At 74.3% G+C, this 110,874-nt stretch carries 100 protein-coding genes, 3 pseudogenes and 1 riboswitch (2 of these 104 cut by a window edge); of the genes and pseudogenes, 60 read left to right on the top strand and 43 right to left on the bottom strand.

The genetic code is table 11. The features are described 5' to 3' along the window. The 3 genes from ACOTKD_RS11250 to ACOTKD_RS11240 form a co-directional block, all read left to right on the top strand. Positions 1-3,273, top strand: partial view of a type I polyketide synthase gene (locus ACOTKD_RS11250; RefSeq protein WP_424888742.1) — the 3' portion only. 45 nt of this gene lie to the left of the window's left edge; only the last 3,273 of its 3,318 coding nucleotides appear in the window; its start codon lies beyond the left edge, outside the window; the stop codon is at positions 3,271-3,273. Continuing rightward, positions 3,270-10,808 carry a MupA/Atu3671 family FMN-dependent luciferase-like monooxygenase gene (locus tag ACOTKD_RS11245; RefSeq protein ID WP_424888741.1) on the top strand — a complete coding sequence of 2,513 codons (7,539 nt, stop codon included), beginning with the start codon at positions 3,270-3,272 and terminating at the stop codon, positions 10,806-10,808. The genes ACOTKD_RS11250 and ACOTKD_RS11245 overlap by 4 nt, the downstream gene beginning before the upstream one ends. Positions 10,809-10,887: 79 nt before the next feature. Continuing rightward, on the top strand, positions 10,888-11,649 hold the full coding sequence (locus tag ACOTKD_RS11240) for an acyltransferase (RefSeq protein WP_424888740.1): 762 nt from the start codon (positions 10,888-10,890) through the stop codon (positions 11,647-11,649). 204 nt (positions 11,650-11,853) lie between these two features. On the opposite strand, the gene ACOTKD_RS11235 is transcribed toward ACOTKD_RS11240, so the two are convergent. Further along, positions 11,854-12,720, bottom strand: a complete 867-nt coding sequence (locus ACOTKD_RS11235; RefSeq protein ID WP_424888739.1) for an EamA family transporter — start codon at positions 12,718-12,720, stop codon at positions 11,854-11,856. A 102-nt stretch (positions 12,721-12,822) separates the two neighbouring features. On the opposite strand from ACOTKD_RS11235, the gene ACOTKD_RS11230 reads away from it, so the two are divergent. Further along, a complete protein-coding gene (locus tag ACOTKD_RS11230) occupies positions 12,823-13,398 on the top strand; it encodes a helix-turn-helix domain-containing protein (protein ID WP_424888738.1) in 576 nt (191 codons plus the stop codon). A 15-nt stretch (positions 13,399-13,413) separates the two neighbouring features. Here the strand turns inward: ACOTKD_RS11230 and ACOTKD_RS11225 are convergent, their stop codons facing one another. Together ACOTKD_RS11225 and ACOTKD_RS11220 are read right to left on the bottom strand one after the other, a co-directional pair. After that, complete coding sequence (locus tag ACOTKD_RS11225) at positions 13,414-13,911, bottom strand: GNAT family N-acetyltransferase (RefSeq protein WP_424888737.1); 498 nt, start codon at positions 13,909-13,911, stop codon at positions 13,414-13,416. Between the two features lie 61 nt (positions 13,912-13,972). Further along, entirely contained in the window at positions 13,973-14,425 is a 453-nt protein-coding gene (locus tag ACOTKD_RS11220) for a CoA-binding protein (RefSeq protein WP_424888736.1), read from the bottom strand. Between the two features lie 58 nt (positions 14,426-14,483). Between ACOTKD_RS11220 and ACOTKD_RS11215 the strand changes: the two genes are divergently transcribed. Continuing rightward, the gene (locus ACOTKD_RS11215; RefSeq protein ID WP_424888735.1) at positions 14,484-15,110 is read left to right on the top strand and encodes a YigZ family protein; all 627 of its coding nucleotides are present in this window, start codon (positions 14,484-14,486) and stop codon (positions 15,108-15,110) included. A gap of 57 nt (positions 15,111-15,167) precedes the next feature. Here the strand turns inward: ACOTKD_RS11215 and ACOTKD_RS11210 are convergent, their stop codons facing one another. After that, positions 15,168-16,082 carry a polysaccharide deacetylase family protein gene (locus tag ACOTKD_RS11210; protein WP_424888734.1) on the bottom strand — a complete coding sequence of 305 codons (915 nt, stop codon included), beginning with the start codon at positions 16,080-16,082 and terminating at the stop codon, positions 15,168-15,170. 201 nt (positions 16,083-16,283) lie between these two features. Between ACOTKD_RS11210 and ACOTKD_RS11205 the strand changes: the two genes are divergently transcribed. Then, on the top strand, positions 16,284-17,486 hold the full coding sequence (locus ACOTKD_RS11205) for an exonuclease SbcCD subunit D (RefSeq protein ID WP_424888733.1): 1,203 nt from the start codon (positions 16,284-16,286) through the stop codon (positions 17,484-17,486). After that, entirely contained in the window at positions 17,483-20,701 is a 3,219-nt protein-coding gene (locus tag ACOTKD_RS11200) for an AAA family ATPase (protein WP_424888732.1), read from the top strand. The genes ACOTKD_RS11205 and ACOTKD_RS11200 overlap by 4 nt, the downstream gene beginning before the upstream one ends. A gap of 140 nt (positions 20,702-20,841) precedes the next feature. On the opposite strand, the gene ACOTKD_RS11195 is transcribed toward ACOTKD_RS11200, so the two are convergent. After that, positions 20,842-21,288 (bottom strand): Lrp/AsnC family transcriptional regulator, encoded by a 447-nt coding sequence (locus ACOTKD_RS11195; protein WP_424888731.1) that lies wholly within the window; start codon positions 21,286-21,288, stop codon positions 20,842-20,844. Positions 21,289-21,382: 94 nt separating this feature from the next. Between ACOTKD_RS11195 and ACOTKD_RS11190 the strand changes: the two genes are divergently transcribed. The 3 genes from ACOTKD_RS11190 (at position 21,383) to ACOTKD_RS11180 (ending at position 22,555) form a co-directional block, all read left to right on the top strand. Then, positions 21,383-21,877: a rhodanese-like domain-containing protein gene (locus ACOTKD_RS11190; RefSeq protein WP_424888730.1), complete on the top strand. Its 495-nt coding sequence runs from the start codon at positions 21,383-21,385 to the stop codon at positions 21,875-21,877. A 76-nt stretch (positions 21,878-21,953) separates the two neighbouring features. Further along, positions 21,954-22,184: a hypothetical protein gene (locus ACOTKD_RS11185; protein ID WP_424888729.1), complete on the top strand. Its 231-nt coding sequence runs from the start codon at positions 21,954-21,956 to the stop codon at positions 22,182-22,184. Then, complete coding sequence (locus tag ACOTKD_RS11180) at positions 22,184-22,555, top strand: hypothetical protein (RefSeq protein WP_030364379.1); 372 nt, start codon at positions 22,184-22,186, stop codon at positions 22,553-22,555. Before ACOTKD_RS11185 ends, ACOTKD_RS11180 begins: the two co-directional genes overlap by 1 nt. Before the next feature lie 48 nt (positions 22,556-22,603). Here ACOTKD_RS11180 and ACOTKD_RS11175 read toward each other — a convergent pair whose 3' ends face one another. The 4 genes from ACOTKD_RS11175 to ACOTKD_RS11160 form a co-directional block, all read right to left on the bottom strand. After that, on the bottom strand, positions 22,604-24,289 hold the full coding sequence (locus tag ACOTKD_RS11175; RefSeq protein WP_424888728.1) for a DUF885 domain-containing protein: 1,686 nt from the start codon (positions 24,287-24,289) through the stop codon (positions 22,604-22,606). 76 nt (positions 24,290-24,365) lie between these two features. Further along, complete coding sequence (locus ACOTKD_RS11170; protein WP_424888727.1) at positions 24,366-25,772, bottom strand: N-acetyltransferase family protein; 1,407 nt, start codon at positions 25,770-25,772, stop codon at positions 24,366-24,368. Between the two features lie 173 nt (positions 25,773-25,945). Then, positions 25,946-27,346 carry a dihydrolipoyl dehydrogenase family protein gene (locus ACOTKD_RS11165; RefSeq protein WP_424888726.1) on the bottom strand — a complete coding sequence of 467 codons (1,401 nt, stop codon included), beginning with the start codon at positions 27,344-27,346 and terminating at the stop codon, positions 25,946-25,948. Between the two features lie 63 nt (positions 27,347-27,409). After that, positions 27,410-28,981, bottom strand: a complete 1,572-nt coding sequence (locus tag ACOTKD_RS11160; RefSeq protein WP_424888725.1) for an alkaline phosphatase D family protein — start codon at positions 28,979-28,981, stop codon at positions 27,410-27,412. Between the two features lie 185 nt (positions 28,982-29,166). Here ACOTKD_RS11160 and ACOTKD_RS11155 point away from each other — a divergent pair, with 185 nt between their 5' ends. The 5 genes from ACOTKD_RS11155 (at position 29,167) to mug (ending at position 32,704) form a co-directional block, all read left to right on the top strand. Then, complete coding sequence (locus ACOTKD_RS11155; protein WP_424888809.1) at positions 29,167-29,832, top strand: HNH endonuclease family protein; 666 nt, start codon at positions 29,167-29,169, stop codon at positions 29,830-29,832. 82 nt (positions 29,833-29,914) lie between these two features. Then, the gene (locus ACOTKD_RS11150; protein WP_367136867.1) at positions 29,915-30,133 is read left to right on the top strand and encodes a hypothetical protein; all 219 of its coding nucleotides are present in this window, start codon (positions 29,915-29,917) and stop codon (positions 30,131-30,133) included. A gap of 80 nt (positions 30,134-30,213) precedes the next feature. Continuing rightward, positions 30,214-30,666 (top strand): hypothetical protein, encoded by a 453-nt coding sequence (locus ACOTKD_RS11145; protein WP_424888724.1) that lies wholly within the window; start codon positions 30,214-30,216, stop codon positions 30,664-30,666. Between the two features lie 65 nt (positions 30,667-30,731). Next, a complete protein-coding gene (gene purB, locus ACOTKD_RS11140; protein WP_106678857.1) occupies positions 30,732-32,165 on the top strand; it encodes an adenylosuccinate lyase in 1,434 nt (477 codons plus the stop codon). Beyond that, entirely contained in the window at positions 32,162-32,704 is a 543-nt protein-coding gene (mug, locus tag ACOTKD_RS11135) for a G/U mismatch-specific DNA glycosylase (RefSeq protein ID WP_424888808.1), read from the top strand. Before purB ends, mug begins: the two co-directional genes overlap by 4 nt. A 154-nt stretch (positions 32,705-32,858) precedes the next feature. Here the strand turns inward: mug and ACOTKD_RS11130 are convergent, their stop codons facing one another. Beyond that, entirely contained in the window at positions 32,859-33,617 is a 759-nt protein-coding gene (locus ACOTKD_RS11130) for an ABC transporter permease (RefSeq protein WP_424888723.1), read from the bottom strand. Next, on the bottom strand, positions 33,614-34,351 hold the full coding sequence (locus ACOTKD_RS11125; protein WP_424888722.1) for an ABC transporter ATP-binding protein: 738 nt from the start codon (positions 34,349-34,351) through the stop codon (positions 33,614-33,616). Before ACOTKD_RS11125 ends, ACOTKD_RS11130 begins: the two co-directional genes overlap by 4 nt. A gap of 108 nt (positions 34,352-34,459) precedes the next feature. On the opposite strand from ACOTKD_RS11125, the gene ACOTKD_RS11120 reads away from it, so the two are divergent. The 3 genes from ACOTKD_RS11120 (at position 34,460) to ACOTKD_RS11110 (ending at position 37,691) form a co-directional block, all read left to right on the top strand. After that, positions 34,460-35,680 carry a sensor histidine kinase gene (locus ACOTKD_RS11120; protein WP_424888721.1) on the top strand — a complete coding sequence of 407 codons (1,221 nt, stop codon included), beginning with the start codon at positions 34,460-34,462 and terminating at the stop codon, positions 35,678-35,680. Between the two features lie 94 nt (positions 35,681-35,774). After that, positions 35,775-36,425 (top strand): response regulator, encoded by a 651-nt coding sequence (locus tag ACOTKD_RS11115; RefSeq protein ID WP_424888720.1) that lies wholly within the window; start codon positions 35,775-35,777, stop codon positions 36,423-36,425. A gap of 84 nt (positions 36,426-36,509) precedes the next feature. After that, a complete protein-coding gene (locus ACOTKD_RS11110) occupies positions 36,510-37,691 on the top strand; it encodes an ROK family protein (protein WP_424888719.1) in 1,182 nt (393 codons plus the stop codon). A 297-nt stretch (positions 37,692-37,988) separates the two neighbouring features. Here the strand turns inward: ACOTKD_RS11110 and ACOTKD_RS11105 are convergent, their stop codons facing one another. Continuing rightward, positions 37,989-38,732: a GntR family transcriptional regulator gene (locus ACOTKD_RS11105; protein ID WP_424888718.1), complete on the bottom strand. Its 744-nt coding sequence runs from the start codon at positions 38,730-38,732 to the stop codon at positions 37,989-37,991. Between the two features lie 163 nt (positions 38,733-38,895). Between ACOTKD_RS11105 and ACOTKD_RS11100 the strand changes: the two genes are divergently transcribed. Then, positions 38,896-39,642 (top strand): SDR family oxidoreductase, encoded by a 747-nt coding sequence (locus ACOTKD_RS11100; RefSeq protein ID WP_424888717.1) that lies wholly within the window; start codon positions 38,896-38,898, stop codon positions 39,640-39,642. A gap of 7 nt (positions 39,643-39,649) precedes the next feature. On the opposite strand, the gene ACOTKD_RS11095 is transcribed toward ACOTKD_RS11100, so the two are convergent. Next, a complete protein-coding gene (locus ACOTKD_RS11095) occupies positions 39,650-40,534 on the bottom strand; it encodes an RNA polymerase sigma-70 factor (RefSeq protein WP_424888716.1) in 885 nt (294 codons plus the stop codon). Between the two features lie 105 nt (positions 40,535-40,639). Between ACOTKD_RS11095 and ACOTKD_RS11090 the strand changes: the two genes are divergently transcribed. Then, a complete protein-coding gene (locus ACOTKD_RS11090; protein WP_424888715.1) occupies positions 40,640-41,470 on the top strand; it encodes an alpha/beta fold hydrolase in 831 nt (276 codons plus the stop codon). Positions 41,471-41,634: 164 nt separating this feature from the next. On the opposite strand, the gene ACOTKD_RS11085 is transcribed toward ACOTKD_RS11090, so the two are convergent. Continuing rightward, positions 41,635-42,054, bottom strand: a complete 420-nt coding sequence (locus ACOTKD_RS11085) for a VOC family protein (protein ID WP_424888714.1) — start codon at positions 42,052-42,054, stop codon at positions 41,635-41,637. 122 nt (positions 42,055-42,176) lie between these two features. Between ACOTKD_RS11085 and ACOTKD_RS11080 the strand changes: the two genes are divergently transcribed. Next, positions 42,177-43,004 (top strand): hypothetical protein, encoded by an 828-nt coding sequence (locus tag ACOTKD_RS11080; protein ID WP_424888713.1) that lies wholly within the window; start codon positions 42,177-42,179, stop codon positions 43,002-43,004. Between the two features lie 45 nt (positions 43,005-43,049). Here the strand turns inward: ACOTKD_RS11080 and ACOTKD_RS11075 are convergent, their stop codons facing one another. From ACOTKD_RS11075 to bioB, 7 genes are all read right to left on the bottom strand, one after another. Further along, positions 43,050-43,895: an SGNH/GDSL hydrolase family protein gene (locus ACOTKD_RS11075; RefSeq protein ID WP_424888712.1), complete on the bottom strand. Its 846-nt coding sequence runs from the start codon at positions 43,893-43,895 to the stop codon at positions 43,050-43,052. Between the two features lie 60 nt (positions 43,896-43,955). Beyond that, on the bottom strand, positions 43,956-44,972 hold the full coding sequence (locus ACOTKD_RS11070) for a hemolysin family protein (RefSeq protein WP_424888711.1): 1,017 nt from the start codon (positions 44,970-44,972) through the stop codon (positions 43,956-43,958). Continuing rightward, a complete protein-coding gene (locus tag ACOTKD_RS11065; protein WP_424888710.1) occupies positions 44,969-46,318 on the bottom strand; it encodes a hemolysin family protein in 1,350 nt (449 codons plus the stop codon). The genes ACOTKD_RS11070 and ACOTKD_RS11065 overlap by 4 nt, the downstream gene beginning before the upstream one ends. A 202-nt stretch (positions 46,319-46,520) precedes the next feature. Next, positions 46,521-47,228: a class I SAM-dependent methyltransferase gene (locus ACOTKD_RS11060; RefSeq protein ID WP_424888709.1), complete on the bottom strand. Its 708-nt coding sequence runs from the start codon at positions 47,226-47,228 to the stop codon at positions 46,521-46,523. Positions 47,229-47,371: 143 nt separating this feature from the next. Continuing rightward, a complete protein-coding gene (gene bioD / locus ACOTKD_RS11055; protein WP_424888708.1) occupies positions 47,372-48,088 on the bottom strand; it encodes a dethiobiotin synthase in 717 nt (238 codons plus the stop codon). A 352-nt stretch (positions 48,089-48,440) separates the two neighbouring features. Beyond that, positions 48,441-49,748, bottom strand: a complete 1,308-nt coding sequence (locus ACOTKD_RS11050; RefSeq protein WP_424888707.1) for an adenosylmethionine--8-amino-7-oxononanoate transaminase — start codon at positions 49,746-49,748, stop codon at positions 48,441-48,443. Then, positions 49,741-50,916, bottom strand: a complete 1,176-nt coding sequence (bioB, locus tag ACOTKD_RS11045) for a biotin synthase BioB (protein WP_424888706.1) — start codon at positions 50,914-50,916, stop codon at positions 49,741-49,743. Before bioB ends, ACOTKD_RS11050 begins: the two co-directional genes overlap by 8 nt. A 204-nt stretch (positions 50,917-51,120) precedes the next feature. Between bioB and ACOTKD_RS11040 the strand changes: the two genes are divergently transcribed. Beyond that, positions 51,121-52,281 (top strand): 8-amino-7-oxononanoate synthase, encoded by a 1,161-nt coding sequence (locus tag ACOTKD_RS11040; RefSeq protein ID WP_424888705.1) that lies wholly within the window; start codon positions 51,121-51,123, stop codon positions 52,279-52,281. A 13-nt stretch (positions 52,282-52,294) separates the two neighbouring features. Here ACOTKD_RS11040 and ACOTKD_RS11035 read toward each other — a convergent pair whose 3' ends face one another. Together ACOTKD_RS11035 and ACOTKD_RS11030 are read right to left on the bottom strand one after the other, a co-directional pair. After that, complete coding sequence (locus ACOTKD_RS11035) at positions 52,295-52,525, bottom strand: DUF397 domain-containing protein (RefSeq protein ID WP_424888704.1); 231 nt, start codon at positions 52,523-52,525, stop codon at positions 52,295-52,297. Between the two features lie 9 nt (positions 52,526-52,534). Next, the gene (locus ACOTKD_RS11030; protein ID WP_424888703.1) at positions 52,535-53,413 is read right to left on the bottom strand and encodes a helix-turn-helix domain-containing protein; all 879 of its coding nucleotides are present in this window, start codon (positions 53,411-53,413) and stop codon (positions 52,535-52,537) included. Between the two features lie 202 nt (positions 53,414-53,615). Between ACOTKD_RS11030 and ACOTKD_RS11025 the strand changes: the two genes are divergently transcribed. Next, a complete protein-coding gene (locus ACOTKD_RS11025; RefSeq protein ID WP_367136724.1) occupies positions 53,616-54,053 on the top strand; it encodes an ATP-binding protein in 438 nt (145 codons plus the stop codon). Positions 54,054-54,149: 96 nt separating this feature from the next. On the opposite strand, the gene ACOTKD_RS11020 is transcribed toward ACOTKD_RS11025, so the two are convergent. Further along, positions 54,150-54,620: a C40 family peptidase gene (locus tag ACOTKD_RS11020; protein WP_424888702.1), complete on the bottom strand. Its 471-nt coding sequence runs from the start codon at positions 54,618-54,620 to the stop codon at positions 54,150-54,152. Between the two features lie 4 nt (positions 54,621-54,624). After that, a riboswitch (cyclic di-AMP (ydaO/yuaA leader) is annotated at positions 54,625-54,800 on the bottom strand. Between the two features lie 738 nt (positions 54,801-55,538). Between ACOTKD_RS11020 and ACOTKD_RS11015 the strand changes: the two genes are divergently transcribed. The 9 genes from ACOTKD_RS11015 to ACOTKD_RS10975 all read left to right on the top strand — a co-directional run bounded on the left by ACOTKD_RS11015 (position 55,539) and on the right by ACOTKD_RS10975 (position 63,456). Beyond that, a complete protein-coding gene (locus ACOTKD_RS11015; RefSeq protein WP_106678867.1) occupies positions 55,539-55,841 on the top strand; it encodes an urease subunit gamma in 303 nt (100 codons plus the stop codon). A 12-nt stretch (positions 55,842-55,853) separates the two neighbouring features. Further along, positions 55,854-56,165, top strand: coding sequence for an urease subunit beta (locus ACOTKD_RS11010; RefSeq protein WP_106678807.1), 312 nt, complete (start codon positions 55,854-55,856; stop codon positions 56,163-56,165). Continuing rightward, positions 56,158-57,879, top strand: coding sequence for an urease subunit alpha (locus ACOTKD_RS11005; protein WP_424888701.1), 1,722 nt, complete (start codon positions 56,158-56,160; stop codon positions 57,877-57,879). Before ACOTKD_RS11010 ends, ACOTKD_RS11005 begins: the two co-directional genes overlap by 8 nt. Further along, complete coding sequence (locus ACOTKD_RS11000; protein ID WP_424888700.1) at positions 57,879-58,622, top strand: urease accessory protein UreF; 744 nt, start codon at positions 57,879-57,881, stop codon at positions 58,620-58,622. The genes ACOTKD_RS11005 and ACOTKD_RS11000 overlap by 1 nt, the downstream gene beginning before the upstream one ends. A gap of 622 nt (positions 58,623-59,244) precedes the next feature. Further along, positions 59,245-59,952: an urease accessory protein UreG gene (gene ureG, locus ACOTKD_RS10995; RefSeq protein WP_424888699.1), complete on the top strand. Its 708-nt coding sequence runs from the start codon at positions 59,245-59,247 to the stop codon at positions 59,950-59,952. Next, entirely contained in the window at positions 59,949-60,761 is an 813-nt protein-coding gene (locus ACOTKD_RS10990) for an urease accessory protein UreD (RefSeq protein ID WP_424888698.1), read from the top strand. The genes ureG and ACOTKD_RS10990 overlap by 4 nt, the downstream gene beginning before the upstream one ends. Before the next feature lie 161 nt (positions 60,762-60,922). Beyond that, positions 60,923-62,521 carry an alpha/beta hydrolase gene (locus ACOTKD_RS10985; RefSeq protein ID WP_424888697.1) on the top strand — a complete coding sequence of 533 codons (1,599 nt, stop codon included), beginning with the start codon at positions 60,923-60,925 and terminating at the stop codon, positions 62,519-62,521. A 176-nt stretch (positions 62,522-62,697) separates the two neighbouring features. Beyond that, on the top strand, positions 62,698-62,898 hold the full coding sequence (locus ACOTKD_RS10980) for a hypothetical protein (protein ID WP_106681640.1): 201 nt from the start codon (positions 62,698-62,700) through the stop codon (positions 62,896-62,898). Positions 62,899-63,027: 129 nt separating this feature from the next. Beyond that, the gene (locus tag ACOTKD_RS10975; RefSeq protein WP_424888696.1) at positions 63,028-63,456 is read left to right on the top strand and encodes an SSI family serine proteinase inhibitor; all 429 of its coding nucleotides are present in this window, start codon (positions 63,028-63,030) and stop codon (positions 63,454-63,456) included. A 37-nt stretch (positions 63,457-63,493) separates the two neighbouring features. Here the strand turns inward: ACOTKD_RS10975 and ACOTKD_RS10970 are convergent, their stop codons facing one another. The 5 genes from ACOTKD_RS10970 to ACOTKD_RS10950 form a co-directional block, all read right to left on the bottom strand. Further along, positions 63,494-63,652, bottom strand: a complete 159-nt coding sequence (locus ACOTKD_RS10970; RefSeq protein WP_424888695.1) for a hypothetical protein — start codon at positions 63,650-63,652, stop codon at positions 63,494-63,496. A gap of 129 nt (positions 63,653-63,781) precedes the next feature. After that, positions 63,782-64,735, bottom strand: coding sequence for a cytochrome c oxidase assembly protein (locus ACOTKD_RS10965; protein WP_424888694.1), 954 nt, complete (start codon positions 64,733-64,735; stop codon positions 63,782-63,784). A gap of 91 nt (positions 64,736-64,826) precedes the next feature. Then, on the bottom strand, positions 64,827-65,852 hold the full coding sequence (locus ACOTKD_RS10960; RefSeq protein WP_424888693.1) for a 6-phosphofructokinase: 1,026 nt from the start codon (positions 65,850-65,852) through the stop codon (positions 64,827-64,829). A gap of 120 nt (positions 65,853-65,972) precedes the next feature. After that, on the bottom strand, positions 65,973-66,701 hold the full coding sequence (locus ACOTKD_RS10955; protein WP_058041480.1) for a type 1 glutamine amidotransferase: 729 nt from the start codon (positions 66,699-66,701) through the stop codon (positions 65,973-65,975). A gap of 29 nt (positions 66,702-66,730) precedes the next feature. Beyond that, positions 66,731-67,969 carry a MurT ligase domain-containing protein gene (locus ACOTKD_RS10950; protein ID WP_030364333.1) on the bottom strand — a complete coding sequence of 413 codons (1,239 nt, stop codon included), beginning with the start codon at positions 67,967-67,969 and terminating at the stop codon, positions 66,731-66,733. Between the two features lie 177 nt (positions 67,970-68,146). Here ACOTKD_RS10950 and def point away from each other — a divergent pair, with 177 nt between their 5' ends. Beyond that, complete coding sequence (gene def / locus ACOTKD_RS10945) at positions 68,147-68,722, top strand: peptide deformylase (protein ID WP_424888692.1); 576 nt, start codon at positions 68,147-68,149, stop codon at positions 68,720-68,722. Between the two features lie 66 nt (positions 68,723-68,788). On the opposite strand, the gene ACOTKD_RS10940 is transcribed toward def, so the two are convergent. Next, positions 68,789-69,433, bottom strand: a complete 645-nt coding sequence (locus tag ACOTKD_RS10940) for a TetR family transcriptional regulator (RefSeq protein ID WP_424888691.1) — start codon at positions 69,431-69,433, stop codon at positions 68,789-68,791. A 157-nt stretch (positions 69,434-69,590) separates the two neighbouring features. On the opposite strand from ACOTKD_RS10940, the gene ACOTKD_RS10935 reads away from it, so the two are divergent. From ACOTKD_RS10935 to ACOTKD_RS10900, 8 genes are all read left to right on the top strand, one after another. After that, a complete protein-coding gene (locus tag ACOTKD_RS10935) occupies positions 69,591-70,817 on the top strand; it encodes an acyl-CoA dehydrogenase family protein (RefSeq protein ID WP_424888690.1) in 1,227 nt (408 codons plus the stop codon). Positions 70,818-70,834: 17 nt separating this feature from the next. Beyond that, positions 70,835-71,233, top strand: a complete 399-nt coding sequence (locus tag ACOTKD_RS10930; protein WP_424888689.1) for a VOC family protein — start codon at positions 70,835-70,837, stop codon at positions 71,231-71,233. A 126-nt stretch (positions 71,234-71,359) separates the two neighbouring features. Then, positions 71,360-71,896: a hypothetical protein gene (locus ACOTKD_RS10925; RefSeq protein ID WP_424888688.1), complete on the top strand. Its 537-nt coding sequence runs from the start codon at positions 71,360-71,362 to the stop codon at positions 71,894-71,896. Positions 71,897-72,028: 132 nt separating this feature from the next. After that, positions 72,029-73,672: a sigma-70 family RNA polymerase sigma factor gene (locus ACOTKD_RS10920; protein ID WP_424888686.1), complete on the top strand. Its 1,644-nt coding sequence runs from the start codon at positions 72,029-72,031 to the stop codon at positions 73,670-73,672. Between the two features lie 90 nt (positions 73,673-73,762). Continuing rightward, positions 73,763-75,796, top strand: a complete 2,034-nt coding sequence (locus ACOTKD_RS10915; protein ID WP_424888685.1) for an RICIN domain-containing protein — start codon at positions 73,763-73,765, stop codon at positions 75,794-75,796. A gap of 147 nt (positions 75,797-75,943) precedes the next feature. After that, positions 75,944-76,528 carry a hypothetical protein gene (locus ACOTKD_RS10910; protein ID WP_424888684.1) on the top strand — a complete coding sequence of 195 codons (585 nt, stop codon included), beginning with the start codon at positions 75,944-75,946 and terminating at the stop codon, positions 76,526-76,528. A gap of 413 nt (positions 76,529-76,941) precedes the next feature. Beyond that, complete coding sequence (locus tag ACOTKD_RS10905) at positions 76,942-77,430, top strand: protein-tyrosine phosphatase family protein (protein ID WP_424888683.1); 489 nt, start codon at positions 76,942-76,944, stop codon at positions 77,428-77,430. A gap of 117 nt (positions 77,431-77,547) precedes the next feature. Next, complete coding sequence (locus ACOTKD_RS10900; protein WP_424888682.1) at positions 77,548-77,979, top strand: DUF5958 family protein; 432 nt, start codon at positions 77,548-77,550, stop codon at positions 77,977-77,979. A gap of 156 nt (positions 77,980-78,135) precedes the next feature. Here the strand turns inward: ACOTKD_RS10900 and ACOTKD_RS10895 are convergent, their stop codons facing one another. After that, positions 78,136-79,119, bottom strand: a complete 984-nt coding sequence (locus tag ACOTKD_RS10895) for an alpha/beta fold hydrolase (RefSeq protein WP_424888807.1) — start codon at positions 79,117-79,119, stop codon at positions 78,136-78,138. Positions 79,120-79,309: 190 nt separating this feature from the next. Here ACOTKD_RS10895 and ACOTKD_RS10890 point away from each other — a divergent pair, with 190 nt between their 5' ends. After that, positions 79,310-79,723 carry an SRPBCC family protein gene (locus tag ACOTKD_RS10890; protein ID WP_424888681.1) on the top strand — a complete coding sequence of 138 codons (414 nt, stop codon included), beginning with the start codon at positions 79,310-79,312 and terminating at the stop codon, positions 79,721-79,723. Positions 79,724-79,820: 97 nt separating this feature from the next. Here the strand turns inward: ACOTKD_RS10890 and ACOTKD_RS10885 are convergent, their stop codons facing one another. After that, positions 79,821-80,123: a hypothetical protein gene (locus tag ACOTKD_RS10885; protein ID WP_030364320.1), complete on the bottom strand. Its 303-nt coding sequence runs from the start codon at positions 80,121-80,123 to the stop codon at positions 79,821-79,823. Between the two features lie 228 nt (positions 80,124-80,351). Here ACOTKD_RS10885 and ACOTKD_RS10880 point away from each other — a divergent pair, with 228 nt between their 5' ends. Then, positions 80,352-80,744 (top strand): YunG family protein, encoded by a 393-nt coding sequence (locus tag ACOTKD_RS10880; RefSeq protein WP_424888680.1) that lies wholly within the window; start codon positions 80,352-80,354, stop codon positions 80,742-80,744. A gap of 69 nt (positions 80,745-80,813) precedes the next feature. Here the strand turns inward: ACOTKD_RS10880 and ACOTKD_RS10875 are convergent, their stop codons facing one another. Then, a complete protein-coding gene (locus tag ACOTKD_RS10875; protein WP_424888678.1) occupies positions 80,814-81,395 on the bottom strand; it encodes a TetR/AcrR family transcriptional regulator in 582 nt (193 codons plus the stop codon). A 91-nt stretch (positions 81,396-81,486) separates the two neighbouring features. On the opposite strand from ACOTKD_RS10875, the gene ACOTKD_RS10870 reads away from it, so the two are divergent. The 3 genes from ACOTKD_RS10870 to ACOTKD_RS10860 all read left to right on the top strand — a co-directional run bounded on the left by ACOTKD_RS10870 (position 81,487) and on the right by ACOTKD_RS10860 (position 83,976). Continuing rightward, entirely contained in the window at positions 81,487-81,984 is a 498-nt protein-coding gene (locus ACOTKD_RS10870) for an SRPBCC family protein (protein WP_424888677.1), read from the top strand. Positions 81,985-82,173: 189 nt separating this feature from the next. After that, the gene (locus ACOTKD_RS10865; RefSeq protein ID WP_424888676.1) at positions 82,174-83,040 is read left to right on the top strand and encodes an SAM-dependent methyltransferase; all 867 of its coding nucleotides are present in this window, start codon (positions 82,174-82,176) and stop codon (positions 83,038-83,040) included. 111 nt (positions 83,041-83,151) lie between these two features. Next, a complete protein-coding gene (locus ACOTKD_RS10860; RefSeq protein WP_424888675.1) occupies positions 83,152-83,976 on the top strand; it encodes a lysophospholipid acyltransferase family protein in 825 nt (274 codons plus the stop codon). Positions 83,977-84,058: 82 nt separating this feature from the next. Here ACOTKD_RS10860 and ACOTKD_RS10855 read toward each other — a convergent pair whose 3' ends face one another. Then, entirely contained in the window at positions 84,059-84,691 is a 633-nt protein-coding gene (locus ACOTKD_RS10855) for an AAA family ATPase (RefSeq protein ID WP_424888674.1), read from the bottom strand. A gap of 43 nt (positions 84,692-84,734) precedes the next feature. On the opposite strand from ACOTKD_RS10855, the pseudogene ACOTKD_RS10850 reads away from it, so the two are divergent. Then, positions 84,735-85,479: pseudogene (locus tag ACOTKD_RS10850) on the top strand (hypothetical protein); the annotation flags it as partial. Between the two features lie 103 nt (positions 85,480-85,582). After that, positions 85,583-86,998 (top strand): cytochrome P450, encoded by a 1,416-nt coding sequence (locus ACOTKD_RS10845; protein WP_424888673.1) that lies wholly within the window; start codon positions 85,583-85,585, stop codon positions 86,996-86,998. A 32-nt stretch (positions 86,999-87,030) separates the two neighbouring features. On the opposite strand, the gene ACOTKD_RS10840 is transcribed toward ACOTKD_RS10845, so the two are convergent. The 5 genes from ACOTKD_RS10840 to ACOTKD_RS10820 form a co-directional block, all read right to left on the bottom strand. Then, positions 87,031-88,137, bottom strand: coding sequence for an isoaspartyl peptidase/L-asparaginase family protein (locus ACOTKD_RS10840; protein WP_424888672.1), 1,107 nt, complete (start codon positions 88,135-88,137; stop codon positions 87,031-87,033). Positions 88,138-88,278: 141 nt separating this feature from the next. Further along, a complete protein-coding gene (locus tag ACOTKD_RS10835) occupies positions 88,279-89,040 on the bottom strand; it encodes a class I SAM-dependent methyltransferase (RefSeq protein WP_424888806.1) in 762 nt (253 codons plus the stop codon). A 200-nt stretch (positions 89,041-89,240) separates the two neighbouring features. Beyond that, positions 89,241-91,382, bottom strand: a complete 2,142-nt coding sequence (locus tag ACOTKD_RS10830) for a PIG-L family deacetylase (protein WP_424888671.1) — start codon at positions 91,380-91,382, stop codon at positions 89,241-89,243. Between the two features lie 286 nt (positions 91,383-91,668). Then, entirely contained in the window at positions 91,669-92,427 is a 759-nt protein-coding gene (locus tag ACOTKD_RS10825) for a response regulator (RefSeq protein WP_424888670.1), read from the bottom strand. Continuing rightward, entirely contained in the window at positions 92,424-93,716 is a 1,293-nt protein-coding gene (locus tag ACOTKD_RS10820; RefSeq protein ID WP_424888669.1) for a sensor histidine kinase, read from the bottom strand. Before ACOTKD_RS10820 ends, ACOTKD_RS10825 begins: the two co-directional genes overlap by 4 nt. A 181-nt stretch (positions 93,717-93,897) precedes the next feature. On the opposite strand from ACOTKD_RS10820, the gene ACOTKD_RS10815 reads away from it, so the two are divergent. The 3 genes from ACOTKD_RS10815 (at position 93,898) to ACOTKD_RS10805 (ending at position 96,155) form a co-directional block, all read left to right on the top strand. Beyond that, positions 93,898-94,149: a hypothetical protein gene (locus ACOTKD_RS10815; protein WP_424888668.1), complete on the top strand. Its 252-nt coding sequence runs from the start codon at positions 93,898-93,900 to the stop codon at positions 94,147-94,149. A 117-nt stretch (positions 94,150-94,266) separates the two neighbouring features. Continuing rightward, positions 94,267-94,815 (top strand): hypothetical protein, encoded by a 549-nt coding sequence (locus ACOTKD_RS10810; protein ID WP_424888667.1) that lies wholly within the window; start codon positions 94,267-94,269, stop codon positions 94,813-94,815. A gap of 179 nt (positions 94,816-94,994) precedes the next feature. After that, positions 94,995-96,155, top strand: coding sequence for an alpha/beta hydrolase (locus tag ACOTKD_RS10805; protein ID WP_424888666.1), 1,161 nt, complete (start codon positions 94,995-94,997; stop codon positions 96,153-96,155). A gap of 12 nt (positions 96,156-96,167) precedes the next feature. Here the strand turns inward: ACOTKD_RS10805 and ACOTKD_RS10800 are convergent, their stop codons facing one another. Then, a complete protein-coding gene (locus tag ACOTKD_RS10800) occupies positions 96,168-96,485 on the bottom strand; it encodes an ArsR/SmtB family transcription factor (RefSeq protein ID WP_424888665.1) in 318 nt (105 codons plus the stop codon). Positions 96,486-96,587: 102 nt separating this feature from the next. Between ACOTKD_RS10800 and ACOTKD_RS10795 the strand changes: the two genes are divergently transcribed. The 4 genes and pseudogenes from ACOTKD_RS10795 (at position 96,588) to ACOTKD_RS10780 (ending at position 101,230) form a co-directional block, all read left to right on the top strand. Then, the gene (locus ACOTKD_RS10795; RefSeq protein ID WP_424888664.1) at positions 96,588-97,304 is read left to right on the top strand and encodes an SDR family oxidoreductase; all 717 of its coding nucleotides are present in this window, start codon (positions 96,588-96,590) and stop codon (positions 97,302-97,304) included. 18 nt (positions 97,305-97,322) lie between these two features. Further along, positions 97,323-98,267 (top strand): annotated as a pseudogene (locus ACOTKD_RS10790) (MFS transporter); the annotation flags it as partial. A gap of 96 nt (positions 98,268-98,363) precedes the next feature. Beyond that, positions 98,364-99,512, top strand: a complete 1,149-nt coding sequence (locus tag ACOTKD_RS10785) for an alpha/beta hydrolase family protein (protein WP_424888663.1) — start codon at positions 98,364-98,366, stop codon at positions 99,510-99,512. 113 nt (positions 99,513-99,625) lie between these two features. Beyond that, positions 99,626-101,230, top strand: a complete 1,605-nt coding sequence (locus tag ACOTKD_RS10780) for an alpha/beta hydrolase (RefSeq protein WP_424888662.1) — start codon at positions 99,626-99,628, stop codon at positions 101,228-101,230. A 16-nt stretch (positions 101,231-101,246) separates the two neighbouring features. Here the strand turns inward: ACOTKD_RS10780 and ACOTKD_RS10775 are convergent, their stop codons facing one another. Both ACOTKD_RS10775 and ACOTKD_RS10770 read right to left on the bottom strand, forming a co-directional pair. Then, entirely contained in the window at positions 101,247-102,299 is a 1,053-nt protein-coding gene (locus ACOTKD_RS10775; RefSeq protein WP_424888661.1) for a polyprenyl synthetase family protein, read from the bottom strand. A 79-nt stretch (positions 102,300-102,378) separates the two neighbouring features. After that, on the bottom strand, positions 102,379-103,425 hold the full coding sequence (locus ACOTKD_RS10770) for a tetratricopeptide repeat protein (protein ID WP_424888805.1): 1,047 nt from the start codon (positions 103,423-103,425) through the stop codon (positions 102,379-102,381). A 289-nt stretch (positions 103,426-103,714) separates the two neighbouring features. Between ACOTKD_RS10770 and ACOTKD_RS10765 the strand changes: the two are divergent. The 3 genes and pseudogenes from ACOTKD_RS10765 to ACOTKD_RS10755 all read left to right on the top strand — a co-directional run bounded on the left by ACOTKD_RS10765 (position 103,715) and on the right by ACOTKD_RS10755 (position 107,905). Then, positions 103,715-105,155: pseudogene (locus ACOTKD_RS10765) on the top strand (DUF692 domain-containing protein). After that, on the top strand, positions 105,152-106,132 hold the full coding sequence (locus tag ACOTKD_RS10760) for a TIGR04222 domain-containing membrane protein (RefSeq protein ID WP_424888660.1): 981 nt from the start codon (positions 105,152-105,154) through the stop codon (positions 106,130-106,132). The pseudogene ACOTKD_RS10765 and the gene ACOTKD_RS10760 overlap by 4 nt, the downstream one beginning before the upstream one ends. A 228-nt stretch (positions 106,133-106,360) precedes the next feature. Next, entirely contained in the window at positions 106,361-107,905 is a 1,545-nt protein-coding gene (locus tag ACOTKD_RS10755; RefSeq protein ID WP_424888659.1) for a phospholipase D-like domain-containing protein, read from the top strand. Positions 107,906-107,994: 89 nt separating this feature from the next. Here ACOTKD_RS10755 and ACOTKD_RS10750 read toward each other — a convergent pair whose 3' ends face one another. Further along, a complete protein-coding gene (locus ACOTKD_RS10750; RefSeq protein ID WP_424888658.1) occupies positions 107,995-109,233 on the bottom strand; it encodes a serine hydrolase domain-containing protein in 1,239 nt (412 codons plus the stop codon). A gap of 555 nt (positions 109,234-109,788) precedes the next feature. Between ACOTKD_RS10750 and ACOTKD_RS10745 the strand changes: the two genes are divergently transcribed. Next, on the top strand, positions 109,789-110,586 hold the full coding sequence (locus ACOTKD_RS10745) for a phosphatase PAP2 family protein (protein WP_424888657.1): 798 nt from the start codon (positions 109,789-109,791) through the stop codon (positions 110,584-110,586). Between the two features lie 141 nt (positions 110,587-110,727). Then, positions 110,728-110,874, top strand: the beginning of a protein-coding gene (locus ACOTKD_RS10740; protein WP_424888656.1) for an acyl-CoA dehydrogenase family protein. Its footprint extends 1,041 nt past the window's final position; only the first 147 of its 1,188 coding nucleotides appear in the window; its start codon is at positions 110,728-110,730; the stop codon falls past the right edge of the window.

Genomic DNA, 110,874 nt, shown 5'->3' with positions numbered 1-110,874 from the left:
GCCGTCATCGGACTGGCCTTCCGGCTGCCGGGCGCGGACACCCCCGAGGACTTCTGGCGCATCATCCGCGACGGAACCGACTGCATCACCCGCTTCACCCACGAGGAGCTCGCCGCGGCCGGCGTGCCCGCCGAGCGCTACGAGGCCCCCGACTTCGTCGGAGCCTCCGGGATCCTGGACGACATCACCGGCTTCGACGCCCCGCACTTCGGGATGAGCGCCCGCGAGGCGCAGCTCACCGACCCGCAGCAGCGGCTGTTCCTGGAGTGCGCCCAGCACGCCCTGGAGAACGCGGGGTACCCGGGCGAGCGCGACGGCAGCCGCGTCGGCGTCTACGCCACCGCGGGCTACCACCTGTACACGCTGGAGACCTACCTCCTCAACAACGTCCTGCCGAGTGCGCCCGTCAGCAACTGGATGGCGGGCATGCAGATCGTGACCGGCAACGCCCCCGACTTCACCGCCACCCGCGCCGCCTACCGGCTCGGCCTCACCGGACCCGCCGTCAACGTCCAGACCGCCTGCTCCAGCTCGCTCGTGGCGGTCCAGATGGCCGCGCAGGCGCTGCTCGCGGACGACTGCGACCTCGCCCTCGCCGGCGCCACGGCCGTCCACGTCCCCCAGGTCCTCGGCTACCAGTACGTCAAGGGCTCCATCCTCTCGAAGTCCGGCCGGCTGCGCGCCTTCGACGCGGGCGCCGACGGCACCGTCGGCGGCACGGGCGTCGCCGCCGTCGTCCTCAAGCGGCTGGACCGGGCCCTCGCCGACGGCGACACCGTGCGCGGCGTCATCCGCGGCTGGGGCGTCACCAACGACGGCGCGGACAAGAAGGCGTACAGCGCGCCCAGTGCCGGCGGGCAGCGCGCCGCCGTCCGCCGCGCCCTGGACCGGGCCGGCGTCGGCGCGGACACCATCGGCTATCTGGAGACCCACGGCACCGGCACCCTCAAGGGCGACCCCATCGAGTTCGACGGCGCCACGGCCGCGTACCGCGAGGACACCGACCGCACCCACTACTGCGCGCTCGGCTCGACCAAGGCCAACATCGGCCACCTCGACGTGGCCTCCGGCCTGGCCGGCCTGATCAAGACGCTGCTCGTCCTGGAGCACGGCGTCGTCCCGCCGATGGCGAACTTCACCACCCCCAACCCGCTGCTCGCCCTGGACGGCAGCCCCTTCTACATCCCGGCCGCCGCCCGGCCCTGGCCCGAGGCCGACCACCCGCGCCGCGCGGGCCTGACCTCCCTGGGCATCGGCGGCACCAACGTCCACCTCGTCCTCGAACAGGCCCCCGAGCCCGCGCCCCGCCCGGCCGCCGCCGCGGCCCCGCCGGACGTCCTGCTGGTCTCCGGCAGCAGCGAGGAGGCGCTGGCCGCCAACGCCCGCGCCTTCCGCGACCGGCTGCGGGAGCGGCCCGGCACCCCGCTCGCCGACCTCGTCACCACCGCCGCGCTCGGCCGCGCCCACGGGCGCCACCGGCTGGCCGTCCGCGGCACCACGCCCGCCGCGCTCGCCGCCGCCCTCGACGCCCGGCTCAGCGGCACGGACTCCGCGGCCGTCACGGCCGGCACGGCCCCGCGCGACGGCGCGCCCGGCGTCGTCTTCCAGTTCACCGGCCAGGCCAGCCCGTACCCCGGCATGGCCGGGGAGCTCTACGAGCGCTTCCCCGCCGTACGGGACGTGCTCGACGCCTGCGAGCACCACCACCGCGACCTCGGCGGCGGCTCCCTGCTCGACGGACTCCTCGGCACCGCCGGGAACGGCTCCCCGTGGGCCACCGACACCGCCCAGCCCGCCCTCTTCGCGCTGCAGTGCGCGCTCACGCGGCTGTGGCGGGACACCGGCGTCGCCCCCGGCACCGTCACCGGGCACAGCGTCGGCGAGTACGCGGCCCTCCACGCCGCCGGAGCCCTCACTCTGGAGGACGGCCTGCGCCTCACCGCCGCACGCGGCCGGCTGATGCAGAAGCTCTGCGCCCCCGGCGCGATGGCCGCCGTACCGCTCACCCGCGGCGCGGCCCTCGCCCTCGCCGCCGAAGTCCCCGGCGCGGAGCTGTCCGTGGCCAACGGCGAGCGCTCCCACGTCCTCGCCGGGCCCGTCGCCGCCGTGGACCGGGTGCTCGCCCTGCTGGAGGAGCGCGGCACGCCCGGCGAACGCCTCCCGGTGGAACGCGCCTTCCACACCGCCCTCATGGAGCCGGTGCTGGAGGACTTCCGGGCGGTGCTCGACGAGACCGCCTTCCGGCCCACCCGGATCCCCTTCGTCAGCGCACTGGACGGGACGCTGCGGGCACCCGGCTGGACGCCGGACACCGCGTACTTCCTGCGGCACACCCGGGAACCCGTCCGCTTCGACGAAGCGCTGCGCACCGTGGGCGCGCAGGAGCCGGCGGCCGTGGTCGAGATCGGCCCCCACACCACGCTGAGCGGCCTGGCGCGCCGGGCCCTGCCGGACGCGCGCGCCCTGCCGTCGCTGCGCCGCGGCACCGGCCTCGGCGCCCTGTGGGCCGCGGCGGCGGGCCTGCACTGCGCGGGCGCGGACCTGGACTGGCGGCCGCTGCTGGCGGGGGCCGGGGGCCGCCGGATCCCGCTGCCGGGCTACCGCTTCCAGCACAAGGACTACTGGACAGGGCCGGAGTTGACGGCCGTACGTACCGGAACACCAGCGACAGATGGAGCCACTGTGGTACAGCACCAGGCAGCGGTCGAGCGGGTCGTCCGAAGCATCGTCGAGTCGGCCGCCCGGCACCTCGGGCACGACCCGGACGCCATCACCGGCGAGACCTCCTTCTTCGACCTCGGCGCCGACTCGCTCCAGATGATCAGCGCGCTGCGCGAGCTGGAGCAGGAGTACCGGGTCAAGGTGTCGATGCGGGAGCTGTTCGAGGAGACCGGGACGCCGCTCCTGCTCGCGGAGCTGATCGTGAGCCGGATGGCGGGGGAGGAGCCCGGGGCGGCCGCGCCCGCGGGGCCCGCTGCGGTGCCGGCCGCGCCTCCGGCACCGCCTGTGGCGGAGCAGCCGGTCATGCCGCGGCCCGCCGCGCCGTCCCCGGCCGTCCCCGCGGCCCCCGCGCCCGTTGCCCCGGAGCCCGTCGCCCCGGCGGCCGGCGCCCCCGAGTACGCCACGCGCAGGGAGCTGGAGGACCTCGCCCACAGGCTGCAGCAGATATCGCAGATACAGCTGCAGATGATGTCCCAGCTCTCCCAGCTGTTGTCCCTGCAGACGGCCGCGGCGACGTCCCGTCTGAACGGCGCCGCGGGGGTGGCCCGGTGAGCGGTCTCGACGCCGCCTCCGCGGCCCTCGACCAGGACCTCGCGGCCATGGCCGAGCTCTCGCGGCGCATCGCCGGGCAGATCGGCGGCGGGCCTGAGGGGAGTTCTCCGGACGGAAAGTCGCCGGGCACGGAGAAACCGGCGGTCACGGGCGAGCCGGTCCAGGGCGAGCCGGCGGTCCCGGCCGAGGCGGCGGCCGCCGCGCCGCGCAGCGTGCACGGCCCCCGCGTGACCGTCTCCCGCGCCTCCGGCATGGTCCGGGGCGGTGCTCCGCGCGCCCAGCAGGAGCACCTGGCCGACCTCGTGCGCCGCTACACCGCGAAGACCCCCACCTCCAAGCAGCTCGCCCAGCGCTACCGCCGCGTCCTCGCCGACAGCCGCGCCGTCGTCGGCTTCCGCAGCGCCACCAAGGAGATGCTCTACCCCATCGCCGGCCGCCGGGCGAGCGGCGCCCGCCTGCAGGACGTCGACGGCAACGAGTACGTCGACATCACCATGGGCTTCGGCGTGCTCCTCTTCGGCCACGAGCCGGCGTTCGTCACCGAGGCCGTCCGCGAGCACCTCTCCCGCGGCATCCGGCTCGGCCCCCGCAACGCCGAGACCGGCGAGGCGGCCGAGCTGCTGGCCGGGCTGACCGGCATGGAGCGCGTGGCCTTCGCCAACTCCGGCACGGAGGCCAACTCCGCGGCGATCCGCCTCGCCCGCTCCGCCACCGGCCGCAACAAGATCGTCACCTTCCTCGGCGCGTACCACGGCCACGCCGATACCGTCCTCGGTCGCTCCTCGGGCGGCCCGGACGCCCGGGTCACCGTGCCCGTCTCCCGCGGCATCCCGGACAGCGCCGTCGCGGACCTGATCGTCCTGGAGTACGGCAGCGACGCCTCCCTGGAGGCCATCGCCCAGCAGGCCGGGGACATCGCCGCGGTCATCATCGAGCCCGTGCAGAGCCGGCACCCCGAACTGCAGCCCGTCGAGTTCGTGCGCAGGCTGCGCGAACTCACCGCCCGCCACGGCATCGTCCTCATGTTCGACGAGATGCTGACGGGCTTCCGCCCCGCCCTCCGCGGCGCCCAGGAGCTCTACGGCGTCACGCCCGACCTCGCCACCTACGGCAAGCTGCTCGGCGGCGGCTTCCCCATCGGGGCCATCGCCGGCCGCGCCGACATCATGGACGGCGTCGACGGCGGCCACTGGTCCTACGGCGACGACAGCTACCCGCCCGCGGACACGACGTTCTTCGGCGGCACGTACATCCAGCACCCCGTGTCGATGGTCGCCGCGCGGGCCGTCCTCACGCACCTCAAGGAGCACAGCCCGCTGCTGCAGGAGCGGCTCAACGCGCGGACGGCCGAGCTGGCCGGGGCGCTCAACGCCTTCTTCGAGGCGGAGGAGTTCCCACTGAGGATGAGCCACTTCGGCTCGCAGTTCCGGTTCGACCACCGGGCGGACATGGAACTGCTCTACCACCACCTGATGCTGCGCGGCGTCCACGTGTGGGAGTGGCGGAACTTCTTCCTGTCCACCGCGCACTCCGACGGCGACCTGGAGTTCATCGCGGACGCGGTCAAGGGCTCCTTGCGGGAGTTGCGGGGGGCGGGGTTCTTCCCGGGCACGCGTCCGTTGGCGCCGAAGGCGCCGGCGTCCGATGACGCGGCAGCGTCCGTGGCGGACTTCGTGACCGTGGCGGCGAAGGCTCCTGCGTCTGCCGAAGACGCTCCTGCCGAAGAGCAGAACAAGACGGTACGTGTCGCCGCCATGGCCTGGAACGCGGCCGCGGCCGCCACACCGGCCGCGCCGCAGAAATCCCCCCGCACTCCCGACTTCAGCGTCTACTTCTTCGGCGACTACCCCGAGGACGGCGACCAGCAGGGCAAGTACGAACTGCTCATGGAGACCGCCCGGTTCGCCGACCGGAACGGCTTCCACGCCCTCTGGATGCCCGAGCGGCACTTCCACTCCTTCGGCGGGCTCTTCCCCAACCCCGCCGTGCTCGCCGCCGCCCTCTCCCGGGAGACCCGGCGCATCCGGCTCAACGCCGGGTCCGTCGTCCTGCCGCTGCACGACCCGATCCGGGTCGCGGAGGAGTGGTCGATGGCCGACAACCTCTCCGGGGGCCGCGTCGGCGTCGGCATCGCCAGCGGCTGGCACGCCAACGACTTCGTCTTCTTCCCCGACCGCTTCGGCCGGCACAAGGAGACGATGTACGAGCAGCTGGAGCAGGTGCGGCGGTTCTGGCGCGGAGAGCCGCTGCGCCGGACCACCGGTGACGGCGAGGCCGACGTACGGCTCTTCCCGCGGCCCGTCCAGGACGCCCCGCCGATGTACACGGCCGTGGTCGGCAACCCGGCCTCGTTCGCGCTCGCGGCCCGCCACGACCTCGGCATCGTCACCAACCTGATGACGCAGAGCGTCGAACAGCTCGCGGAGAACATCGCGCTGTACCGCCGCACCCGCGAGGAGCACGGCCTGGACCCGGCCGCCGGCCGCGTGGCCGTCCTGCTGCACACCTACCTCGCCGCTCGTCACGACACGGCCCGCGCCGAGGCGTACGCACCCCTGTCGCGCTACATGCGGGCGTCGCTGTCGCTGTTCGGCGGCGTCACCAACAGCCTCGGGCACAACGTGGACCTCTCCACGCTCAGCGAGGACGACCTCGACGTCGTGTTCCGCCGCGCCTACGACCGCTACTGCGACCAGCGGGCGCTGATCGGCACCGTCGAAACCGTCTCGCCCGTGGTGGACACCGTCACCGCGGCCGGCGCCGACGAGCTCGTCTCGCTCGTCGACTTCGGCGTCGCGCCCGGCGAGCTGCGCGCGAGCCTCACCCACATCGACGCCCTGCGCCGCCGCTACCGGGAGACCACGGCGGAGGCCGCGCCGGAGCCCGCCGCCGTCCTCGCCCCCGCCCCCGTGGAGGCCCCGCTCTCCCCGGGCCAGCAGCGCATCTGGTTCCTGGAGCGCATGCTGCCGGGCCGCACCGCCTACAACGAGACCAAGGCGATCCGCCTCGACGGCCCGCTGGACGTGTCCGCCCTGCGCGCGGCGCTGCGGGGCCTCGTCGCCCGCCACGAGGGCCTGCGGACCGTCTTCCGGGAGACCCGGGGCGAGCCGCGCCAGGTCGTACGGCCGCCCTCCGAACCCGACTTCGCGGTCGTGGACGGAACGGGGCGCGGGGAGGAGGCGCTGCGGGAGACCCTGGCCGCCGAGAGCGCCCGCCGCTTCGACCTCGCCGAAGGCCCCCTGTTCGTCACCCGGCTCGTGAAGCTCGCCGACGAGGCGCACGTGCTCGTGCTGTCGCTGCACCACATCGTGGTCGACGCGGCCTCCGGGGCGGTCCTCACCCGTGACCTGTCGGCCCTCTACCGGTCCTGGCGCGACGGCACCGACCCCGGGCTGCCCGCCCTCACCTGGAGCTACGCCGAGCACGCCCGCGAGCAGGCCGCGGCGCTGCAAGGCCCTGAGGCCGCCGCGGACCTCGCCTACTGGCGCGAGACGCTCGGCGGCGACCTGCCCGTCTTGAACCTGCCCACCGACCGGCCGCGCCCCGCGGTCATGACGTCCAGCGGCCGGGCCGTCTTCCGCACCCTGGACCCGGAGCTCTCCGCGCGCCTGCGCGAGCTGAGCCGGGCCCGCCGCGGCACCCTGTTCATGACCCTGCTCGCCGGCTACGCGGCGATGCTGCAGCGCGTCACCGGACAGGACGACATCGTCATCGGCACGCCCATCTCCGACCGGCCGGAGCGGGCCGCGGACCTGCTCGGGTTCTTCGTCAACACCCTGGCCCTGCGCTTCGACCTCTCCGGCGACCCGTCCTTCGCGACGCTGCTGGACCGCGTACGGGGCCGCGCCCTCGACGCGTACGACCACGCGGGCGTGCCCTTCGAGGCGGTGGTGCGCGAGCTCGCGCCGCCGCGCGTCACGGACCGCACGCCCGTCTTCCAGGTGCTCGCCGAGTACGAGAGCAGCGACCCGTTCCGCTTCGAGCTGCCGGACGTCACGGCCACGCCCGTGGAAGCGGGACCGGACAAGGCCCTGACCGACTTCACCGTCTACTTCACCGACCAGCCGCAGGGCATCCGCTGCCACCTGGAGTACAACACCGACCTGTTCGACCCGGAGACCGCCGACCGGTTCTTCGGCACCTTCCGGGACGTGCTGACGGCGGCCGTCGCCGCTCCGGACACGCCTCTGTCCCGGCTCGCGCAGCCGGCGTCCGGCGCTACCGCACGGTCCGTGCCGGGCGGCCCCGTACGCGCTGCGGCCGGCGGGCCCGCACCGTCCGCAGCAGCCGACGATCTCGCACCGGGCGCGACCGGGGAACCCGGGGTGCCCGGCGTGCCCGGCGGACCCGTGCCCGCCGAGTGGGAGCAGGGCCCGCAGCGCCTCCTGGAGGCGGTCTCCGTCCACGAGCAGGTGGCCCGCCGGGCCGCGGCCGCGCCCGGCGCCGCCGCCGTCGTCGACGGCGACCAGGTGCTGACCTACGGTCAGCTGGAGGAGCAGGCCGGCCGGCTGGCCGCCGTGCTCCGCGAGCGGGGCGCTGACGGCGCCCCCGCCGCCCTGTGGCTGCCGCGCTCCGCCCAGCTCGTCGTCGCCATGCTCGCCGCCCTCAAGGCCGGCAGCCCGTACGTCCCGCTGGACCCCGCCCTCGGCCGGGCCCGCGCCGAGAAGGTGATCGCCGAGTCCGGCGCCCGCGTCCTCGTCGCCCCGCGGGACGGCGCGGAGCGGCTCCGGCTGCCGGACGGCGTCGCCGTCGTGCGCCCCGGCGACACCCCGGCCGGCACCCCCGCCCCCGCGGCGCCCGCCGCCGGCGGCGAGTCCCTGTGCTACGTCATCTACACGTCGGGCAGCACCGGCACGCCCAAGGGCGTCGCCGTCCCGCACCGCGCCGTCACCGACCTCTGCGCGTGGCACCACCGGCGCTTCGGGTTCACCTCCGCCGACCGCAGCGCCCTCGTCTGCAGCCAGAGCTTCGACGCCTCGGTCCTGGAGGTCTGGCCGGCGCTGACCGCGGGCGCCTCGCTGACCGTCGCCGGCGACGCCGTCCGCAAGGACCCGCTCGCCCTCGCCCGCTGGTACGCGGCCCAGGGCGTCACGTTCTCCATCCTGCCCACGGCCCTCGGCGAGACGCTGCTGCAGCTCGCGCCGGACGCCCAGCCGCCGCTGCGCCACCTGCTCATGGGCGGCGACGTGCTGCGCACCCGGCCGCGGCCCGGCACTCCGTACGAGGTCGCCAACGTCTACGGGCCCACCGAGGTCACCGTGCTGTGCACGGTCGAGACGGTGGAGCCCGCCGGCGATTGCGGCGGCGAGCCGGAGGAGATCGCGATCGGCCGCCCCGTCGACAACGTGCGCGTGCGCGTCCTCGACGAGTCGGGCGCACCGGTGCCCGTCGGCACCGTCGGCGAACTCCACGTCGGCGGGCCGGGCGTGGCCCGCGGCTACCTGCACCGGCCCGAGGCGGACGCCGGTCGCTTCCTGCCCGACCCCGACGGCGGCCCGGACGCCCGCCTCTACCGCACGGGCGACCTCGTGCGCTGGACCGCGGACGGCAAGCTGCAGTTCCGCGGCCGCACCGACGACCAGGTGAAGATCCGCGGCTTCCGCGTCGAGCCGGAGGAGGTCTCCCGCGCGCTCAACTCCCTGGAGGGGGTGCGCGAGGCCGTCGTCCTGGCGCGCCGCAACGGCCGGGGCGAGGCCTACCTCGCCGCCTTCGCCGTCCCCGCCGACCCGGTGGGGGAGGGCGAGGGCGACCGGCAGGCCTTCGCCGACCTCATGGCCGACGCCCTGGCCGAGCGGCTGCCCGAGTACCTCGTGCCGCGCGCCTGGACGGTCCTGGCCGCGCTGCCCGTGACCGCCGGCGGCAAGCTGGACCGCGCGGGCCTGCCCGCCCCCGACCTGGTCACGGCCGCACCGGCCGCCTCTCCGGCGCCCCGGGCGGAGAGCCCCGCGCCCGTGCCGCCGGGCGACGTGGAGCGGCGACTCCGGGCGCTGTGGGCCGCCGAGTTCGGCACCGACGGCGGCTCGATCGCGCCCGACGCCTCCTTCTTCGACCTGGGCGGCCACTCGATCACGGCGATCCGGCTGGTCAACCGGGCCCGGGAGGAGTTCGGCGCCGAGTACCCGATGGTGCGCTTCTACGAGCGGCCCACGCTGCGGGCCATGGCGGCGTTCTTCGCGGACGGGCCGTCTGCTGGCGAGGGGATTTCCGGCGGCGAGGACGCTTCAGGCGGCGACGCCGTCGAGCACCGGGCGCCCGCCACCGACCAGCAGGTCCACTTCGCCCGGGTCCAGCAGGGCCACGCGCTGCCGCAGGTGTTCAACGTCGCCATGCGCCTGACGCTCACCGGCGACCTGGACGTGCCCGCCCTGCACACCGCCCTGACCCGGCTCGTCGCCCGGCACGAGGGCCTGCGCACCCGTATCGTCCCGGCCGGCGACGACTGGCAGCAGGAGATCCTGCGGGCCAGGCCCGTGGCCCTGCCCGTCGAGGACCTGACCGGGCTGCCCGCCGCCGAGCGCGAGGCCGCGGTGGCACGGATCTCCGCCGAGGCCGCCGAGACGCCGTTCGATCTGGCCACCGGTGCGGGACCGGCGCTGCGCCTGCTGCGCTCCGGCGAGCGCACCTGGGTCCTGCTGTTCGTCCTGCACCACGCCGTGTGCGACGGCTGGGCCGTCAGCCTGATCCTCCAGGAGCTGGCCGCGCTCTACGGCGCGGCCGCGAAGGGCCTGCCCGACGGGCTGGCAACCGACCCGTGTCAGCCGGGTGCGTACGCGCGCTGGCAGCGCGAGCAGACCGACCCGGCCGCCGAGGAGCGCAAGCTGGCGTTCTGGAAGCGCGAGCTGGACGGCGCGCCGTTCGGCGTCGCCATGCCGCTCGACCGGCCGCGTCCCGAGGAGCTGAGCGGGCGGGGCGACGTCGTGATGTTCACGGTGCCCGCCGACGTGCGCGCGGACGTGGACCGGCTGGCGCGGCGCCGCGGGGCGACGCCCTACGCGGTCACCGCGGCGGCGCTGGGCCGGCTGATGGCCCGCGGGTCCGGGCAGTCCGACGTGGTGTTCAACGTCTCCTACGCCAACCGGTGGCGCCGCGCGTTCGAGTCGCTCGTGACCTGCGCGACCTCCGGGTTCGCCCTGCGGGTGCGCGACGGGGAGGCCGACTCCTTCACCGGCCTGGTCGACCAGGTGGCCCGGACGTCGGTCGCGTGCATCGACGCGTTCATGCCGCCGCGGGACCTGGCGCCCCTGCTGCGGGAGCGGTACGGCATGGAGATGCCGGACCGGCTCGCGGTCGGCTTCGCCTACCAGAACTCGCTGGAGACCGACATCGACATGCCGGGGGTGACCGTGGCGATCGAGGACCTCGCGATCGCGGCCGCCCGGGCGGAGTTCACCTTCGGCCTCGTCCCGGCGGGCGACGTGCTCGTGGGGATGGCCGAGTACTCGTCGGACCTGTGGGACCGGGCGACCGTCGAGGGCTGGATGCGCGACTACGTCGACCTGCTGCGCGACGAGGTCCGGGCGGCCCTCGCGGACTGAGCGGCCCGGCCGGCCGGTGGGGTGAAGATCACAGGTCACCCCGGCGGCCGGCCGGCACCCGGCCGACTACCGTGTCCGGGTGCCGAAGAACAGGAACGCGTTCTCTTCCGACGCCTCCGCGGCCCTGCGCGCCTGGGGGCGTCGCGCCGCGTCGCGCGCGGTGCACCGCGGCTGGCGGTGGGTCCAGCGGGCCGGCGCGGTGACCGCCGAGCACCCCGGCCCGTACCGCTTCCGCAGGATCGGCCCCGCCACGAAGCTGGCCTTCCCGCTCGGCACGGTCTTCGGCGAGCGCTGGATCGAGCTGGGCGACCACTGCATCATCGGCGAACAGGTCACGCTCACCGCCGGCATGATGCCCGGCCTCGACCTCGGGCCCGACCCGGTGCTCCGCCTGGGCAACGGCGTGGTCCTCGGCCGCGGCAGCCACGTGGTGGCCTCGCAGCCGGTGACCTTCGGCGACGACGTGTTCTGCGGCCCGTACGTCTACGTCACCAGCGACAACCACTCCTACGACGACCCGCACGAGCCCATCGGCCGGCAGTGGCCGCGCAGCGCGCCCGTCTCCATCGGCTCCGGCAGCTGGCTGGGCACCGGCGCGGTGATACTGCCGGGCGCCCGGCTCGGCCGGAACGTGGTGGTCGCCGCCGGCGCGGTCGTCCGCGGAGAAGTCCCGGACCACACGGTCGTCGCGGGCGCCCCGGCGAAGGTCGTACGCCGCTGGGAAGCGGCAACGGGCTGGGTGCCGCCCCTGCGGACGGCACCCCCGGTGCCGATCCCTTCGGAAATGACGGCGGAACAGCTCCGGGCACTCGCGGAACGGACGCCGCCTGACGGCTCTTAGCCGGGCCGGGACCCGGTTCGGCGTCCGGGGGACGCACGGGCACGTGGCCGGTGTCGCCACGGCACCGCCGGTCCGCTACCTGGTGGTGAACCGCCATCGCGGCGGTGAGAACCGGGCCCGCCACGGTGGCGGCTCAGCGGAAGGGGCGGGCGTCTGTCCGCCGCCGTCCGGGCACCGCCACCCGCGGCGGAAGGAGACTCGGCCTCAGCCCGCCGCCAGCAGCACCGTTCCCACGAGCGCCAGCCCCGCGCCCGCCGCCTGCACCGAGCGGAGCCGCTCGCTCAGGAACCCGCGCGCGGCCAGCGCCGTCACCACGGGGTACAGCGAGGCGAGGACCGCCGCGACGGTCACGGGGCCGGTGTTCGCGGCGATGCTGTACGTGCCGTTGGCGGCGACGTCGGCGAGGCCGACGAAGGCGAGGGCGGGCAGCGCCGAGCGGATCGTGGTCCAGCCTCCCTCGGGCAGCGCCGGGTTGCCGCGGCGCACGGAGGCGAAGAGCGTGCCCGCGCCCACCGCCACGTTGCACACGCGCTGCACGAACAGGGCAAGGAACAGGCCGGTCAGGTTGTGCGACGCCTCGGCGATCAGGGCCATCACCGAGCCGAAGCCGAAGGCGGCGACGAGGGTGAGCAGCAGGGTCTGCCGCTGGACGGGCGCGCCGCCCATGCTCGGCCCGCTGGCCAGGACCACGCCCGCCACGGCCACCGCGATGCCCGCGAACTGCAGGATGCCGGGGCGCTCGCCCAGGACCAGCCCCACGCCCAGCGGCACCGCGACGCCGCCGAGCGCGCCCAGCGGAGAGACGACCCCCATCGGGCCCAGGGCCAGTGCCTTGTAGAAGGCGAGCATGGCCGCGGGGCCCACGACGCCGGCGGCGGCCGCGTACCAGAGCTGCGGTCCGGCCTCGGTCCAGCCGCCCGTGGCGACGACGATGGTTCCCAGGGCGGCCACGGCCAGCAGCTGCGAGACCAGGACGACGGTCAGGGCGGGGATGCGGCGGGTGAGCAGCCCGCCGCCGAAGTCGGCCAGCCCCCACAGGAAGCTCGTGGTCAGGGCGAAGACCGCCGTCATGGGAAACCTCGCAGTACAGTGTGGTGAACAGTGCGGTGCAGCACACCGTAGTTCACTATCTTTGACTTCGGCATCAAATATATTCGACGGAAGACGGCGGAGATGGCGACGGACCTCGACCGGCTCACCCAGTCACTCGCCCGCAACCTCAAGCGCTGGCGCGCCGAGCGCCACCTCACCCTCGACGCCCTCGCGGCCCGCTCGGGGGTCAGCCGCGGCATGATCATCCAGATCGAGCAGGCCCGGACGAACCCCAGCGTGGGCACGACCGTCAAGCTCGCCGACGCCCTCGGCGTCAGCATCACCACGCTCCTCGACCAGGAGCAGGTCACCCGCGTCCGCCTCGTGCCCAGGGAGGAGGCGGTGCGCATGTGGTCGACGGAGGCGGGCAGCCACACCACCCTGCTCGTCGGCGCCCAGGGCCGCGGCCCGGTCGAGCTGTGGGACTGGCGCATCGCCCCCGGCGACGTCAGCGCGTCCGACCCGCACCCGCCCGGCACGCTCGAACTGATCACCGTCACCGCCGGCGAGCTCACCCTCGTCGTGGACGACGAGGAGCACACCGTGCCCGCCGGCACCTCGGCGGCGTTCGAGTCGAGCGTGCCCCACACCTACCGCAACGCCGGTGACGTGCCGGTGGAGATGACGATGGCCGTCGCCATCGCGCCCGCGCACTGACCGCGGGCGCCTCCGTCAGGCCCGCGCCGCCCGCGCCGACACGTCCAGCGACAGCGCGAGCGAGTGCTCGGCGAACCCCAGGCTCCGGTAGAGGGGTTCGGCGTCCGGCGTCGCGTGCAGGTCGACGCGCGTGACGCCCTGCCCGGCGAACCAGTCCAGCAGCGCCTCCGTCGTCGCCCGCGCGAGGCCGCGCCCCCGGTAGCGCTCGTCGGTGGACACGGTGAAGACGAAGCCGAACCGCCCCTCCGGGTGCCCGGGTGCCGCCATCCGCTCCTCCACCCGGCCCACGGCGCACGCCGCCAGGTGCGGCGGCGCGCCCGGCGCCGGATCGCCGTCCACGACGAAGGCCCCGAGCAGGCACGGATGTGCCGAGAGCTGCCGGCGCACCTGCTCCTCGGCCGTGCGCTCCCAGTCGCCCCGGGCGTCGTCGCCGTTCATCGCGGCGAACATCAGCCGGCGCAGCCGGACTATTTCCGCGGCGTCCTCATGGGTCGCCGACCTAGCCTTGATCATGAAGCGACGCTAGCGCACGGCCCCTGCGGGGTAGCGCGGCCGGCACGGGCGGCCCCGGCCGTCAGGCGAGCGGTTCCCCGACCGGGCGCGCGCCGCGGGCGTCCCGTACCCGCATCGCATCCAGCTCGATCGCCGGGCACCGGTCCATCACCATGTCCAGGCCGGCCGCGCGGGTCCGCTCGTACGCCGCCTCGTCGACCACCCCCAGCTGGAACCAGACCGCCTTCGCTCCGATCGCGACGGCCTCGTCCGCGACGGGGCCCGCGAGGCCGCTGTTGACGAAGACGTCCACCACGTCGACCGGGAAGGGGATGTCCGCGAGGGAGGCATAGCCCTGCTCGCCGTGGACCGCCTCGGCCTTCGGGTGCACCGGCACCACGCGCTTGCCGTGGCGCCGCAGCACCTCGGCGACGCCGTAGGCCGCCCGCTGCCGGTTGGACGACAGACCGACCAGCGCCCACGTGTCGCCGGTCTCCTCGATGATCTTCCGGATGATCCCCGGTTCCGCGTACATGCCCGCTCAACGATCATCCCGCCGTCACCATTCCCGGAGCGGCGCATAGGCTGTCGGGATGACGGAGCAGTACCGGACGGTCGCGCGCGAGGGCGAGCACGAGATCGAGATCAGCAAGTCGCGCTTCATCTGCGCGCTCGCGCCCGCCGCCACGGAGGAGGAGGCGCAGGCGTTCGTCGCGCGCATCCGCAAGGAGCACCCCACCGCCCGCCACCACTGCTTCGCCTACGTCCTGGGCGCCGACGGCGGCGTGCAGAAGGCGAGCGACGACGGCGAGCCGGGCGGCACGGCCGGCGTGCCGATGCTGCAGATGCTGGTCCGCCGCGAGGTGCGCTACGTCGTCGCGGTCGTCACCCGCTACTTCGGCGGTGTCAAGCTCGGCGCGGGCGGGCTGATCCGCGCGTACGGGGGCGTGGTCGGCGAGGCGCTGGACGTGCTCGGGACCGTCACCCGCCAGCGCTTCCGGCTCGCGTCCGTCACGGTCGACCACCAGCGCGCCGGGAAGCTGGAGAACGACCTGCGGGCGACGGGCCGCGCCGTGCGCGAGGTGCGCTACGGCGCGGACGTGCGGATCGAGGTGGGGCTGCCCGAGGCGGACGTCGAGGGCTTCCGCGCCTGGCTCGCGGACACCACGGCCGGCACCGCCCGCCTCGAACTCGGCGGCGAGGCGTACGGGGACGCCTGAGCCCTCGCCTGAGCCCTCGCCCCAGCCGTCACCCGAGCCCTGGCCCTCGCCTCCGCCTTACGCGTAGTCCTCCAGCCGGGCCAGCGCGTAGCCCTGCTCCGTGACCTTGCGCAGCACGGTGCGCAGCATGTCGCACATGGTGCCGCCCCACGCCTTGGGCCCGTTGAAGTGGGTGAGGATGATGTCGCCGGGGTGGAAGCGCTGGTCGTCGTGGCGGAAGTCCATCCGGTCCGCGAAGGCCTCCTCGTTCCACAGGGGCGCGGCCCGCGCGCCGCACTCCTCGGCGACGGCGAGGGTGTCGGCGTCGAAGTCGCCGAAGGGCGGCCGGAAGAGCGTCGGCCGGACGCCGATCTCGCGCTCCAGGATGTCCTGCTGACCGCAGATCTCCGTGTACTGCTCGTCCTCGGAGATGTGGTTCATCTGCGGGTGGTGCAGCGTGTGGTTCTGGATCGAGACGCCCAGCGCGTGCAGGTCGCGGAAGTAGCCGTAGTCCTCGGCCGCGGACTCGTCGGTGAGGAAGGCGCTCAGCGGGATCTGCAGCTCCCGCACCATGTCCAGGAACTCCCGGTCCTTCGCCGCTCCGTCGTCGATCGTCAGGAACGCGATCTTCTGGTCGGTCGGCACGTGGGCGGGCGCGGGGATCAGGTCCGGCCCCTGGTCGGCCCACTCCGGCGTCGTCAGCCGGGGCTTGTCCCGCGGCGGGGGCGGCGCGACGAGCGGGGCCTGGTCCAGGCCCCAGCGCTGCGCGGCGGCCAGCCGCTGCTCGGGGGTCTGCTTGAGCTTCGGCGGCGCCGGCGCCTGCTGCTCGTCCTCCCGCTGCTCCCGTTCCTCCTGTTTCTGCACCGGCTGGCGGGCCTGCCCCCTCGGCTGCCCACGGCCGGCCATGTCCTGGGCCTCGCGGACCCCGGGCAGGGCGGCGTCCCCGGTCGTCGCGCACGCGGCGGCGCAGGCGAACAGCAGGAGCGCGGCCACGATGAGGGCGAGGGGACCCCGGGTGCGGCGGGGCCCGGCGGGGCGGCATATGGGATGGCGGGCGGCCCGGCGCCGCGCAAGAGAATTCCGTACAAGTCGCATATTTCCGGATCTTTTCAGCGGGGTGGCGGCCCCGCCCGTCCGGTACACCCATCGGGGCCATGCCCGGCCACCCGCCCGAGGATGGAACACTTGGGGCCCGTGAGGATCCTGCATACGTCCGACTGGCACCTGGGCCGCTCGTTCCACCGCGTGAACCTGCTCGACGCCCAGCGCGCCTTCCTCGGCCACCTCGTGCGCACCGTCCGGGAGCAGCAGGTGGACGTGGTGCTCGTCGCGGGCGACGTCCACGACCGGGCCGTCCCCCCGCTCGGCGCCGTCGCCCTCTTCGACGAGGCGCTGCACCGGCTCGCGGACCTCGGCGTGCCCACGGTCATGATCTCCGGCAACCACGACTCGGCCCGCCGCCTGGGCGTCGGCGCCGGACTCATCGACCGCGCCGGCATCCACCTGCGCACCGACCCTGCAGGCGTGGGCACCCCCGTCGTCCTCGCCGACGCCCACGGCGACGTCGCCTTCTACGGCCTGCCCTACCTGGAGCCCGCCCTCGTCCGCGAGGAGCTCGGCGCCGACCGCCCCACCCACACGGACGTGCTCACGGCCGCCATGGACCGGGTCCGCGCCGACCTCGCCGCGCGGCCCGCCGGCACCCGCTCCGTCGTCCTCGCCCATGCCTTCGTCACCGGCGGCACCGCCAGCGACAGCGAGCGCGACATCACCGTCGGCGGCGTCGCCCAGGTCCCCGCCGCCGTCTTCGACGGCGTCGACTACGCCGCCCTCGGCCACCTCCACGGCTGCCAGACGATCACCGAGCGCGTGCGCTACTCCGGCTCGCCGCTGGCCTACTCCTTCTCCGAGGCCGACCACCGCAAGACCATGTGGCTCGTCGACCTCGGCCCCGGCGGCGACCTCACCGCCGAGCGGATCGACTGCCCCGTGCCGCGCCCCCTCGCCCGCATCCGCGGCCGCCTCGACGACCTGCTCCGCGACCCCGCGCTCGCCCGGCACGAGGACGCGTGGGTCGAGGCCACCCTCACCGACCCGCACCGCCCCGACGAGCCCATGGCCCGCCTCGCCGAGCGCTTCCCGCACGTGCTCAGCCTCGTCCTGGACCCCGAGCGCTCACCGCAGGACCCCCTCGCCTCCTACGCCCGCAGACTGCGCGACCGCAGCGACCAGGAGATCGCCGAGGACTTCGTGGCCCACGTCCGCGGCGGGCTCGCCGCCGACGACCGCGAACGCGGCATCCTCACCGCCGCCCTCGACCACGTACGGCTCGGCGAGAGCGAGACCGGCCAGACCACCGAGACCGCCGGGACCACCGAGGAGGCGGGCGCCCGATGAGGCTGCACCGGCTGACGATCACCGCGTTCGGCCCCTTCGGCGGCACCCAGCACATCGACTTCGACGCGCTGTCCGCCGACGGGCTCTTCCTCTTCCACGGCCCCACCGGCGCCGGCAAGACCTCCGTCCTCGACGCCGTCTGCTACGCCCTCTACAACGAGGTGCCCGGCGCCCGCCAGGGCACCGCCGGCAGCCCCGTGCTGCGCAGCGACCACGCCGGCCACGACACCCGCACCCAGGTCGTCCTCGACCTCACCGTCGGCGGCCGCCGCCTGGAGATCACACGGCGCCCCGAGCAGCTGCGCCCCAAGAAGAAGGGCACCGGCTACACCAAGGAGCGGGCCGCCAGCGAGCTGCGCGAACACCGCGACGGCAGGTGGGAGGCGCTCAGCCGCTCCCACCAGGAGATCGGCGAGGAGGTCAAGCAGCTCCTCGGCATGAGCCGGGAGCAGTTCTGCCAGGTCGTCCTCCTGCCCCAGGGCGAGTTCGCCCGCTTCCTCGGCGCCAGGGACACCGCCCGCGGCGAACTGCTCGGCAAGCTCTTCGACACCGGCCGCTTCGCCGCCGTCGAGAAGCGGCTCGCGGAGCTGCGCCGTGCCGCGGAGGCCGGCGTACGGGCCGGCGACGACGGGCTGCTCGCCCTCGCCCACCGGATGCGGCAGGCCGCCGCCGATCCGACGCTCCCGGAGGTCGCCACCCCTGACCCGGCCACGGCGGCGGCGCACGGGGCCGCGCCCGGCACGAGGAGAACGGCCGCGGGGTCCGGCGCGAAGGCCGGAGCCCGCACGGCAGGCACGGCCACCGGGGCCGCGGCGGCAGCCGCCGGGGCCCGGACCCGTAGTTCGGCATCCGGCCGTACGCCCGCCGCCTCTCTTCCCGCCCAGCGCGGCGCCGTCACCGCCCCGCTCGCCCCCGGCGACCCCGGGCTCGCCGAGGCCGTCCTGGAGTGGGCCGCCCTCGCCCGCAGCAACGCCCGGGAACGGCGGGACGTCGCCGCCGTCGCCGCCCGCACCGCCGAGGACGCCCACCGGGCCGCCCAGGAACACGCCGACGCCGTACGCGAACTCGCCCGGCTCCAGCACCGGCACGCCGAGGCGCGCCGACGCGCCGACGCCCTCGCCGCACAGCACGACGCGCACGAGGCCGCCCGCGAGCGGATGCGGCGGGCCCGCGCCGCCGACACCGTCGTCCCCGTCCTGGAGATGCGCGCCGAAGCCGAGCGCGCCCACCGCGCGGCCGCCGCCGCCGAACAGCGGGTCCGCGCCGCGCTCCCCGAGGAGCTGCGGGACGCGGGCGGCGAGCAGCTCGCCGCACTGGAGCGGCAGCTCCGCGAGGAGCTCGGCTCCCTGTCCGCCGCCCGCCGCGCGGAGGAGCGCGCCGCCGCGATCGGGGTGCAGCAGCGCGAGCTGGAGCGCGAGGCCCGCGCCGGCGAGGACGAGCTCGCCGAGCTGACCGGCTGGCTCGACGGCTGGGAGTCGCTGCGCGCCGCCTGCGAACGGCGCGTCGAGACCGCGCGCGCCGAAGCCGCCCGGGCCGTCCGGCTGGAGGCCGACACCGGCCCCGTCCGCACCCGCCTGGCCGCCGCCCGCGACCGCGACCGCCTCACCGGCGCCGCCGCCGCGGCAGAGCAGCGGCTGACCGGCGCCCGGGAGCGGGCCGTCACGGCCCGCACCACCTGGCTCGACGTCAAGGAACGCCGCCTGGACGGCATCGCCGCCGAGCTCGCGGGCGCGCTCGCACCCGGCGTGGCCTGCAAGGTCTGCGGAGCCACCGAGCACCCCGACCCGGCGCGCGCCGCGGCCGGCCGGGTCGACCGCGCCGACGAGGAGGCCGCACTGGCCGCCTTCCAGCGCGCCGACGGCGTACGGGAGGAGGCCGCCCGCGAACTCCAGGGGCTCCGCGACGCCCTCGCCCGCGCCGAGGCCGACGCGGGCGGGGCCACGGCCGCCGAGCTCGAAGCGCTCGCCGGCGACCTCGGCCGCTCCCTGGCCGAGGCGCGCGCCGCGGGCGCGGACCTGCACGCGGCCCAGGAGGCCCTCCGGCAGGCCGAGCGCGAGCACGACCTGCGCCGCGAGGCCCGGCAGGCCGCCCTGACGCGGGCCGCCGCGCGCACCACCCGCCGCGAACAGCTCGACCGCGACCTGGCCGCCCTGGAGGAGGAGCTGGCCCGGGCCCGCGGCGGGGAGGAGTCCGTCGCCCGCAGGGCCGCCCACCTGGAACGGCAGCTGGAGCTCCTCGCCGGCGCGGTCGAGATGGTCCGCGCCGCTGCGGACGCGGCCGCCCGGCTGAAGGAGGCCGACGCCCGGCTCGCCGACGCCGCCTTCCGCGCCGGCTTCGGCAACCCCGCGCTCGCGGAGGAGGCCGTGCTCGGCGCGGCGGCCCGCCGGGAGTTGCAGGAGCGGCTCGACGCCCGGGCCCGCGAGGAGGCCGCCGTGGCCGAGGCCCTCGCCGACCCCGCTGCCGAGGACGCCGCCGCACGGCCCGCCGCCGACCCCGGGGCGGCCGCCGAAGCCCTCGCCACGGCCGCCGCCCGGCTCCGTGACGCCTCCGTCGCCGAGGTCGCCGCCCGCACCCGCTGCCAGGATCTGGACCGCCTCTCCGCCGAAGCCCTCCGGGACGCCCGCCGCCTCGCCCCGCTCCGCGAGGAGCACCACCGCGTCGCCGAGCTCGCCGGGCTCGCCGCGGGCACGTCCACGCGCAACGAACGCCGGATGCGCCTGGAGTCGTACGTCCTGGCCGCCCGCCTCGAACAGGTCGCGGCCGCCGCGACCGCCCGGCTCCGGCGCATGTCCGCCGGCCGCTACACGCTCGTCCACTCCGACGCCCGGGCCGGCGGCAACGCCCGCTCGGGACTGGGCCTGCACGTGATCGACCACTGGACGGGCAAGGAGCGCGACACCGCCACCCTCTCCGGCGGCGAGACCTTCTTCGTCTCCCTCGCCCTCGCGCTCGGCCTCGCCGACGTCGTCACCGAGGAGGCGGGCGGCGTACGGCTGGACACCCTCTTCATCGACGAGGGCTTCGGCAGCCTGGACGAGCAGACCCTGGACGAGGTGCTGGACGTCCTGGACGCGCTGCGCGAGCGGGACCGCGCCGTCGGCATCGTCAGCCACGTCGCCGACCTGCGCCGGCGCGTGCCCGCCCAGCTGCGGGTGGTCAAGGGCCGGTCGGGCTCGACGGTGCGGCACGAACTCGCCGGCGGCGGGCACGGCTGAACGCACCGCGGCGTCGTGGCCTCCGGCCCGTGGGCGACGACGAGCCGGAGCGACGCCTGACCGGCGCTTCGAGGGGCCCCGGCGGGGGCCCGGGACCGGAACGGGCCGTCGAAGGCCGGGCCCTCACGGAGGCCCGGCCTTCAGTGACCGATCGCGCGCCGGGGGAGCGGGGAGGAGTAGACGACGCTGGTGGTCACCGACCCCAGGGCGCCGATCCGGCCCGAGACCTCCTCCAGGTGCCGCATCGACCGGGCCGCGACCTTGATCATGAAGCAGTCGTCGCCGGTGACGTGGTGGGCCTCCAGGATCTCCGGCGTGCAGTCCAGCAGGTCGTGGAAGGGCTTGTAGTTCCCGTTGGGGTAGCGCAGCCGGACGAAGGCGAGGACGGGCATGCCCAGCTTCTCGGGGTCGACCACGGCCGTGTAGCCGCCGATGACGCCGGCCTCCTCCAGTCTGCGCACCCGCTCGGTGACCGCGCTGGAGGACATGTTCACGATCCGCGCCAGCTCGGCGTAGCCGACGCGTCCGTTGTGCTGCAGGGCGTCGAGGATGCGCCAGTCGGTGGCGTCAGGGGAATAGCCGGTCATGGGCGATGTCTAACAGTGAAATCACCGGTAACTCAAGAGTTTTGCCGAGGATTGACGGTTCTGCTCGGTGATCTCGGACCGTAGATTCACTGCCATGACCACCACTGCTCCTGCCCCCGCCGCAGTCCCCGCGAGCCGTGTCACGGCCGTGCCGCCCGCCCCCTCCGCCGAGGCCGCCGCCTACTTCGCCGCGCGCCTCGCCTTCCACACCGACGCCGCCGACGTGCACGCGGCCCTCGCCGCCGGCGCCCGCGACTTCGTCGTCGTGGACTCGCGCTCCACCGAGGCCTGGGACCAGGGCCGCGTCCCCGGCGCCGTCCACCTGCCCACGGCGCAGATCCCGCAGCTGGCCGGGCAGTTCCTCGACCCCGCCGTCCCCGTCGTCGTCTACTGCTGGGGCCCCGGCTGCGACGGCGCCACCCGCGCGGCCCTGGCCCTCGCCCGGCTCGGCTACCGCGTCAAGGAGATGCTGGGCGGCATCGAGTACTGGATTCGCGAGGGCTACGCCGTGGAGACCGCCGACGGCACCCGGCAGCTCCCGCCGGACCCGCTGACCGCCCCGCTCGGCGCGGACGACTGCGGCTGCTGACCGGCCGGGCGGCGCACCGCCGCGAAGTCCGCCCGGGGCGCTGCCGCCCGCGGTGCTCGGCCGGTACCGTGGTGCCATGCCGGCACTCAACATCGAATTCACGGAAGAGGAGCTCGCGGCCATCCGCGAGGCCGCTGCCGCGGACGGCAAGAGCATCAAGGCGTACGTGCACGACCTGTCCGTGCGCGAGCAGCAGCGCCGCCGCTTCGTGGAGCGCGCCGCCGAGTTCTGGAACGAGCACATGGCGGAGTTCGACGCCGCCTTCCCCGAGGAGGCTCCCCCGTCCACGGGCGGTGCCGCCGCCTGATGCCGCTGCTCATCGACCTGCCCTGGCTCCTGGGAGTCCAGGAGCAGAAGCTGTACGAAGAGCCCGCCGTCCACGACTACACCGCCCTCGCCGCCGCCGTCTCCCGGCACGCCTTCGACGTGGCCAAGTTCGACCACGAGCCCGACGCGGCCTGGCGCGCGGCCGCCCTCATGCACACCCTCGTCCGGCTGCAGCCGCTGCCCGTGCGCAGCAGCCTGTACGCCTGCATGGTCGTCGTCGCCTACATGGCCGCGGCGGGCGAGGGCATCGACCCGCCGTACGGGTCGATAGTCGACCTCGCGCGCGACATCAAGGAGTACCGCGTCGACGTCTACGAGTGCGCCGACCGCATCCGCACCTGGCGCATCTGACGGATCCGCGGGCAGGGGGGCGGGCCGGCAGGCCCGCCCCCCGCACCGTCACAGCGCGGACAGCTCCGCCACCAGGTCGTCCAGGCCCAGCGAGCCCTGCGACAGCGCCGCCATGTGCCAGGCCTTCGCGTCGAACGCGTCGCCGTGCGCGGCGCGGGCCGCCTCGCGGCCGGCCAGCCAGGCCCGCTCGCCCAGCTTGTAGCCGGTCGCCTGGCCCGCCATGCCGAGGTAGCGGACGACCTCGCTCTCGACGAAGTCCGCCGGACGCCCGCTGTGCATGCCGAAGAACTCCTGCGCCAGCTCCGGCGTCCAGCGCTCGCCCGGGTGGAAGGGGGAGTCCTGGGGGATCTCCAGCTCCAGGTGCATGCCGATGTCCACGATCACGCGGGTGGAGCGCATCATCTGGGCGTCGAGGTAGCCCAGCCGGCGCTCGGCGTCCGTGAGGAAGCCCAGCTCGTCCATGAGCCGCTCCGCGTACAGCGCCCAGCCCTCGCAGTTGGCGCTGACCCCGCCCAGGGTGACCTGGTAGCGCGAGAGCCGCTCCGCCACGTGCATCCACTGCGCGAGCTGGAGGTGGTGGCCGGGCACGCCCTCGTGGTACCAGGTGGACACCAGGTCGTAGACGGGGAAGCGGGTCTGGCCCATCGTCGGCAGCCAGGTGCGGCCCGGCCGGGAGAAGTCCTCGGACGGCTCGGTGTAGTACGGGGCCGCCGCGCCGCCGGGCGGCGCGATGCGGGACTCGACCTTCTTGACCCGCTCCGCCAGATCGAAGTGGGTGCCGTCCAGCGCCTCGATCGCCTCGTCCATCAGCTTCTGCAGCCAGACCCGCACCTCCTCGACGCCCTCGATGTGCGTGCCGTGCTCGTCGAGGTGGGCCAGCGCCTCCCACGGCGTCTTCGCGCCGGGCAGCACCTTCTCCGCCTCGGTGCGCATCTCGCCGAGGAGGCGGTGGAACTCCGACCAGCCGTACGCGTACGCCTCGTCGAGGTCGAGGTCCGTGCCGTTCCAGTAGCGCGACCAGCGGGCGTAGCGCTCGCGGCCGACGACCTCCGGCGCCCCCTCGACGCCCGGCGCGTAGACGTCGCGCAGCCAGTCGCGCAGCACGACGAGGGCGCCCGTCGCGGCGGCCGCCGCCGCGTCCAGCTCGGCGCGCAGCTCCTGCGGGCCGTCCGCCGTGAAGTCGCCGAACCAGCCGTTGCCGGTGCCGATCCACTCCTCCAGCTGCGTGAGGTTGGTGGCGACCTGGCGCGGGCCGGCGGGCAGCTTGCGCTCCAGGCCTTCGGCGAGCGAGGCCCGGTAGCCCTCCAGGGCCGCGGGCACGGCCCGCAGCCGCTCGGCGATCGCCGACCAGTCCTCCGCGGTCTCCGCCGGCATGACGGTGAACACCTCGCGCACCGAGTGCAGCGGCGAGTGGATGTTGCTGACGGCGCGCAGGTGCTCGTCCGCCTCGTGCACCGCGAGCTGCGCGGTCAGGCGCTCGCGCAGCAGCCGCGCGCAGCGCCGCTCGATGCCGGCGTCGGCGCCGGGCTGCCGCTCGGCCTCGGCGAGGCGGTCGAGCGTGGTGCGCGCGAGGTCGGCGACGGCCTGCTGGCCCGCGGGGGAGAAGTCCGGCAGCCGGGTCGCGGAGGCTGGCACTCCCAGGAAGGTGCCCGTGATGGGGTCGAGTTCGGTATAGGCGTCGACGTAGGCGTCGGCGACCTGGCGGGGAAGCAACGTGCTCGTGTCGTTCGGCATGCGGACATCCTCATACGGCGGGGTGCGGCGCGTCACCGGCAATTTCCGGGTACGTGCCCGGCGCGCGGGCGGAATGTCAGGGTGCGGGCGGGAGTGCCGGAATGCGGGCCGGGGCGAGCCGGACGGTGATGACGAGCGTGCCCTCCTCGACCTGGTAGTCCAGCGGCAGGTCCAGGGCGCGCATGGCCGTGACCATGCCCGTGTTGGAGGACCGCGTGACGGCGTAGACGCTGCGGCAGCCGTCCGCCACGGCCAGGTCCACCAGGCGGCCCAGGAGTTCGCCGCCGACGCCGCGCCGCTGCCAGTCGTCCTCGACGAGCAGGGCGACCTCCGTCTCGTCGCCGTCCCACAGCAGGTGGCCCAGCGCGACGAGGCGGCCCGTCGCGGTGTAGGCGGCCAGGGTGCGGCCGAAGCGCGGGCTCAGCAGGTGGCGCAGGTAGCGGTCGGCGTCGCCCACGGGCCCGTGGTAGCGCTGGGCGAGCGTCGCGGCGGAGCAGCGCTCGTGCATGGCGCGCGCCGCGGCGAGGTCGCCGGTGTCCGCGCGCCGGACGGTGATCTCGCCCCCCTCGGGCAGGGTCAGGACCTCGGCGCGCGCCGGGACGCGCGGGCCGAGCCGGGCGTCGAGCTCGACGAGGGCGCGGGCCCGGGCGAACTCGGTGGGCGTGAACGGCAGGTACGGGCGCTCGATCGTGATGGAGCCGCCGGAGGGGTCGCGCAGCCGCATGACGGTCTCCTCCCACACCCCTTCCGCCGGCACCTGACCGGCGGGTGCGCCGCCGCCGCGCGGTGAGCGGGCGGGCACGGAGCGGATCGTGCAGCGGCCGAGCAGGCGGCGCAGCGCGAGCGGGAGTTCGGCGGCGTCGAGCGCCGTACGGGTGGCGAGGTTGAGGACCCGCGTCGGGACGTCCACGAGGTCGTGGGCGTCGGCCCGCTCCAGCCAGGTCTCGCGGCCGCCGCCCGCGGCGGCGGCGCCGGCCAGGTCCGTGGCGGCCAGGGCGGCCGGGGCCCGCAGCAGGAGTTCGTCGACGACGGCGTCGGCCAGGGGGTGCGTCTGCAGGGAGAGGATGTCGACCCCCTCGCAGGCCAGGGCGGTGCACAGCGCGGCCAGGCTGCCGGGCTCGTCGCGCACGGTCGTGCGCATCCGCCACAGGGCGGTGCCGGTGACGTCTTCCGCGGCGGCGCCCGGCCGCGGCCGCTCCGCGGAGCCGGCGGTGCGCGGCGCCGCGGGCGCGGCGGTGGCCGGCGCCGGCGCGGGAGTACGGCCGCGGCCGCCGCCGCGCCGCGCCCACCAGGTGTGGAAGGCGGTGGTGGCCAGCAGGGCGGCGGCCGAGGAGGCCAGCAGAACGGGCCCGTCGGGGCCGTGGATGACGATGTCGGCCATGGTGTCGGCGGCGGTGACCGCGGTGAACAGGGCGGCCAGCTCGACCAGGTCCCGCCGCCAGTGATGGGGGCGATGGGGCTTCGCGGTGGTCTCGTCCGTCATGAGCACCACCCTGACGGAGGGGTGTTGCGTGATCACAAACAGCTTGTGACCGATGGGTTAAGCGGGTTCTTTTTACCAACTTTCACGAATCGGGAAGAAGCGCCCGCCGCAAGGGCGACGCACGACAACGGCGAGGGTCCGGCGCAACGGGGGTCACCGCACCGGTGACGCCTCTAAGCGTCCGGCAAGGACTCCCGCGCGCGGAGGGCCGCGAGCGCGTCCTCGACGCCCCGGTGGAACGTCGGGTACGCGTAGATCATGTGCCGCAGCGACTCCACGGGGACCTCCGCCTGGACGGCCACGGCCAGCCCGTACAGCACTTCGCCGCCCATGGGCCCGGCCGTCGTCGCCCCCACGAGCACCCCGCGGTCCGCGTCCTCGACCAGCTTGACCAGGCCGTCGTTGCCGGCCTTGTGGATCCAGCCGCGCGCCGAGGACGGCACGCGCGAGAGGCCCGTGCGCACCCGCAGCCCCTTGTCGCGGGCCTGTTGCTCGGTCAGGCCCACCGCACCGACCTCCGGGTCGGTGAACGTCACCCGCGGCAGGGCCCGGTAGTCGGCGTGGGGGCCGGGCTCGCCGAGGACCGAGCGGACGGCGATCTCCGCCTCGTACATCGCCACGTGCGTGAACGCGCCGTGGCCCGTCACGTCGCCCACGCCCCACAGCCCCGGCGCGGCCTGCATCCGGCCGTCGACGGCGAGGAACCGCCCGCCGGGGTCGAGGCCGACGGTCTCCAGGCCCAGGCCGCTCACATCCACCCGGCGGCCGGTGGACACCAGCAGTTGATCGCCCGTCAGCTCCGTGCCGTCCTCCAGCGTCAGCACGAACGCGTCGCCCTCGTGCCGCGCGCCGGCCGCCCGCGCGCCGGTGCGCAGGACGAGTCCTTCCCCGCCGAGCACCCCGGCCAGCAGGGCGCTCGCCTCCGGCTCCTCGCCCGGGGCCAGCCGGTCCGCGGCCTCCACGACCGTCACGTGCGTGCCGAAGCGGGCGTAGACCTGGGCGACCTCCAGGCCGATCGCGCCGCCGCCGAGGACGAGCAGCGAGCGCGGCGCCTCCTTCGCCGAGACCGCGTCCCGGTTCGTCCAGTACGGCACGTCCGCCAGGCCCGGCACCGGCGGGACCTGCGGTCGCGAGCCGGTCGCGAGGACCACGCCCAGCCGGGCCTCGAACCGCAGGCCGTCGCCGTCGCCGCCCTCGACCGCCACCCGGCGCGGGCCGTCCAGCCTGCCGCGGCCGCGGACCAGGCGGCCGCCCTTGCCGGTGAAGCGGTCGGCCGCCACCTGGTCGTTCCAGTCGTCGGTGGCCTCGTCGCGGATCCGGGCCGCCACCGGCGCCCAGTCGGGCACGACCTGCCCCACGGCCCCCGCCATGCCGGGCACGCGCCGCGCCTCCGCCAGCAGGTTCCCCGCGCGGATCATCATCTTGCTCGGCACGCACCCCCAGTACGGGCACTCGCCGCCGACCAGCTCCGCCTCGACGCCCACCACGCTCAGCCCGGCGTCGGCGAGCCGGCCCGCGACGTGCTCACCGCCCGGGCCCAGCCCGATGACGACGACGTCCACCTGCTCGGCCATGGCAAGCCACCTTCCGCTCGGGTCGGCCGGACAGCCCCACCTTCCCACCACCCGCCGACAGCGTCATTGTCCGACGCGCCCCGGCTGCAGCACCTTGGTGAACAGCACCGCGCCCTCCTCGTCCCGCAGCCGCACGGTCAGCTCCCCGCTGTCGCCCGCGATGGCCACCTCGCCGAAGAACTGACTGCCCTGCCCGGGCGGGACGTTGGCCGTGGCGGGCGCCTTGAGGAAGACCTGGCGCGGGCCGAACGTGCCGTCCAGCTTGTTCGCGGGGAAGCCGCCCGCGTTGAGCGGGCCCGAGACGAATTCCCAGAACGGCGCGAAGTCCTTGAACGCCGCCCGCTCCGGCTCGTAGTGCTGTGCCGAGGTGTAGTGCACGTCGGCCGTCAGCCAGACCGTGCCGGTGATCCGCCGGTGCTTGACGTGCCGCAGCAGCTCGGCCATCTGCAGCTCGCGGCCGAGCGGTGCCCCCGGGTCGCCCTGGGCCACCGCCTCGAAGTCCGTGGGGCCGTCGGTGACCACGAGGCCCAGCGGCATGTCGGAGGCGATCACCTTCCACACGGCGCGCGAGCGCGACAGCTCCCGCTTGAGCCACTCCAGCTGGCGGGCGCCCAGGATGCCCTGGGCGTCGTCGGGCTGCCGGCCCGGTGAGTTCGCGTTCCGGTACGTGCGCATGTCCAGGACGAACACGTCCAGCAGGGGACCGTGGCGCAGGACGCGGTAGACGCGGCCGTCACCGTCCTCGCGCTGGGTGGACAGCGGGAAGTACTCCGAGAAGGCCCGCCGCGACCGCGCGGCGAGCACGTCGATCCGCTTCTCCGCGTACCGCGCGTCGTCCAGGATCTGCCCCGGGTACCAGTTGTTGTGCACCTCGTGGTCGTCCCACTGGACGACGGTGGGCACCTCGGCGTTGAAGCGGCGCAGGTTGGCGTCCAGGAGGTTGTAGCGGAACGCGCCGCGGAACTCGGCCAGGGTCTCGGCGACCTTCGCCTTCTCCTCCGTGGTGACGTTCCGCCAGGTGCTGCCGTCCGGCAGCGTCACGGACGGTGCGATGGGACTGTCGGCGTAGATGTTGTCGCCGCTGCAGAGGAAGAAGTCCGGCGCGAGGCGGCGCATGTGCTCGTAGATGCGGTAGCCGCCGCGGTCGGGGTTGATGCCCCAGCCCTGCCCGGCCAGGTCGCCGGACCACAGGAAGCGCACGTCCGAGCGGCGGGCGGGCGCCGTGCGGAAGGTGCCCGGGACCGGGCGGCCGGTGCGGCGCGGGTCGTCCGGGTCGGCGAGCAGCACGCGGTAGTGGATCTCCTCCCCGGGCGGCAGGCCGTGCAGCGCGGTGCGCCCGGTGAAGTCCGTGTCCGGTCCGACAAGCGGGCCCGTGATGCGGCGCACCCTGCGGAACGACTCCGTGGCCGAGGTCTCCACGATCATCCGGGCGGGCCGGTCGGCGCGCACCCACACCAGGCCCGACGACGCCGTCACGTCACCGGTCTGCACGCCCCAGCGCGCCTCCGGCCGCCCGGACAGCGCCAGGGCCGGTGCCGCGCCGGCCGCCGCGGGCAGCGCGGTGACCGCGGCGGCGCCCGCCGCCCCTCGCAGGACGGCTCGTCTGCCCACGCCGAATCCGGGCCCGTGCGCCATGAATCCTCCTCGCTCGCCTGTTCCTGACGGTGCGTTCCTACCGGCGTGAGGTGCCCGGCGGCCGAACGCGCCGTGAACATGAGGTGCCTTGCGCGGCCGCGGCGTCAACGGGGCACCCCGGCACGTCGCCGTCCGGGGTATATGTTCCATATCGGAGTGTGAGTGCCGGTATCTGTTGGTCTGTGATCCCACGAATCCGGTGGCGCCGCGCCGCCACTGCCGCAGCCCTGTGTCTGTCCGCCGCCCTCGCCCCCGCCGGCGTCCCGGCCTCGGCCGCGCCGCCGCCCGTGCCGCACGACCTGCCGGAGCCGCCCGCGGCGTCCGTCGTCAAGGAGGAGCTGGCCGGGCTCACCGTCGAGCTGCCGCACTCGATGGCCGGCTACAGCCGTGCCAAGTTCCCCCACTGGGTCAAGCAGGTGGGCACCTGCGACACCCGCGAGGTCGTCCTCGCCCGCGACGGCCAGGACGTGAAGACCGACGACCAGTGCCGCTCGGTCTCGGGCCGCTGGCACAGCGCCTACGACGGCAAGGACTTCACGGTGGCCGGCCAGCTCGACATCGACCACATGGTGCCCCTCGCCAACGCCTGGCGGTCCGGGGCCGACTCCTGGACCACCGACCAGCGCAAGCGGTTCGCCAACGACCTGACCAACCCTCAGCTGATCGCCGTGTCCGCCGCCTCCAACCGCGCCAAGGGCGACCAGAGCCCGGACCAGTGGCGCCCGCCGCTGGGCACGTACTGGTGCACGTACTCCCGCGCCTGGACCCACGTCAAGTACGTGTACAAGCTGAGCGTGACCCAGGGCGAGCAGGACACCCTTGCTGCCATGCTGGACTCATGCGACCGATGAGCAGCACGAGCAGCAGCCGGTGACCGGCGGACAGCCCGGCGGGCCCCTCGTGGACGAGGTGACCGCGGGACCGGGCGGGGCGATGACCGATGACGTCGGCGTCATCACCGGCGACCTCACCGTCGCCACCAGCGCCCTGCCCGGCGGGAAGGCCCGCGTCGACGTCCAGTACACCGGAGCCGAGGAGTGGTACACGCTCACCGGCAGCCCGGTGCCCGTCCCCGAGGGCGGCCTGGCGGCCCTGCACGGCCGGGTGCTCGCCCGCATCCGCGAGGGAGGCGCCGCGGAAGTCCCCCGCTGAGCACCCCCGCACCCCCACTATGATCACCGTCGGCCGGAAGTGATCTTGCCTCCGCGCCGGACCGGGCTAGTGGGGGAAACATGCGCAAGGCGGTCACCTGGACGGCGCTCATCGTGACGGCGACCACGCTGGTGGCGGGCTGCGGGACCGGGCTGGGACGGGGAGGCGCCGCGGCCGCGGCGCCGCGCCAGGCCGCCGCCAGGCACGCCGGGCCGTCCGTCCGCAAGGTGACCTTCGAGCTGCACGGCACGGGATCCTCCCAGGTCACCTACGTGGCCTGGGACCGCAACGCCACCGAGCAGGTCACCCTGCCGTGGGCGAAGACCGTCGACGTCACGTTCCGCGGCACGGAGCCCAAGGACGGCGTCCTGCTGGCCCTGGTCCCCGGCTCCGTCTACGGCACCGGCCCCGAGCACGACGACAAGTTCGCCACCCCGCCGTGCGTGATCAAGGTCGACGGCAAGCGGGTCGCGGCGGGCGGCGGAGGCGGCTCCGTCAGGGGCTGTGAGTACACCCTGAAGGTGACGCCGTAGCTCGTAGCAAGCTACGAACGAGCCCCGTGCCGGAGTCTGCAGCAACCGACAGTAGACTCGGCAGCGTGTCTGTGAAGCCCCGCATCCCCAATGTCCTGGCCGGCCGCTACGCCTCCGCCGAGCTGGCCGTCCTGTGGTCCCCCGAGTACAAGGTGACGCTGGAGCGGCGGCTGTGGCTCGCCGTCCTGCGCGCCCAGAAGGACCTGGGGATCGAGGTGCCGGACGCCGCCCTCGCCGACTACGAGCGCGTGCTCGACCAGGTCGACCTCGCCTCGATCGCCGAGCGCGAGAAGGTCACCCGGCACGACGTCAAGGCCCGCATCGAGGAGTTCAACGCCCTCGCCGGCCACGAGCACATCCACAAGGGCATGACGTCCCGCGACCTCACGGAGAACGTCGAGCAGCTGCAGATCCGGCTCTCCCTGGAGCTCGTCCGGGACCGATCCGTCGCCGTCCTCGCCCGCCTCGGCAAGCTCGCCGCGGAGAACGCCGAGCTGGTCATGGCCGGCCGCTCGCACAACGTCGCCGCCCAGGCCACCACCCTCGGCAAGCGCTTCGCCACCGGCGCCGACGAGCTCCTCGTCGCCTTCGCCCGCCTGGAGGAGCTCCTCGGGCGCTACCCGCTGCGCGGCATCAAGGGCCCCGTCGGCACCGCCCAGGACATGCTCGACCTCCTCGGCGGCGACGCCGCCAAGCTGGACGAGCTGGAGCGGCGCATCGCCCACCACCTCGGCTTCGCCCAGGCCTTCACCTCCGTCGGCCAGGTCTACCCGCGCTCCCTCGACTACGAGGTCGTGACCTCGCTGGTGCAGCTGGCCGCGGCACCGTCCTCGCTCGCCAAGACCATCCGGCTGATGGCCGGGCACGAGCTGGTCACCGAGGGCTTCAAGCCCGGCCAGGTCGGCTCCTCCGCCATGCCGCACAAGATGAACACCCGCTCCTGCGAGCGCGTCAACGGCCTCATGGTCATCCTGCGCGGCTACGCCTCCATGGCCGGCGAGCTCGCGGGCGACCAGTGGAACGAGGGCGACGTCTCCTGCTCCGTGGTGCGCCGCGTGGCCCTGCCGGACGCGTTCTTCGCGCTCGACGGCCTGATGGAGACCTTCCTGACGGTGCTCGACGAGTTCGGCGCCTTCCCGGCCGTCGTCGCCCGCGAGCTCGACCGCTACCTGCCCTTCCTCGCCACCACCAAGGTGCTGATGGCGGCCGTGCGCGCCGGCGTCGGCCGCGAGGTCGCCCACGAGGCGATCAAGGAGCACGCGGTGGCCTCCGCGCTCGCCATGCGCGAGCAGGGCGCCGAGCGCAACGAGCTCCTCGACAAGCTCGCCGCCGACGAGCGGATCCCGCTGGACCGGGCCGGCCTCGACGCCCTGATGGCCGACAAGCTGTCCTTCACCGGCGCCGCCGCCGACCAGGCCGCCCTCGTGGTCTCCCGCATCGAGGAGATCGCCAAGCGCCACCCGGAGGCCGCCGCGTACGCCCCGGGGGCGATCCTCTGACACCGGAGCAGCTGGAGGCCGCCCGCGACCGCCTCGTACCCGACGTGGTCGCGGACGGCCTCCGCGTCCTCTTCTGCGGCATCAACCCCGGCCTGATGTCGGCGGCCACCGGCCACCACTTCGCCCGCCCGGGCAACCGCTTCTGGCCCGTCCTGCACGCCTCCGGCTTCACACCGCGGCAGCTGCGCCCCGCCGAGCAGGAGGAACTGCTCGGCTACGGGCTCGGCATCACCAACGTCGTCGCCCGGGCCTCGGCGCGCGCGGACGAGCTGAGCACCGCGGAGTACGTCGAGGGCGGCCGCATCCTGACCGAGAAGGTCGAGCTGCTGAAGCCGCGCTGGCTGGCGGTCGTCGGGGTGACCGCCTACCGCGTCGCCTTCGGCGACAAGCACGCGAAGATCGGCCCGCAGGAGCGGACGATGGGCGCCACCCGCGTCTGGGCGCTGCCCAACCCCAGCGGGCTCAACGCGCACTGGCCGCTGCCGAAGATGGCGGAGGAGTTCGCGCGGCTGCGGGAGGCGGCGGACGGCGACGCCTGAGCGTGGCCTGATCATGTCCGGCGCCGCCGGACCGCGCCGTCGTGGCCGGGGTCCGCCGCGGCGGGGAAGACCAAGCGGCCGTTGCCGGCGCCCCGGCCCTGCGGTGCCGCGCAGCCGCCTTTGGTGCGTACCGGCCGCCCCTCTCCGGAGGAGGTCACGCGTCACGGCGACGCAGCGACCACCAGCCCGCCGCGGCGGCCAGCACCGCCCACGCGGCCATCACTCCCATCCCCGGCCAGGCCCCGAGCGGGCCCTCGGGGACCGGGTGCAGGATCTGCTGGCCGGCCCGGTCCGGGAGGAAGGCCACCACCTTCCCGATGCCCGGGACCCCCGCGAAGACCGGCGAGATCAGGAAGACCACGGGCGTGAGCACCGACAGCGCGCCGACCTGACTGCGCAGCACCGCGGCCACGCCCGCCGAGAACACGGTGAGCAGCGTGAGGTACAGACCGCAGCCGATCGCCGACCGCAGCGCGCCGGGCGCCCCCAGCCCCACCCCGTACTCGCCGAGCAGGACCTGCGCGCCGAGGAAGCAGCCGAAGCCGGTCGCCAGGCCCACCGGCAGGGCCGCGGCGCCCACGACGAGCAGCTTGCCGCCGAAGAACAGGCCGCGGCGGGGCACGGCGGCCAGCGAGAGCCTGATCCCGCCTCCCGCGTACTCCCCGGCGACCGCCATCACGCCGAAGCAGACGGCGGCGATGTGCCCGAAGTTGAGGCCGAAGTAGGAGCCGTAGACGGGCTCGAAGTCCGCGTTGCCGGCCTCGGCCCTGCCGACCATGGCGTGCACCAGCACGGTGACGCCGACGCTGCAGACGAAGGCGGCGAAGAGGGCCACGAGCAGGGACCGCACGGAACGGATCTTCACCCACTCGGAGCGGACGACGGGTGCGAGGGCGGTCGCGAGGGCGGTCATGAGGGCGTGCCTTCCTGGTGCGTGAACTCGGCGGAGCCGGCGGTCAGGGCGAAGTAGGCCTCCTCCAGCGAGGCGCTCCCGCCGACGAACTCGTCCAGGGGCGCGTCGGCCAGCAGCCGGCCCCGGCCCAGGACCACGAGGTGGTCGGCGGTCTGCGCCATCTCGCTCATGAGGTGGCTGGAGAGGAGGACGGTCCGCCCCTCCCCGGCCAGGCGGCGGGCCAGCCGGCGCAGCCGGAGGATGCCCTCCGGGTCGAGGCCGTTGGTGGGCTCGTCGAGCAGCACCACGGGCGGGTCACCGAGCAGCGCGGCGGCGAGCCCCAGGCGCTGCCGCATCCCCAGCGAGAAGGTGCGCACGCGCCGCCGGGCCGCGCTCGCGATCCCCGTCTCCTCCAGCACCTCGTCGACGCGCCGGGCGGGGATGCGGTTGCTGAGGGCGAGGGCGAGCAGGTGGTCGCGGGCGGTCCGGGCGGGATGGGCGGCCGAGGCGTCCAGCAGCGCGCCGACGTGCCGCAGCGGTTCGGCGAACGAGGCGTACGGGCTGCCGCCGACGAGAGCCGTCCCGGAGGTGGGCCGGTCGAGGCCGAGGAGGATGCGCATCGTGGTGGACTTGCCGGCGCCGTTGGGGCCCAGGAAGCCGGTCACCCGGCCGGGCCGGACGGTCACGGTGAGCCCGTCCAGGGCGCACACCGGGCCGTACCGCTTGGTGAGTCCGCGGATCTCGATCAAGGTCATGGCCCAAGGCTCGCGCCCGGACCGGAGGCGGCGCTTCCCCCTCGCGTGGGGACCGTCTCCCCCACGCGGGGGAGGCCGCGGCCCGCGGGGCGCTGGAAGGATCAAGTCATGATCGTTCCCCTGCGCCCGGTGGTCCGCGCGGTCACGTACACCCGCTGGCTGCACCTCGTGATGGCGGCCGTCGTCGCCACCGTGTTCGCGTTCGTGACGCCCGGGCTCGGCAACGTCAACAGCCCGGCCGGCGCCTGGCTGCTCGTGCTGCCGCTGCCCTTCCTGGCGGTGGCGGCCATGCTCCCGGGGGTGCGGCTCTCGGAGGGCATGCAGGCGCAGTTGCTGCTGTTCCCGGCCGGGAAGAAGGGCCCGGAGCCGCACTTCACCCCCGCGCGCTCGGCCTCCTGGACGGACCGCCGACGCACGGCAGCGTGGCTGGTCGTGCGGTACGAAGCGGGCGTGGCGACCGCGTTCCTCTCGGTCCACGCACCGACGCTTGCGGTGCGGCTCATCAGCAGCGCCGCGGGGGACGGCACGGTGCGCATGCCGCTGTGGACCCCCGCGCCGGGCCACTGGTCGTGCGCCGTGCTGGGCCTGCTCGTGCCAGTGCTCCTCCTCGCCTTCGTCGTCCTCGCGGGGGAGCTGCAGGCGCGCGCCGCGAGGGCGCTCCTCGGCCCGTCCGCGGCCGAGCGGCTGGCCGCGCTGGAGGAGCGGACGGAGCGGCTGCTGGAGCACAACCGGCTCGCCCGCGAGCTCCACGACTCCGTCGGGCACGCCCTGACGGTCGCCGTGGTGCAGGCGGGCGCGGCGCGCGCGGCCGGCTCGCCCGCCTTCACCGAGCAGGCCCTGGCCGCCATCGAGGAGACGGGCCGGCCCGCGCTGGAGGACCTGGAGCGCGTCCTCGCCGTCCTGCGCGAGGACGCGCCCGGAGCGGCGGCCGGGCGCCCGGCCCTCACGGACGTCGAACGGCTGCTCACCGCCGCCCGGGGCTCCGGCGCCGAGGTCACCGCCGACGTCACCGGCGGCCTGGAGGCCGTGCCGGGCCCGGTGTCGCGCGAGGGCTACCGCATCGCCCAGGAAGCGCTCACCAACGTGGTGCGGCACGCGGGCCCCGTACCGGTCTCGCTGCGGATAGCGGTCCGCGCGGGCGTCCTGGAGCTGGACATCCGCAACCCCCTTCCCGGGGCCGGGGCCGGGTCTGCGGGCAGCGCCGTCAGCGGCGGCGGCAGCGGGCTGCGGGGCATCCGCGAACGCGCCGCGCTCCTCGGCGGCCACGCCGAGACCGGTGTGCACGAGGGCGTTTGGCGGGTGCGGGCGGTGCTCCCGCTGGGGGTGTGAGAGCTCCTCGGCGGGTGCGCATTCCGCCGGACCCTCGCCGCAGCGGCGAGTGACGACAACGAGGCGGCCCCGCGGCACGATCTATGGTGGCCCGATGCCGATATCCGTTCTGCTCGTCGACGACGAACCCCTGGTGCGCGCGGGCCTGCGCGCCATCCTCGAAGCACAGCACGACATCGAGGTCGCGGGCGAGGCCGCGGACGGCGCGGCCGTGGTCCCGATGGTCCGTCAGCTGCGGCCGGACGTCGTCGCGATGGACGTCCGGATGCCGCTCCTGGACGGCATCGAGGCGACCCGCGCCGTCCTCCGCTCGGCCGACCGGCCGCCGAAGATCGTGGTCGTGACGACGTTCGAGAACGACGAGTACGTCTACGACGCGCTGCGCGCCGGCGCCGACGGCTTCCTCCTCAAGCGTTCCGCCCCCGCCGAGATCGTGCAGGCGGTCCGCACGGTGGCCGCCGGCGACTCGCTGCTGTTCCCGGCCGCGCTGCGGCGGCTCGCGGCCGGGCGGGGCAACGAGCGGGCCCGGGCGGCCATGGAGCGGGCGGCCCTGACCGCGCGCGAGGCCGAGGTGTTGCGCCACATGGCCCGCGGCCTGTCCAACGCGGAGATCGCCCGGACCCTGACGCTCGGTGCCGAGACGGTGAAGACGCACGTCAGCGCGGTGCTGGCGAAGCTCGGGGCGCGGGACCGCACCCAGGCGGTGATCGCCGCCTACGAGTCGGGGTTCGTGACCCCCGGCTGAGTCCCGAGGCTCGCCGCGGGCCACCGCACCCGATACGATCCGGCCAGTAGGCAAAGGACGCGTAAACGCGAGGAGGCGGCGACGTTGGGGCGGCTCACCGGCGGGGACCCGTCGCTGCTGCGGCGGATCAACTCGGCCGTCGTGCTGCACGCGCTCCGCACGGCCGCGTCCCCGGCGTCCCCGCTGGCCGCCGCGCCCACCCTCACGGACCTGGTCAAGGTCACCGGCCTGTCCCGGCCGACCGTGGAGGGCGTGGTCGAGGGCCTGATGGAGTCCGGCCTGGTGGTGGAGGCCCCCGCGGAGGAGGGCGAGGCGCGCCGCCAGGGCCGGCCCGCGCGCCGCTTCCGCTTCCGCGTCGAGGCGGGCCACCTGCTCGGCATCGAGATCGGGCCGCACCGGATCGCCGCCCTGATGGCGGACCTGAGCGGGCGCGTCATGGGCTCGGCGTCCGTGGACGTCGCGGAGACGGCCCCGGCGGACGAGCGGCTGGACCGCGTGCGGGAAGCCGTCGCCGACCTGCTGGCGCGCTCGGGCGTGCCGCGCAGCGGGCTGCGCGCCGTCGGCGTGGCCACCCCGGGCATCGTCGAGGCCGACGGCACGGTCCGGCTGGGCACGGCGCTCCCCGGCTGGACGGGGCTGCCGCTGGGGGAGCGGCTGCGCCGCTCGTTCCGCTGCCCGGTCCTCGTGGAGAACGACGCGAACGCCGCCGCCGTGGCCGAGCACTGGAAGGGCGCGGCCACCGGGTCCGACGACGTCGTGTTCGTCCTGGCGGGGCTCAGCCCCGGGGCCGGTTCACTGATCGGCGGGCGGCTGCACCGGGGCTTCGGAGGCGCGGCCGGCGAGATCGGCGCCCTCCACCTGCTGGGCCGCGAGGCCACTCCGGAAGAAGTGCTGTCCACGACGGGCGAGCCACTGCACCCGCTGGACGAGGCGCAGGTGGCGCGGGTCTTCGCGCTCGCGCGCGAGGGCGACGAGCGGGCCGCCGAGGCGGTGGAGCGCTTCATGCGCAGGCTGGTGCACGACGTGGCCGCGCTGGTGCTGGCCCTGGACCCCGAGCTGGTCGTCGTCGGCGGCTGGGCGGCGGGCCTCAGCGGCGTCCTGGAACCGCTGCGCACGGAGCTGGCCCGCTACTGCCTGCGGCCCCCGCAGGTGGTGCAGTCGATGCTCGGCGAGGCGGCGGTGGCCACGGGGGCGCTGCGGCTGGCCCTCGACCATGTGGAGAAGCAGCTGTTCGCGGTGGAGAGCACGGTCACCGCACGGCGGTGAGCGGGAGCGCTCCGCTCGGGCCCGCCGCGACCGCCTTGCCCGCCGAGTGGCCCCGCCACGGGCCCGGACGCCGGTCCGCACCCGAACCGCCGCAACGGCTTCGAGGGTCCGGCGGACGCGAGGTCACCCGTAACGCCGCCCCCGGCACACACAGCCGGCGGAGAGAAGCCGCACCCCGCTCGGGGCGCGCCCGGTACAAGCGTCCGCCGCATCGGCGTCGAGCCACCACGGCGAGGGGCCGGCGGAATTCCGCGCACCGTAGCCGTGCGTCCGGCCGGGAACCGCCGGAGGCAACCGTCAGCCCGCAGCCAGCAGCTGTACCCCCGTCTCACCGAAGGTGAGCCGGCAGGTGTCCGCCCGGTACGTCGCGACGGCCACGGCCGCGGTCGCACCCTCGGCGAAGTAGCGGGTGGTGACGAGGAGGACGGGCGCGCCGGGCAGCCGGTCGAGCTGCTTGGCGTCCTCGGCGCGGGCCGAGCCCAGCTCCACCGCGCGGTCCTGGCCCTCCAGGGAGAGGCGCTGCAGCTCGCGCAGGACCGTCCGGGCGCGGGCGGCGCCCGACGCGGTGTCGATCGCGGCGAGGCCCGGGACGGAGTGGCCCGGCACGTAGAGCAGCTCGGCGGCCACCGGCTGGCCGTGCGTCCGGCGGATCCGGCGGACGGTGTGCACCGGCCGCCCGGCGGGCGTGCCCAGCAGCCGGGCGACGGCCGCGGGCGGAGCCGCCTCCAGACAGTCGACGGCCTGCCAGGAGTCCGCGGCGGTGCCCGGCCAGGCCTGCTCGGCGTCACCGACGGCCACGCCCACGCGGGGCGGGGCCACGGTGGTGCCGACGCCGCGGCGGCGCTGCAGTCGTCCTTCGAGCTCCAGTTGTTCGAGCGCCTGCCGGAGCGTGGCCCGTGCGACGCCGAACCGGGCGGCGAGCTCCCGCTCGTTCGGCAGGATCTCACCCACCGCGAACTCGGAGTCGAGCGCCTCGCTGAGCACGGTCTTCAGGTGCCAGTACTTCGGCTCCGGCACCGTGTCGAGCTGCGTGGTCCCCACCCTGTTCCTCCGCAAAGCATTTTGCGCGCTTCTTTATTAAAGGTTGTTGCAGTATGGCGACCATAGGACGGTGCCCGGACTTGGTCAAGACCAATGCCCCGATTACCGTACGGGCGGAAGAGGACGGAAGACAGCGGGCGAAGGGCGAGGGGGGCAGGGCACCATGGATCAGGTCACGGTGGTCACGGGAGGCGGCCGGGGGATCGGCGCGGCGGTCGCGGTGCGGCTCGCGCGCGCGGGCCACAGCGTGGGCATCGGCTACGAACGCGCGCGCGAGGCCGCCGAGGCGACGGCCGCAGCGGTGCGCGCCGAGGGCGTCCGCTGCGTGGTCGTCCAGGCCGACACCAGCGTGGAGGGCCAGGTCGACACGCTGTTCGAGACGGTGCGCGCGGAGCTGGGCCCGGTCACGGGCCTGGTCAACAACGCCGGCGTCACGGGCCTGCTCGGCCGGTTCACGCAGACGCCCGTGGAGCGGATGCGCCGCGTCGTCGACGTCAACGTGACGGGTGCTCTGATCTGCGCCCGCCGTGCGGCCCTGGAGATGTCGACCCGGCACGGTGGCATGGGCGGCGCGATAGTGAACATCTCCTCGGCCGCGGCCACCCTCGGCGCCCCCGGCGAGTACGTGCACTACGCGGCGAGCAAGGCGGCCGTGGACGCGATGACCGTGGGGCTGTCCAAGGAGCTCGCCGAGGAGGGCGTCCGCGTCAACTCCGTGCAGCCCGGACTGATCGTCACCGACATCCACGCGGCGATGGGCGACCCCGACCGGCCGGCGCGCAAGGCCGCCGTCGTGCCCATGGGCCGCCCCGGCATGCCCGACGAGGTCGCGGGGGCGGTGGCGTGGCTGCTGTCGCCGGAGGCGTCGTACACGACGGGCGCGGTGCTGCGCGTGGGCGGCGGCCTGTAGCGCCCGGTCAGCCGGCCAGGCCGCTGAGCTTGTCGGGGTTGCGCACCAGGTAGACCGTCGTGATCCGGCCGTCCGCCACCTCCAGGCTGAGCGCGCTGTCCGGGCGTCCCCCGGACAGGACGAGGAGGCCCGGGCGGCCGTTGATCTCCATGAAACGTGCCTCCGCCTCCGGCAGGGGCTGCCGCGCCACCGCGTGCAGGAAGCGCCCGACCTTGTCCGCGGTCTCGATGACGCGCAGCGGCGCCTTGGCCTTGCCGCCGCTGTCGCCGACGAGCCGGACGTCGGGCGCGAGCAGCTCCAGCAGGTTGCCGATGCTGCCGCCCGTGGCCGCGGCGAGGAACTTCTCGGTGAGGTCGCGCTGTTCCGCCGGGTCCACGGTGAAGCGCGGCCTGCGCTCGTCGACATGGCGGCGGGCCCGGCTCGCGAGCTGCCGCACGGACGCCTCCGAGCGGTCGAGAGTGACGGCGATCTCGCCGAAGGGGAAGCCGAAGGCCTCCCGCAGCACGAAGACCGCCCGCTCCAGCGGTGACAGGGATTCCAGGACCACGAGCACGGCGAGCGAGACGGAGTCCGCCAGCACCGCCTGCTCGGCGGTGTCCGGGACGGCCGGGCCGTAGTCGGTGGCGATCGGCTCGGGCAGCCAGGGGCCCACGTACGCCTCGCGCCGCGCCTGGACCTGGCGCAGCCGGTCGACGGCCAGCCGGGTGGTGACCCGCACGAGGTAGCCGCGCGGGTCGCGCACGTCCTCCCGGCCGGCGCCCGACCAGCGCAGCCACGCCTCCTGGACGACGTCCTCGGCGTCGGTGACGCGGCCGAGCATGCGGTAGGCCACCCCGGTCAGGACGGAGCGGTGTTCCTCGAAGGCATCGAGCGCGGTGTCACGTGCGGTCACCGGGTCATCGTACGGCTCTTCGCACAGGGTCTACCCTGCGGTAACTCTTACTGACATCCTGTCTCAATACCTCACCGGTCACCCCAGGATGACGAGGAGCCACGCATGGCCGACACGGTCGTCTTCCCCATCGACACCCCCGCCGGACGGCGCACGGCGGAGGTGTCCTACGAACGGCTCGGCGGCGGGGAGCCGCTGGTGCTCCTGCACGGCGTCGGCCACCACCTGCAGGCGTGGGACCCGGTCGCGGGCATCCTCGCCGCTGAGCGCGACGTCATCGCCGTCGACCTGCCCGGCTTCGGCAACTCGCCCGCGCTGCCGGACGGCGTCACCTACGACCTGCGCGGCGTGGTCCCCGTCCTCAGAGCGCTGTTCGAGGCCCTGGGCCTGGACCGGCCGCACGTCGCAGGCAACTCCCTCGGCGGGCTGCTGGCCCTGCAGCTCGCGCACGAGAAGCTCGTACGGACCGCGGTCACGCTCTCGCCCGCGGGCTTCTGGACCGAGGCCGAGCGCCGCTACGCCTTCGCCGTGCTGCGGGCGATGCGGCGCGGCGCCGAGTCGCTGCCCCCGCAGGCCGTCGCCCGGCTGGCCCGCACGGCAGCCGGGCGCGCGGCCCTGACCGGCGCCATCTACGCCCGCCCGGGCCGCCGTTCGCCCGACGCCGTGATGGCCGAGACGCGGGCCTTGCGCGAGGCCGCCGGCTTCGCGCCCACCCTCGCCGCAGGCCGGGGCGGCCTGTTCACGCACGACATCGCGGACGTCCCCGTGACCGTCGCGTGGGGCACGCGCGACCGGCTGCTGCTGCGCCGCCAGGGCGTCCGGGCCAAACAGGTGATCCCCGCGGCACGGCTGGTCCGGCTGCCGGGATGCGGGCACGTGCCGATGAACGACGACCCGGCGCTCGTGGCGAGGGTCATCCTCGACGCCACGCGCTGAGCGCCGGCCCGCCGCGACCGGGCCTGTCCGGCGCTGCGGGCCGGCCGCGCCGCGCCGGCTCGCCGCCGTGGCGGAGAAGAGGCCCGCCGCCACGGCGCAGCACCCCGGCGGTGAGGGCCCGGCGGAACGGACGGACCCTCGGCCGGTGATCCGCCGGAAAACCCCTACGCGTTGGACCAGTCACGCGTGGACAGCACCAGGCGGTAGCCGTCGGGGTCCTCGACCGTGACGCCCCACGTGTCCCAGTAGGGGTTGTGGGCCTCGACGCGCCTGCCGCCGTGCGCCTCCAGGCGGTCGACGAGCTCCTGCGGGACCTCCCCGGCGACGTAGACGACGAGGAGGTCCTCCACGGTGGGCGCGGGCCGGACGAACTCGCCCTCCGAGACGACCAGTTCGAGGTGCCAGCCCGCGTCGGGCCAGCCCAGCATCAGCAGCGAGTGGTCCTCCCGGGGCGGGGCGTCCGGGGCGGCCTCGTGCCGGTAGAGGACCGAGAGGCCGAGCCCCCCGGTCCAGAACCGCTCCGCCGCCGCGAGGTCGCGGGACGGGCGGGCGATGCGCACGTGGGCCTTTCCGTCGACAGGCACGCCGTTTCTCCTTCGCTCGGGAACACCGGACGATCTCCGTCTGACCTGCACGGATATCATCGACCGGACAGCCCGTGGGCCGTCAATGGGGCCCCTGGTCAGCCCAGCGCCTCAGGAGAGCCATGCCGTCCGCCCAGCCCCGCGTCCTCTACGTCACCGACCTCGCTTACCCGGCGCGCGGGCGCAGGTACTGCGACGAGGACATCTTCCTGTCCTCCCGGCTGCGCGAGGACTTCGACGTGGCCCTGTGCCACCCGCTCGACGCGGCCGCGCTGATGGACGCCTTCGACGCCGTCGTGGTCCGCAACAGCGGGCCCGTGCTGCACTACCAGGCCGCGTACGACGACTTCGCGCGCCGCGCGGCCGAGGGCGGCGTGCGCGTCTACAACCAGCTGACCGGCAAGGCCGACATGGCCGGCAAGCAGTACCTGCTGGACCTCACCGCCGCCGGCCTCCCGGTCATCCCGACCGTGGACCGCCCCGAGGACACCGGCCTGCTGCCCGACGCCGGCGAGTACGTGGTCAAGCCGAAGCTCGGCGCGGACTCCATAGGCCTGCGCTTCGTCCCGCGCGAGGAGCTCGCGGACCTCTCCTACGAGGGCGTCCTCGTCCAGCCGCGGATCCGCTTCCGCTACGAGGTGTCGTTCTACTTCGTCGACGACGCCTTCCAGTACGCCCTCCACGCGCCCGACCCGGACCGCCGCTGGGAGCTCGTGCCGTACGAGCCCACCGCGGAGGACCTGGCCTTCGCGCAGCGCTTCGTTGCGTGGAACGGCATCGAGCACGGCATCCAGCGCGTGGACGCCTGCCGCGCCCCCGGGGGCGAGCTGCTGCTGGTCGAGCTGGAGGACCTCAACCCGTACCTGTCCCTGGACCTCGTGGCACCCGAGACGCGCGACGCCTTCGTCACCGCCTTCAAGGCCGCGCTGCGCCGCCTGCTGGAGAGCTGAGCCGGCGGGGGAGGGGCGGCCTGCGGGCCTCCGGGCGGGAGGGGCCTACGGCTGCGCCCGCAGCCACCCCGTCACGTCGGCGGTCCCGGTCCCGGTCCCGCCGGCCGGCGGCGTCACCCAGAACGCACGGCCCTCGTCCGCGCTGAAGTGCGCGCCCGCCCGGCCGTCACCGGACGAGCGGCCCGTCAGGCGGCGCCCGATCCACGGCACGAGGTGCTCGCGCGTGAAGCGGGCGTCGGAGGCGCGGCGCGCCGCCCAGCCGGCGCGGACGGCCGGGGGCAGGGGCGCGCGCCAGTCGTCCTCCGGCTCGTGGCCGAGCGCCTGCCACACGGCCTCGGCCACCCGCCGGTGCCCCTCGGCGTTCAGGTGCAGGCGGTCGTCGGCCCACAGCCGCGCGTCGCCCAGCACCTCGGCGCCGAAGAGGTCCACGACCACGGCCCCGTGCCGCTCGGCCAGCGCGTCGACGAACGAGAACAGCTGCTCCATGCGGGGGCGGAACCGCTCCAGGACCGGGCCGCGCCGGCCGGGGCTGCGCATCAGCACCAGCTGCTTGCAGCTCGGCGCGAGCCGGTCCGCTGCCTCGGCCAGCCGGGCGCACACCGCGTCCACGTCGCACTTGGGCCGCAGCACGTCGTTCAGGCCGCCGACCAGCGTCACCAGGTCCGCGCCCAGCGCGGCGGCCGGCGCGGACTGCTCGTCCGCGATCTGGCCGATCAGCTTGCCGCGCACGGCGAGGTTCGCGTAGCGGAAGCCGGGGCTGCGGGCGGCCAGCCGCGCGGCGAGGAGATCGGCCCAGCCCCGGTAGGAGCCGTCCGGCAGCCCGTCGGACATGCCCTCGGTGAAGGAGTCCCCGACCGCGACAAAACTGGTGTACGTGGCATTCATCTGCATGGCGCGGGCGATCCTACTCCTGTCCCGCGATCGCCCGGGCCGGGGCCGCGCCGGTGCGGGTCACTGCACCGCGCGCCCCACCAGCTCGCGCAGCAGGTCCTCCAGCGTGACCAGCCCGGCCAGCTTGCCGTCCTCGCCTATCACCGCGGCGAGGTGCGTGCCCGTGCCGCGCATCGTGGTGATGACGTCGTCCAGCGGCGTCGTCGCCGGGACCGTCGCGATCCGGCGCATCCGCTGCAGCGGGAAGGGGAAGTCCCGCGGCCGGGCGTCCAGGGCGTCCTTCACGTGCAGATAGCCCAGGATGCGGCCCGCCGCGTCCACCACCGGGAACCGCGAGAACCCGGAGTCGGCCGACAGCCGCTCCAGCCCCTCGGGAGTGACGCCCAGCGGCGCCGAGACCACCCGCTCGACGGGCGTGACCACGTCCCGCACCGGGCGCTTGCCCAGCTCCAGGGCGTCGCGCAGCCGCTCCGTGGCCCGCGAGTCGAGCAGGCCGGCCGCGCTGGAGTCGGCGACGATCCGCGCGAGCTGGTCGTCCGAGTACGTCGCCGCCACCTCGTCCTTCGGCTCCACCCGCAGCAGTTTCAGCAGGCCGTTGGCGAAGGAGTTGATGGCGAAGACGAACGGGCGCAGCGCCCGCGCCAGGGCGACCAGCGGCGGGCCGAGCCGCAGGGCGGTGCGCACCGGCTCGGCCAGCGCGATGTTCTTCGGCACCATCTCGCCGAACAGCATGTGCAGGTACGTCGCCACGGCCAGCGCGATGACGAACGAGATGGGGTGGACCAGGCCGTGCGGCACCCCGAGCACGTCGAAGACGGGCTCCAGCAGGTGCGCGATCGCGGGCTCGGCGACCACGCCCAGGACCAGCGTGCACAGCGTGATGCCGAGCTGGGCCGCGGCCATCAGCGCCGAGATGTGCCGCAGGCCCCACAGGACGCTGCGGGCGCGCCGGTCGCCCCGGTCGGCGTACGGCTCGATCTGGCTGCGGCGGACCGAGATGAGGGCGAACTCCGCGCCCACGAAGAAGGCGTTGACGACGAGCGTCGCCAGACCGATCAGCAGCTGGACGAAGGTCATCGGCCGGCCTCCCCCGGGTTCCCGGTGCCGGCGTCCGCGTCCGCGGGCGGCCCGGTCAGGCGCACGCGGGCCGCGCGGTGACCGGTCGCGTCGACGACGTCGACGCGCCAGCCCGCGACCTCCACGGTGTCGCCCCGGCCGGGGATCCGGCCGAGCTCGGTGGCGACGAGACCGGCCAGGGTCTCGTACGGCCCGTCCGGCGCGTGCAGCCCGATGATCTCCAGCTGGTCGGTGCGGGCCGCGCCGTCCGCGTCGTACAGCGGGCGGCCGTCGGGGTCCGTGCCGGCGGGCGCGAGGTCGGGCACCTCGCGGGGGTCGTGCTCGTCGCGGACCTCGCCGACGACCTCCTCCACGATGTCCTCCAGGGTGACGACGCCGGCGGTGCCGCCGTACTCGTCGATGACGACGGCCATCGTGCGCTTGCCCGAGAGCCGGTCCAGCAGCCGGTCCACCGTCAGCGACTCCGGTACGAGCAGCGGCTCGCGCAGGATCGAGGTGACGGGGTGGCGGGGGCGCCGGTCGGCGGGTATCGCCAGCACGTCCTTGATGTGGGCGACGCCGACGACCGTGTCCAGGTTGTTGCGGTAGACGGGGAAGCGGGACAGGCCGGTCGCGCGGGTGGCGTTCGCGACGTCCTCCGCGGTGGCCTGGGCGTCCAGGGCGATGACCTGGACACGGGGCGTCATCACGTTCTCCGCCGTCAGGTCGGCGAGGCTCAGGGTCCGCACGAACAGCTCGGCGGCGTCCGCCTCCAGGGTGCCCTCCTTGGCGGAGTGGCGGGCCAGCGCGGCCAGCTCCTGCGGGCCGCGCGCGGAGGCCAGCTCCTCGGCGGGCTCCAGGCCCATCCGGTGCAGGGTCCGGTTCGCGGTGTTGTTCAGGTGCCGGATCAGCGGGCGGAACGCGGCGGAGAACGCGCGCTGCGGGCCCGCCACCCGCTTGGCGACCGGCAGCGGCCGGGAGATCGCCCAGTTCTTCGGGACGAGCTCGCCGACCACCATCAGCACGACGGTGGACAGCACCGTGGCCAGCACCAGGGCCGTCGAGGAGGCCGCGGCGGCGCCGAGGCCGATCGCCTCCATCGGCCCCGTGAGCAGCGTCGCGATGGACGGCTTGGAGATCATGCCGATGATCAGGCCGGTGACGGTGATGCCGAGCTGGGCGCCGGAGAGCTGGAAGGTGAGGCTGCGCACGGCCTGGATCGCGCCCGCCGCGCCGCGCTCGCCGTTCTCGGCGGCGCGCTCGAGGTCGGCGCGCTCGACGGTGGTGAGCGAGAACTCCGCCGCGACGAAGACGGCACAGGCCAGCGTCAGCAGCAGGGCGACCACCAGCAGGACTACCTCGGTCATCGGTTCACCTCCGTTCCATGATCGGACGGAGGGACGGGGACCGCGCGATGTCGGCTGCGGGGGCTACTGGGAGGCTCGCCCATGGGCGGACGCTCACACCTTTCATGTCGTACGGGAAGCTGTCCACCCATGGTAAAGGACGGGCAAAAGGCGCCCGGTGCCGAGCGGGGCTCCTCAGCGAGGAGGGCTCACGGAGGAGGGCTTACGCGTGACCGCCCGCCGGACCCGCCGGGTCCGGCGCCGCGGGCCGTCTGGCCACGCCCAGGACACAGGGCGAGGCCGGGGTCGGCACCCGGGTCCGCGGGACCCGCAGCCGGCTGTACGCACCGAGCTCGAACCCCGCCGCCTCGATCGACGCCAGCGGATCCCGCGCCGTGTGACACCCGCCGAACAGCACCGGCCACAGCGTCCGGTCCAGCGCGTACTGGGTGACCGCCAGCGCCCGGCCCTCCGCCCGCCCGTGCTCGAAGAACCGCAGCTCACCGCCCGGCCGGAGCACCCGCCGCAGCTCCGCCAGCGCGCGCCGCACGTCCCGTACGGAGCACAGCACCAACGAGGTCACCGCCGCGTCGAACGCCTCGCTCTTCACCGGCAGCGCCTCGGCCGCGCCCGGCACCACGTCCACCGGGACGCCCGCCCGCACCGCCGCGTCCACCGCGATCCTGCGCAGGCCGCGCTCCGGCTCGATCGCCACCACCTCGGAGACCGTCGGCGGGTAGAACGGGAAGTTCAGGCCGTTCCCCGCGCCGATCTCGATCACGCGGCCCGACAGGCCGGCCAGCAGCTCGCGCCGGTGCTCCCCGATGCCCGCCCGCTCGTCGATGATCGGGCTCACCCTCGCGTAGAAGCGGGCGAAGACCGGATGGTGCACGGCGTCGTGCGGCAACCTGGTGCTCCGAAGCGGCGGCATGGCACACACCCCTTTCCGGGGACGACGGCTACCGCGATTGTTCCCCGGCCGGAGCGGCCCGCACCGTCGCCGCGCCGCAAGCTCCGCTGCGGTCGCGGCAGTTGGGGCGGGCGGGGTGCGTGGGGTGGCCGGGGCGGGTGAGGTCAGCGGTGGGTCGCGGTGAAGCCTTCGGCGTCCCAGGAGCCGGACAGCTCCGGCGCCAGCCAGGAGGGGGCCGCCGTGCGGAAGGCCTCCGGCGGGAGGGTTCCCGCGCCCTCCGGCACCGCGCCGAGCAGCGGGGCGCCGGCCGCCTCCGGCAGGTCGGCGAGGTTGCAGCGCATGGCCAGGTCCGGGGCGGCCGGCCAGCTGCCGATCACGACGCCCTGGCAGCGCAGGCCCCGCGCGCGCAGGGCCTCCGCGGTGAGGGCGGTCGTGTTGAGGGTGCCGAGGCCGGCCTGCGCGACGAGAAGGACGGGGGCGCCCAGCAGCCGCGCCGCGTCCGCGAGGGTCGTGCCCTCCTCGTCCAGGCGGACGAGGAGGCCGCCGGCGCCCTCGACGAGGACCAGGTCGTGGCTCTCCGCGAGCCGCGCGGCCGCCTCCGCGATCTCCGGCGGCCGGACGGGGGAGAGGCCCGCCCGGGCCGCGGCCGTGCCCGGCGCGAGCGGCTCGGGGAACCGCGCGAGCTCCTCCCCGGTCACCGCGTCCCCCGCGAGCCGCCGCACCTCGGCGACGTCACCCGGCTCGCCCGGGGCGACACCGGTCTGCGCGGGCTTGAGCACGGCGACGGTGCGGCCCGCGGCGCGCGCCGCGGCGGCGACGGCCGCGGTGACGACGGTCTTGCCGACCTCGGTGCCGGTCCCGGTGACGACCAGTACGGTCATGGGTCTCCTCAGCCTTCTGTCGTGTGTTCCTGGTTCCCGGCCGGGGGCTGTCCGGCACCGCCGGGCCGCGCCGTCCCTGCCGAGCGCCGCTGCGGCGGAGACAAGAGGCGCAGCAGCGCCGCATTCCTCCGCCGCAGCGGTGATCAGCCACCGTGGCGCGCTCCGGCGGTGCCGGACGGGCCTCGCCGCGGTGGCGGGCCGGCCAGGGCGCATGAGCGTGCCGGGCACCCCGTATCCGCCGCAACGGCGCTCAGCCGCAACGGCGCAACGCGGCGGTGCCGGACAGCCTCGGCCCGCGACCGGCGCGACCGGAGCCGCAGGCCGCGCCCCGGCCCCGCCGGTACGGCCCGCGTCAGGCGACGCGGGCCGCCGCGCACACCGCCGCGCACACCCGGGCCACGTCCTCGTCGTCCGTCACGTACGGCGGCATCACGTACAGCAGGTCGCGGAACGGCCGCAGCCAGACGCCCTCGCGGACGACCGCGCGCGTCGCGGCCGCGACGTCGGCCTCGTGGTCGAGCTGGACGACGCCGATCGCGCCGAGCACCCGGACGTCCCGGACGCCCGGGAGCGAGGCCGCCCCGGCGAGGCCGTCCCGCAGACCGGTCTCGATCCGCTTGACCTCCGTCTGCCAGTCCTGGCCCAGAAGAAGATCGATCGAGGCGATGGCAACCGCCGCGGCGAGCGGGTTGCCCATGAACGTCGGCCCGTGCGCCAGCACCGGCACCTCGCCGCGCGAGATGCCGTCGGCGACCCGCGTCGTGCACAGCGTCGCCGCCATCGTCAGATAGCCGCCGGTGAGCGCCTTGCCGAGGCACATCACGTCGGGCGTGACACCGGCGTGGTCGGCCGCGAACAGCCGGCCCGTACGGCCGAACCCGGTGGCGATCTCGTCGAAGACGAGGAGCACGTCGTGCTCGTCGCACGCTTCGCGCAGGACCCGCAGCAACGCCGGGTCGTGGAAGCGCATCCCGCCCGCGCCCTGCACGAGCGGCTCGACGATGACCGCGGCGAGTTCGTGGGCGTGGGCCGCGAGCGTCTCGCGCAGGTGCGCCGCGTACGCGGAGAGGACCTCCGGGCCGGAGGAGAGCGCCGGCGGCGCGTCCGCGAAGACGTGCTTCGGGAGCGCCCCGGACCACAACTCGTGCATCCCGCCGTCGGGGTCGCACACGGCCATCGGCTGCCACGTGTCCCCGTGGTAGCCGCCGCGCCACGTCATCAGCCGCCGCTTCTCCGGCCGCCCGGCCGAGCGCCAGTACTGCAGGCACATCTTGACGGCCACCTCGACCGACACCGAGCCGGAGTCGGCGAGGAAGACGTGTTCCAGGCCCTCGGGGGTGATCTCCACCAGCCGGGCGGCGAGCCGCACGGCCGGCTCGTGGGTGAGCCCGCCGAACATCACGTGGCTCATCCGGCCGAGCTGTGCCCGCGCGGCCTCGTTGAGGACGGGGTGGTTGTAGCCGTGGACGGCGGACCACCACGAGGACATCCCGTCGATCAGCTCGCCCACGCCGCCGACCGGCTCGGCGAGCCGCAGCCGCACCCCCGACGCGGACGCGACGAGCAGCGGCTCCTGGCGGCCCGGCATCGGACCGTAGGGGTGCCACACGTGCTGCCGGTCGAGGGCGAGGAGCTCACCGGGGCTGAGCGGCTCAGGCATTGGGCGGCAGGTCCGTGCCCGCGCCCCGGCGCCGCACGGCGACCAGGTCCGTCCGCGCGTCCTGGCCGGTGACGGCCTCGGCCTCGGGGGCCGCGGCCGTGGGGGAGTCGTCCCCGCAGGGCCCGCACGAGCCCCCGCCGCAGCCGCCGGCCGCGACGGCGTCCGCCCGGTGCGCCGGCAGGGTCGTCTCGCCCGCGCCCTCGACCTCGAACCCGGCGTCCGCGATCATGTCCAGGTCGGCCTTGCCCTCCTGGCCCTCACTGGTCAGGTAGTCGCCGAGGAAGATCGAGTTGACCAGGTGCAGGGCGAGCGGCTGCATCGTCCGCAGGTGCACCTCGCGCCCGCCGGCCAGCCGGACCTCCACGTCCGGGCAGACGAACCGCACCATGGCGAGGATGCGCAGCGCCCGCTGCGGCGTGAGGTTCCACTCCTTGGCCAGCGGCGTGCCCTCGAAGGGGATGAGGAAGTTCACCGGCACCGAGTCCGGGTCCAGCGCGCGCAGCGAGAAGACGACGTCGACCAGGTCCTCGTCGGTCTCGCCCATGCCCGCGATCAGGCCGGAGCAGGCGGACATGCCCGCCGCCTGGGCCTGCTGCACGGTGTCGACGCGGTCGGCGTAGGTGTGGGTGGTGGTGATGCCGCCGTAGGTGGCCTCGGAGGTGTTGAGGTTGTGGTTGTACGCGTCGGCGCCCGCGGCGCGCAGCCGCTCGGCCTGTCCCGCGGAGAGCAGACCGAGGCACGCGCACACCTCGACGTCCTCGTTCTGCTCCTTGATCGCCTCGATGGTCTTCGAGACGCGGTCGATGTCCCGGTCCGTGGGCCCGCGCCCGCTGGCGACCAGGCAGACCCGCTTCGCGCCGCCCGCGACACCGGCCGCCGCGGCCTTGGAGGCGTCCTCCGGCTTGAGCCAGGTGTACTTGAGGATCTCGGCCTTGGAGCCGAGCCGCTGCGAGCAGTACGAGCAGTCCTCGGGGCACAGCCCCGACTTCAGGTTGACGAGGTAGTTGAGCTTCACCCGGCGCCCGAACCACTTGCGGCGCACCTTGCCGGCCGCGGCCACCACGTCGAGCAGGTCGTCGTCGGAGGTCGCCAGTACGGCGAGCGCCTCTTCACGGCTCGGCAGCTCGCGCCGCAGCCCCTTGTCCACCAGCGTGTTCAGCAGGTCCATGGCGGTGATCCTCGCTCACGGCCGCACCCCCGGCCAAGGTAGGGATTACACAACAGGGGCGGATTGATGTGTGTGTATTGCCACACCCTGACCAGGAGTGACGGCCGCTACGTTCTAGGGAGGTTCTATACGGGCTCCACAGAACGCCCCACGGAATGCTCCGCAGAACCGGCCCACAGCCCCTGGATCGCGAAGGACGGCCGCATGCCTCAGGACGACGCCTTCGGCTGGATCGACGCCCACCACGAGCGGCGTCTCGCGGCCGGTCTCGTACGGACCCTGCGGCCGCGGCCGGCCGACGCGCCGCTGGTGGACCTGGCGGGCAACGACTACCTCGGCCTCACCCGCCACCCGGAGGTCACCGAGGCCGCCGCGGCGGCCGCCCGGCAGTGGGGCGCCGGCGCGACCGGCTCCCGCCTGGTCACCGGAAGCACCGACCTGCACGCGCGGCTGGAGGCGGAGCTCGCCGCGTTCTGCGGCTTCGAGGCGGCGCTCGTGTTCTCCTCGGGCTACACCGCCAACCTCGCCGCCGTCACCGCGCTCGCCGGTCCGGGCGACGGCGCCGGCGGGGCCCTGCTCGTCTCCGACGAGGGCAACCACGCCTCGCTGATCGACGGCTGCCGGCTCGCCCGCGCCGAGAAGGCGATCGTGCCGCACGCCGACCCCGCCGCCGTCCGCAAGGCCCTCGCCGCGCACGCCGGCCGCGCCCTGGCCGTCACCGACTCCGTCTTCTCCGTCGACGGCGACGCGGCCCCGCTGACCGCACTGGCCGCGGCGTGCCGCGAGCACGGCGCGGCGCTGCTCGTGGACGACGCGCACGGGCTCGGCGTCCTCGGCGAGGGCGGCCGCGGCGCGCTGCACGCGGCGGGGCTCGCCGGCGCCCCGGACGTCGTCGCGACGGTCACCCTGTCGAAGGCGCTCGGCAGCCAGGGCGGCGCGGTGCTCGGCCCCGCGCGCGTGATCCGGCACCTCGTGAGCAACGCCCGGACGTTCATCTTCGACACCGGCCTCGCCCCGGCGGCGGCCGGCGCCGCGCTGGCGGCCCTCACGGTGCTGCGCCGCGAGCCGCAGCGCGCGGCCCGGGTCCGGGAGATCGCCGCCGAGCTGCACCGCAGGGTGGTGGCGGCGGGTTTCCAGGCGGTGCGGCCCGACGCGGCGGTGGTGTCCGTACGCGCGCCCTCGCCGGAGGCGGCCGTGCGGTGGGCGGCGGATTGCCGGGAGGCCGGCTTCGCCGTCGGCTGCTTCCGGCCGCCGTCCGTGCCGGACGGCGTCTCACGGCTGCGGCTGACCGCCCGGGCGGACCTTTCGGACGGACAGGTGACGGCGGCGGCCGACGCGATCGTACGGACCGCGCCGGCCGGATGAGCCCGCGGCGGTCCTAGCGGAGACCGGCGCGCAGCCCTTCGACGAAGCAGGTCCACGAGGCGGAACGGAAGAGCAGGGCGGGACCGGCCGTGTTCTTGGAGTCGCGCACGGCGAGGAAGCGGCCCGGGAGCGGTCCGGCCGTCTCGACGCAGTTGTTGTATCCGGTGCTGTAGCTACTGCGCCGCCACGAGGCGCCGCGGAGAGACGAAGGGGCGGCAGGTACGTACCGAGGCATTGCGGACATGGTGCCTCCTTACGCGCCGTCGTTGATCCCGGCGATGAATTCCAGTGAGTTCTCGTGCGAGAGCGCGTGTTCGCGCAGCGTCGTGAATGCCGCGCCGTACGCCCGGAGGTCTTCTTTCCGCTCCAGGTAGAGGCTACTCGTCAAGTGGTCGAGAACAACCACATCCAGATCAGCAATGCGCGGAAATGAGAAGATAACAAAAGGCCCGGTGATGCCGATATGGCCGCCGCTGGAGAACGGCAGGACGTGCAGCCGCACATGCCCCAGCGACCCCGTCTCCACCAGATGCCGCAACTGCCCTGCCATGACCTCCGGGCCGCCCACCTCATGGCGCAATACCGCCTCGTCCAGCACGGCGCACACCTCCAGCGGCCGCTCGCCCCGCAGCACCGCCTGCCGCGCCATGCGCACCCGCACCAGCTCCTCGACCAGTTCCGGAGCGGGATCGCCCAGCGCCGCGCGCGTCACGGCCCGGGCGTAGGCGGGCGTCTGCAGCAGGCCGGGCACCACGGTGGTCTCCAGGGTGCTTAACCGCGAGGCCTCCGACTCCAGGCTGATGAAGTCCAGATAGGCGGGCGGCAGCCGGTCGCGGTAGGCGTACCACCAGCCGCGCCGGGCCCCCGCGCCCTCGCCCGGCACGGGCGACCCCGCCCCGCACAGCGCCCCCAGCAGCACGCGCAGTTCGGAGTCGGTGACCCCGTAGGCGTCCAGGAGCCGTGCCACGTCCGACGGTTTCACGCCACTTGCGCCCGTCTCGATCCGGCTGACCTTCGACTGGTGCCAGCCCACCGCGCGCGCGGCCTCCAGGCTCGTCAGCCCGGCCAGCTCGCGCTGGCGGCGCAGCTCCGCCCCCAGTTTGCGGCGGCGCACCGCCGGTCCGTACCGCATTCGGCCCTGCCCTCCCCTAGATCACTGCCACTGTCGCTGTCATACGTCAGTGTCAATAGCCCAGTGTGCCGGGCGAATACGGTCGCTCGTCGCAGAGTTCACTGCTTTGAGCGACAGATATATGCATATCTTGGTGGATCGCTCCCATCACAGGCGTTATCAGTGACAGTCTGTCGAGACATCGGCTGAAAGGGCCACCGCCATGGCAGACCACCAAGAAGCCACCGTCACCCTGCCGAGCGCCCCCGGCTCGGTATCCACGGCGCGGCGTTATGTCGCGGAGGTGCTGGCCGACTGGGGGCTGCCGGGCGGGACGGACACCGCCGAGACCGTGCGCCTGATCGTCTCGGAGCTCGCCACCAACGCCGTGCAGCACACCCGGGGCCAGTCGCCCACCTTCACCGTGGACGTCCGCCTCGACCGCGACCAGCAGCTGCGCATCGGGGTCACGGACAGCCACCCCCGCTTCCCCCGGCGGCTGCCCGCCGCGGTCCAGCAGGACAACGGCCGCGGCATGGTGATCATCCGCTGTCTCACCGCGGAGTACGGGGGGCGGCTGTTCTTCACCCCGACCTCCGACGGCGGCAAGACGGTGTGGATCTCCCTCCCCTGGACCGTGCCGGTCAGCGCCGAGCGCTGAACTCCCCTCCGGCCGGCCAGGCCCCCCGCACGGGGTGCGGGGGGCCTCGGACCCCTTCGGGGCGGTCGCGGGCTCGTTCGCCCGGGGGTCAACGGATCAGCCGACCCGGCCGTAGAGGACGCTGTTGGTCCAGATCCGCTCCAGGCGGACGACCGCGCCCGTCTTGGGCGCGTGCCAGATCCTCCCGTCCCCGGCGTATATCCCGACGTGGTAGATGCCGCGCCCGGAGACGAAGAAGACCAGGTCGCCGGCTTCGCGTGCGGACCGCGGGATGTGCTGCGTGCTGTTGTACTGCTGGGCGGCGGTGCGGGGCAGGGACTTGCCGGCCCGCTTGAAGGAGTAGAGCGTGAGGCCCGAGCAGTCGAACCGGTAGGGGCCGGTCGCTCCCCACTGGTACGGGGAGCCCTGCTTCGAGGCCGCGATCCGGAGTGCCGTGGTGGGGGCGGAAGACGCTTCCGCCTCTGCCGCGCCGCCCGGTGCCAGCACCGTGGCGCCGACCGCGGCGAGAGTGAGGGCCGATGCGGCACCGGCCCTGGACAGCTTCGACGGACGTTTGTGCGCGCTCATGCGCTAACCCTTCGTCAGCCGCCTGTGAAGGATGACCTGTCGGGTTCGGGCAGGCGAAGGTTGCCCGGCCGTCGTCAACGGCTTCACCCCAAGGGCCGACCGCACTACTCTTGGTCGTCCCACCACTCTTGGGTCCTCCATCCCTGCCGTGCACTCAAGTCGACCCGGCATCCCGTCGGCGGCAGGGTTCGGCGTCCGCCGGGACCGCCCCGCCGGGGTGGCGGGGTCTTGTCGTCGCAGGGATCTTGGCGCAGCCGCCGTGCGGATTCCGAGCGGAACCGGGGGTATGTGAGGCTGATCACTCCTGGGCAATTCCGGTGGACAAAGGGCGAATTGATCAGGTGCGCGCAAGCCGGCTGAGGGGCTGGCCTGCGGCGGTTCGTACCCGGCCGGGCGCAATCCGGCCGTCCGCCCCAAATCGATCACCGCGCCCCGTCTACGCCGTGATCCTCCATGGGGCGGAGCCGGGTTTATTCGCGTGCGGACCCCCGGCCCTCCGGCGCACATGGCGCGGAGATCCCTTCGCCCCCGGCGCTCTGCGCCGGAGCCCTGTACCGCCCGCGTCGGCACGGCCCGTCCACACCTTCCGTTCGCCCGGTTCGCACACGTCTGCGAGCCGGGCCGCGGCCGCGGCCCGGCGACGGCGGTGTCTGCGGTGCCCGTAGCCGGCGGTACGTGTCGTGCGGGCGGACGGCCATGATCCGGCCCAGATGATCCAGTAGGTGCATGCGACAGCGGGCCCGCAGTGCTCTGGCCATGACAACGCAAAGAGTGAGTTAACGCGTTGGAAAAGGTTCGGCCCTAATCTGCAATCCCTGGCCCCCGGCCGAAGAACCCCAGGTCAACACCGTGTTGAACTTCGGGTGGCGGCCCGGTGTGTCCATCCGGGACCCCCGGGACGACAGTGAGGTGGCACCCATGCAACTCTCCCCGCGCGAGCAGGAACGCCTGCTCCTCCACGTGGCGGCCGACGTCGCCGCGCGGCGCAAGGCCCGTGGCCTGCTCCTCAACCACCCCGAGGCGGTGGCCCTCATCACCGTGCACGTCCTGGAAGGCGCCCGGGACGGCCGCACCGTCGCCGAGCTCATGTCCTCCGGCCGCAAGGTGCTCACCCGGGGCGAGGTCATGGAGGGCATCCCCGAGATGATCCCCGACGTTCAGGTCGAGGCCACCTTCCCCGACGGCACCAAGCTCGTCACCGTCCACGATCCCATCTGCTGAAGGGGCGGACCGATGATCCCCGGAGAGATCCTGCACGCCGCCGGACCCGTGGCCCTCAACCAGGGCCTGCACCGCACCCGGCTCACCGTGCTCAACGCCGCCGACCGCCCGGTGCAGGTCGGCTCGCACTACCACTTCGCCGAGGCCAACCCCGGCCTCGACTTCGACCGGGCCGCGGCCCGCGGCAAGCGCCTCGACATCGCCGCGGGCACCGCCGTCCGCTTCGAGCCGGGCATCCCCGTCCAGGTCGACCTCGTGCCCATCGGCGGCAAGCGCATCGTCGAGGGCCTGCGCGGCGAGTGCGGGGGACCGCTCGATGAGTGAGCTCAGCCGCGTCGCCTACGCCGACCTCTACGGACCGACCACAGGCGACCGCGTCCGCCTCGCCGACACCGGCCTCGTCGTCGAGATCGAGGAGGACCGCAGCGGCGGCCCCGGCCACGCCGGCGACGAGGCCGTCTTCGGCGGCGGCAAGGTCATCCGCGAGTCCATGGGCCAGTCCCGCGCGACCCGCGCCGACGGCGCCCCCGACACCGTCATCACCGGCGCGCTCGTCCTCGACCACTGGGGAATCGTCAAGGCCGACGTCGGGATCCGCGACGGCCGCATCACCGGCATCGGCAAGGCCGGCAACCCCGACACCATGGACGGCGTCCACCCCGACCTCGTCATCGGCCCCGAGACCGAGATCATCGCCGGCAACGGGAAGATCCTCACCGCCGGCGCCGTCGACGCCCACGTCCACTTCATCTGCCCGCAGGCCGCCGACGAGGCCCTCGCCTCCGGCGTCACCACCCTGCTCGGCGGCGGCACCGGGCCCGCCGAGGGCAGCAAGGCCACCACCATCACCCCCGGCGCCTGGCACCTCGCCCGGATGTTCGAGGCGATGGAGGGGTACCCCGTCAACATCGGCCTGCTGGGCAAGGGCAACACCGTCTCGTACGACTCGATGCGCGCCCAGCTGCGGGCCGGCGCCGTCGGCTTCAAGATCCACGAGGACTGGGGCGCGACGCCCGCCGCCATCGACGCCTGCCTCGCCGTGTGCGAGGAGAGCGGCGCCCAGCTCGCCATCCACACCGACACCCTCAACGAGGCCGGCTTCGTCGGCGACACCCTCGCCGCCATAGCCGGCCGCTCCATCCACGCCTACCACACCGAAGGCGCCGGCGGCGGGCACGCGCCCGACATCATCACCGTCGTCTCCGAGGCCAACGTCCTGCCCAGCTCCACCAACCCCACCCGGCCGCACACCGTCAACACCGTCGACGAACACCTCGACATGCTGATGGTCTGCCACCACCTCAACCCGGCGGTCCCCGAGGACCTCGCCTTCGCCGAATCCCGCATCCGGCCGAGCACCATCGCCGCCGAGGACGTCCTGCACGACCTCGGAGCCATCTCCATCATCTCCTCCGACTCCCAGGCCATGGGCCGCATCGGGGAGGTCGTGCTGCGCACCTGGCAGACCGCGCACGTGATGAAGAAGCGCCGCGGCGCCCTGCCCGGCGACGGCCCGGCCGACAACGCCCGGGCCCGTCGCTACGTCGCCAAATACACCATCAACCCCGCCGTCGCGCAGGGCCTCGACCACGAGATCGGCTCCGTGGAACAGGGCAAGCTCGCCGACCTCGTGCTCTGGGACCCCGCCTTCTTCGGCGTACGCCCCCAGCTCGTCATCAAGGGCGGCCAGATCGCCTACGCGCAGATGGGCGACGCCAACGCCTCCATCCCCACCCCGCAACCCGTCCTTCCCCGGCCCATGTTCGGCGCCCATGGCCGCGCGCCCGCCGCCAACTCCCTCAACTTCGTCACCCAGTGGGCCATGGACGACGGCCTCCCGGAACGGCTGGGGCTGGGCAAGCGGTTCGTCCCCATACGGTCCACGCGCGGCGTGACCAAGGCCGACATGCGCAACAACGACGCCAGGCCGAGGGTCGAGGTCGACCCCGACACGTTCACCGTCACCGTCGACGGAGAAGTCATCGAACCCCGGCCCGCGGCGGAACTGCCGATGGCCCAGCGCTACTTCCTGTTCTGATGACAGGGACCACCGAAGCCGCGGCGGCCGCCCCGCCGGGGGCGCCCGCCCCGCCCGGGCCGGGCCGCGGGGCGATCGCCGCCCTCCTCGTCCTCGCCGACGGGCGCTTCCCCGCCGGAGGGCACGCGCACTCCGGCGGGGCCGAGGCCGCGGTCAAAGCGGGGCGGATCACCGACGGGCCCACCCTGGAGGAGTTCTGCCGGGGACGGCTGCACACCGCCGGGCTCACCGCGGCCGCCCTCGCCGCCGCGGCCGCCACCGGGGTCGACCCGCTCGCTCTCGACGCCGCCGCGGACGCCCGCACTCCCGCACTCGCCCTGCGGGCCACCACCCGGCGCCTGGGCCGGCAGCTGATGCGCGCCGCCCGTGCCACGTGGCCCTCGGACGCGCTCGACGCCCTCGCCGCGGCCCGGCCGCGCGGCGCCCACCAGCCGGTCGTCCTCGGCCTCGCGGCCCGGTCCGCGGGACTGGGCCCGCTGGACGCGGCCTACGCCTCCGTCTACGAGTCGGTCAGCGGCCCGGCCACCGCGGCCGTACGCCTGCTGAGCCTCGACCCGTTCGACGCGACGGCCGTTCTGGCCCGGCTCGCACCCGCGATGGACGCGGTCGCGGCGCGGGCGGCGGAGGCCGCGGCGCGGGCGGCGGTGGAGGGCCCGGACGCCCTGCCGGCCTCCGCGGCCCCCCTGCTCGACATCACGGCGGAACTCCATGCGGCGTGGCCGGTACGCCTCTTCGCAAGCTGATGCGCGCCCGTCCACACGGCCTGGCGGCACCTGCGCATTCCGCCGGACACACGCCGCGGTGGCTTGCCGCCGTCGCGGCGGGCTCTTTCTTCCCTGCGGCGTGGCATGGCGGTCCGCCGGCACGTCCCACCGCCGCGACGGCGATCGACCACCGCGCGGCAGCCCGGCGGTGCCGAAGTGCGCCCGGACGGCTCCGGCTACCGGGCACTCGGCCGCGCACCCGCGGCCGTGCATATCTCGCTGGTGCGGCGAACCTCTCTGCCGCGACGGCGATCGACCACCGTGCGGCAGCCCGGCGTGCCGATCCACACCCGGACTGTGCCGGCTCCGGACAGCGCGCCGCGTGCTCGCCGCCGTGCGTACCTCGCCGGTGCAGCGAACCTTTCCGCCGCGACGGCGATCGACCACCGCGCGGCAGCCCGGCGGTGCCGCACCGAGCCCGGCCCGCGCCGGTTCCCGTCACCAGGCCGTCGCCACCGTGCGTACCCCGCCGGTACGGCGCACAACTCTCCGCCGCAACGGCGATCAGCCACAGCGGCGAGGGCCCGGCGGCATCCGCAGTCACCCGCAATCACCCGTAGCCACCTGAACTCTTTCGATCACCGACCCCCCGGAGGGGACCATGCACCTGGACCACCCCGAGACCTACCCCCACCGCCACACCTACGGCGCCGCCTCCCCCGTCCGCCCCGACGGCTCGCGCCGCGCACTCCGCATCGGGCTCGGCGGGCCCGTCGGGTCCGGTAAGACGGCGACCGTCGCCGCCCTGTGCCGCGCGCTGCGCGACGAGTTGTCCATCGCCGTCGTCACCAACGACATCTACACCCGCGAGGACGCGGAGTTCCTTCTGCGCAACGCCGTCCTGCCGCCGGAGCGGATCACCGCGGTGGAGACCGGGGCCTGCCCGCACACCGCCATCCGCGACGACATCTCCGCCAACCTGGAGGCCGTGGAGGACCTGGAGGCCGCGTTTTCCTCCTCGGGGGCGGGGCCGCTGGACCTCGTCCTGGTGGAGTCCGGCGGCGACAACCTCACCGCGACCTTCTCCAAGGGGCTGGTGGACGCGCAGATCTTCGTCATCGACGTCGCGGGCGGCGACGACATCCCCCGCAAGGGAGGCCCCGGCATCACCACCGCCGACCTGCTCGTCGTCAACAAGACCGACCTCGCCCCGTACGTCGGCGTCGACCTGGCGGGCATGGCGCGCGACGCGAAGACGCAGCGCGGCGAGCTCCCCGCCGTCTTCACCTCCCTCGTCACCGAGGGCGGCGTGGAGCCCGTCGCCACGTGGGTGCGCGCGCAGCTCGCCGCGTGGACCGCGGCGCCGTGACCACGGCCCTCGCACCGGCGGGGCCCGGCCTGCTGGCCTCCGCCCAGGTCGTCGCCGCGGCCGACGGCAGGGGCGGCACCGCGCTGCCGGTCCTCGACGGCGCCGGCCCGTTCGCGCTGCGGCGCCTGCGCTCGGTGGGGCGTGAGGCGCGCGTGTGCCTGGTGGGCGCGATGAGCGCGCCGCTGGGCGGTGACGCCCTCGCGCTCTCCGCCGAGGTGGGCGACGGCGCCGCGCTGCACTTCCGCACCACGGCCGCGACCATCGCCCTGCCGGGCCGTACGGGCGCGCCGGCCATGTACGACGTCCGCATCCGGGTCGGCGACGGCGCGGTGCTGTACTGGCTTCCCGAGCCGCTGATCTCGGCCCGCGGCGGCGAGCTGCGGATGACCACGACCGTCGAACTCGCACCGACCGCCCGGCTGGTGTTCCGGGAGGAACAGATCCTGGGGCGCGCGGGGGAGCGGCCGGGGCGGCTGACCGCGCGGCTGACGGTCCGTCACGACGGGCGTCCGCTCTACGACCAGGAGCTGTCGTACGGGCCGGGGGCGCCCGGCTGGGACGGCGGGGCGGTCCTGGGGGGCCACCGAGCGGCGGGGCAACTCCTCGTCGTGGACCCGTCCTTCGCGGTGCGCCCGCCCGCGGCCCGGGCCCTGGGGCCGACGGCCGTCGTCGCCCCGCTGGCCGGGCCGGCCGTCGTCGTGAGCGCGGTCGCGCCGGACGGCCTGCAGCTCCGTACGCTGCTCGAAAGCGGCCTCTCCGGGGTGGATTTCGGTATACAACCCGATACGGATGATCCGGGACAGCAGTGACGAAATGCACCACTCGTGGCACGCCATGTTTCGTCATTCTTACGGATTAGTAAAGAACGCTCGTACGATCTGTCCATTGTGGGATGGGAGACGAAAGGATCCCCTTGCAGCATTGCGATCTCCGCCGCCCCAAGCGGCGTACCTTGCAGGGGGATTCCTACGTGAGACACACGTCAATACTCGGCGCGGCCGGCACCCTGGTGACCGGCGCGCTGGTGGCCGGGTTCCTGACCGCCCCGGCCGCCGGCGCGAGCGAGCGCGTGCCGGGCGGGGCCGCCGAGGCCCGCGGCGCGAAGGTGGCCGCCGATCGCGCGGCCAAGGCGGGCATCAAGTGGCAGGACTGCCCTGCCGCCTGGGGCCTCGAGAAGCCCATCCAGTGCGGCTACGTCACGGTTCCCGTCGACTACGCCAAGCCCGACGGGCCCACGATCAAGATCGCAGTGGACCGGGCCCGCTCCACCGGTACCGCGGACGAGCGCCAGGGCGCCCTCCTCTACAACCCCGGCGGCCCCGGCGGCTCCGGCATGAAGTTCCCGCGCCGGATCACCACCAAGGCCCCGCTGTGGGCCAAGACCGCGAAGGCGTACGACTTCGTGGGCTTCGACCCGCGCGGCGTGGGCCACTCCGCCCCGATCTCCTGCATCGACCCGCAGAAGTTCGTCGCGGCCCCCAAGGCCGACCCGGTGCCCGACAGCGAGGCCGACAAGCGCGCCCAGCGCAAGCTGGCCCGCGAGTACGCCGACGGCTGCGCCGAGCGCAGCGGCAAGCTGCTGCCGTACCTGACGACGGCGAACACCGCGCGCGACGTCGACGTCGTCCGGGCCGCCCTCGGCGAGAAGAAGCTCAACTACCTGGGCGTCTCCTACGGCACCTACCTCGGCGCCGTCTACGGCACGCTCTTCCCGGGCCACGTCCGCCGCCTGGTCGTCGACAGCGTCGTCAACCCGGACCGGGACAACATCTGGTACCAGGCCAACCTGGAGCAGGACATCGCCTTCGAGTCCCGCTTCAAGGACTGGGAGACGTGGGTCGCCAAGCACGACGACGCCTTCCACCTCGGCACCACGCAGGCCCAGGTCCAGAAGAACTGGGAGACGCTGCGGGCGTCCGCCAAGAAGAAGCCCATCGGCGGGGTCGTCGGCCCGGCCGAGCTGATCAGCTTCTTCCAGGGCGCGGCGTACTACGACACCTCGTGGGTCCCGGTCGCCGAGACCTGGAGCAAGTACGTCGCGGGTGACGAGAAGGCGCTCGTCGAGGCCGCCGGCCCCGACCTGTCCAACACCGCGGGCAACATCGCCTCGGAGAACAGCAACGCCGTCTACACCGCGGTCGAGTGCGCGGACGCCAAGTGGCCCACCAGCTGGGCCAAGTGGGACCGCGACAACACCCGCATCCACCGCCAGGCGCCCTTCATGACCTGGTCCAACGCGTGGATGAACCTGCCGTGCGCCACGTGGAAGGCCCCCCAGGGGAACCCCGTCGAGGTCACGACCCACAAGGGTCTCCCGCAGACCCTGATCATCCAGAGCGAGCGTGACGCGGCGACCCCGTACGAGGGCGCCGTGGAGCTGCACAAGCGCTTCAAGGGCTCCCGCCTGATCACGGAGAAGGACGCCGGCTCGCACGGCGTCACGGGCGAGGCCAACCCCTGCGTCAACGCCCGGCTCGACGCCTACCTCGTCGACGGCAAGCTCGACGCCCAGGACGTGACGTGCGCCCCGCACGCCACCCCCGAGCCGAAGGCCGCCGCGGCGAAGTAGCCCCACCGCACCGCACCGTGGCGCCCCGGTCCTCCCGGACCGGGGCGCCACCTGCGTTGTTGCCGCACCTCAGGCGCCATCGGGAGGGTTTTTGGCTGGATGACCATTTGATGAGCATTCTGGGAACCTCGACGGTTCTCGGTGTTTTGAGTGCAGTTCCCTCGTAGCCTGTGCACATGCCCGTCAACCCGGACCTCACCCAGTCGCCCGAGGAGATCAACGACGCGATCCGTGCGTTCCTGGCCGAGCGCCGCGGCCGGATGCTCAACGGTGAGGAGCGCAGGGCCTACGAGCGGTTGCGGGCGGAGTGGCTGGTGGCCGTGCGGGCCGGTGCGGGGGCGGCCGTGTCGTCCTCCTCGTGCGCCGGGGCGCAGTAGGGTGACTCCTCCCGCGGCCGGCCGGGTGGCCGGCCGCTGCCGCCCGGGGGACGGCGCGGCGCGGCGGCTTGCCGGGCCCGGTCCGCGCGCGATGGCCTTGACCCGGGCACCCCGCTCCAGGAGGCACCGATGTCCCTACCCCGTACCGCCGTGGCCGCCTCGGCGGCCGCCGCCGCGCTGCTCCTCCTCGCCGCACCGCAGGCCGCGGCGGAAGGCAAGCCGGGCCGGCCGGGCAAGCACGGCCGCGCCGGCGGCGCCGACGGGCAGTACTTCCTCACCGTCTCCGGCGCGCAGAACACCTGGATCCGCGGAGTGCAGCTGAGCTGCCCGGACGCCGACGGCCACCACCCGCACGCCGCCGAGGCGTGCACGACGCTGAACAAGGCGAAGGGCGACCCCGGCCGGGTGCCCGGCGCGGAGCACCGGTGCACCCGCCAGTACGACCCCGTGACCGCGACCGCCGAGGGCGAGTGGAACGGCCGCCCCGTCGTCTGGCACAAGACCTTCCCCAACGCCTGTGCGCTCGACGTGGCGACCGGGCCCGTCTTCCGTTTCTGAGCCCCGGGCCCGCCGCCGGGCCGCCCGGCTCCGGCGCTCACGTCCCCCGGGCGACGAGCGTCCCTATCGTCAGCAGCGACAGCATCACCCACGCGAACCACAGCCAGCCGTCGCTGCCGATCGTCACCGAATACGCGGTCACCACGACGAGGCCCCCCACCGTCAGCCCCGCCATCGTCTTCGCCGATCCGGGCATCCCCGCACCTCCTCACGGCGGCCCGTGAGCGCGCGGACGCGCGAGGGGCCGCGGCCTGGAGTCCATCGTCTCCCGGCCGCGGCCCCTGCCGCCAGATCCCGTGCGCATGCTCCCGCGTGCGCCCGTCCCTCAGGTCTCGCGAGAGCGCAGCGAGGCGAGGTACGCGTTGTACGCCTCCAGCTCCTTGTCGCCGTTGCGGTCCGCGGCGCGGTCGGAGCGCCGGGCCTGCCGCTGCTCGGAGCGGTACCACTGGTAGGCCAGCGCGAGCAGCACCACCACCGAAGGGATCTCGCTGAACGCCCAGGCGATGCCGCCGCCCGCCTGCTGGTCCTCCAGCGCGTCGATGCCCAGCGAGGCCGCCGGGTGCATGTACGTGCCGATCATCGGCTCCGACGCCATCATCAGCGCGATGCCGAAGAACGCGTGGAAGGGCATGCCCGCGAAGAGCTCCAGCATCCGCATCACGTAGCCCGGCCGGTGCGGGCCCGGGTCCACGCCCATGATCGGCCAGAAGAACACCAGGCCCACAGCGAGGAAGTGGACCATCATCGCGATGTGCCCGGTCTTCGACTCCATCAGGAAGTCGAAGAGCGGGGTGAAGTACAGCGCGTACAGGCTCGCGATGAACATCGGGATCGTGAAGACCGGGTGCGTGATGACCCGCATGTAGCGGCTGTGGAGCAGCGAGACCAGCCACTCGCGCGGCCGCCGGCGGCCGCCCCCGGCCGCCGGCAGGGCCCGCAGCGTCAGCGTCACCGGGGCGCCGAGCAGGACCAGGATCGGCGAGAGCATGCTGATGACCATGTGCTGCACCATGTGCACGCTGAACATGACCATGCCGTAGTCGTTGAGCTTGGTGCACATCACCAGCCACACGGTCAGCACACCGAGGACGAACGCGACGGTCCGGCCCACCGGCCAGGCGTCGCCGCGGCGCCGCAGCCGGACCACGGCCCAGCCGTAGAGGGCCAGCGCCAGCAGACAGCCGGTCATGAAGAACGCGTCGCCGCTGAACTGCAGCCCCCGTTCCAGCGTGAACGGCGGCATGTCCATGTGCATCAGGCCGGGCCCGCTGTGATCCATCCGCTCTCTCCCATTTCGCACCAAGGCGCCGGGACCAGACTAGAGGCGCCCCCGGCCGTGACCACGGCCGGGGGCGCCTCCTGCGCGTGGATCACAGCACGCACTCGACCTCGGTGTACCGCTCCTGCGGCACGGTCTTGAGCCGCTCGGCGGCCTCCGCGAGGGGCACCAGCGTGATGTCCGTGCCGCGCAGGGCCGTCATCATCCCGAACGCCCCGCGGTGCGCCGCCTCCACGGCGTGCCAGCCGAACCGGGTCGCGAGGACGCGGTCGTACGCGGTCGGGGTGCCGCCGCGCTGCACGTGGCCGAGGATCACCGGGCGGGCCTCCTTGCCCAGGCGCCGCTCCAGCTCCCCGGAGAGCTGCCGGGCCACACCGGCGAACCGCTCGTGCCCGTAGACGTCCGTGGCACCGGTCTCGAAGGCCATGGAGCCCTCGCGCGGCTTGGCGCCCTCGGCGACGACGACGATCGCGAAGCGCTTGCCGGCCTCGAAGCGCCGGCCGACGACTTCGGTCAGCTCGTCGATGTCGAAGGGCCGCTCGGGCACGACGATGGCGTGCGCGCCGGCGGCCATGCCCGAGTGCAGGGCGATCCAGCCGGTGTGCCGGCCCATCACCTCGACGATGAGCACGCGCTGGTGGGACTCGGCGGTGGTCTTGAGCCGGTCCAGGGCCTCGGTGGCCACGCCGACGGCGGTGTCGAAGCCGAACGTGACGTCCGTCGAGGCGATGTCGTTGTCGATGGTCTTGGGCACGCCGACGATCGGCAGGCCGGCGTCCGACAGCAGCCGGGCGGCCTTGAGCGTGCCCTCGCCGCCGATCGGGATGACGGCGTCCAGACCGAGGTCGGCCACGTGGCCCTTGGCCCGCTCGACGCCGTCCCGCAGCTGTGCGGGCTGGACGCGGGAGGAGCCGAGGATCGTGCCGCCGGTGGCCAGGATGCCGGCCACGGCGTCCAGGTCGAGGCTGCGGTGGTCGCCTTCGAGGAGGCCCTTCCAGCCGTCGTGGAAGCCGATGACCTCGTCGCCGTGGTCGACGACCGCGCGGTGCACGACGGACCTGATGACGGCGTTCAGACCGGGGCAGTCGCCACCGGAGGTGAGTACACCAATGCGCATGACAGGGAGAAACCTTCGCAACAGGGCGGGGGACCGGACCCCGTCGTCCGGTTGCGTCCCCGCCACCCTAACCGCGATGGGTGGCGGGGGACGCGACCGTCCGTCATGCGGTCGCCGGGGCTACGCCGACTGGGTCGCCGCGGCGATCCGCTCGGCGCGCAGCGCCTCGTACCAGCGGTCGTCGACCGGCGGCAGGGCGTTGACGTCCAGCGCCAGCTTGATCAGCATGTCCGAGATGTGCGGGTTGCGGGCCATCACCGGACCGTGCATGTACGTACCGAAGACGGTGTCGTTGTACGCGCCCTCGAAGCCGTCGCCCGTGCCGTTGCCGTTGCCGTAGCGCACGCGGGCGAACGGGCGGGCCGTCGGGCCGAGGTGGGTGATGCCCTGGTGGTTCTCGAAGCCCGTCAGCGGCGGCAGGCCCAGCGGCTCGTCGATGTCCGCGAGGACGTCGCCGACGCAGCGCTCGCCCTCGCCGCGGGTGCTGATGACGTCGAGCAGACCGAGGCCCTGCTCGCGCTGGCCCAGGTCGTTGATGAACTCGTGGCCCAGGATCTGGTAGCCGGCGCAGACCGAGAAGACGATCGCGCCGTTGGCGACGGCCCGGTTCAGGCCGCCGTCGCGGCGCAGCCGCTCGGCCGCGAGCCGCTGCGGGCGGTCCTCACCGCCACCGATCAGGTAGATGTCCCCGGAGGTCGGGATGGGCTGGTCGGACCGGATGTCGACGCGCTGGACGTCCAGCCGACGCTGGCGCGCCCGCCGCTCCAGGACCAGGACGTTGCCCTGGTCGCCGTAGGTGCTGAGCAGGTCGGGGTAGACCCACACCACACGCAGACTGTTCTGGCTCATGCTCACAATCCTTCTCAGTCTCGGCGGGGTCAGTTGCCGACGCGGCGGCGGACGTCCTGGAACGCCGTGTAGTTGGCGATCAGCTCGATCTTGCCGGGCGGGCACTGCTGCACGGCCTCGTCGACGGTCTCGCAGACCCGGAAGTCCAGGCCCGCGACCTCCAGCCGGACGGCCAGGTCCAGCTTGCGGTCGCCGATGACGAAGATCGGGTGGCCGGCGAGGCGCGGGTAGTCCACGTCCCACAGCCAGGAGGTGTCGGTGCCGTCGGCGCCGCGGGCGTTGACCGCGAGGATCACCGGCGCGGGCGGGCCGTCGATCAGCGAGAACGTCTCCAGCCAGCCGGCCGGGTTCTTGGCCAGCAGCAGCCGGATGTCGCGGCCGAGGAACTGCACCACGTCGAACCGGCCCGCGACCGCCTGCACCTGGTACATCCGCTCCAGCGCGACCTGCGGCGGGACGCCGAAGGTGGCCGCGACGGCCGCGGAGGTGGTGGCGTTCGCCTTGTTGGCCCGGCCCGGCAGCTGCAGGTGGATCGGCCAGGCCGAACCGTGCGGGTCGAGGACGTAGTCGCCCGACAGCGCCCAGCTCGGGGTCGGCCGGCGGAAACCGCACTCGCCGCAGAACCAGTCGTCGCCGGGGCGCTGCATCACGCCGCCGCACGACGGGCACGACCAGGCGTCGTCCTTCCACTCCTGGCCGGCCGCCACCCACACCACGTTCGGCGAGGAGGAGGCGGCCCACACGATCAGCGGGTCGTCCGCGTTCGCGATGATCACTGCCTTGGTGCCGGCCAGGCCCTCACGCCACTTCTCGGCGAGCATGCGCGTCTCCGCGGCCCGGTCGAGCTGGTCGCGCGAGAGGTTCAGCAGCGCTATGGCCTTGGGGGAGACGTCCCGGGCGACACCCGCCAGGTACTTCTCGTCCACCTCGATCACGCCGTAGCGCGCGTCGGAGCCGCCCGCCAGCGCCGAGGTGATGCCCGCGGGCATGTTCGCGCCCAGTGCGTTGGACACCACCGGGCCGCTGGCGCGCAGCGCCTCGGCGATCAGCCGCGTCGTGGTCGTCTTGCCGTTGGTGGCGGACACCAGGACCACGTCCAGGTGGGTCGCCAGCCGGGCCAGCAGGTCGGGGTCGAGCTTGAGCGCGACCTTGCCGCCGATCACCGATCCGCTGCCGCGGCCCGCGGCCCGCGACACCGCCGCAGCCGCCTTGCCCGCCGTCACGGCCAGCTTGGCCCGCGGCGACAGTGGCCCCGAGTTGCCTGCCATCGTCCTAGATCCTCCTTGTTCCGGCGCCGTGCCCGTCCCTGGTCCGCCGGTGGTGGAACGCCCCCTCCGCGCCGAATCGCCAGCCAGGAGGCCCGGTCGGGGATCAGCCTATCGAGATCCGGCCGCAGGCCCGAACCGGCCGTCCACGTAGCGCGAGGTTGACCGTAGGGTTGGCGCATGCGAAACGGCTCCATCCCCGGCTCTTCCGGACGCGTCCGGCCCATGCGGCTGCTCGGCGACCCGGGGCTCGGCACCCCCTGCGAAGACGTCACGGACTTCGGCGACGACCTCGCGCGGCTCGTCGAGGACATGTTCGCGACCATGTACGCGGCGGGCGGCGTGGGCCTCGCCGCCAACCAGATCGGCGTCCCGCTGCGCGTCTTCGTCTACGACTGCCCGGACGACGAGGACCGCCGCCACCTGGGCCACCTGGTCAATCCCCGGCTCGTCGAGGCCGACGGGATCACCGTCCGCGGGCCGGAGGGCTGCCTGTCCGTCCCCGGCATCGAGGCGGGCACGCCGCGCTTCGACCACGCCGTCGTCGAGGGCTTCACCCTGGACGGCTCGCGGGCGCGCGTGGCCGGCACCGGCTTCTTCGCCCGGTGCCTGCAGCACGAGTGCGACCACCTCGACGGCGGGCTCTACCTGGACCACGTGACGGGGCTGCGCCGCCGCCGCGCGATGCGGGCCGTACGCCGTGCGCCGTGGGCGGGGCGCACGGAGGCGCGGCCGGAGCCGGCCCGTACGGCGTAGGGCGTACGGGCGGCCGGCCGCGGTGCCCTTCGGGAAACCGGGGCCGCCCGAGAAGCCGGACCGGCCTCAGAAGCCGGGCCCGCCCGGCAGGTCGCCCGAGGAGGCGAGCCGGCCCCACAGCAGGTCCGCGAGGTGGCGCACGAGGTGCTCGCGGGGGAAGGGGCGCTCGCGCAGCCACCAGTCGCCCGCCGCGTGCATCATGCCCACGATGCCGTGGCCCCAGGTCCGCGACAGCTCGTCGCTGTCCGGGCCGAGGTCGACGCGCTCGGATATGACCTGGGCGAGCTCCTCGCCCATCCGCCGCAGCAGGGGCGCCGAATGCCGCCCCACGTCGAAGCCGGCCTCGGAGGGCTGGCCCTCGTCGGCGGGGTGCATCAGGAAGCGGTAGACCTGCGGCCGGGCCTCTATGGCCGCGAGATAGCTGTCCAGCGTCCGCTCGACGCGGTCGCGGCGCTCGGCCGGGGCGTCGAGCGCGGCCCGCAGCCCCACGAGCAGCGCATCGGTGTGCCGGGCGGCCAGGGCGCGGTAGAGGCCGCCCTTGTCGCCGAAGTGCCGGTAGAGGATCGGCTTGGTGATGCCCGCCTCGGCGGCGATCGCGTTCATCGAGGCCCCGGGCCCCTCCCGCAGCACCACCCGGTCCGCGGCCTCGAGCAGCTCCTGGCGGCGCCGCTCCGCCGCGTGCTGCTGGTCCTCCCGCTGACTGGTTTCCATATGACCTGCCTCCCCGCCCCTGTGAATCGTGATGCCTGCGCAACGTAACACCCGCTCCACCCAGCGAATCCGGGAGGAGGGACGGTTGACACTACTACCGGTCGGTAACATACTCGCGTTACCGCGAGTAATGCTGTGTCGAGGGGTGGGAGGCCGCGTGGCTGGGTTCACGATGGAGCTGGGCGAGGACCAGCGGGGGGTGCGCGACTGGATCCACGGCTTCGCGGCCGAGGTGATGCGCCCGGCCGCCGCCGAATGGGACGAGCGCGAGGAGTTCCCCTGGCCCGTCGTCCAGGAAGCGGCCCGCATCGGCCTCTACTCCCTCGACTTCTACGCCCAGCAGTTCTTCGACCCCACCGGCCTCGGCATCCCCATGGCCATGGAGGAGCTCTTCTGGGGCGACGCCGGCCTCGGCCTCGCCATCACCGGCACCGGCCTCGCCGCCATCGGCGTCCTCACCAACGGCACCGATGAGCAGATCGGCACCTGGCTCCCGCAGATGTACGGCGACGCCGACGACGTGAAGATCGCCGCCTTCTGCTCCTCCGAGCCCGACGCGGGCTCCGACGTCTCCGCCATGCGCACCCGGGCCGTCTACGACGAGGCCAAGGACGAATGGGTCCTCAACGGGACGAAGACCTGGGCGACCAACGGCGGCATCGCGAACGTCCACGTCGTCGTCGCCGTTGTGGATCCCGGGCTGGGAGCGCGCGGCCACGCCTCCTTCATCGTCCCGCCGGGCACGCCGGGGCTCTCCCAGGGCCAGAAGTTCAAGAAGCACGGCATCCGCGCCTCGCACACCGCCGAGGTCGTCCTCGACGGCGTGCGCCTCCCCGGCCACTGCCTCCTCGGCGGCAAGGACAAGCTGGACGAGCGCCTGGCCCGCGCCCGCGAGCGCGCCCGCAGCGACGGCGGGCGCACGCACAACGCCGCCATGGCCACGTTCGAGGCCTCCCGCCCCACGGTCGGCGCCCAGGCCGTCGGCATCGCCCGCGCCGCGTACGAGGTGGCGCTCGACTACGCCCAGACGCGCGTCCAGTTCGGCCGCCCCGTCATCGACAACCAGGGCGTCGCCTTCCAGCTCGCCGACATGCGCACGCGCATCGACGCCGCCCGGCTGCTGGTGTGGCGCGCGTCCTGGATGGCCACCGCGGGCAAGCCCTTCACCTCGGCGGAGGGCTCGATGTCCAAGCTCTTCGCGGGCGAGACGGCGAAGGCCGTCACGGCCCAGGCGATGCAGATCCTCGGCGGGAACGGCTACACGCGCGAGTACCCGGTGGAGCGGATGCACAGGGATGCCGCTATTTACACCATTTTTGAGGGGACGAGCGAGATCCAGCGGCTGGTGATCGCCCGTACGATCTCGGACGTACCGATCCGCTGAACCGGGGGAGCGTGGGCGTGCTGCACCATCTGGAGCTGTGGGTGCCCGACCTGCAGCGGGCCGAGAAGAGCTTCGGCTGGCTGCTCGGCGCCCTCGGCTGCACGCCCTACCAGCGCTGGGAGCACGGCCGCAGCTGGCGTCTTGGCGACTTCTATCTCGTCGTCGAGCAGTCGCCCGCGCTCACGGGCGGCACCCATGAGCGGTGCGGGCCGGGCATGAACCACGTCGCCTTCCGCGTGGAGAGCCGGGCGGCCGTCGACGCTCTCGTGGAGGCGGCTCCCGGGCACGGCTGGCAGCTGATGTTCCCCGACCGGCATCCCTACGCCGGCGGAGCCGGCCACTACGCCGCCTACCTGGAGAACGAGGACGGCTTCGAGGCCGAACTCGTCGCCGTCACGGCGGAGGACGCTCCCTGACGGCCGGCTCCTGACAGGGGCCCTGACGGTACTTCCGGCGGGCGACCCCGCCTCCGCCGTGCGGCGGAGGAGGCCCGTTCCGCGGGCGGACGCGGGGCTGCCGGCCCCGCGACCAGTATGTATCGCATGCTGAAGATGAACGCCCTGCCCGATGTGCCCCGATGGGCCGTCCTCGCGGCCCACGCCGTGCCCCTGGTCACCCTGCCGTCGGGGCTGTGGCGGATCGCACTCGTCGCCGGGCTGCCGGTGGCTCCGCCCGACGGCGACGTGTCCTTCGGGGAAGACCTGTACGTCCTCTCGCTCACCGTGGTCTCCGAGGCCCTCGCCCTGCTCACGCTCGGACTCGTGCGTTCCTGGGGCGACGTCGTGCCGCGGTGGATCCCCCTGCTGGGCGGCCGCCGGGTGCGCCCGCTCGCGGCGGTGGTCCCGGCCCTGCTGGGCGCGACGGCATTGACGGGCCTGGCCGTCTGGTTCTTCTGCGCCCCCTACGTGAACCCGGACCAGGCCGTCTGGCAGGGAACCCCGGCGCAGGACGCGCTCCTCGCCGCCTGTTACCTCCCCCTGCTGGCCTGGCCGCCGCTCCTGGCGGCCGTGACCGTCGCCTACTACCGGCGCCGTACGGCCCGGAACGGGGCGAAGGAGGGGGCTCTCGCCCGGGTGTGAGCGCCCCTGATACCCACCCCCGCAAAAAAGATTCCGCCGAATCGAAGATTTTTCTGTTATCCGCTGCGCGCCCCCTGGTCTCCCCATGCGTAAGACCGCCGATGCGGTGGAGCGGAAAGAGGTGGGCGGAACGTGAACTTGGACAGCACGGCCGACGTGGTCGAGGCGGCGCGCGGCGGGGACCGCGCGGCGCAGGGCGAGCTGGTCGCCGCATCCCTGCCCCTGGTCTACAACATCGTCGGCCGGGCCCTGAACGGCCACGCGGACGTCGACGACGTCGTGCAGGAGACCATGATCCGGATGGTCGGCGGCCTGGGCGGGCTGCGGGACCCCGAGGGGTTCCGGTCGTGGCTCGTCGCGATCACGATGAACCAGATCCGCAGCCACTGGCGCAAGGAGCGGGGAGACCGCAAGGACGCCCCCGCCGGCGGCCCGCAGGAGATGGCCGAGGCCGCAGCCCCCGAGCCCGACTTCGTCGAGTGGTCGATCCTCCGCCTCGGCCTGCAGGGCCAGCGCCGGCAGGCCGCCGAGGCCACGCGCTGGCTCGACGGCGACGACCAGGTCGTCATGTCGCTGTGGTGGCTGGAGGCCGCGGGCGAACTGAACCGCGCCGAGGTCGCCGCGGCCCTGGGCCGCTCGCCGCAGTACACCGCCGTCCGCGTCCAGCGCACCAAGGCGCAGCTGGAGACCGCCCGCGTCGTCGTCCGCGCCCTCGCCACGACCCCGCGCTGCCCCGAGCTCGCCGACGTCCTCGGGGGCTGGGACGGGGCGCCGGGCCCGCTGTGGCGCAAGCGCATCGCCCGGCACGCGCGCGGCTGTTCCGACTGCGGCGGGCACTGGTCCGCGCTGGTGCCCGCGGAAGGGCTGCTCGCCGGCCTCGGACTGGTCCCCCTCGGGGCCGCCCTGCTGGGCCGGCTGACCGGGAGCGCGATGGGCGACGCCATGACGGCCTGCGCCGCGACGGGACCCGCGGGAGACGCCGCGCCCTCCTCCGCTCCGTCCGGGGCGGCAGGGCGCACGGCCCGCCGGGCCGTCGTCGCCGGTGTCATCGCCGTCGTCGTGGCCGGCGCCCTGGGCGGCGGCCCGCAGCTCTTCAGCGCCGCCCCCAAGAGCGCGGCTCCGCAGGCTCCGGGCGGCCCCGTCGAGATCGTCCCGGTCACCGCCGGCGGCCCCACGGCGACCGTGCCCGAGCGCACCGCCGCCACGCCCGTCGCCCGCTCCGAGAACAACGGGCGCACTCCCGTACGCGAATCCGCCGCTCCCGCGCCGACGGCCTCGGCATCCACCCCGTCCGTCGCTCCGGCCACGGACACGGCACCCGCCCGGACCGGCGCGCAGACCGAACCGAGCAGGAAGCCCGGCGCGGAGGCGTCGCCCCGGCGCACCCCGCCGCCGCCCGCTCCGGGGACGGACCTCGCGCAAGAGGTCGTCCGCATCGTCAACAAAGAGCGCGCCAAGGCCGGTTGCGGCCCCGTCCGCCGCAGCGCCGAACTGGTCGCCTACGCCCAGCGCCGCACCGACGACACGGCGCCGCACACCCCGCTGAACCAGTGGTCCGCGTTCGCCCGCGGCATGGCCGCACCCGGCCACTACTGGAGCACGTACGGGGTGAACGCCGCCACCGGCCACGGCAGCGCCTCCGCCGTCGTGACCGCGTGGATGAACGACCCCGGGCAGCGCAGGACCGTCCTCAACTGCGCCTACACCGAGATCGGCGTCGGCGTCACCTTCAGCTACGACGGCCCGCGCTGGCTGCAGGTCTTCGCCGCGCGCTGAGCCCTCGGCCCCCCCCAGAGCCACCCCCCTTGCCGGGCGGGCCCCGCGCCGCGCCCGGCCGTCCGCAACCCCCCACCGAAGGGAACTCCGTTGCCACGCAAACACAGCCACCGCCGCAGCAGAACCGGCCGCCGCGTCATACTCACGGCGGCCGCGGCCGCCGCGGCCGCCGGCATCACCTTCGGCGTCATCAGCGTCGGGTCCGCGACCACGGGCGGCGGCAGCCCGCAGCCCGGGGCGGTGAGCGCCCCCGCCTCCGAGCCCGTCCACAAGAAGCCGCCCGCCCCCCTCACCTCGGCCCCCAAGGCCGACAAGCGCCGCGGCCTCGTCTACGAGGGCCTCAAGCCCGCCCCCAAGGGCGACCGCTGCGTCGGCGTCTACAGCGTCTCCCGGGCCGGCCTGTGCACCCACGGCCCGGACGCCCCGCCCAAGGGCGTCGACATCACCAAGGACACCCCGCCCGCGGCCAAGGGCACCTCCGGGCCCTCGTCCCTCGCCGGCGACGGCGAGCAGGCCCCCTCGGCCGGCGAGGCCCTGCGCGGCGCACCGGCCGTGATCGACGCCCGCAAGGGCGGCGTGGCGGCCTCGCCCGCCGCCCCCGGCTCGCCCGCCGGCCCGCAGGACGGCTCCGGCTCCAAGGTCGTCTGCGAGGGCGACGGCACCACCGGCAACCGCGTCCAGGTGCTGTACGTGCACGCCCCCGGCCGCGACCGGTTCGGCCAGTACGCGGCCTCCTTCAAGCAGTGGGCGGCCGAGACCGACGTCATCTACAACGCCAGCGCCAAGGAGACCGGCGGCGAGCGCCACGTCCGCTACGTCACCGAGGCCGACTGCACCGTCTCCGTCCTGGACGTCGAGGTCTCCGCGGGCGACCTGCAGGAGTTCGGGGCGATGAACAACGCCCTGGCCGCCAAGGGCTTCAACCGCCGCGACCGCAAGTACATGGTCTTCGCGGACGCGCAGGTCTACTGCGGCATCGGCACCTTCAACGGCGACGAGCGCCCCGGCCAGGACAACCTCAGCAACTTCGGCCCCTCCTACGGACGTACGGACTCCGGATGCTGGGGCGGCAGCACGCCCGCCCACGAGCTCGGCCACAACCTCGGCGCGGTCAACAACAGCGCCCCGCACACCAGCAAGGCCGCGCACTGCGTCGACGAGTGGGACATCATGTGCTACTCGGACGCCCCGTACTACCCGAAGATGCAGACCATCTGCCCCGACCGCGCCAACGACAACCGTCTGGACTGCGGCCACGACGACTACTTCCACACCAACCCCAAGCCGGGCAGCTACCTCGCCACCCACTGGAACATCGCGAACAACCGCTTCCTGATGGCCGACGGCGGCACCACGAACCCCGACCCCGGCCCCACGCCGACCCGGACGCCCGGCCCCGGCCCGACGCGTCAGCCGACCGCCGGTCCCGACGCCCAGGTCAGCCAGATCACCCCGAACTCCGCCGTCGTCAGCTGGACCAAGGTCCCCTCGGCCGCCGGATACGACCTGCTGGTCGACGGGAAGAAGACGGCCGACGTCAAGGACACCGTCGTCCGCCTCACCAACCTCACCCCCGGCACCGCCTACAAGGTCGCCGTCGCCGCGCGCGGCACCGACGGCAAGACCTCCGCGCCGGGCCGCGCCGCGGCCTTCCGCACCCTTTCCACGGACGGCGGCTCCCCGGTCCGCCCGGGCACCCCGTACCTGATGGTCAACGGCCTCACAGGCCAGGCCGTCGACCTGTGGGGCGGCTCCGCCGCGGACGGCACCGTCGCCATCGCCTACCAGCGGCACGGCTACGCCAACCAGCAGTGGGTCTTCGAGAACGCCGGCGGCGGAACGCTGCGCGTGAAGTCGGCCCAGAGCGGCAAGTGCCTCGAACTGGGCAGCGGCGGACAAGCCGTGGCCGGCCAGTACGTCGCCCAGCGGCCGTGCCGCGACACGGCCGCGCAGAAGTGGCGGCTGAACGGTGCCGGCGGCGGGGCGTACGTCCTGCAGCCCGAGGGCTCCTCCCTGGTGCTGGGCATCAGCAAGCGCTGGTACTACGGCGGGTGGCTGCTCGAACTCCAGCAGAAGAACGGCCAGGGCTACCAGAACTGGACCCTGGCGAAGGCCGCCTCCTGACGGCCGCCTCCTGACGGCCGCCCCTCGGCGGCCGTCCCCTGCGCCGGGCCGGCCCCCGCTCCACCCCCCCCCCCCCGGGCGGCCCCCGCCCCTCTCCGTCCTGCTCACCCACCGAAGTCCCCCCCCCTTCCCCGGAGGAACGCCGCGATGAAGCCACGCTCCCTCACCCTGGCCCCCGCGCTCGGCTGTGCCGCCGCCCTGCTGGTCCTGGGCACGCCCGGGCCGGCCGCCGCGCACGGCGACACCATCCACTTCACCGTCGGCGGCGCGCAGTCGGACGGTCACGTACGGGCCGTGGCGGCCTGGGACAACGACGACGACCCCGTGGACGAGCCGGTGGCCGGCACCCTGACGGCCACCGGCCGGGACGGGCGCACCCTCGGGCCGTGGCAGCTCGTGGCCGTCGAGGGCGAGAAGGCGGCCTACACCACCCGCGAAGCGCTGCCGCCGGGCAACTGGAAGGTCGTCGTGCACAGCGGCTTCCCGGACCTCGGCCACGGCGAGGGCACGGTCGACGTGGCGGCCCGGGGCGAAGGCGGCCCCGCTCCGGCGGTCACGGCACCTCCGGCGGCGAGGTCCGCACCGTCCGGAGAGACCGCCGCCCCGCAGAAGGCGGCGTCCTCGCCCCGTACGGGCCTGGGCATCGGCGCCGGCGCCGTCGCGGCAGCCGTCGTGATCGCGGCCGTGGGCGGCGTGCTCCTGTTCCGCGCCTGGCGGTCGAGGTCTCACTGAACCTCTCCACGCGGCAATGTTCTCCTGCTCAAGGGCCGTGCCGCACTGCGGTGGACCATGGCAGTATGACGATCTCGGTCACGGGCTGTGCTCCCACCTGTTCTTCGAACAGTGCCGGCACCGAACGGCTTGCGCCTGCTGCGTTTTCCACGCCCCCGAGGAATCGACGAAGCCCAACTCGTCGAAGCCGAGGTCAACGTGCCGCGCATGCTTGTGAGCATTGCGCTCACCGAGGGGGAACGCGCCGCCGTCAACGACGGCCTGAGCGCCCTCGATCGCCTGCCCGGGCGCCCCCGCCGAGGTGGCTGCCCCAGCCGGCCTCGCACCGAGCGAGCTCCGCGCAGAACCTGGTCGGCCCCCGCCCCTGACTGCCCGGTCACCGCCTGACTCCACCGACTGAAAGTGCTGCTGACATGCGACCCGCCCTCTTCACCATCGACCTCCCCGGCCCGGGGCGACTGAGCACCATGGCCGGACCCCGCGGCAACGACTGGCTTGAGGACGAGATGGCCGCGCTGAAGAACTGCGGCGTCGACGTCCTGGTCTGCGCACTCACCGGACCCGAACTCGGCGAACTCGGCCTCGCGGACGAACCCCGGGCAGCCGCAGCAGCCGGGCTGCAATTCGTCGCGATCCCCATCCCCGACCGCACCGTGCCCGACCGCACCATGATCCTGCCCACCCTGCACGGACTGGCCGAACGGCTGCACGACGGCGCACACGTCGTCACCCACTGCCGGGCCGGCATCGGACGCTCGTCCCTTCTCGCGGCCGCACTCCTCATCCTCAACGGCGTCGACCCCGATACCGCCTGGAACCAGATTGAACGAGCTCGTGGGCTCGCCGTCCCCGACACCGCTGAGCAGCGGGAGTGGACGATGGAGCTGCTCAAACAGGCATGACGTTGATAACGCCGCGGCCCGCCGCGCGGTGGCTGCGCTGCTTCTGCAGAGGTGGCTGCGCATGGCGCTCTGCCGGCCGTGCTTCGCCAGGAACCGGCGTCGTGAAATCATCAAGCGGTGACCGAAACGAGCAGTGATGACCGCCGCGCCTTCCGGTGCCAGACCGAGCGGGTCGTCAATGAGATCGCCCAAGGCCTCCGCACGTTGGAGGCCGGCGTGGCCTGGTTCTCCGGTCTCGAGCCGACACGCCGGCAGGAGGCGCTGCAGGACGTCGCCGGCTATGCGATGCAGGCGCACATCACCGCTGCGGACGGTCGTGCGGGGGTGGCGCGGTCCGGTGTGAAGCCCACGGCCAACCCCGCGGTGATGATCTGCACGGACCCGCCCCGCTACGGGTTCGCGGGTCTCCCCGCCGCCGAGCACCTCACGTCATTCCGCGTCCTCGTCTCCGCGTTCGCCATTGCCGACACTCGCCGCCGCGAGACGTATTGCAAGGGTGCCTGCGGACATGCATGGCACAACCTGCCGGCGGCAACCGAGCAGCCGTAGCATCAGCCATGGCGGCTCTTGGCCGGGCCGACTGCGGGCGGCCCTCCCGTGTGGCGCCCGGTCAGCCGGCCCGGACTCGTTCGGCTTGGGCCGTACAGCCTCCGGCGGCCGGTGGGGGAGATCACCCGATCGGGTGAAAGTGGTACGGGGACGCCGTCACGCCTCCAGGGCGGCGAGGAAGCCCAGCAGCTCGGCGTTGACCTCGTCGGGGCGCTCCTGCTGCGTCCAGTGACCGCAGCCGGGCAGCGTCACGCTGCGGTGCAGGCGCGGCACGACCCTCTCCAGCGACGCCACCAGCTGCGCGACACCCGGGAAGGACCGTACGAGGTCGCGGTCGCCCGCCACGTACAGCGCGGGCACCTCGATGCGGCGGCCGTCGAAGGGCGCGAGGAGCTCCCAGTTCCGGTCGATGTTGCGGTACCAGTTGAGGCCGCCGGTGAAGGCGCGGTCGCCGTGCGCGGAGTACTCGCGGACGAACGTGGCGACGTCCTCCTCGGTGAGCCAGCCCGGCAGCTCCTTCGCCTCCGGCATCGTGTCCACGGCCGTGCTGCCGGCCGGGATCACCCACGGGCGCGGATCCTCGTTCTGCGGGTTGTCGCCCGAGGCGCCCACCAGGAACCGCCGGAACGTCGTCGCCGGATCCCGCACCAACTCCGCGTCGGCGACGCCCGGTTCCTGGAAGTACAGCTGGTAGAACCCGTCGCCGAGCAGGGAGCGCAGAGCCGGCAGCGGGGCCTCCGGGCCGCGCGGCGCCGGCGGCACGCTCAGGCCGGCCACGCCCCGCACGACGTCGGGCCGCAGCAGCGCCGTCGTCCAGGCGACCGGCGCGCCCCAGTCGTGCCCGACGACCACCGCGCTGTCCTCGCCGAGCGCGTGGATCAGGCCGATCACGTCACCGGCGAGGTGGAGCAGGCTGTAGGCGCCGATGTCGCCGGGCTGCTGGCTGCGTGCGTAGCCGCGCTGGTCCGGGGCGACCACCCGGTAGCCGGCGCCGGCCAGGGGAGCGAACTGGTGCCGCCAGGAGTACCAGCACTCCGGGAAGCCGTGCAGGAGCACGACCAGCGGCCCCCGCCCCTGCTCGGCGATGTGCAGTCTCACTCCGTTGACCTCGACGAAGCCGTGCCCGACCGAGCTGTCCATGTCCATGGCGTCCTCCTGGGGCGTCACGCCGGCGCGTCACCGGCGCGATCCGTGGCGTACTCCACAGTAATCGGCAACTTCGGCGCGTGGACCCGGGATTCCCGCTTCCGCGGCGCGCTCCGGCGGTGGGCGTTCGGCCGGGTGGCGCGCTGCTGTTGCACGAACCCCGGGGGTGGGTCATGGGTAGGGCATGAGCGAATACGAGCGTTCCCGGACGATGCCCGATCTCCCCGAGCACGTCTTCGACCAGGCGAGCGTCGTCACCTGGTTCAGCAGCTGGCTCCCGGAGGAGGTGCACGTCCGGCCCGGGGACCCGCCGGCCGTGGCCGTCCACGAGGACCGCACCGGCCTGGACGCGCCCGCGCTGCTCCACTCGGACCGGGAGCGGATGCGGCTGGAGTGGGGAGCGCTGGAGGGCGGCAGCGGCTACACGGGATGGCTCCAGGTGGCCGGCTACGGCACCGGGGCGAGCGAGGTCACCGTCCACCTCTCGTTCTCCGACCGGCGGCACGACCCGGGGGAGGAGGCCGTGCTCGGCGCCCTCGACCGGAGCCTCGCGCGGCTGGAGGAACAGGTGCGGCTCCGGGTCGAGGACGCCGGATAGGGGCGACCGCCCTCCGGGGGTCGGATCGCCCCTCCGGGCCGGCCTCTGCGAGACCGGCCTCCGCATCGGCCTGCTCAGAGGTCTGCTCAGAGGTCTGTCACCCCTCCGGGTTGGCCTCCAGGCAGGTCAGTTCGATGTCGTCGATGATGGCCTCGTTCGTCTGGCCCTTCAGGTGCGCGACGTTCTCGATGCCGACCGCCATCCAGCCCGACACGCTCATGACCAGCACCCGCAGCCCGTCCGTACCGTGCTCGGCGAGCACCCTGTCCGCGACCTTGAGGGCCTCCTCCGGCACCCGCTCCGCCGGTTCGAGGCCGACGATGGTGCGCATCAGCCCGATGGTGGTGTGCGAGATCTCCGGGGCGATCGCCCGCAGCCTCCGGTCCTCTTCCTCGTCCACGTGTCCTCGATTCTGTCCGTGATTCTGTCCGTCAGCGGGTCACGTGGAAGCACCCTAGGCGTCCGCGCGCCGGGTGCGCCCCCTCGCGTCCGCGGGTGATCCCCGTTGTGGGTGAACCGTGTTCAAGAAGCTCTCAAGTCGCCTTCGGATATGGCAGAACGCGCTCGCAAAGCGACCGGAGCGGGGCGGCTCCGGCCGTTGTCAGTGCCTGGTGCCAGGATGCCCGGTATGACTCCTCGGCTTCTCACCGACATCGAAAAGGCCCTGCGCAGCAGTTGGGGCGCCGACACGTGCACACCGGAGTGCAGGTCGCAGTGGAACTCGGCAAATCCGGCCCGCGACCAGTGCGGGGTCACCGCGCTCGTCCTCAACGACCTGCTGGGCGGCGACCTCGTCCGGGGCGAGGTCCGCGTCGGCGGTGCGCGGACCGACTTCCACTGGTGGAACCGCCTGGGGGAGGGGGTGGAGATCGACCTCACGCGCGAGCAGTTCGGCCCCGAGGAGATCGTCACCGCCGGCGTCGTCATACCGCGCCCGCCGGAGATCAAGCGCCTGCGCGAGGAGTACGAACTGCTGCGCGCCCGGGTGCTGGAGAAGCTGGCGGAACCCGCGGTGGTGTAGACGGCGGCGCCTCGTCCGCACGTCCTCGGCCGGGCGGCCGCGCCTGCCCGGACGGGCGGCCGCGCGTGGTCAGCCGAGCAGCGCCGCCGTGCACTCCTCGGCGAGGTCCTCCGCGTGGGCGGGCAGCGGCTCGCCGGCCCGCATGCGGCGGCGGACCAGGGAGAGCGGCAGGTCGATCATGGCGACGCCGACGCGTTCGGCCGCCGCGGGCCCCTCGGCTCCCAGGGCCGCGGCGAGGCCCGCGAGGGCCGCCCGGACCCGCCGGTGGCCCTCGTCGGCGCGGCGGGCGTGCTCCTCGGACCACTCGGCGCGCGCGAAGTCGGCGGCCCCGTAGAGCAGGAGCGCGGCCTCCTCCGGGTGGGCACGGCTCCAGGCGACGGTGTGGCGCGCCGCCGCGGCGCCGGCCCGCCGGGGATCGGGATCCCCTTCGAGGACGGCGAACCAGCCTTCCTGGAAGCGCTCGACGGTCCGCAGCCACACCTCGGCGAGCAGCGCGGTCCGCCCCGCGAAGCGGTGGTAGACCGAACCGCTCGGCGCCCCCACCCGCTTGGCGACCGCGGACATCGTGACGCCGGCCGGCCCCGACTCCGCGGCGAGCCGCACGGCGGCGTCGAGGAACTGGTCCGTGTCGAAGCGGGAAGGGCGTGCCATGAGGTGGAGATTACTCTCCACAATATTAGAGAGGAGTCTCTATAATCGGTCGGGAACGTCACGGGAGAACATCACGGAGGATGGGGGATCCATGGACGTGTACAACGTGCACGAACGCCTGCTGCCCGTACCGGAGCGCGAGGCGGGCGCGCTGATCGACGGCCTCGCGAGCGACGGGGACCGGCTGTGGCCGCGCAGGTCCTGGCCTCCGATGGCCTTCGACCGCCCTCTGAGCGTGGGGGCGGTCGGAGGCCACGGGTCCGTCCGCTACCGCGTCGCCGCCCACGTCCCCGCCACCTGGGTGCGCTTCGCCTTCAGCGGGCCGCGCGGCTTCCACGGCTTCCACGAGTTCGCGGCCCTGCCCGCCGGCGGGGCGCACGCCGACGGGGAGCACTCGCTCCTGCGGCACACCCTCGCGATGGCCGCACGCGGCCCCGCCCGCCTCACCTGGCCGCTGTTCTGGCGGCCGCTCCACGACGCCTGCCTGGAGGACGGCCTGGACCGCGCCGAGCTCGCCTGCACGGGCACGGTGGCACGCCCCGCCCGCTGGAGCCCGTACGTGAGAGCGCTCCGCGTCCTCGCCCACTGACCGCCGGCGCCGGGCACCCACCGCCCCGCCGGTCCCACGGTCAGGGCCCGTTCGCGTCCACGCCGCAGCACAGGGGACTGCGGCGCGGGCGCGAACGCGGCCCCGATCATGGCCGGTTCGGCCCTGTGACCCCCGCCGCGCGACGGGCGAGGCTGATCACGACCGAACCCGTCAGCGAGGGGAGCACTTGTGACCGGCCACAGCACGCCACGCAGCAGCGAGGAAGCGACCCGCAAGTACGAGGAAGCCACCCGCGACTACTACGACTCCGGCGACGTCGACGCCTTCTACGACGCGGTCTGGGGCGGCGAGGACATCCACACCGGCATCTACGCCCACCCCGGCGAGGCCGTAGCCGACGCCTCCCGCCGCACCGTCGACCGGCTCGCGGACCGCCTCGCGCACCGGCTCGGCCCGGACCGGACCGTCCTCGACCTCGGCTCCGGATACGGCGGCACCGCCCGCCGCCTGGCCGGGCGCTTCGGCTGCCGCGTCGTCGCCCTCAACCTCAGCGCCGCCCAGAACGAGCGCCACCGCGCGGTCAACGCCGCACGCGGCCTGGACGGCCTCGTCGACGTCGTCACCGGCTCCTTCCACGACATCCCGTGCCCCGACGGCAGCTTCGACGCCGTGTGCTCCCTGGAGGCCTTCTGCCACAGCGGAGACAGGCCCAGGGTGCTGAGCGAGGCCGTCCGCGTCCTCAAGCCCGGAGGGGCGCTGGCCTTCACCGACATCATGGCCGCCGAGGACGTGACGGCGGAGGCGCTGCGCCCGGCGGTCTCCCGGCTCGGCGTGGACTCCCTCGCGACCGTGTCCTTCTACCGCGGGCTGCTCGCGGAACTCGGCCTGACCGGTGCCGGATTCGACGACCACAGCGGCCAGCTGGTCACCCACTACGACCGGCTGACGGCCGAGACGGCGGCGCGCACGGCGGAGCTCGGCGGCCGCATCGGCGCCGCCTATCTCGCCCACCTCAACGAGAACCTGCCCGTGTGGGCCGACGCCGCGCGCCGCGGTCTGCTGCGCTGGGGCGTCCTGCACGGCAGCCGCCCGTAATCGTCCGTGACCAACCGGCCACGCTCTGGCTTGATTTGCCTTCTCCCCCTGATCGATACCCGCGAGTAGCGTGCCCCGGCGCGGGGGCCTCTCTGGGAGAAGGGCGTTGGCATGTTCTATAGCGCGTTCAGGGCTGTGGTGCTCGTGCCGCTGCTGCGGTGGCTCTTCCGGCCGCGGGTCGAGGGCCTGGGCCGGGTGCCGCAGCACGGCGCGGCGATCGTGGCGGGCAACCACCAGTCGTTCACCGACCAGTTCCTGATGGGAGTCGTCCTCCGGCGCCGGATCACCTTCCTCGCCAAGCAGGAGTACTTCACCGGCCGGGGCCTGAAGGGCCGGCTGGCCGCGGCCTTCTTCCGCGGGCTCGGGGCGATACCCGTCGACCGCTCCGGCCGGGCCGCCGGCCAGGCCGCCGTCGACGAAGGCGTGCGCGTCCTCGGCCGCGGCGAGCTCCTCGGCATCTTCCCGGAGGGCACGCGCTCCCACGACGGGCGGATGTACAAGGGCAAGGTCGGCGTCGCGGAGATGGCGATCCGCTCCGGCGCGCCCGTGGTGCCGTGCGCGATGATCGGCACGTTCGAGGCGCAGCCCGCGGGGCGGCGGCTGCCCCGCCTGGTCCCCGTCACGGTGCGCTTCGGCGAGCCCCTGGACTTCTCGCGCTACGCGGGCATGGCCGACAATCGGCACGTCCTGCGGGCGGTCACAGACGAGATCATGTACGCGATCCTCAAGCTCTCCGGACAGGAGTACGTCGACATGTACGCCGTCGACGCCAGGGCGCAGATCGCCGCCCACGATTCCGGCCCGGTCCGCACGGACGCCGCCGGCGCCTCGCAGCTGGCGCCGGTCCCGGACCGCACGCCCGGCGACCGCACGCCCGCCGACAGCCCGGCCGCCGCCCGGCACGCGGCGCCCGGAGAAGGACGCCACGCGGCGTAGGAGACGCGGGAGCCCGGCCGGGGCCGCCGCCGGGGACCGGTGCGCCGGACCGCGGCCGGGGCCCCGCCGGAGCGGGCGGGGCTCAGTCGAAGCGGATGTGCCTGATCCCCGTCCACGCCCGGCGCAGCCCGCCCCGCAGCGCGCCGTCGGTGTTCGGAGCGAGGGCCAGGCCGGCCGCTCCGGCAACGGCGTCGGCGACGGCTGGGACCGTGAGCCGGTCGGTCCACAGGTGCGCGGCGAACTCCGGCTCGCGCAGCCGCTCCAGGCACCGGTCGAGCATCGACTCGGCGAAGCTCTCCCGCCGCCCGGGCGCGGCGCGACCCGCGGCCGACCGCAGGGCGTGCACCACGGAGCGCTCGCGCAGGCGCCGCAGCACCGTGGCGCGCGTGGCCATGAGGGTGAAGTGCCGGACGTCGTGGCCGCGTTCGCGCAGCCGCCCGACGGTCTCCCGGAAGACCTCCGGCTCCACGACCGTCATGGGCACGATGACCGGCCCGCCGTGCTCGCGCAGGGCCAGGTCCAGCACCTCGTACACGCCCTGCCGCCAGGCCGGGAAGTCCTGGAAGTCGCCGCGCAGGGCCGGCGGGACCATCCGGTGCAGGCCGAACCCGACGTGCTCGGGATCGCAGATGACGCTGCCGGGCAGCCGCCGCCGCAGCTCGTGCGCGCTCTGCGTCTTGCCGCCGCCGAAGGGGCCGTTGATCCACAGGAGCATGGCCCGACCTTACGCCGCGGGCGTTCCCGTAGGCTCCCCGCCCATGAATGACGACGTGCGCAACATCGTGCTGGGCCTGGTCGCCAGCGGGATCAGTGCCGCCGCGGGCTGGTTCGTGAGGACACAGCTGTGGCGCCGGCAACTCCGCCGCAAGCAGGCGTTCTTCGGCCTCCCGAGCGGCTCGGAATGCCTGCTCGTGGTCAACCAGGACCCCAGCGCGAGCGGCTGGGGCGTCGCGCGGCACGACGCCTTCGCCCTGCTCGAACTCTCCGCGCTGATCAAGGAGTGCGGCGCGCACGCGGACATCGTGGTGCACGACGCGGCCCGCCAGGGGATCGGCGTGCGCACCGAGTTCTGCGTCGGCGGGCCCGCGTCGAACCGGCGCACCGAGGCCCACCTGCGCTCCCTGCTGCCCGGCGTCGAGGTGAACACCGGCCGCGGCGGTCCCGACGAGGGCGCCATCACCGTCGGCGGCGAGACGTACCGGGTGGACAAGGGCTCGGCCGAGTACGTGCTGCTCGCCCGGCTGACGGGGCCCGGAGGCAGCCGGCCGGTCTTCCTCGCCTCCGGCCAGCGGAGCGTCACCAACCAGGCGGCCATACGGTACCTGGCCCTGCACCACGCGCAGCTCGCCCGCCGCCACGGCATCGACGGCACGTTCTGCCTCCTGCTGAAGGTCGTCAGCTCGGACGCGTACGGCCCGGACATGGTCGAGCTGCTCGCCGACGTCACGGCGGCGGCCACCACCCGCTGACCCGGCACCGCGCACGCGCCGCCGCGCCGCCGGACCCCGGACTCACCCGAACCGGCGGCACCGGCCGTGCGGTGGTTCCGTCCGCGCGGGCGCCTTCGCTACGGTGGCCGTGCCCGGCCGACCCTGGAGGCAGCTCGATGGCACCGCGTCAGGACCGCCGGCCCGACGGCTCCGGCCTGCGGGCGGGACGCGCGCCGGGGGCCCGGCCGCTGACCGGCCACCTGACGGCCCTGTACCGGGCGCCGCTGCCCTTCCTCGACGGCCTGCCGCGCCACGGGGACGTCGTCGAGATCCGCCTCGGCCGCCGGCCGGTGTTCGTGCTCTGCCACCCCGCCCTCGTACGCCGCGTCCTCACCGACGACCGGGTCTACGACCGGGACGGCGCCACGTACGAGCGCTCCCGCCGCGCCATGGGCAACGGCCTGGCGACCTGCCCCCAGGCCGATCACCGGGCGCAGCGCCGGCTGATGCAGCCCGCCTTCCGCCCGGACCACCTGGCCCGGTACGCCGCCGTGATGCAACAGGCGATCGGAGAGACGACGGACGGCTGGCGGCACGGCCGCGAGACCGACCTCGGCCGCGAGCTGTTCCTCCTCGCCTCGAAGACCGCGGTCCGCGCGCTCTTCGGCGCCGACCTGCCGCCCGCCGAGGCCCGGGAACTGCACGACGCCCTGGACACGTTCCTCAAGGGCATCTACCGGCAGTCGCTCCTGCCGTGGGCCGCCCGGCTGCCCACCCCCGGCAACCGCCGCTACGCCCGGGCCCTGGCCTGCTGGCGGGCGCACACCACCCGCCTCATCGGCACCCACCGCGCGCACGCGGCGGAGCAGGAGGCCGGCCGGGCGGACGATCGGGCGGACGACCGCAGGAACGTCCTCTCCCACCTGCTGTCCGTCCGTACGCCCGACGGGACAGCGGTCGCCGACGACGCCGTCCACGACCAGTCCACCGCCCTCGTCCTCGCCGGCATCGAGACCACCGCCGCCGCCCTCGCCTGGGCCTGCCACCTCCTGTCGCACCACCCCGGCGTCGAGGAGGAGCTGTACGCGGAGGCGCACGGCGTCCTCGGAGGGCGGGTCGCGACGCAGGACGACCTGCCCCGGCTGCCGCTGACGGCGCGGGTCGTCACGGAGACCCTGCGCCTGTACCCGCCGGCGTGGCTCATCCCGCGTTCCACCACGGTGGAGACGGAGCTGGCGGGCAGGCGCTTGCCGGCCGGCAGCACGGTGGTGTTCAGCCCGTACGTCGTCCACCGCCGCGGCGACCTCTTCCCCGAGCCCGCCCGGTTCCTGCCCGGGCGCTGGGCCGAGGACGAGGCCTCGGGGGACGGGGAGAACGCCGCCGGCGCCGTGCGGCTGCGCGCGTACGCCCCCTTCGGCCTCGGCGCCCACCGGTGCATCGGGGAGGCCTTCGCCCTCACCGAGGCGACGATGACCCTGGCGACGCTGGCCGCCCGCTGGCGGCTGCGGCCCGTCCCCGGCGCCGCCGTCCGCCCGGCGGCCAGGGCCGTACTCGCCCCCGAGCGCCTGCCGATGTACTTGTACGAGCGGTGAGCCGCTGCCGGCCGTAGCGCCGGGCGCGCTCTTCACTCGCCCGGGAACACCTTCGTGACCACCCCGCCGTCGGCGGTCAGATAGCCGTAGAGCATGCCCTCGCTGCTGTACGGGGCGGCGAGCACCCCCCGGGGGTCGAGGGCGATCACGCCACCCGTGCCGCCCAGGGCGGTCAGCCGCTCGCGCACGACCTCGTGGGCGGCCGAGGCCACGTCCCGGCCGCCGAACTCCATCAGGTGGGAGATCGTCGCGGTCGCGGCGCCCCGCAGGAACACCTCGCCCTGCCCGGTCGCGCTCGCCGCGACCGTGCCGTTCTTCGCGTACGTGCCCGCGCCGACGACGGGGGAGTCGCCCACCCGGCCCGCCATCTTGTTCGTCATCCCGCCCGTGGACGTCGCGGCCGCGAGGTCCCGCCCGCGGTCGACGGCCACGGCGCCGACCGTGCCCATGGCGGCCTCGCCGACCGCCTCCGCGCCCGCGGCCGGCGTTTGCCCGCCCCCGCTCCGCCCCTTGGCCCGCATCAGGCTGTCCCAGCGCGCCTGCGTCCAGAAGTAGTCCTGGGTGACCGCCGGCAGACCGTTGCGCGCGGCGAAGTCGTCGGCGCCCTGGCCCGCCAGCAGCACGTGCGGGGTCCTCTCCATCACGAGCCGGGCCGCGGAGACGGGGTTGCGCACGTGCCGCACGCCGGCCACGGCCCCGGCCGCCTGGTCCGAGCCGCGCATGACGGACGCGTCCAGCTCGTGCCCCGCGTCCTCGGTGAACACCGCGCCCCGGCCCGCGTTGAACAGCGGGTCGTCCTCCAGGACCCGTACGGCCGCCTCGACCGCCGCCACACTGCCGCCGCCGTCCCGCAGCACCTTCTGCCCGGCGCGCAGGGCGCCGGCCAGCCCGTCGCGGTAGGCCTTCTCCGTACGGGCGTCGGTGTCCTCCCGCCGCAGCGCCGTCCCGGCACCGCCGTGCACGGCCACCACCCCCCCGGGGCCCTCCGGCCGCGGCGGCGCCCCGCGCCCGGTCGCGACCGCCACGGACGTCGTGGCGGCGGGCTCCGCGGCCGGCTGCGACAGCGCCGGGAGCGCCGCCACGACCGCCACCAGGGCGGCGAGTACGGGAACGATCCAGAGTCTCGAACGCACGCGCATGGGCCCTCTCCTCGCTCGGTGTCCCGCTCACCTTGCCGAGGAGAGGCGCGCGACGGAACGGGATCCGGGGAAACGGCCGGGAACGGCCGGGAACGCCGCCTTGCCGCCGTGCGCCGAGGCGCCGTCGCTGCCGGAAGGGTCTTACACGGGCTTGCGGGCCTCGATGAGGAAGCGCGACGAGTGGGCGACGAAGGGGCCCTCCGCCCGGATGCGTTCGTGCAGCTCGCGCAAGCGGTCGCGGTACTGCTCGACGGTGAAGCCGGGAACCATCCAGATCACCTTGCGCAGGAAGTAGATCACCGCGCCGACGTCGAAGAACTCCATGCGCAGGGTCTCGGCGCGCAGGTCGACGACGCCGAGCCCGGCGGCCTCCGCCTCCCGCCGCTCGTCGTCGGGGTGGCGCCTGCGCCGGACCTCCTCCGGCTGCGGCCCCAGGAAGTACTCGACCAGTTCGAAGGCGCTGGCCGGGCCCACGTGCTGGGCGAGGTACGCGCCGCCGGGCCGCAGCACGCGGGCGATCTCCTCCCACCACACGGTCGCCGGGTGACGGCTGGTCACGAGGTCGAACGCCTCGTCGGCGAAGGGCAGCGGCGGCTCGTCGGGGTCCGCGACCACGACCGCCCCGAGGGGGTGCAGCAGCTTCGTCGCCTTCGCCACGTTGGGCGGCCAGGACTCCGTGGCCACCATCGTGCGGGGCAGCCGGCGCGCGCCGGCGAGGACCTCGCCGCCGCCCGTCTGGACGTCGAGGGCCGCGTCCACGTGGGCGAGGCGCTCGCTCATCGTGCGCTGATAGCCCCAGGACGGACGCTGTTCGGTGGCCCGGCCCTCCAGCCAGGAGAAGTCCCAGCCGGCCACGGGGACGGTCGCCGCCTCCGCGACCAGCTCGTCGAAGCCGCGCTGCACATCAGGGTTATCAGATGACATATAGGAAGTAATACCCCAAAGGGCCTGGATGGCTTCGGAGGGCGGCCCGAGGCGGCTCGGACGACAGCGCACGGACGGCGTACGGCTGCGCCGGGAGCGGGGGCAGGGCGCCCCCGCCGTCGCCGCGGCGAGGGACGCCGGCCCGCTGCGGCCGGGCGACGGGCCCGGCCCGTCGCCCGCTACGACTCCACGTTCGTACGGGCGGCCTTGCCGTCGTGCGCGATCCAGTCCGTGAACGCGTCCTTGCCCGTACCGCGCATCCGTGCGCTGCTGAGCCGGTTGTCCAGGCCCATGACGACGACGACCGGATCGCCCTTGCCGTCGAGTGCGACGCCGGGGACCCCGCGGTGCGGGATGCCCTCCTTGCCCCACGGGCCCGGCCGGCCCGAGCCGGCGGAGAGCCGGATGCGGCCCTTGGCGTCGTGGTCCGTGAGGACGGTGGTGTTCCCGGCCTGGGCCACGGCGACCCGGCCGTGGCCGTGGAGCGGCTCGCACTGGGAGGAGATCCGCCAGCCCTTGTCGTCCCCGAGCCGGTCGGCGACGAGCACGCGGGAGGTGTTCGGCTGGCGCACGGCCATGCGCATGCCGCCGTTCGCGAGGGGAACGAGGGACAGTGGGCCGGTCGTGGCCGGGAGCTTCGTGGGTTCGGTCATCTGCAGCGGCGCGCCGGGGCCCTGCGACATCCAGTGGTGCACGGTCTTCGTGTCGGCGGCCACGAGGTGGATCCGGCCCTGGCTGTCGAGGGCCGCGTCGAGCCCGTCCTCGGTCTTCACCGGCGGGCCGGCCGTGGGCAGCGTCTCCCAGTCGGAGAAGTCCTTGCCGCCGGAGCCGCTGCGGAAGGCCACCTCGCCCTCGAAGGTGCGGACGAAGACGTGGACCGTGCCGTCCTTGCCGGCGACCGCGACCGGGTAGCCCATCTCCATCGTGCGCTCCGGGTCCTGCTCGGGTGAGCCCAGCGACTCCCAGGCGCCGAAGGCCGGGGTGCCGCCGTTGCTGCCGGTCTGCAGGGCGGTGACGACCTCGCGCCGGTGCGGCTGGTCCTTCGCGGGCAGCACCGTGCGTATGGAGAACAGCTGGAGGTTGCCGTCGGACAGGCGCAGCGCCTGTATCTGGCCCTCCAGCATCGAGCCGCCGACCGAGGTGGGCGTGGACCAGATGCCGCTGCCGGCCTTGGCCTCGGTCCAGCACTGCGCGGCGCCGTCGAGGATGCCGAACGCCGAGAGGCGGCCGTCGGGCAGCGGCTGCACCCAGCGCATGGTGCCGGGGGCGCGGTGGCGGCAGTTGCTCGACCAGCCGTGGTACTTGGTGTGCGAGGTCTTGCCGACCTTGCGGTCGCCGCAGCCCGCGTCGTCGCCGCAGTCCTTGCCGTCGGCCCAGCCGTAGGTGTCGAGGAACTTGAGCTTGTGGTCCGTGGTGGCCTTGTCGAGGTTGCTGGGGAGGTGGGAGACCTCGTAGCCGACGTAGCTGTCCACGGCCGTCGGGCGGGCGTGCTTGCGGCCCCAGTACTCGGAGAGCGCGGCCTGGGCGAAGAACGCCGACGTGGTGTGGTCCTGGTGGTCGTACTTGGCTATGCCGCGCAGGACGGGCGGGGCGTCCGGGAACTCCGGCGGCTTGGGCAGGTGCGTCGGGTTCGGGTCCAGGGTGCGGACCACGGTCGGCTGGTAGCGCTCGAAGATCGCGACGAGGGTGTCGATGACCTGCTGGCGGCCGTACTGGAAGGTGCGCTTGACCGGGCTGGCGGCCGGCAGCAGCGTCGTCAGCTTGGGCGTCGCCCCGAGCCACAGGCCGCGCAGGCTGTCCTTGCGCGGGTTGCGCAGGGTGCGGGCCTCGACCAGCTCCAGGAAGATCAACTGGACCTGGGGGGCGGCGCGCAGCGTGTGGAGCTCGACCTGGATGCCGGGCAGGAGGGACAGCGGCTCGACCGTCCAGGGGCTGAGCCAGTCGCCGGTGGCCATCTGGGCGGTGGCCTCGCGGAAGCCGTTGAGCCGGGCGCGGACGAATTCGCCGCGCTTCTCCGGCAGCTGCTTGTAGCCGCGGGCGTTCGACAGCTCGTTGCGGCCGTCCGACTCGCCGCCGGTGAGGCAGACCGTGACGGAGGGGCCGCCGCCGAGGATCGACTGCTCCAGCTCCGGGTTCATGAAGTAGAGGGAGTCGTCGGGGTGGGCGATGACGTGCACGAACGACTCGGAGGTCGTGGCCTTCGCGGGCCGCACCGGGGTGCCCTCGTGCCCGGACTTCTTCTTCGCGTCGGGCGCGAGCCACTGCCAGGCCCCCACCGCGCCCGTTCCGAGGACGATGCCGCCGCCCGCGACCTGGAGCACGCGTCGGCGCGGTATGTGCCCTGGCACAGGAATTCCCCCAACTCTGCTGCGCTGGACGCGCAGTGGAAAAGCGAAAGGGCGATTAGAACTAATCGCCCGTGGATCATGAGTTCGATCTTATGAAACGCAACCTGCTGTTTCCCCGCTGTTTTGTAACAGACGTACGTCGGCCGCATGTAGTTTCGTGCGCGGTTGGGCAACGCGGCCCGTGCCCCCCGGGCGGTGGTCACCCAGGGTCGCGCGGCGGTAGCGGAACGGCTTCCGGAGGGGTGCCGGCAGTGGGGTCTCAGGCCTCCGTGTCGAGGCCGCCGGCGTCGTGGACGAGCAGGGCGATCTGCACCCGGTTGTTGAGGCCGAGCTTGGTGAGGACGCGCGAGACGTGCGTCTTGACCGTGGCGACGCTCAGGTAGAGCGCGCGGGCGATCTCCGCGTTGGACTGCCCGCGGCCCACCGCGACGGCGACCGCCCGCTCCCGGTCATTGAGCAGGGCCAGCTGCGCCCGTGCCCGGTCGCCGCGGGTGTCCTGCGCCTGCTGCTGCTCGTGTCCCGTGACCCGGGCGATCAGCTGCTGCGTCACGGCGGGGGAGAGGACCGGCTCGCCCGCAGCGACCCGGCGCACCGCAGCGACGATCTCGGCCGGCGGGGTGTCCTTGAGGACGAAGCCCGCCGCCCCGGCGCGCAGGGCCCGCAGCACCTGCTCATCGGCGTGGAACGTGGTCAGGACGATGACCTCCGGGGCCTGCCGGCGGCTGCGCAGTTCCTCGGTCGCGGCCAGGCCGTCCATGGCCGGCATGCGGATGTCCATCAGGATGACGTCGGGCGCGTGCCGGTCGACGAGCGCGGCGACTTCCGTGCCGTCGGCGGCCTCGCCGACGATCCGGATGTCGGGCAGACCGCCCAGCATGAACGACAGACCGGCCCGTACGAGCGGGTCGTCGTCGACGAGCAGGATCCGGATCGGCGGCGTCTGCGGCGAGCCGGGGTCGTTCGGGGCCGCCGGGTCCTGGGGAAGCCCGGGACCGTGCGGGCGCTGCGGGGCGTTCATGGCCGCCACGGTAGCCAGCCGTGGACGCGGAAGCCGCCGTCAGGGGTGGGGCCGTGCGAGCAGTGGCCGCCGGCGAGGGCGGTGCGTTCGGCCAGCCCGATGAGCCCCTGCCCGGATCCGGGCACGGACGCGCCGCTCCGCCCCGTGGCTGCTCCCTCCCTGCCGCACTCGCCTGGTGTGCTTGGTGTGGCTGATGCGCTTGGTTTACGTGCTTCACCTGGTTCGCCGGCCGGCGGGTTGGTGACCTCGACCGTCAGGCCCGCTTCCGGGGAGCCCTCCACCCGGACGCTCACCCCGGCTCCTTCGGCATGCTTACGGGCATTGGTCAGCGCCTCCTGCACGATCCGGTACACCGTGCGGCCCGTGGCCTCCGGCACCGACGCGGCGTCGGCCACCCGCTGGTCGAGCACCACCGCCATGCCCGCCTGCCGGGACTCCTCCACCAGTGCCTCCAGCGCCGCCAGGGTGGGCTGCGGACGGTCGCCGCCGCCGTCCGCTCCGGGGGCGCGCAGCACGCCGATCACCTCGCGCAACTCCTCCAGGGCCTGGTGAGCGCTGTCGCGGATCACTCCGGCGGCCCGGGCGACCTCCGCAGGCGGTGCGTCAGGCCGGAACTCCAGCGCGCCCGCGTGCACGCACAGCAGGGACAGCCGGTGCGCGAGGACGTCGTGCATCTCGCGGGCGATGCGCTCCCTGGCCAGACGCTGCGCCTGCTCGGCCCGCAGCCGCGCCTCCGTCTCGGCGCGCAGGGCGCGCTCGCGCAGCGACAGGACCAGCTGACGCCGGGAGCGGACGAACATGCCCCAGCCGATGACGGTGAGGACCAGCAGCACGCCCGTGGCCGTCGCGACGAGGAACGGCAGGTCGGGGTCGGGGCGCACAGCCGCCTGCACCGGCTCGCTGATCAGGGCGAGCCCTCCCACGGCGGCCACGGTCCGGAACGGCCGGTGCACCGCCACGGTGAACACGGCGACCAGCATGGCCCCGGAGGCCGGGGGCACGAACGTGCTGACCACGATCAGGGTCGCGGCGAGGGGCACCGGCCACCGGCGGCGCGTCCACAGCGCGACGCAGGCGGCGGCGCCCACGATCTGGTCGGCGGCGAGGAGCGCGGGCGAGACGTCCGGGTCCTTGCGCAGGGCCTCGGCGGCCAGTATTCCGATCACGGCCGCGAGCGCGAGGCAGAGGATGTCGACGGCCCAGTCGCGCAGGCCTCGCGCCGCGCGCGGCCGCTCCTCCCTCATCTCCACCCCCATTTCCTCCGTCATCGCCCCTGCTTTCCCGTTCATGAACAGCCAATTTACTGAGCAGGAGGAGGGGGCGGGAGCGCCGGACGGCGGTCCTGTACCAAAGTCGGAGGAGACAAGACTTTGGTCGGTCCCGAGGGTGCGGCGAAGGCTACTTCGGCCGGTCCCGCCGGAGCCTTCCGGGCGATGACCGGGGCCGGCCGGCGGGCCGAGCATGACAGGCATGAAGAAGACGCTCGAAATCCTCGGCTTCATCCTCGCGCTGCAGGGCCTGGCCGGCATCGTCCACGCCGTCACCGGCTGGTTCCGGTACGGGGTCGTGGTGCGCCACCTCGGCTTCCTCGACGGGTACGAGGTGTACGCGAGCATCGTGCTCGCGGTCCTCGGCGTGAGCATGCTCATAGCCTCCGACAAGGCCGACGCCTGGTCCGGCGACCGGTCGGGAGCCGGGCCCGGGGGCCGGACGCGCGCCTGAGGGGAGACCTTCCCGGCGGCCGCGTGGCCGGTTCGGGTTGCTGCGCCGGGGGAGCGGGTTTCCGTAGGCTCGTGGCTGCAAGCGCGTGTGTCCCGCAAGCGGTTCCAGGGGGTTGACGTGTTGTACGCATTCGGCTTCGAGCGGCTCGGCGTCGTGGTGAGCGACCTCTACTTCATCGACCCGGATCCGCTGCCGGGGCAGGCGACCCCCGAGCGAGGGGTGCGCCTGGAGCTCCGGCTCTTCGAGCGCGGCGAGCCGGCCGGATCCATCTACGCAGCACGGCCGATCACGATCGCCCGCCCGCTGTGGCGGGTCGACCTGCTGCAGGATGCGGACGCCGCCCCGGCCGCCTTCGACCGCACGCACCACCACCCGGACTTCGACGGCTGGATCCCCGGCCCGCGGGTCTTCGTCGAGGAGCTGTCCGCCGACCCGCTGGCCTGGCTGGCCGGCAAGCTCTCCGACGTTCCCGGGCTGCTGAAGGAGACCGGCGTCTCCCCGGGCGAGCTCACCGAAGCCGATGCGGCCGGACTCCGCGCAGCCGCGCCCGAGATCACGGACACCGTCCGCCGGCTGCTGGAGCGGGTCTGGGCCGGTGAGCTCGGCCGGCCTCCGGGCGGGGACGGCTCCGGGCCGGTCACCAGTGCGCGGATCAGCTGGTTGTAGCGGATCGGCGGTCCAGTCGCCACTGCCGGCGGTCCCCACCGCCGGCGGCCCCCTACCGGGGTATCACCCCAGGGTTACCGAGGTATCACCCCAGGGTTGGCCCCCTGGGGTGACGTCTTCCCTGACGTGCTCTTTCTAGCTTTCCCCCTGTCACCACACAGGGCGAGGGAGAGACGTTCATGGGCCGCTTCAAGCGCACGCTGGTCGCCGCCGCGCTGGCCACCACGATTGTCGCGGGCACGGCGGGCTGGGCCGCCGGCAGCGAGCAGACGGCCGTGACCGGTCCGCCCGCGGGCGCGGCGGAATGGCGCGCGGACCGCTCCCTGCACCGCACCCTGCCGGACCCCGCGACGGCGACGCCGCGCACGGTCGCCGCGTTCTTCGCCGGCCTCACGGAGGAGCAGCGCAAGGACCTGGCGGCCCGTCATGCCCTGACCGTCGGCAACCTCGACGGCGCGCCCGTCACCCTGCGGTACGAGGCCAACGCCCGGGCGATAGCCGCCGAGCGGGAGAAAGCGCTGGCCCGGGCCGGCAACGCCGGCCTGTCGCGGGCCGTGCGCGAAGAGGCCCGGAAGCGGGCCGACCGGTGCGAGCGGCTCCTCGCACCGGGCCGGCGGATCCTGGCCTTCGACCCGCGGGGCCGCGGCCAGGTCGCCGAGGTGTTCGGCGACCTGGCGACGGCCCGGCACACCGCCGTCGTCGTGCCGGGCTCGGACATCGACCTCGCCGCCTTCGACCGCGCGCACGACCGGTACGGCACCCCCGCCGGGATGGCCGCGGCGCTGCGGTCCGAGATGGAGCGCAGGGCGCCCGGCACCCCGACGGCCGTGATCGCCTGGGCCGGCTACACCACGCCCGTCGGTCTCGGCGTGGACGCCGCCACCGGCCGGCTCGCGCAGGCCGGGGCGGTCCGGCTGGAACGCCTGCTCGCCGGGCTGTCCGCCGCCGCGGCCTCGCCCACGGCGCCGCCGCCCGCCGTGTTCTGCCACAGCTACGGCTCGGTCGTCTGCGGGCTGGCCGCCTCCTCCGTCGACCGCAGCGAGGCGGCCGACCTCGTGGCGCTCGGCAGCCCCGGCATGCGGGCCGGTTCCGTGAAGGACCTGCACACCGGCGCCCGCGTCTGGGCGGCCGCACGCAACTCCTCGGACTGGATCGGCAACGTGCCCAACGTCGACCTCTTCGGCCTGGGCCACGGCGCCGACCCGACCTCCCCGGAGTTCGGCGCCCGCATCGTCCCCACCGGCGGTGCCCACGGCCACACCGGGTACTTCGCCCCCGGCACGGACTCCCTGCGCAACTTCGCGGACATCGCCCTCGGCGCGTACGCCTCGGTCCGCTGACCGCGCCGGGGCCTACGGCTCCCGCAGCGGGGGAGTGGCGCGCAGCACCGCGTCGAGCAGCCCGGGGAAGCGGGCGTCGAGGTCCTCGCGGCGCAGGGACACGGCCTTGGAGCGGCCCGCCTTGTGCTCGCGCGTGATCCCGGACTCGCGCAGCACGCGCCAGTGGTGCGTGGCCGTGGCCTTGGTGATCTCCAGCGGAAGGCTGCCGCAGGTGCGCGCCCCGGGCGACGCGTCGAGCTCGCGCACGATCCCCAGCCGCACCGGGTTGCCCAGGGCGGCCAGGACGTCCTCGACGAGGAGCTGGTCGCGGTCGGGGTGATAGCTGGCCATGAGGACGATCGTACGACGTGTTTCGTACCGACCGGCGAGTGAAGGTACGGTGATGTTCGTACCGTCGTACTGAACTGTTGCGCCGAATCCCGAGAAGGTCCCGTGTCCGTCACCTCCGCCCATGCTCCCGTCGCGATCGTCACCGCCGCCGCCTCCGGCATCGGCCGCGGCATGGCCTCCGAGCTCGCCGCCGCGGGGCACCGCCTCGTTCTCCTCGACATCGACGAGAGCGTTCACGAGCTCGCCCGCGACCTGGGCGGCAGCGCGGTGACCGGTTCGCTCACCGACCCCGCCGGCCTCGCCCGGCTCGTCGACCACGCCCTGGAGCGCCACGGCCGGATCGACGCGGTCGTCAACGGTGCCGGTCACGCCAGGAACGGCGCACTGCTGGACGTCACCGACGAGGAGTGGCACGACGGCCTCGACATGCTGCTGCTCAGCGTCGTCCGCCTGGCCCGGCTCGTCACCCCGCACATGGAGCGCGCCGGGCGCGGGGCCTTCGTCAACCTCTCCTCGTACACCGCCTTCGAGCCGCTCGGCATGATCCCGGTCAACTCCGCCCTGCGGGCCGCGCTCACGAGCTTCACCAAGCTCTACGCCGACCGGTACGCGGCCAAGGGCATCAGGATGAACAGCATCATGCCGGGCTACGTGGACAGCTGGCCCGAGCAGCCCGAGTTCCTCGCGCGGATCCCCGCGGGCCGGTACGCGACGGTGGCGGAAGTCGGCAAGCTGGCGGCGTTCCTCGTCTCGGACGCCGCCGCCTACATCAACGGGGAGTCCATCCGCATCGACGGCGGCGCCGGCCGGTCGCTGTGAGGCGTGGTGCCCGGTGACGAGCGCAGCAGGGTCCCGCTGGAGCGGGCGACCGGCCTCTCCGGCGTCACCGAGCGCCTCGCCTCCACCGTCGGCCCGGCGGCCGGCGGCGCGCTCGTGGCCCTCCTCGGTCCCATGGCAGGCATCGTCGTCAACGCCGTCTCCTTCGCCCTGGGGTCGCTCGTCATCGCGCTCGTCCTGCCGCGCGGCATGGGCCGCGCCGTACCGCCCGGAAGCGAGTCGCCGGACGGTACGGACAGCGCCCCCGCGAGCGCCCCCGCCAGCGAACCCGCGGGCGAACCGGCGGGCTACTGGCGCCGCTTCGGCGAGGGCTTCGCGTTCCTGCGCGGCGAGCCCCTGCTGCTCACCATCATCGTCATGGTCGGCATCACCAACCTCCTCGAAGCGGGCTTCGCAGCCGTCCTCGTCCCCGTGTGGGCCGAGCGGTCCGGGGACGGCCCGGCCGTCATCGGGCTCATGAGCAGTGCCACGGGCGTCGCCGCGGTCTGCGGCAGCCTCGTCGCTGCCGCGCTCGCCCACCGGATGCGCTGCCGGCCCGTGTTCTTCGCCGGCTTCCTGCTCGCGGGCGCGCCGAGGTTCGTGGTCCTCGCCTGCGACGCGCCGCTGTGGGCGGTGCTCGCCGTCTTCACCGTCAGCGGCTTCGGCGGCGGGTTCCTCAACCCCATCCTCGGCGCCGTCTCCTTCGAGCGGGTGCCGCGCGGCCTCCTGGGCCGGGTGCGGGCGCTCGGCGACTCGCTGGCCTGGGCGGGCATCCCCCTGGGCGGCCTGCTCGCCGGACTCGCCGTCACCTCCGCCGGGCTCGCGCCCGTCCTCCTGGCCGGCGGTGCGCTGTACTTCCTCACCACCAACCTGGCCGGCCTGCGTCCGGAATGGCGAGAGATGGACCGCGGGCACGGCGCGAGGGGGTCCGGGGCGGTGCAGTCCGCGGAGACCGCTCCGGGCTGATCATCTCCGACCTGCGGCCGATGCCCGGGGCGGAGAGGGCCGCATAGCTTAATGATCATGATGTGGACATCGCGGAAGACATCGCGGCGGGCCTTCGTGGCCGCCGCACTTCTCACGACCCTCGCCGTCTCCCAGATCCCGGCCGTCGCGGCGGCGTCCGGCCCGGCCGCGGTCCCGGCGGAGCGCGCCCGGACCGTGGCGCCGGACCGGATCCCGGCGCCCACCGGCAAGGAGCCGGTCGGCACGAAGACGCTGCACCTCGTCGACACCTCGCGGCCCGACCCCTGGAAGCCCGCCGCCGGCAAGCGGGAGCTCATGGTCACGCTCTGGTACCCGGCGCGGCACCAGGGAGACCGGAACGCCCCGTACATGTCGAAGGAGTTGTCCAAGGCGTGGATCGGCAAGGAAGACCTGGCCGGCATGCGCACCAACTCCACCGCCGACGCCCGGCCGGCCGGCAAGCGCCGGCCGCTGGTCGTCCTCTCCCCGGGCTTCGGGATGAGCCGTGCGTCGCTCACCGGCCTCGGTGAGGACCTGGCGTCCCGCGGCTACGCCGTCGCCGCGGTCGACCACACCTACGAGGCTCCGGTCGAGTTCCCCGGCGGGCGCATCGAGAGCTGCGAGCTCTGCCGGAAGTACGACGCCCTCCCCGCGGTCGCGCCGAACCGGTCCAAGGACATCCGGTTCCTGCTCGACCAGCTGACCGGCCCCCGCAGCCCTCTCGCCGTCGACGCCCGCCGGATCGCGGTCGCCGGCCACTCCATCGGGGGTGCGAGCGCGGTCCAGGCCCTCCACGACGACCCGCGCGTGGACGCCGCCGTCAACCTCGACGGCAACTTCTTCGGGGAGTTCGCCGGCGGGGTGAACAAGCCGGTGCTGCTGCTGGGCGCGCGGCGCGGCCAGGTCAGCGACCCCGGCTCGGCCGAAGACCCCAGGGTGAACTGGGACCGGAGCTGGAAGGAGCTCACGGGCTGGAAGCGCTGGCTCGACGTCCCCGAGGGCGGGCACATGACCTTCACCGACGCGCCCTGGCTCGCCGACCGGTTCGGCCTGCCCGCCGGCACGCCGCCGGATGAGGTCACGAAGGGATACGGCACCCTGCACGGCCCCCGCTCGACCGCCCTCACGCGCGCCTACGTGGGCGCGTTCCTCGACCGGCACCTGCGAGGGACCCCGAGCCCGCTGCTCGACCGGCCGTCCCCGGCCTATCCGGAAGTCACCTTCCTGAAGAGCCTGAAGAAGTAGCCGCAGGGCCCGGGGTGGTACCAGTGCCACCCCGGGAACGGATACCAGGGGGATCGTCCGCGGCCCCGTCCCCCGGGCACCATCGAACCGTCAAGAAAAGCCCAGGAGGTTCGATGTTCGAGTCCAGGAAGTCGCGGCGGGCCGTCTCCGCCGCGTCCGTCGTGTCGGCAGCAGTCGCCGTGGTGATCGCGGCCACCGCGCTCCCGGCGGGGGCCGCGGCCGCGGCGCCCCGGGCGGCCGGTCCGTCGTACACGGCCGGAGCGTCGCACACGGCCGCCGCGGTGACCGTGCCCGAGCGGTACGCCTCCCAGAAGCTGGACTGGAAGCCCTGCCCCGAGGTCGCGCCCGGCCTGGAGTGCGCGCAGATGACCGTCCCGCGCGACTGGCACGACCCGGACGCGGGCAAGGACCTCACGATCGCCGTGTCGCGCGTGAAGGCGGGCGACTCCGCCCGGCGGCGCGGCGTGCTGATGATGGCCGCCGGCGGCCCGGGCGGCTCCGGCCTCAAGCGGCCCGCGGGGCTCGCGAAGGCGGCCCCCTCCATAGGCGCCGTCCACGACATCGTCAGCTTCGACCAGCGCGGCGTCGGCGCGAGCACACCGCTGCAGTGCCAGACCCAGGAAGAGCTCGACGCCTTCTTCGCGGGGGACTTCCGCGACCGCTCGCCCGAAGCCGTCCAGCGCGTCCTCGACAACTCCCGCAAGCTCGCCGAAGCCTGCGGCACCAAGCACGGCGACCTCCTCCCGTACATCACCACCGAGCAGACCGTGCGCGACATGGACCTCCTCCGCTCCCTGCTCGGCGAGCGGAAGATCTCCTACTACGGAGCCTCCTACGCCAGCATGATCGGCGCGTACTACGCCTCCGTCTTCCCGCAGCGCGTCGAACGCGCCGTCCTGGACAGCAACATCGCCTTCGACGGCACGTGGGAGCAGTTCGAGACCGGCCAGCCGAAGAGCTTCCAGCGCCGCTTCGAACAGGACTTCCTGCCCTGGCTCGCGAAGAACGACGCCACCTACCACTACGGGAAGACCGCCGCCGAGGCCAAGGCCACCTGGGAGCGCCGCCGCAGCGCCCTGCACGACCGGCCCCTCGGCCTCGACGGAGGGAAGACCAAGGGGAAGACCGTCGACCCCAACCGCTTCGACAGCGGCACGATGCAGGCCGTCTACAACTCGCAGCAGGGCTTCCCCGGCCTGGCGACGGCCCTGGCCGCGCTGGAGCACTGGGACTCCGCCACGGATGCGGAGCGCCGGATGGCCGACAGGGTCTTCGGCTCGTACCTCTCTCCGAACTTCTTCGCCGAGTTCCTCGCCGTGACCTGCGCCGACACGCCCTGGAACCGCGACCGGGAGCACTGGGTCCGGCGCAGCGCCGAGGACACCGCGAAGTACCCCCTGGCCGGCGCCCGGGAGCTCGCGTTCTCCGCCACGTGCGCGGCGTGGCCCACGGCCCCCGGCCCGCGCGTGAAGATCACCGGCAAGGGCGTGCCGCCCGTCCTGATGCTCAACTCCCTGCACGACCCGGCCACGTACTACGAGGGCGCGCAGCGCGCCCACCGGGCCCTGCGCGGCTCGCGCCTGGTCACGGTCCCCGGCGGCGACCACGGCGTCTACGGCGGCGGCAACGCCTGCGCCGACGGCATCGTCGACAAGTACCTCCTGTCGGGGGAGCTGCCCGCACGGGACGTCACCTGCGAGGCCGCACCGGCTCAGTAGCGCAGCCCGGAGCGCCCTACAGCCGCCGCTCCAGGAGATGCGCGGAGAGCGCGACGAGTTCACCGGTCGCGCTCTCCGCGAGCCCCGCGCCGCGCAGGCACGCCCGCGCGGCCGCGGCATGGCGGCGCGCTTCCTCCAGGGCGAAGTCCCGGCCGCCCGCCGCCTCCACCAGGGCCGCCGCACGCTCCGCCGCAGCGGCGTCCGGTGCGGCCTCCGAGCCCAGCAGCCGGGTCAGCTCGCGCCCGGTCGCACCGCCGCCCCGGGCGACGGCGGCGAGCACCGGAAGGGTCTTCTTCCGCCGCAGCAGGTCGCTGTGGACCGGCTTCCCCGTCGTGAGCGGGTCGCCCCAGATCCCCAGCAGGTCGTCCACGGCCTGGAACGCCACGCCGAGCCGCCGGCCCGCCTCCGCGAGCGCGCCCGTCTGCAGCGCGGGGGCACCCGCGAGGACCGGGCCCAGGGACAGCGCGCAGCCGAGCAGGGCGCCGGTCTTGCGGCCGGCCATCGCCTCGTACTCCGGTATGCCCACGGCGTCCGGCCCGGCCCACGGCCGGTCCTCGAACAGCAGGTCGTCGGCCTGTCCGCGCACCAGCTCGCCCAGGCAGTCCGCGAGGTGCGCCACCGCCCGGCCCGCGTGCCCGCCCCCGGACCCCGCCACCGTCTGCACGGCGAGCGCGAACAGGGCGTCGCCCGTCAGGACCGCCGGGCCCGTGCCGAACGCCTTCCACACCGCGTCGCGGTGCCGCCGCCGCTCGTCCCCGTCCATGATGTCGTCGTGCACGAGCGAGAAGGTGTGCACCAGCTCGACGGCCACCGCCGCCTGCACGGCCGCCTCGGCCGGCGCCCCCACCGCCTCCGTGCCGAGCAGGGCGAACGCCTGGCGGACGCCCTTGCCGCCGGGGGACGCGCCCGGAGTGCCGTCGGCCTCGCACCAGCCGAACGAGAACGCCGCCATCCGGCCCGGCAGCGGATGCAGCGTCGCCACGGCGGCTCTGAGCGCCGGCTCCACCAACTCCTTCGCACGGGCCATCGCCTGGGGCGCGGGGGCGCGGAGACCGGTCTGTGTCGGCATGGGGCTTCTCTTTCCTGTGGTGGGCCCGGCGCGGGAAGCGCCGCACGGGCGGAGGGCGTACGGGACGGAGGTCGTACGGTCAGGCGGCCGGCCGGGCGCCGGCCGGCGACATCCCCAGCTCGGCCCGCGCCGCCTCGACCATCTCCCGGGCGTGCAGCAGCCCGATCCGGCCGAGCGTGCGGTGCAGGTCGTCCAGCTCGGCGGCCGTCGCGGCACGGTCGTGCCCCAGCCGGGCCCGGGACTTGACCAGCCCCAGCCTGGCCAGCGCAGCGCCCCGCGGCTCCGCCATCTCCTCGAACTCCGCGAGCGCGCCCCGGTAGCACTCCTCGGCCTCGGCGTAACGGCCCGCGCGGAAGAGCACGTTGCCCCGCATCTTGTGGTTGTAGGCCAGCGCGCTGACCAGCTTCATCCGCCGGCACGTCCCCTCCGCCTCCGCCAGCAGCTCCAGAGCCCGGTCGGTCCCGCCCCGCAGGGACAGCACGTCGGCGATCCCGCGCAGCGCCCAGGCGTGCCCGCGGGCGTCGTCGGCCCCGCCCGCTATCTCCGCGGCCTCCTCGAACATCGCGAGCGCGGTGTCGTACGAGCCGGAGTTGCGGTGCATCTGCGCGATGCCCTCCAGCGCCCACACCGTGTGCCGGGCCTCGCCGCGCCGCCGGGCCTCCGCCAGCAGCTGCTCGTGGAGCGCGCCGACGGCCTCGTAGTCGCCCTGGATGCGGCCGGTCTCGGCGAGGCCCGCGAGGGAGTAGCCCCGGGCGACGACGTCGCCGCCCCGCTCGGCGAGGGCGGCGGCTATACCGAGCCACCGGCGGGCCAGGGCCAGTTCGCCGCGCTGCCGGGCGAGCGTGCCGCCGCTCCACACGGCCCACGCCATCGCTCCCTGGTCGCCGGCCTCCCGCGCGGCCCGGTAGCTCGCCTTCCACGCGCGTCCGGCCTCCGCCACGCGGCCGAGCCGGCGGCTCGCCTCGGCGACGGCCAGCCCGGCGTGCGCCGCGTCCAGGGCGGAGCCCGCCAGCTCGGCGCGCCGCTGCTGCTCGACGGCCTTGGCGAGCACTTCTTCAAGAGAAGCGTTCACCGAGAGGTCCTCCAGGGAGCCCCGGTACTCGGGAGCAAATGCCTTGCCGTACATGGTCCGCCTCACGTCGGGATTCCGGATCGCTCGGGGAGGGCGCCACGCGGGGGAAGCCCCCGCGCGCCCTGCCGATGATCAAGAAACTACGGCCCGGGACCACTGCGAGTAATCAGACCGTGAGGCGGTGTTCCGTACATCTGAGGTCCGGCGCGGACGGCGCGGGTCATACGCGAGATGTACGGGGAACGGGGGCCGGGGGAAGGATTTGTAAAGTGTCCCGCTGGGAAACCCCCTGGTACAGGCGTTCGGTGCCAGGGGGAGCACGGGAAAGACGGGGGGCGGGACCATGAGCGATTCCGGTGTGCCCGGCGCGCTGGGCACGGGGGTCGGCTGGCGGCCGGAGCTCGCCGGCGCCCTCGCCGGACCGGTCCGCGCCGACTGGGTGGAGGTCGTGGCCGAGAACATCTGCCCCGGCCACCTCCCCGAGCCGCTCCGGCGGCTGCGCGAGCGCGGCACGACGGTGATCCCGCACGGCGTCTCCCTCGGCCTGGGCGGCGCCGACCGCCCGGACCTCGCCCGGCTCGCGGCGCTGGCCGAGCGGGCCGAGGCCCTCGGCTCGCCGCTCGTCTCCGAGCACATCGCCTTCGTGCGCGCGGGAGGGCCGCTGACCGGCTCGCCGCGCATCGAGGCCGGCCACCTGCTGCCCGTGCCCCGCACCCGCGACGCCCTGGACGTCCTGTGCGAGAACGTCCGCATCGCGCAGGACATGCTGCCCGTACCGCTCGCCCTGGAGAACATCGCGGCCCTCATGACCTGGCCCGGCGAGGAGCTGACCGAGGGCCGGTTCCTCGCCGAGCTCGTCGAGCGGACGGGCGTACGGCTGCTGGTCGACGTCGCCAACCTCCACACCAACCACGTCAACCTGGGCCAGGACCCGGCGGCCGCACTGGACGAACTGCCGCTCGACGCCATCGCCTACGTGCACGTGGCCGGCGGCATCGAGCGGGACGGCCTGTGGCACGACACCCACGCCCACCCCGTCACCCGGCCCGTCCTCGACGTCCTCGCCGAACTGGCCTCCCGCGTCGCCCTCCCCGGCGTCCTCCTGGAACGGGACGACGCCTTCCCCGGGCCGGACGAGCTCGCGGAGGAACTCGACGCGGTCAGGGCGACCGTGGCCGGAGCCCGGCGCTCCGCGCGGCCGGCCCGGCGGCGGAAGGAGGTGTCCGGTGTCTGAATCCACGAATTCCACGAACCCCACGAATTCCACGAACCCCACGGATCCCCCGGCGGCCACGGCCCCCTCGGACCCCACGGCCTCCACGGCCGACGCCGCACGGCTGCGCCTCGCACAGGCCCAGCACGCCCTGCTCTCGGCGCTCGTCGCGGACGCGCCCCCGCCGGCCGGCCACGACGCGCAGCGCCTGCGGACCCAGCGACAAGCACTGCTGGGCAAGCGCGCGGAGGTCGTCGCGAAGGTCGCCCCGGAGCTGCCCGAGATCCTCGGGGCGGACTTCCGGCGGCTGTTCCTCGACCACGCCCGCGGCCGCCCCATGCGCCACGGCTACCGCCAGGACGCCCTCGACTTCGCCGCACGGCTCCTGGAGACGGACGGCGCACTCACCGGCCCGGGGCAGCGGGAGCGCCTTACGGCATGGCGGGAGGCGCACGGCACGGCGGACCGCGCGACGGACCGCACGGCCGAGGCCCGCCCGCCGTCCTCCCGCCTCGCCACGGCCTGGCGCACCCTGCGTTCACGTGTGACCCGAAAGGCAACCGACCTATGACCAGCGGCATCGTCGTGCTCTCCGTGGTGATGTACCTCGCCCTCCTGGCCCCCTCGGCCCGGCTGATCGTCACGCGCAAGCGCACGCTCGCCGGCCCGCCGGCCGCACCGGGCGAACCCGGCCTCCTGGAGGTCGCGTACCTGCGGGGCGGCGCGATCCGGGTGGTGGACACCGCCATCGCCCGCATGTGCGAGGACGGGCGGGTGTCCGTCAACAGCAACGGCGAGCTGAAGGTGGAGCGGGCCGCCGCGTTCAACGCCGTGGAACGCGCCCTGCTGGCCCGGTGCGGCCCCGACTGGGGCACCAAGCTGTACCGCCTCCGCGTCCAGCTGCAGTTCGACCCGGCGGTGGACGGCGTCCGGAGCTCGCTCGTCAACCGCGGGCTGCTGATATCCCGTGCGGCGGAGGAGAAGTGGAAGCGGGCCGCGGAGCTGCAGGTGGGCGGCCTCGTCGTCGGAGCAGTCATCGCCCTGGGGCTGCTCGGCGTGCCCGCCGCCCTCCCGGTGGCGATCACGGGACTCGTCCTCCTCGCGGGCGGCATCAAGCTCCGGACGGCGTACGGCCCGCGCCCGAAGCCCGGGCACACGCCGCGCGGCCAGGAGTTCACCGACCGGGTGGGGAGGACGGGTCCCTGGAGCGTCCGCGCGTCCGCTGAACACCCCGAGGGCGTCGCGGGCGTCGTCGCCGTGCGCGACACGGCCGGGCCCGAGCCGGACCAGCCGTACCTGCACCAGCTCAGGCTGGCGATGCGGACGCGCCCCGCCACGAGCACCACCGCGAAGACCTCCAAGCGCGCGAAGTCCTCCTCCTCGTCCTCGTCGTCGTACTCCTCCTCCTCCGGCGGCGGGTACAGCTGTTCCGGCGCTTCCAGCTGCTCCTCGGGCTCCCATCACTCGGGCCACTCCAGCTGCTCCTCCGGTTCCTCCTGCTCCAGTTCGAGCTCCAGCTGCGGCGGCGGCAGCAGCTGTTCTTCCTGAGCGGTTCCTGAGCGGTTCCCGACCGGTTCCCGACCGGTTCCTCTGCTCTCCTCTTCCTCTCCTCCTGAATGCTTCGTTCCGGTGAGCTGGTAGCTTCACCAGGTGATCACTTCTTGATCACCTGGTCATCACCTCACCCCCGAAAAGGAAGCAGCCTTGGCTCGCCACCGGCTCCGCCGTTTAACCCGTACTGCAGGCCCCGCCGCGGTCTCCGCCCTCGTCCTCGCCGTGCTCCCCGCGACCCCGGCGTCCGCCGACTCCGGCACCCCGCACCTCGACGCCGTCGAGCAGACCCTCCGTCAGGTCTCGCCCGGCCTCGAAGGCCACGTGTGGGAGCGCACGGCGGGCAACGCGCTCGACGCTCCGGCCGGTGACCCCGCCGGGTGGCTGCTGCAGACCCCCGGCTGCTGGGGCGACGCGGGCTGCACCGAGCGCCCCGGCACGAAGCGGCTGCTGGCCAGGATGACCGAGAACATCTCGAAGGCCACGCGCACCGTCGACATATCCACCCTCGCCCCGTTCCCCAACGGGGCGTTCCAGGACGCGATCGTCGCCGGCCTGAAGAAGTCGGTGGAGAACGGCAACAAGCCGAAGGTTCGCGTCCTCGTCGGGGCCGCGCCGGTCTACCACATGAACGTGCTGCCCTCGAAGTACCGCGACGAGCTGCGCGACAAGCTCGGCAAGGCCGCCGACGGCATCACGCTCAACGTCGCGTCGATGACCACTTCCAAGACCGCGTTCTCCTGGAACCACTCCAAGCTCCTGGTCGTGGACGGGCAGTCGGCGATCACCGGCGGCATCAACAGCTGGAAGGACGACTACGTCGACACCGCCCACCCGGTGTCCGACGTCGACCTCGCCCTGACCGGCCCCGCCGCCGGCTCCGCGGGCCGCTACCTGGACCAGCTGTGGTCCTGGACCTGCGAGAACAAGAGCAACATCGCGAGCGTCTGGTTCGCCGCCTCCCCGGGCGCCGGCTGCATGCCCACGATGGAGAAGGACGCCAACCCCGCGCCCGCCCCGGCCACCGGGAACGTCCCCGTCATCGCCGTCGGCGGACTGGGCGTCGGCATCAAGGACTCCGACCCCTCCTCGTCCTTCCGGCCGGAGCTGCCGTCGGCGTCCGACACCAAGTGCGTCGTGGGCCTGCACGACAACACCAACGCCGACCGCGACTACGACACGGTCAACCCGGAGGAGAGCGCCCTGCGCGCCCTCGTCGGCAGTGCGCGCAGCCACGTCGAGATCTCCCAGCAGGACCTCAACGCCACCTGCCCGCCGCTGCCGCGCTACGACGTCCGCCTCTACGACGCGCTCGCGGCGAAGCTGGCCGCCGGCGTGAAGGTGCGCATCGTCGTCAGCGACCCCGCCAACCGGGGAGCCGTCGGCAGCGGAGGCTACTCGCAGATCAAGTCGCTGAACGAGATCAGCGACCTCCTGCGCAACCGCCTCTCGCTGCTCCCCGGCGGCGCGCAGGGCGCGAAGACGGCCATGTGCGGCAACTTGCAGCTCGCGACCGCCCGCAGCTCGGACAGCGCGAAGTGGGCGGACGGCAAGCCGTACGCCCAGCACCACAAGCTGGTCTCGGTGGACGGCTCGGCCTTCTACATCGGCTCGAAGAACCTCTACCCGTCCTGGCTGCAGGACTTCGGGTATATGGTGGAGAGCCCGGAGGCCGCCCGCCAGCTCGACTCCGAGCTGCTGGCCCCGCAGTGGAAGTACTCGCAGGCGACCGCGACCTTCGACTACGCCCGCGGGATCTGCCAGGGCTGAGGCCCGGCGTCCTCACCCGCCCGCAGGAAACCGCGGCCCGCGGCTGGTGACAGCCGCGGGCCGCGGTCGTTGCCGGAGCCCCGGCCGCGTCAGCGCAGCGTCATCACCTTCTGCGGCGCGCGCTCGGGCGTCCGCCCGGCGGAGTCCCCGGAGGGCACCTTGCCGCAGAACTCGGCCTCGGTCAGCGCGGTGAAGTCGCCGGCCCAGTCACCGTTCAGGTTGAAGGCGGCGGTGTGCTTGCCGCCGGCCGTGGAGGCGGCCATGGTGAGGGAGCCGTGGATGCCGCCGGTGTGCGACCACACGGTCACGCCGCACGACAGCGGGATCTCGGCGACCCCGAGGCCGTAGCGGGCCCCGGGCATCTTGCCGCCGGTGGAGACGGTGGTCTGCAGCTCGCGCTGCTGGGCCCCGGGCAGCAGCTTCCCGCCGATCAGAGCCGCGTAGAAGCGGTTGAGGTCGCCGGCGGTGGAGATGATCTCGCCGGCGGCCCCGCCCCACGACGGGTTGAGCTCGGTGGCGTCGAAGGGCTTCGTGCCCGGCTTCTCGGAGAGGGCCGAGGTGTAGGCCGTGCCGTGCGGGTCGGGCATCTTCGGCGACGTGCCCGGGAGGGTGGTGCCGCGGAGGCCGAGGGGGCGGATGACGCGCCGCTCGATCTCGGTGGCGTACGAGTGGCCCGTCACCTTCTCGGTGATCATGCCGGCGAGGATGTAGTTGGTGTTGGAGTAGTTCCAGCCCTCGCCCGGCCGGAAGTCCGGCGCGTGCGCCGTCGCGATCTTCACCAGCTCGGCCGGGGTGTGGGTCTCGAAGCGGTGCTCGCGGAAGCCGGGGCCGATCAGCTTCTGGAATTCCGGGTCCGCAGTGTAGTTGTAGATCCCGCTGGTGTGGTTGAGCAGCTGCCGGACGGTGATCTTCCGGCCGTCGTGGCCGTTGCCCCGGACCACGCCGGGCAGCCAGCGGTCGACGGAGTCGTCCAGGCTCAGCCTGCCCTCGGCCTCCAGTTGCAGGAGGACGACGGAGGTGAAGACCTTGCTGACGCTGCCGATGCGGAAGCGGTCCTGCGGCAGGCGCGGGCGTCCCGTGTCGAGGTCGGCGACTCCCGCGGACCCCTGCCAGGTGCCGCCCGCGTCCCGGGTCTGCCCCAGGACGCCGGGTATGCCCGCCCGTATCTGGACCTCCATGGCGCTGCGGGTGGCGGAGTGCCGGTCGTGCCGCCCGGAGGCGGTGCCGTCGGCCGTGCCGGCCTGCGCGGGGACGGTGAGGACCGCAGCGGTCACCGCCGCGGTGGCCAGTGCTCCCGTGACTGCTCTGTGGATGGTGCGCATGGTCATGGCGTGCAACCCCTCTGCTCCGGCCGGTGTGCGGACACGGTGCAGGACTTCGCGGGGGCGCCCGGGGTTGAAGGGCCTTGTGAGGGAGGAGCATGATCCGGCCACCAGGAAGGCGATCATCCGGTGAGGGACCGGGTGCGCGATCGAGGTGTGCGATCGGGTTGAGATACCGCACAGAATCCACCGCACGGGAACCGCGGAGGGAACTGCGGCGTCGAGGGGTGACCGCCCCCGGCCCGGACGGACCCGCCCCACGATCGGCTGAATCCCGTCCCCCGCGGCCGCTCCAGCGCTGCGCAGCAGCCGTCTCCACGTCCGGCCGGGGTCTCACCGTCGGGTATAACTCGCTCACCCAGGGTGCTCCGCGCCGGTGGGCGGGCGATGTCCGCGGCCCGTGCCGGCCGCCCGCGGCGGGCGCCCCCGAGGGGGTGCGGGCGGGGCGCGTGTAGCTTTGCCGTACAGCCGTGCCGTCGTCACCTCTACGGCAGGCGATCGTCACCTTCGCGTGTACTGCCGTGCCGGTACCGCCCTACCGATTCAAAGGACGCCCCACCCATGCCGTACGTGCGCCACTGGTTGCGCAACTCCGTCCTGCTGTTCGCCGTCGCGATCGCGCTGGGCCTGGTCGCGGTGCACACCGATCTCATCCAGCCGCACGACCTGAAGCTGGACCGCACGGTCCAGACCACCTTCCGCACCGGGTGGCTGAACGTGGTCATGGAGGGGGTCAGCGCTCTCGCGTCCCCGATCGCCGGCGTCCTGATCCTCGCGGTCTGGAGCGGCTGGCTGCTGTTCGTCCGGCGCCGGCCGGTGACGGCGGTCGCCACCTTCCTCGTCGTCGCGGTCGGCTGGAACAGCACCCAGCTCGCGAAGGCCATCGTCGCCCGGCCCCGGCCGCCGAGGGAGTTCATGCTGGACCCCGAGATCGGCTCCAACAGCTTCCCCAGCGGCCACACCGCCTTCACCGTGGCCGTCGTCATCGCCGCGTACTTCCTCTTCCGGGAGTCGCGCCACCGGCGCACCGTGCTGGTCGCCGGCGCCTTCGCCGTACTGCTCGTCGCCTTCTCCCGGTGGTACGTCGGCGCCCACTACCCGACCGACACCCTCGGCTCGGTCCTGATCGCCTCGTCCGCGATCCTCTTCGTCACCGGCGTCTGGCACGCCTGGCTGCTGCCGCGGCTCTACCGCGTCCCGCTGCTGGAGCGCTTCGGCCTGGACCAGGAGCTCGCCGAGCTGGAGGCCGCGGAGCACGGCGGCCATCACGGCCACACCCGTCCCGTGCCGCACAGCCGGCGCCGCGGCGGGGGCGGCGCGCCCGCCGGGGGGCGCCACCGCCGGCACGCCGGCCGCTGACGGCCGCGGCGCCGTCCGCCGCTTCTGACAGGACCTCGCAGGGCTGACGCCCTGCGAGGTCTGTTGTTTCTTCGCCTTCCACATTTCTGGAACAGGTTCTACGGTGTGCGCCGTCGGTGCGGGCGAGACCCTGGAGGGGCCGTGGACCTCGAGTACACCCCGGAACAGCAGCGCTTCCGCGCCGAGCTGCGCGACTACTTCGCCGGGCTGGTCTTTGGCCGGGACCCGGAGAGCCACGACGACCCCGCCGCGCAGAAGCGCTTCTACCGCGCCACGATCCGCCGCCTC

Origin of the sequence: Streptomyces sp. XH2 (genome assembly GCF_049725035.1) — a bacterium.
Lineage (GTDB): Bacteria > Actinomycetota > Actinomycetes > Streptomycetales > Streptomycetaceae > Streptomyces > Streptomyces roseoverticillatus.
Note: the sequence above shows the minus strand (reverse complement) of the source record. Positions and strands in the feature narration are given on the sequence as shown.

What these genes read in the sequence shown, in the direction of transcription:
- ACOTKD_RS11195 (WP_424888731.1), bottom strand. Translation starts at nt 21,288, where the DNA reads ATGACCGGCTATTCCCCTGACGCCACCGACTGGCGCATCCTCGACGCC.
- ACOTKD_RS10775 (WP_424888661.1), bottom strand. Translation starts at nt 102,299, where the DNA reads ATGCCGACACAGACCGGTCTCCGCGCCCCCGCGCCCCAGGCGATGGCC.
- ACOTKD_RS11070 (WP_424888711.1), bottom strand. Translation starts at nt 44,972, where the DNA reads ATGACCTTCGTCCAGCTGCTGATCGGTCTGGCGACGCTCGTCGTCAAC.
- ACOTKD_RS11010 (WP_106678807.1), top strand. Translation starts at nt 55,854, where the DNA reads ATGATCCCCGGAGAGATCCTGCACGCCGCCGGACCCGTGGCCCTCAAC.
- ACOTKD_RS10895 (WP_424888807.1), bottom strand. Translation starts at nt 79,119, where the DNA reads ATGGACAGCTCGGTCGGGCACGGCTTCGTCGAGGTCAACGGAGTGAGA.
- ACOTKD_RS10950 (WP_030364333.1), bottom strand. Translation starts at nt 67,969, where the DNA reads ATGGCAGGCAACTCGGGGCCACTGTCGCCGCGGGCCAAGCTGGCCGTG.
- ACOTKD_RS11050 (WP_424888707.1), bottom strand. Translation starts at nt 49,748, where the DNA reads ATGCCTGAGCCGCTCAGCCCCGGTGAGCTCCTCGCCCTCGACCGGCAG.
- ACOTKD_RS10965 (WP_424888694.1), bottom strand. Translation starts at nt 64,735, where the DNA reads ATGGATCACAGCGGGCCCGGCCTGATGCACATGGACATGCCGCCGTTC.
- ACOTKD_RS11145 (WP_424888724.1), top strand. Translation starts at nt 30,214, where the DNA reads ATGCGCAAGGCGGTCACCTGGACGGCGCTCATCGTGACGGCGACCACG.
- ACOTKD_RS11025 (WP_367136724.1), top strand. Translation starts at nt 53,616, where the DNA reads ATGGCAGACCACCAAGAAGCCACCGTCACCCTGCCGAGCGCCCCCGGC.
- ACOTKD_RS10855 (WP_424888674.1), bottom strand. Translation starts at nt 84,691, where the DNA reads ATGCTCCTGTGGATCAACGGCCCCTTCGGCGGCGGCAAGACGCAGAGC.
- ACOTKD_RS10770 (WP_424888805.1), bottom strand. Translation starts at nt 103,425, where the DNA reads ATGTACGGCAAGGCATTTGCTCCCGAGTACCGGGGCTCCCTGGAGGAC.
- ACOTKD_RS10940 (WP_424888691.1), bottom strand. Translation starts at nt 69,433, where the DNA reads ATGGAAACCAGTCAGCGGGAGGACCAGCAGCACGCGGCGGAGCGGCGC.
- ACOTKD_RS11030 (WP_424888703.1), bottom strand. Translation starts at nt 53,413, where the DNA reads ATGCGGTACGGACCGGCGGTGCGCCGCCGCAAACTGGGGGCGGAGCTG.
- ACOTKD_RS11005 (WP_424888701.1), top strand. Translation starts at nt 56,158, where the DNA reads ATGAGTGAGCTCAGCCGCGTCGCCTACGCCGACCTCTACGGACCGACC.
- ACOTKD_RS11015 (WP_106678867.1), top strand. Translation starts at nt 55,539, where the DNA reads ATGCAACTCTCCCCGCGCGAGCAGGAACGCCTGCTCCTCCACGTGGCG.
- ACOTKD_RS11180 (WP_030364379.1), top strand. Translation starts at nt 22,184, where the DNA reads ATGCCGCTGCTCATCGACCTGCCCTGGCTCCTGGGAGTCCAGGAGCAG.
- ACOTKD_RS11230 (WP_424888738.1), top strand. Translation starts at nt 12,823, where the DNA reads ATGGCGACGGACCTCGACCGGCTCACCCAGTCACTCGCCCGCAACCTC.
- ACOTKD_RS10825 (WP_424888670.1), bottom strand. Translation starts at nt 92,427, where the DNA reads ATGAACGCCCCGCAGCGCCCGCACGGTCCCGGGCTTCCCCAGGACCCG.
- def (WP_424888692.1), top strand. Translation starts at nt 68,147, where the DNA reads ATGCGAAACGGCTCCATCCCCGGCTCTTCCGGACGCGTCCGGCCCATG.
- ACOTKD_RS10880 (WP_424888680.1), top strand. Translation starts at nt 80,352, where the DNA reads ATGACTCCTCGGCTTCTCACCGACATCGAAAAGGCCCTGCGCAGCAGT.
- ACOTKD_RS11225 (WP_424888737.1), bottom strand. Translation starts at nt 13,911, where the DNA reads ATGATCAAGGCTAGGTCGGCGACCCATGAGGACGCCGCGGAAATAGTC.
- ACOTKD_RS10905 (WP_424888683.1), top strand. Translation starts at nt 76,942, where the DNA reads ATGCGACCCGCCCTCTTCACCATCGACCTCCCCGGCCCGGGGCGACTG.
- ACOTKD_RS11100 (WP_424888717.1), top strand. Translation starts at nt 38,896, where the DNA reads ATGGATCAGGTCACGGTGGTCACGGGAGGCGGCCGGGGGATCGGCGCG.
- ACOTKD_RS11165 (WP_424888726.1), bottom strand. Translation starts at nt 27,346, where the DNA reads ATGGCCGAGCAGGTGGACGTCGTCGTCATCGGGCTGGGCCCGGGCGGT.
- bioB (WP_424888706.1), bottom strand. Translation starts at nt 50,916, where the DNA reads ATGGACCTGCTGAACACGCTGGTGGACAAGGGGCTGCGGCGCGAGCTG.
- ACOTKD_RS11080 (WP_424888713.1), top strand. Translation starts at nt 42,177, where the DNA reads ATGCCGTCCGCCCAGCCCCGCGTCCTCTACGTCACCGACCTCGCTTAC.
- ACOTKD_RS10910 (WP_424888684.1), top strand. Translation starts at nt 75,944, where the DNA reads ATGAAGCCACGCTCCCTCACCCTGGCCCCCGCGCTCGGCTGTGCCGCC.
- ACOTKD_RS10875 (WP_424888678.1), bottom strand. Translation starts at nt 81,395, where the DNA reads ATGGCACGCCCTTCCCGCTTCGACACGGACCAGTTCCTCGACGCCGCC.
- bioD (WP_424888708.1), bottom strand. Translation starts at nt 48,088, where the DNA reads ATGACCGTACTGGTCGTCACCGGGACCGGCACCGAGGTCGGCAAGACC.
- ACOTKD_RS10750 (WP_424888658.1), bottom strand. Translation starts at nt 109,233, where the DNA reads ATGACCATGCGCACCATCCACAGAGCAGTCACGGGAGCACTGGCCACC.
- ACOTKD_RS10845 (WP_424888673.1), top strand. Translation starts at nt 85,583, where the DNA reads ATGGCACCGCGTCAGGACCGCCGGCCCGACGGCTCCGGCCTGCGGGCG.
- ACOTKD_RS11220 (WP_424888736.1), bottom strand. Translation starts at nt 14,425, where the DNA reads ATGTACGCGGAACCGGGGATCATCCGGAAGATCATCGAGGAGACCGGC.
- ACOTKD_RS11150 (WP_367136867.1), top strand. Translation starts at nt 29,915, where the DNA reads ATGACCGATGACGTCGGCGTCATCACCGGCGACCTCACCGTCGCCACC.
- ACOTKD_RS11040 (WP_424888705.1), top strand. Translation starts at nt 51,121, where the DNA reads ATGCCTCAGGACGACGCCTTCGGCTGGATCGACGCCCACCACGAGCGG.
- ACOTKD_RS11115 (WP_424888720.1), top strand. Translation starts at nt 35,775, where the DNA reads ATGCCGATATCCGTTCTGCTCGTCGACGACGAACCCCTGGTGCGCGCG.
- ACOTKD_RS11000 (WP_424888700.1), top strand. Translation starts at nt 57,879, where the DNA reads ATGACAGGGACCACCGAAGCCGCGGCGGCCGCCCCGCCGGGGGCGCCC.
- ACOTKD_RS11175 (WP_424888728.1), bottom strand. Translation starts at nt 24,289, where the DNA reads ATGCCGAACGACACGAGCACGTTGCTTCCCCGCCAGGTCGCCGACGCC.
- ACOTKD_RS10980 (WP_106681640.1), top strand. Translation starts at nt 62,698, where the DNA reads ATGCCCGTCAACCCGGACCTCACCCAGTCGCCCGAGGAGATCAACGAC.
- ACOTKD_RS10780 (WP_424888662.1), top strand. Translation starts at nt 99,626, where the DNA reads ATGTTCGAGTCCAGGAAGTCGCGGCGGGCCGTCTCCGCCGCGTCCGTC.
- ACOTKD_RS11200 (WP_424888732.1), top strand. Translation starts at nt 17,483, where the DNA reads ATGAGGCTGCACCGGCTGACGATCACCGCGTTCGGCCCCTTCGGCGGC.
- ACOTKD_RS11130 (WP_424888723.1), bottom strand. Translation starts at nt 33,617, where the DNA reads ATGACCGCCCTCGCGACCGCCCTCGCACCCGTCGTCCGCTCCGAGTGG.
- ACOTKD_RS10815 (WP_424888668.1), top strand. Translation starts at nt 93,898, where the DNA reads ATGAAGAAGACGCTCGAAATCCTCGGCTTCATCCTCGCGCTGCAGGGC.
- ACOTKD_RS10970 (WP_424888695.1), bottom strand. Translation starts at nt 63,652, where the DNA reads ATGCCCGGATCGGCGAAGACGATGGCGGGGCTGACGGTGGGGGGCCTC.
- ACOTKD_RS10890 (WP_424888681.1), top strand. Translation starts at nt 79,310, where the DNA reads ATGAGCGAATACGAGCGTTCCCGGACGATGCCCGATCTCCCCGAGCAC.
- ACOTKD_RS10820 (WP_424888669.1), bottom strand. Translation starts at nt 93,716, where the DNA reads ATGAACGGGAAAGCAGGGGCGATGACGGAGGAAATGGGGGTGGAGATG.
- ACOTKD_RS11075 (WP_424888712.1), bottom strand. Translation starts at nt 43,895, where the DNA reads ATGCAGATGAATGCCACGTACACCAGTTTTGTCGCGGTCGGGGACTCC.
- ACOTKD_RS10800 (WP_424888665.1), bottom strand. Translation starts at nt 96,485, where the DNA reads ATGGCCAGCTATCACCCCGACCGCGACCAGCTCCTCGTCGAGGACGTC.
- ACOTKD_RS10745 (WP_424888657.1), top strand. Translation starts at nt 109,789, where the DNA reads ATGCCGTACGTGCGCCACTGGTTGCGCAACTCCGTCCTGCTGTTCGCC.
- ACOTKD_RS11065 (WP_424888710.1), bottom strand. Translation starts at nt 46,318, where the DNA reads ATGACCGAGGTAGTCCTGCTGGTGGTCGCCCTGCTGCTGACGCTGGCC.
- ACOTKD_RS11170 (WP_424888727.1), bottom strand. Translation starts at nt 25,772, where the DNA reads ATGACGGACGAGACCACCGCGAAGCCCCATCGCCCCCATCACTGGCGG.
- ACOTKD_RS10955 (WP_058041480.1), bottom strand. Translation starts at nt 66,701, where the DNA reads ATGAGCCAGAACAGTCTGCGTGTGGTGTGGGTCTACCCCGACCTGCTC.
- ACOTKD_RS10840 (WP_424888672.1), bottom strand. Translation starts at nt 88,137, where the DNA reads ATGCGCGTGCGTTCGAGACTCTGGATCGTTCCCGTACTCGCCGCCCTG.
- ACOTKD_RS11190 (WP_424888730.1), top strand. Translation starts at nt 21,383, where the DNA reads ATGACCACCACTGCTCCTGCCCCCGCCGCAGTCCCCGCGAGCCGTGTC.
- ACOTKD_RS10860 (WP_424888675.1), top strand. Translation starts at nt 83,152, where the DNA reads ATGTTCTATAGCGCGTTCAGGGCTGTGGTGCTCGTGCCGCTGCTGCGG.
- ACOTKD_RS11235 (WP_424888739.1), bottom strand. Translation starts at nt 12,720, where the DNA reads ATGACGGCGGTCTTCGCCCTGACCACGAGCTTCCTGTGGGGGCTGGCC.
- ACOTKD_RS10760 (WP_424888660.1), top strand. Translation starts at nt 105,152, where the DNA reads ATGACCAGCGGCATCGTCGTGCTCTCCGTGGTGATGTACCTCGCCCTC.
- ACOTKD_RS10805 (WP_424888666.1), top strand. Translation starts at nt 94,995, where the DNA reads ATGGGCCGCTTCAAGCGCACGCTGGTCGCCGCCGCGCTGGCCACCACG.
- ACOTKD_RS11160 (WP_424888725.1), bottom strand. Translation starts at nt 28,981, where the DNA reads ATGGCGCACGGGCCCGGATTCGGCGTGGGCAGACGAGCCGTCCTGCGA.
- ACOTKD_RS11090 (WP_424888715.1), top strand. Translation starts at nt 40,640, where the DNA reads ATGGCCGACACGGTCGTCTTCCCCATCGACACCCCCGCCGGACGGCGC.
- ureG (WP_424888699.1), top strand. Translation starts at nt 59,245, where the DNA reads ATGCACCTGGACCACCCCGAGACCTACCCCCACCGCCACACCTACGGC.
- ACOTKD_RS10925 (WP_424888688.1), top strand. Translation starts at nt 71,360, where the DNA reads ATGCTGAAGATGAACGCCCTGCCCGATGTGCCCCGATGGGCCGTCCTC.
- ACOTKD_RS10975 (WP_424888696.1), top strand. Translation starts at nt 63,028, where the DNA reads ATGTCCCTACCCCGTACCGCCGTGGCCGCCTCGGCGGCCGCCGCCGCG.
- ACOTKD_RS11125 (WP_424888722.1), bottom strand. Translation starts at nt 34,351, where the DNA reads ATGACCTTGATCGAGATCCGCGGACTCACCAAGCGGTACGGCCCGGTG.
- ACOTKD_RS11020 (WP_424888702.1), bottom strand. Translation starts at nt 54,620, where the DNA reads ATGAGCGCGCACAAACGTCCGTCGAAGCTGTCCAGGGCCGGTGCCGCA.
- ACOTKD_RS11060 (WP_424888709.1), bottom strand. Translation starts at nt 47,228, where the DNA reads ATGCCGCCGCTTCGGAGCACCAGGTTGCCGCACGACGCCGTGCACCAT.
- ACOTKD_RS10960 (WP_424888693.1), bottom strand. Translation starts at nt 65,852, where the DNA reads ATGCGCATTGGTGTACTCACCTCCGGTGGCGACTGCCCCGGTCTGAAC.
- ACOTKD_RS11120 (WP_424888721.1), top strand. Translation starts at nt 34,460, where the DNA reads ATGATCGTTCCCCTGCGCCCGGTGGTCCGCGCGGTCACGTACACCCGC.
- ACOTKD_RS11035 (WP_424888704.1), bottom strand. Translation starts at nt 52,525, where the DNA reads ATGTCCGCAATGCCTCGGTACGTACCTGCCGCCCCTTCGTCTCTCCGC.
- ACOTKD_RS11215 (WP_424888735.1), top strand. Translation starts at nt 14,484, where the DNA reads ATGACGGAGCAGTACCGGACGGTCGCGCGCGAGGGCGAGCACGAGATC.
- ACOTKD_RS11185 (WP_424888729.1), top strand. Translation starts at nt 21,954, where the DNA reads ATGCCGGCACTCAACATCGAATTCACGGAAGAGGAGCTCGCGGCCATC.
- ACOTKD_RS10870 (WP_424888677.1), top strand. Translation starts at nt 81,487, where the DNA reads ATGGACGTGTACAACGTGCACGAACGCCTGCTGCCCGTACCGGAGCGC.